Consider the following 114,663-nt stretch of genomic DNA (forward strand, 5'->3'; position numbering starts at 1 on the left):
GGCAGGCCGGTGTCCCGCAGGGTGTTCCCCTTGGCGCCGCCGGAGCTCTCGAACAGCTCCACCTGGTCACGCACCCACTGCGCCGGGCTGGGTTCGTACTCGCCCTCAAGAGGCATGGCATCCGTCCCATCGTCGTGTCTACGGGTTTCTTCCGCTCCGCTTCAACAGCGTCGCGTGCGGTAATCATCCCTACCGCATGCCGCTTCCCCCGCACTGCATCGGCGGCACCCGTACGGCCGATGCCGTGACCGGTTTTCGATTCCTGAGCGATCATCCCCGGCCAGAAAACCTCCGTCACCGATCTGGCCGAACTTGTCGTCGTCCCATAGATGCCTGGGGCATCTAATGAAGATCTGCACGACGCACCCTTCGTCTGCGAGGTCTCCCCATGACGGAAACGGAACCCGTCGCCTTCCCCCAGGACCGGACCTGTCCCTACCACCCGCCCACGGCGTACGACCCGCTGCGCACCGACCGCCCGCTGACCCGGATCACCCTCTACGACGGCCGAAAGGCCTGGCTGGTCACGGGACACACGCTTGCCCGGAGCCTGCTCGCCGACCAGCGTCTGTCCAGCGACCGTTCCCACCCCGACTTCCCGGCGCCCAACATTCGCTTCACCGCGGCCAAGAACCGGAAGGTCGCGCTGCTCGGCTTCGACGACCCCGAGCACCGCACGCAGCGGCGGATGATGGTCCCCAGTTTCACCCTCCGGCGGGCCGCCGCACTGCGCCCGGAGATCCAGCGGATCGTGGACGAACGCCTCGACGCGATGATCGCGCAGGGACCGCCCGGCGAGCTGGTGAGCGCCTTCGCGCTGCCCGTGCCGTCGATGGTGATCTGCGCGCTGCTCGGCGTCCCCTACGCCGACCACGAGTTCTTCGAGGGGCAGTCGCGCCGGCTGCTGCGCGGCCCGAAGGTCTCCGACGTACAGGACGCCCGCGATCAACTGGACGCGTACTTCGCGCAGTTGATCGACACGAAGCTGAAGCAGTCGGAGCCCGGTGACGGCGTGCTGGACGAACTCGTCCACGAGAAACTGCGCGAGGGCGAGCTGGACCGCCGTGAGGTCATGTCGTTCGCGACCATCCTGCTGATCGCGGGGCACGAGACGACGGCCAACATGATCTCGCTCGGCACCTTCGCGCTGCTCCAACACCCCGAGCGCCTCGCCGAATTGCGTGCGCGGCCCGAGCTGCTGCCCGACGCGGTCGAGGAGCTGATGCGCATGCTGTCGATCGCCGACGGACTGCTGCGCCGGGCCACCGAGGACATCGAGGCGGGCGGCACGACCATCAGGGCCGGCGACCCGGTGCTCTTCTCGACCTCGGTCATCAACCGCGACGCCGACGTCTACGAGGACCCCGACACCTTCGACTGGCACCGGCCGAACCGCCACCATGTCGCCTTCGGCTTCGGCATCCACCAGTGCCTCGGCCAGAACCTGGCCCGCGCCGAACTCGAGATCGCCCTGCGCACCCTCTTCGAGCGGCTGCCCACCCTGCGCCTGGCCGTCCCGGCGGAGGAGATCCCCTTCAAGCCCGGCGACACGATCCAGGGGATGCTGGAACTCCCCGTGACCTGGTAAGAGGCTGACGGCCATGCACATCGACATCGACAAGGACGTCTGTATCGGCGCCGGCCAGTGCGCCCTGGCCGCCCCGAAGGTCTTCACCCAGGACGACGACGGATTCAGCGCGCTGCTGCCGGGCCGCGAGGACGGCGGCGCAGACCCGATGGTGCGGGAGGCCGCCCGGGCCTGCCCGGTGAGTGCGATCGCCGTGTCGGACGACTGAGGTTCAGCGGGCCCGCAGCAGGAGTCGCGCCGCTTCGCGCGCCTCCCGCGCGGGCTCCGTGCTCCGCGTGATGCCGGCGCTGACCATCGCCCCCTCGGCCAGCAGGAACAACTGCCCGGCCAGGGCGTCGGGCAGCCCGGCAGCCGCCACGAGCCCGGTCAGGTAATCCCTGAACTCCCGCTTGTGCGCCCGTACTTGGGCCGTCACCCGGGCGGAGGTGGCGCCCAGTTCACCGTAGGAGTTGATCCACGCGCACCCGCGGAACCCCTCCTCGCCGAACCACCCCTCCAGCCAGTCGAAGACGGCCAGGATCCGCTCCTCGGGATCCTCCCGGTCCGCCACGAACGCGGCGAGCCGCCCGCGCCAGCGCACGTCCCGCCTCTCCAGATACGCCTCCACCAGCTGCTCCTTCGCCGGGAACAGCCGGTAGAGCCGCTTGAGCGAGAGGCCCGAGGCGCCGCGCACGTCGTCCATGCCGACGGACTGGATGCCCCGCCCGTAGAACAGCTCCTCGGCGGCGTCCAGCGCCTGCTCCCGGGCGGCTGCGCTGTCCGTGACGGCCATCTCCGTACGACCCTTCCTTGACGCGAGAACGAGCGTTCTCCTACGGTAGCAGCCAGTCGGAGAACGCACGTTCTCCTGGCCTGTCCGCACCAGTTCGCCCGTCGAGGAGCACTCCATGGCCGACCGTCCGCCCCTGCCCCCGTTCACCCGCGAGACCGCCGCGCAGAAGGTCCAGGCCGCCGAGGACGCCTGGAACACCCGCGATCCGCACAAGGTCTCGCTCGCCTATTCCGAGGACTCGGTCTGGCGCAACCGCGACACCTTCGTCACCGGCCGCGCCGAGATCGTCGAGCTCCTCACCGCCAAGTGGGCGCGCGAGCGCGAGTACGCCCTGCGCAAGGACCTGTGGGCCTACGACGGCAACCGCATCGCGGTCCGGTTCCAGTACGAGTGCCGCGACGCCGACGGCCAGTGGTGGCGCAGTTACGGCAACGAGCTGTGGGAGTTCGACGAGCACGGCCTGATGACCCGGCGCGAGGCCAGCATCAACGACGTGCCCATCGAGGAGAAGCAGCGTCGCATCCACGGCCCGCGCCCCGAGGCCGAACGCGGGGCGACCTTCCCGCTTGAGTAGGGTTCCCGGGATGACCGAACCGGACCCGAAACCCTTCCTCTACGTCGTCGTCTGCGCCGCCGGGATCGCCGCCGACGTCAGCAAACTGATCACGGCCGCGCAGGAGCGGGACTGGGAGGTGGGCGTCATCGCCACGCCCGTGGCGGCGGGCGGCTTCTTCGATCCGGCCGCCGTGGAGGCGCAGACCGGCCGGCCCGTCCGCTCCGCCTGGCGGGCACCCGGCGATCCACGCCCCTTCCCGCCGCCGGACGCGGTCGTGGTGGCGCCGGCGACCTTCAACACGATCAACAAATGGGCCGCGGGACTGGCCGACACCCTCGCCGTCGCCACCCTCTGCGAGGCGTACGGCCTCGGCGTACCGGTCGCCGTACTGCCGTGCGTGGCCGACGCGTTGGCCGCCCACCCCGCCTACGAGGACAGCCTGATACGGCTGCGCGGGATGGGCGTCCGGTTCGGCGAGCCCTACTCCGGTGAGGTGGGGCAGGACGGCGCACGGCCTGAGTTCGGGTGGGAGCGGGCACTGGACCTTCTGGAGCGGTCGAGGCCGTGAGCTTCGTCGGACCGTGACTCCCGGCGGGGACGACGTACGCTCCGAATCAGTACCTCATCTCGAAGGCGGGAGCAGCAAAGATGCAGTACGTGAAGCTCGGTTCGACGGGTCTGGACGTGTCGCGGATCTGTCTGGGCTGCATGACCTACGGCCTGCCCGACCGGGGCGTGCACGAGTGGACCCTCGACGAGGAGGCCTCGCGTCCGCTGATCCGGCAGGCGCTGGAGGCCGGGATCAACTTCCTGGACACGGCGAACGTCTACTCCGACGGCACCAGCGAGGAGATCGTCGGAAAGGCGCTCCGCGACTTCGCCGACCGCGACGAGGTCGTGCTCGCGACGAAGGTGCACGGGCGGACGCGGCCGGGACCCAACGGCGGTGGGCTGTCCCGCAAGGCGATCCTGACCGAGATCGACCACAGCCTGAGCCGGCTCGGCACCGACTACGTCGACCTCTACCAGATCCACCGCTTCGACCCGCACACCCCGATCGAGGAGACGATGGAAGCGCTGCACGACGTGGTGAAGGCGGGCAAGGCGCGCTATATCGGGGCGAGTTCGATGTACGCCTGGCAGTTCTCGAAGATGCAGTACACCGCCGAGCGGCACGGCTGGACGAAGTTCGTGTCGATGCAGAACCACTACAACCTCCTCTACCGCGAGGAGGAGCGCGAGATGCTGCCGCTCTGCGCCGACCAGGGCGTCGGCGCCCTGCCCTGGAGCCCGCTCGCCCGCGGCCGGCTCACCCGGGACTGGGGCACCGTCACCGAGCGCAGCGCCAGCGACGACTTCGGCAGCCGCCTCTACGCCGAGGGCGACCGCGGTGTGGTCGAGGCCGTCACCCGCATCGCCGGCGACCGCGGCGTTCCGCGCGCCCAGGTCGCCCTCGCCTGGCTGCTGCGCCAGAACACCGTGGCGGCCCCGATCGTCGGCGCGGCCAAGCCACAGCACATCGAGGACGCGGTGGCCGCCGTCGAACTGGAGCTCAGCGACAAGGAGTTGGAGGAGCTGGAGCAGCCCTACGCTCCGCACCCGATCATCGGTCACTGAGCTAGTCGCACACCGGCGCTCAATGGGGCCCGTGCGGTGCGAACTCCGTGCCGCACGGCCCCGCGCCCTCGCTCTCCGCCAGCACCACCCGGTCGCCACTCATCGACACCGTCCGGTAGTACGCGCCGATCCGCTCGGCCGACCGCCCCACGTAGTGGCCGATGAACGAGCGGCGGAACCGATCGGCCGTGCCGTTGGGCTGCGAGCCGTGCACCAGGCTGCCGTTGAAGAACAGGACGTCTCCCGGCAGCAGGTCGACGGGCACGGCCGCGAGTCCCGGCGGCGGCGGAACGTACTCCCGCGCGAACGACACCCCCTCGTCCGCCTCCTCCGGGCAGAACAGGTCCATCCGGTGCGTACCGGGGACGACTTCGAGCCCGCCGTTGTCCCGGTCGATCACATCGCAGGCCACCCACGCGGCCACGCACGTGCCCGGCTCGACCCGCAGATAGAAGTTGTCCTGGTGCAGCGCCTGCCCCCGGGCCCCCGGCGGCTTGAAGTAGAACATGCTCTGCGCGGCCAGCACCTCCTCGCCGAGCAGCGTCTCCAGCACCGACCCCAGCCGTGCGTCGAGCAGGACGCGCAGCGCGAGCCCGTTGATCTCGTGCGGCTGCATCACGCGCGGGTGGGTGTGCAGGGGGTCGGGGCCGGGGCGCGGCGCGAAATACCCCGGTACCGGCCCGGCCGCGTGCAGCGCCCTGAACTCGGCGCACAGCCGGTCGATCTCGTCGTACCCGAAGAGCCCCCGGACGATCGTGAACCCGTCCTCGCGAAACCCCTCCAGCCCGGCCTGGGTCAGGATGGGAGTGCCGACGGAGCTGTTGCCTGTGACTGTCATGCGTCCACTCCTCGCTGAGGTGTCCTACGCATGTCACGCTAGGCCGCCGCACAGCTGAGAGGGATGCCCGTGAATGCTGACCGATTGCCCGGCACTGCTGCCCCCGGCGACCCCGCTCCGCCACCCGGCCTGGTCGTGGTCGGCCGCTACCACCAGCTCCAGGGCTACGGCGTGAACCGGCCCCGCGGCGCCGACAGTTGGCTGTTCACCTGGACCACGGGCGGCGGCGGCCGGCTGCGTCAGGGCGGGACCGAAGCACGGGCCGGCGTGGGGGACCTGGTGGTACTCGCCCCGGGTGTCCCGCACCAGTACGCCGTCGAACCGGGCGCTCAGTACTGGGAGTTCTGGTGGGCCCACTGCGTGGCGCGGCCGTCCTGGTCACCCTGGCTGCGCCCGTACGACACCGGCGACGGCCTGTACGTCGTCACCCCCACACCGCCGGCGCTGCACGGCCGTGTCGAGGCCGCGTTCCGCCGGATGCACGCCGACGCCCGCTGGACGGGGAGCGAGCCGCCGCCCGTCGGCGTGTCGGGGGACGAAAGGGTCACCGTTGCCCATGCGACCGCCGCCCGGGAACTCGCCCTGACCTCCCTGGAGGAGGTCGTCCTGCTCACGGCCGCCACCGCCCGGCCGACGGCGCCCGCGTCGGGTGTCGACCTCCGGGTGCGCCGGGCGCAGGAGCTGATCGACGCCGATCCGGGCGCCCCGCACACCGTCCGTTCGCTCGCCGAGAGTGTTTCCCTTTCGCCCTCCCGATTCGCCCACCTGTTCACCCGTCAGGCGGGCCGGTCCCCGATGCGGGCGCTGCGCGAGGCGCGGCTGAGGCATGCCGCCCGGTTGTTGGAAAGCACGGACTTGTCGGTGGAGCGGGTGGCGGCCGCGTCGGGGTTCGTCAGCGCGTTCCACTTCAATCGGGTGTTCCGCGCACGATTTGGACTACCGCCGGGCGCCTACCGGGCGGGCGGTTCAATGGTTGGCGAGTGAAGGGTGTCGCCCGGTGGGAGCCGAGGGGCGTGTGGTGGAACCCCTGGTCAATGGTTCGCGGCGGGTTCGGTACGGGGCCAAGTGAATACCATTGCCAATTAGCGCTTGGATTCGGCGGTCAACTCTCAGGGGCCCTGATTGACGATTCGTCAAATCCCAACTCCAGGCACCTAAAGCAGAAAACCGCGGGATCCCTTGTTCCGGTTCGCTGACCTGTGCAAAGGTGTGCCCTGTCGGCGCACGGACCATAAGCATTCCGCTGTGCGTACGAGGTCTCTCCCGTTCACTCCCAGGCTTCAAAAGGGCTGTTCCCGGGGGTGTTGGGGGTACCGAATCCCGTACGACTGGATCTCGTCGCTTTGTCGACGAATCCCCATACCACCCGGTATGGACCTGAAGTCGCATGCCTCGAGAGGAATGCAGCCGTGAATGACGCCGGTCTGTCGAATTCCCCCACATCGGTCAGCCAGTTCGAGGTCACGGACGAGCAACTGAGTGCCGAACTGAAGAAGTGGACCGGGGCGACACCAGCGCTGCAACCCGTCGGGGAACTGCTCGACCGGCACTGGGAGGCGGCGTTCGCCTACGCCAGGCTGTGCACCGACGGCAGCCGGGCGGCGGGAATGCTCACCACCGCGGCATTCACCCGATTGTTCGGCGAGACCCTGCGCCAGACCGGACCGTCCGCGGCATGGCGGCCTCAACTGCTGGTCACCGTCCGGCGAATCGCGGCGGAATGGGACACCGACCGCAGTCGCGAACTCCTCCACCCCGACCTGCGCTCCCGGCCCGGCGAGGGCAACCGGGTGGCGTCCCGGCTGCTGCCGCCCGCGAACCGGCGGCTGCTGTCGGGCGCGTTCCAGCGGCTGCCCCAGTCGGCCCGCTGTCTGCTGTGGCACGCGGACGTCGAGTCGGAACCGGCGGCGATACCCGCCGCGCTGCTGGGCCTCGAGGAGGAGGACGCCCGCGTCGAACTGCGCCGGGCCCGCGAGCGGCTGCGCGAGGAGTGCCTCCAGGTCCACCGCGAACTCGCCCCCGAGCAGGAGTGCCGCCGCTACCAGCGGATGCTCGACGTGACCTACCGGCGCGGCGGGATCGACGTCGACCCCGACCTCGCCGCCCACCTCGCCGGGTGCAAGCACTGCAGCCACACCGCCGACCAGCTGGCCCAGTTCAACCAGGGCCTCGGCCTCGCGCTCGCCGAGGCGGTGCTCGGCTGGGGGGCCCGCGCCTATGTGGAGTCGCGGTTCATCCACGACGACGGCACGGCCGCCGAGGCGGAGGGCGAGCGCCCGGCGATGGCCGGCGAGCCCTTCGTCACCGTCCCGACCGCGACCGGCGCCGGGATGCGCACCGGCACCCGCAGGGCCTCGCGCCGCTCCGCCCACAAGGCCGCCCGCCGGGCCGCCGCCCGCAGACGCAACCTGGCCGCCGGCGTCCTGACGGTGAGCGGGCTGATCGTCCTCCCGCTGGTCGTGTGGTCCTCGCTCGACTCGAACGACGGACACACCACCTCCGAGGCGGGCCAGACCGCCGAGACGCCCGGCTCCGGCAAGAGCACCGAGGGCGACCCGTCCTGGGTCGGGACCGGGGCGTCCGCCGAGGGCGCGATGCAGGGACGGCTGCACAACGTCGACTCCGGGCTGTGCGTCACCGTCGTCGGCAAGAAGGCGGTCAAGGGCGCGGAGGCCGAACTCGCGGCCTGCTCCACGGCGACGGTCCAGCAGTGGTCCTACGAGACCGACGGACGGCTGCGCAGCGGTGACGACCCCGGCCTGTGCCTGGACTCCCGGCTCGGCTACTCGGTCCAGCTCGCGCCCTGCACGGGCGTGAGCGCGAAGGACGCCAAGGACATCCGCTACGACTTCACCCTGCAGGGCACCCTGGTGCCGCGCTGGGACCAGGACCTGGCGCTGACCGCCGCCGCCACCGACGGATCCGGCGCCCTGGTCCTCAAGACCCGCGACGACAGCACCACCCAGCGCTGGGTGTTCGACACCTCGAAGGCCGACCTCCAGATGGAGGTGGTCAACTGGGACGCCCAGAGCGAGCGCACGCCGACGCCCACGGCCTCGCCCACCCACAAGGCGGCCAAGAAGCCGTCGTCCACCCCGACGCCGACACCGTCCGCGACCCCGTCGACCGCCCAGCCGACGCCGACCGTCACGTACCCCGCGGACCAGTACTGCTACTACAACCCGTACGCCTGCTACGGCGGTGGAAACGGTGGCGGATACGGCGGTGGCGACGGTCACGGTGGCGGTGGCCACCACTGATCGGGGCGGCGTTCAGCTCCCGACCACCTGGAGCGACAGCCACAGAGCCGCCACGGCCGACAGGAGTGAGGCGGGCACGGCGAGCAGACCGAGCCGGGTGAACTCCCCGAGGTCCACGTCCTCGTCGTGGCGGTGCACGATGCGCCGCCACAACAGTGTCGCCAGCGATCCCGCGTACGTCAGGTTCGGGCCGATGTTGACCCCGAGCAGCACCGCCAGCACGGCGCCGGGCCCGGCAGCGGCGGTCAGTGGCAGCAGGACCAGGACCGCGGGCAGGTTGTTGATGAGGTTCGCCAGCACGGCGGCCAGCACGGCGATACCGAGCAGTGCCAACAGGCCGGACCCCTTGGGAAGCACATGGTCGAGGGCATCGGCCAGGCCGTTGTCGACCACCGCGCGCACCACGACACCGAGGGCGAGCACGAAGGCCAGGAAGGCCGGGGCCGAGGCCCGCACCACGGCCAGCGGCGTCTCCCGCCGTCGTACCAGCGCGCGGACGGCCAGCACCAGCGCGCCCGCGAACGCCGCCCACGCGGGCTCGATGCCGGCCGCGGAGGTCACGACGAACCCGGCGAGCGTGCAGCCCACGGTGATCAGCGCGAACAGCGGCAGCTCGGGCTCCTCGCCCGGCTCGGGGGCGCGCTCGGACACGCTCAGCTCGTCGGCGAAGAAGCGCCGGAAGATCAGGTACTCGGCGCCGATCGCGACCACCCACGGCAGCGTCATCAGCGCCGCGAACCGGGTGAAGCTCAGCCCGCTGGTCTCGAACGCCAGCAGGTTGGTGAGGTTGGACACCGGCAGCAGCAGAGAGGCCGTGTTCGACAGGTGGGCGCACGCGTAGAGGTGCGGCTTGGCGCGGACACCGGCCCGGGCCGCGGTGGCGAACACCACCGGAGTCAGCAGCACCACGGTGGCGTCCAGGCTCAGCACGGCCGTGATCACCGAGGCCAGCAGGAACACCGCGCCCAGCAGCCGACCCGGCGAGCCGGCGGCCCGGCGGGCCATCCACGCCCCGCACGCCTGGAAGAGCCCCTCGACATCGCACAGATGGGCCAGCACCAGCACCGCCGCGAGAAAGCCCACCACCGGCCCGAGCCGCTGGATCTCGTCCAGGGCGTGCGCCGGCGAGATCGCCCCGGCGACGATCACCAGCCCCGCCGCGGGGACCGCCATCACGGCCTCGGGCAGGCCTTTGGGCCGCAACACCGCGAAAGCGAGGACGGCGACGAGCAGCACGACGGACAGGGATTCGGCGAGCGGGGCGTTCAGAGCGGGTCCTAGCGGTGGAGTGGAGCGGGAACGACCATGAAATCAGCCGGAAGTAAGAAATCCGCGCGCCACCCCCCGCGGCTCACGCGCCGGAACCCGGGCTGAACACCGTCAGGCGGACCGAGGAGGAGTTCCCGGACACGGGCACCTGGCCGCCGGTCCACTTCACCTTGAGCGGGTCCTTCTCGTCCGGCGGCGTCACGACCAGCGTCGCCGGGGTCGCCGACTTGGCACCGCTGACCTCTGGGTTGGAGAACGTCAGCCCCGCCCACGCGCTCTGGCCCGGCGCCAGCGTGACCGTCTCCGGCGCGCCCGAGGAGCGCTTCGGGTCCGGCCCCAGCTGCTTGCCCGCGGAGTCGGCGAACGCGGCACCCGGGTAGCCGCGGACCGTGCAGGTGTGGGAGGCGGTGTTGGTCAGCACGATCGGGAAGTTCTCCTGACCGGCCCCGGGGTCGTTGTGTCCGACGGTCGCGCGCAACTGCGAGGTGTGGCAACGGGTGCTGACGCTGCCGGACGCCGACACCCCCTCGGAGGGGGTGGTGCCGGTACCGGAGGAGGGGTTGGTGTCCGAGGAGGAACCGGACGGCGTGGCGTTCGGCGACTCGGCGGGGGAGTCGGAGCCGTCGGTGGCCGGTCCCGCCGTGCCCGACAGGGTGCTCGGCGAGCTCGCGGAACCGTCGTCGTTGCCGCACGCGGTCAGCAGGCCCAGTACGGCGACCGCGCTCGCGAGCAGTGCGGCCCGGCGGCGGGCGGGAGAGTTCTTCGCCATCGTTCTCAACACTCCTGGTATCTCCTCGCACACGACCAGGCGTGTGCGTACGGCGCTGTGTGCCCCGTCATGTATGTCCGATGCGGGACCGGACGAAAAAGTTCGGACGAGTTTCGGAGAAATCCGTGGACGTCCCCGACAGGCGACCGTGGACGTCCCCGACAGGCGAGCGTGTCAGTCCCCGATACGTACGGACGCCAGGAGGCGCTCGACCGACGGGGCCGCGCTCTTCCGCCGGATCTGCACATAGACCTGGGGTCGGGCCGTGCCGGAGGCCGGAGAGAGCGCGGCCTCGGTGAGGGAGCCCTGACTGCCCGGGCAGCCGCTCCAGGTACGGACGGTGCCGTGCCAGCGCGCGCCCGTGTAGGCCCGGGAGCCGTCGTAGGAACAGCCCGTGTGGGTGAGCGCGGCCACCGCCGCCGGAAGGTCGCCGTGCTCGCTCAGGCCGACGAACACGCCGTTCACCCCGGTCTTGAGGTCCGGCCAGTCCGTCAGGTCGTCGGCGACCGAGAAGCCCGGCTCGTGACCGGTGGGCAGCCCGAGCGCCTTCGGATCCCACCCGGAGTCGCGCAGCTGACGGTCCCAGGAGCGAGGGACCTCCGCCGTGACCCGGCCGGTCGTGTCCGTGACCTGGACGTCCTCGGAGTCCGAGGACCCGTCGTGCCGGTCGACCAGCGCCAGGGCGGTGCCCGTGGCCGCGAGCACGGCGACGGCCAGGACGAGCGTCAGGACCGTCCTACGACGCGGGCGGGGCCGGCGGACGGGCGAGGCGAGCCGCTCCAGCTCCTCCGCGAAGGCCAGCGCCTCCGGCCAGCGCCGCTCCCGGTCCGGCTCCAGGGCGCGCAGCAGAGCCCGCTGGACGTCCGGGTCCAGATCCGGGCGCAGCCGGTCGGGACGGACGACGTACCCGGGCTCGCCCGGCACCGCGCCGGTGATCAGGTGGTAGCCGACCGCACCCAGGCTGTACACGTCGGCCCGGGTGTCGATGCCCATGCCGGGCTGGGCCTGCTCGGGCGGCCGGTAACCCGCCGACCCGGCCGCCAGCGTGAGCCCGGACGCCTGCGCCAGGCTCTTGGCAAGGCCGAGGTCGGCCAGCAGCACCCGCGGGCTGCCGCCGGGGGAGGAGCGCAGCAGTACGTTGCTCGGCTTGATGTCCCGGTGCACGATCCCCGCCTCGTGCAGCGCCGCAGCGCCCCGGGCGGCCAGCGCCGTCAGCCGCAGCGCCTCGGACACCGGGAGCGGGCCGCCGGTGAGCAGGTCGTCGAGGGTGCCGCCGTCGGCGTACTCCATGACGAAGTACGGCCTGCCGTCCGGCAGTTCACCGATGTCGTAGACCTGCACCACCCGGTCGGAACCGGCCCGGCGCAGCATTCGGGCCTCGGCCAGGAACCGCTCCCGGACGTCGAGCCGGTGGCTCCAGTTGTCGGCGAGGACCTTGACCGCGACCGGCGCTTCGAGCTCGTCGTCCTGGGCGAGCCAGACGGTGCCGAAGGCGCCCGTGCCCAGGCGCCGCTCAAGGCGGTAGCGGCCGATCCGCTCGACGGAATGCATGCGACTATCATGCCTGGTCGTGGACCGACCCCGAGCACAGCACCTGGTACCGCCGACCGAAGACCTCGCCCGCGCCGCGGCCGCGGGTGACCCGGCGGCGCTGGACTCCCTGCTCACCCAGATGTGGCCCGAAGTCGTCCGGCGCTGCGGGCGGTTCCTGCCCTGCCGCGAGGACGCCGAGGAGGCCGCGCAGGACGTCCTGCTGCAAGTCTCCCGGAAGATCGGCACCTTCGAGGGGCGCAGCCGCTTCAGCACCTGGCTGTACACCGTGGTGGCCAACTGCTGCCGGCAGAAGTACCGCGAGCTCAAGCGCCGGGCCGCCGAGTCGCCCACCTCGGTCGAGTACGACGTGCACGCCGACCCGCGCACGACGAGCGTCATCGTCGGCTCCCGGATCGACCTGCTGGAGGCGCTTGACCGGCTGGAGCGCGAACACCCGCGCCTGGTCGAGCCGTTGGTGTACCGGGACCTCTGCCAGCTCGACTACGCGGAGGCCGCCGAGCGGGTCGGCATCCCGCTCGGCACCTTCAAGTCCCGGCTGCACGAGGCGCGCAGGCAGATCAGGCCCTGGCTCGGCATCGCGCAGTAAAAGTTCCGCCAAGAGAACGCACGTCTTCGGGAGGGCTCAGTCCTCCGGGAGGAGCGTGATCTCCGCCCAGATCGTCTTGCCGTCCGCCGTGTGCCGGCTGCCCCAGCGCTCGGTGAGCTGGGCGACCAGGAGCAGACCGCGGCCCCCCTCGTCCCAGGTCTTGGCGCGGCGCAGGTGCGGAGCGGTGTGGTTGGTGTCGGACACCTCGCAGATCAACGTCGTCGCGTCGTGGATCAGCCGCAGCCGGATGGGGTGGGCGCCGTACCGGATGGCGTTGGTGACGAGCTCGCTCACCACCAGCTCGGCGGTGAACGCGGCCTCCTGGAGCCCCCAGACGTCGAGCTGCTCGACGACCTGCTTGCGGATGGGCGAGACGAGCGACGGGTCGGCCGGGATGTCCCAGGTCGAGACCTGGGAGGCGGGCAGCCCCCGGGTGCGGGCCAGCAGCAGGGCCACGTCGTCGGCGACACCGCCCGCCGGCAGCAGCGTGTTCAGGACCCGGTCGCAGGTCTCGTCGAGCGAGTCGGAGTACGTCGCCAGCGCCTCGCGCAGCAGCCGGTGGCCGGCGTCGACGTCCCGCTCGCGGGACGCGATCAGCCCGTCCGTGTAGAAAGCGAGGACGCTGCCCTCGCGCACATCCAGCTCGGCGGACTCGAACGGCAGCCCGCCCAGACCCAGCGGCGGTCCGGCCGGCAGGTCGATCTGCCGCGCCGTACCGCGGGGCGGGACGACGACCGGGGGTGGATGACCGGCCCGCGCCAGGGTGCAGCGCCGGGACACCGGGTCGTAGACCGCGTACAGACAGGTCGCGCCGACCTCGCCGGGGCTGCCCTCGCCGCCGGCCTCCGCGGACAGCCGTACCACCAGGTCGTCGAGGTGGGTGAGCAGTTCGTCGGGGGCCAGGTCGATGTCGGCGAGGGTGCGGACGGCGGTGCGCAGCCGGCCCATGGTGGCCGAGGCCTGGATGCCGTGTCCGACGACGTCCCCGACGACCATGGCGACCCGCATCCCGGACAGTGGGATCACGTCGAACCAGTCGCCGCCCACCCCGGCCCGTGCCGCGGGCAGATAGCGCGAGGCCGCCTCCACGGCGGCCGTGCGCGGCAGGGTGCGGGGCAGCAGACTGCGCTGCAGCGCGAGGGCGGTGTCGCGTTCGCGGGAGTAGCGGCGGGCGTTGTCGATGCAGACGCCGGCCCGGGCGGTGATCTCCTCGGCCAGCAGCACGTCGTCGGCCGTGAACGGGTCCGGTCTGCGGTAGCGGCGGAAGACCGCGACCCCCAGAGTCGTGCCGCGGGCCTGGATCGGCACGGACATGGACGAGTGGACGCCGTACTCCCTGGCCCGGTCGCTGCGCGGTTCGTTGTGGGCGAGCCATTCGTCGAGGTCGCCCGCCGTCACCGAGGCGACCACGGAGCGGCCCGCGATGAGGGAGTCGGCCTGGGGCGAGCCGGTGGGGTAGATCTCCAGCTGACCGGACTTGATCACGGCCTCGGGGCTGCCGGGGTTGACCGACCCGTGCGCGGCGCGGCGCAGACCGATCGGGGCGGTGAGCCGCAGCGGCGGCTCACCGTGCTCCTGCGGGTCCAGCAGATCGACGCTCACGAAGTCGGCGAGCGCGGGCACGCAGACGTCCGCCAGCTCCTGTGCCGTGCGGGTGACGTCGAGGGTGCTGCCGATCCGCACGCTCGCCTCGTTGACCAGCTGGAGCCGCTCGCGGGCCAGATAGTGCTCGGTGAAGTCGTGGCCGGTCAGACAGACGCCCTGGACCCGTCCCGCCGCGTCGATGAGCGGGGCGAGCCGGGTCAGCTGGGCGGTGGCCTTGCTGAAGCCGCTGGGGCGGAGGTAGCTGGGGATGTCCCGGGGCAGGCCCGTGGTGAGCACGTCGGTCAAATACTGTTCGAGTTCCGTGTTCTCCGAGCGGAAGCCGATGTCAGAGACCCGGAGGCCGATCACCTGGCCCGGGGGCAGGTCGATGATCTCCATCATGCGGTCGTTGAGCCAGCGCAGGCGCAGCTTCCGGTCGCAGACCAGCATGGGGCACGGGGACTGGGAAAGGGCGGCGGAGGTCAGCGTCTCGTGCGGCGGGTCGAGGTCCGCGGTGTCGGGCGGGACGACGGCGTGCCAGGTGTCCGGGGCGCCCGGTGCCGAGGCGCGCAGGGCGAGCAACCGGACGGAGACGGTGTGCCCGTCCCGGTGACGCAGGGCGAGGGGGCCGTTCCACCGGCGGTCGGCCGGCGCGCCGGGCGGAGCCTTGGCGGGGTCGGCCAGGAGGGCGGCGGCGGGGCGGCCCAGCACGTCGGTCTCCGTGTACCCGAGCAGCCGCCGGGCGCCGGCGCTCCACCGGACGACAGCGCCATGGTCGTCGATGACGGCCCGCGCGGTCGAGGCATCGTCGAACGGATCCACCGGGCTCATCGTCGCCACTCCATCGCGCCTACGCACAGTGAACAGGTGCGTAACTCGTGTTCCACCCTAGTGCGTCCCGCTCCCGCGTGAACGACAAACACCGACCCCGCGGTGAGGGCGACGACAGGGCGGGTGACCAGGCATATGCCGGGCCCGATGGCGGTCGGGCCGCGGCCGGGACCGGGCGGCCCGGCCGTCCAACGTGGCCGCTGAGGCAGAAGGCGCTTTCCGCACCCTTGACGGGGCGGTGTGGCAGGTCGTCAGAATCTGTTTGTTCGCGATCAGTTGCGCGATCAGTTGTGAGTACTTCTGGGCCCTGATGAGGGAGAGCCGCCATGACGGTCACTCGCAGATCGGTTTTGCTCGCCTCCGCCGCCGCGCCCGCGGCCGGAGCACTTCTCTCCACCCCGGTCGCCCGGGCCGCCGAGGCCGCCGCCGGGGGCGGATCCGGCCGCCGGACGGTCGCCCTGCGCGACGGCTGGCGCTTCGCGCTGGTCAATCCGGGTGGCATCACCGATCCGACCGGCGCATACGCACAGGCCGCCGACCCCGCCTACGACGACTCGACGTGGCGCGAGGTCGCGGTCCCGCACGACTGGAGCATCGAGCAGACGCCCACCACCGAGCACGGCACGACCAGCGGCACCGGCTTCTTCCCGGGCGGCCTCGGTTGGTACCGGCTCGCCTTCACGCTGCCGCCCGCCTTCGCCGGCCGCCGGATCTCGGTCGAGTTCGACGGCGTCTACATGGACTCCTACGTCTACTGCAACGGCACCGAGGTCGGCCGGCACCCTTACGGCTACACCGGCTTCGCCTTCGACCTCACCGACTTGCTGCACACCGACGGCACCACCGAGAACGTGATCGCCGTCAAGGTGCAGAACCAGCTCCCCAGCAGCCGCTGGTACTCGGGCAGCGGCATCTACCGCGAGGCCCGCCTGGTCGTCACCGAACCGGTGCACGTGGAGCGCTGGGGTACGTACGTCACGACGCCGGACATCACCGCGGAGCGGGCCGTCGTGCGGGTCGCCACCGCCGTGCTGAACGAGACCGGGGCCGCGAGCCAGGTCGAGATCAGGTCGAAGGTGACGGACCCGCGCGGCCGGACGGTGGCTCGCGCGACGAGCACGGTCGCCGTCGCCGACCGGGCCACCGAGACCCACGAACTCGCCGTCGCCGAACCGAAGTTGTGGGACTTCACGGCCCCGCACCGCTACTCCTTGGAGACCGAACTGCGCGTCGGCGGCGAGGTGGTCGACACCTACCGCACCGCCTTCGGCATCCGCACCTACCGCTTCGACCCGGCCGAGGGCTTCTTCCTCAACGGCACCCACGCCAAGATCAAGGGCGTCGACCTGCACCACGACCAGGGCGCCCTCGGCGCGGCCATCAGCGTCGACGCCGTCCGCAGACAGCTGACCATCATGAAGTCGATGGGCGTCAACGCCTTCCGCACCTCGCACAACCCGCCCTCGCCGCAGATCGTCGAGGTGTGCGACGAGTTGGGCATCGTGATGATGGTGGAGGCCTTCGACTGCTGGCGGACCGGCAAGACGACGTACGACTACGGGCGCTTCTTCGACCAGTGGTGCGAGAAGGACGCCACCGAGATGGTCCTCGCGGCCCGCAACTCGCCCGCCGTGGTGCTGTGGTCGATCGGCAACGAGGTCCCCGACTCCACCTCCACCGCCGGTCTCGCCATGGCCGACCGGATCATCGGCGCCATCAGGGCCGCCGACGACACGCGCCCGCTGGTCATCGGCTCCGACAAGTACCGCAGCGTGCCGAGGAAGGGCTCGGCCTCGGACCTGATGCTCGCCAAGCTGGACGGCCTGGGCCTCAACTACAACACCGCCAAGTCCGTCGACGGCCTGCACGCCGCCTACCCCGACCTGTTCCTCTTCGAGTCCGAGTCCTCCTCGGAGACCTCCACCCGCGCGACCTACCAGGAGCCGGAGCACCTCAACACCGGCGAGAACTACACGCCGGGCAAGCGGGCGACCTCCTCGTACGACAACAACCTCTCCTCCTGGACCATGAGCGGCGAGTACGGCCACAAGAAGGACCGGGACCGGAAGTGGTTCGCGGGGCAGTTCCTGTGGTCCGGCATCGACTACATCGGCGAGCCGACGCCGTACAACGTCTTCCCGGTGAAGGCGTCCTTCTTCGGCGCCGTCGACACGGCCGGCTTCCCCAAGGACATGTACTACCTCTTCCAGAGCCAGTGGATCGCCGAGCCGATGGTCCATCTGCTGCCCATGAGCTGGAACCACGAGAAGGGCGACACGGTCGAGGTCTGGGCCTACTCCAACGTCGCCACGGTCGAGCTGTTCCTGAACGGAAAGTCCCTCGGCACGCGGACCTTCGACACGAAGAAGACCACCGACGGCCGCGCCTACCTGGAGACCACCGAGGCCACCGGCGACGACAAGACCTTCACCGACGGCCCCTATCCGGGCAGCTACACGAGCCCCAACGGCAGCGCGGGCAAGCTCCACCTGATCTGGAAAGTGCCCTACATGCCGGGGGAGTTGAAGGCGGTGGCGCGCAGCGGAGGCAAGGTGGTGGCCACCGATGTGCTGCGCACGGCGGGTGAGCCGCATGCCGTACGGCTCACCACCGACCGCAAGTCGCTTGCCGCGGACGGGCGTTCGCTGGTGTTCGTGACCGCGGACGTCGTCGACGCGCACGGAGTGGTGGTGCCCGACGCCGAGCACCTGATCACCTTCGACGTGAAGGGAGGCTCGCTCGCCGGGCTCGACAACGGCCGCGAGGAGAGCGCCGAGCGCTACCAGGCGACGACCCGAACCGCCTTCCACGGCAAGGCGCTTGCCATCGTCCGATCCGGCACCAGGCCGGGCAGCCTGAAGGTGACCGCACGCGCGGAGGGCCTGCGGACGGGCACGACGACCGTGCGCACAGCGCATGCGGGGTCGGCCGCCCTCACCACGCCGGCGAAGTTCGAGCCCGAAGCGTCGGCCGCCGTGAACTACCCGCACGCGGACGCCAGTTACTCCGGCCGCCCGGACACCCTGCCCGCCGCGATGCTCGACGGCGACGCGGCCACCGGCTGGTCCAACGGCTTCGCGAAGTCGGCCACGGCCCTGCTGCCCGCCTTCAGCGGCGCCCGCCCCGAGGACTGGGTCTCCGTCGACTTCGGACGGACCCGGACCTTCGGCCGGGTGGAGGTCTCGTTCACCGTGGACGCGACCCACAGCCTGCCCGGGTCCGTGGCGGTGGAGGTGTGGGACGGCCGTCGGTACGCGCCGGTCGCAGGAGCGGACGTCGGCTGGGCCACCGCCTCGGACACGCCGACCGTCGTCACCTTCGACGCCGTGCGCGGCTCACGGCTGCGGCTCACGCTGACCAGCAGCCGCCCGGGTGAGGCGGCCGGTGCGGTGCGGATCAGCAAGGTGGAGGTGCCGGCGGGCTGAGCGGGCGCGACGGTCCGGATGGGAACCAGTTCTGTCCGGACCGTTGACGGAGTGTCATGGCTCGAACAAGCATGAGTCGCGTCCGCATCTGGGAGCGCTCCCACCGACAGGGAGCGTCACCCGCCCCTCCCGCCCGAGGAGCCCAGACGTGAAACGACGCAGAACCGCCCTGCTGACCCTGACGGCCCTGCTGGGAGCGGTGCTCACCGCGCTGCCGGCCGGTCCGGCCGCGGCCGACGAGGTCGAGCAGCTCAAGAACGGCACTTTCGACACCACCACCGAGCCCTGGTGGACGACGAGCAACGTCACCGCGGGCCTGTCCGGCGGACAGCTCTGCGCGGACGTGCCGGGCGGCACCACCAACCGCTGGGACGCCGCCGTCGGCCAGAACGACCTCACCCTCGTGAAGGGCGAGTCGTACAAGTTCGCCTTCACGGCGAGCGGTTCGCCCGAGGAACACGTGGTGCGGGCGATCGTCGGGCTCCAAGCAGCGCCGTACGACACGTACTTCGAGGTGAGTCCGGAGCTGAGCGTCTCCGGTGACACCTACGCGTACACCTTCACCTCGCCCGTCGACACCACCCAGGGGCAGGTCGCCTTCCAGGCCGGTGGCAGTGCCGACGCCTGGCGGTTCTGCATGGACGACGTGTCGCTGCTCGGCGGGGTGCCGCCCGAGGTGTACGAGCCGGACACCGGGCCGCGGGTGCGCGTCAACCAGGTCGCCTATCTGCCCTCGGGCCCGAAGAACGCCACGCTGGTGACCGACGCGACCGCGAAGCTGCCGTGGCAGCTCAAGAACGCCGGTGGAATCACGGTCGCCCACGGCTGGAGTGTGCCGCGCGGCGTCGACGTCTCCTCCGGGCAGAACGTCCACTCGATCGACTTCGGCGCCTACCGCAGGCCGGGCAAGGGCTTCACGCTGGTCGCCGACGGGGAGACGAGCCGCCCGTTCGACATCGGCACGAGCGCGTACGAGCAGTTGCGGCTCGACGCGGTGAAGTACTACTACACGCAGCGCAGCGGCACCGCGATCCGCGACGGCCTGCGCCCGGGGTACGGCCGCGCCGCCGGGCATCTCAACTCGGCTCCGAATCAAGGCGATTACAACGTTCCCTGCCAGCCCGGCGTCTGCGACTACACGCTCGACGTCACCGGCGGCTGGTACGACGCGGGGGACCACGGCAAGTACGTCGTCAACGGCGGTATCGCCACCTGGGAGTTGCTGAGCGCGTACGAACGCTCCCTGCTGGCCCGCACCGGGCACCCCGGCCGGCTCGGCGACGGCACCCTCGCGCTCCCGGAGAGCGGCAACAAGGTGCCGGACGTGCTCGACGAGGCGCGCTGGGAGCTGGAGTTCCTGCTGAAGATGCAGGTGCCGGACGGACAGCCGCTGGCCGGTATGGCCCATCACAAGATCCATGACGAGCAGTGGACAGGCCTGCCGCTGCTGCCGAGTGACGACCCGCAGAAGCGCGAGCTGCACCCGCCGTCCACCCAGGCGACGCTGAACCTGGCGGCGACCGCGGCCCAGGCGGCCCGGCTGTACGGCCCCTACGACCGCGCCTTCGCGGCGAAGGCTCTCACGGCCGCCCGCAAGGCCTGGTCCGCGGCCCTCGCCCATCCCGCGCTGTACGCCTCCGACAGTGACGGCATCGGTGGCGGCACCTATTCCGACCCGAACGCGACCGACGAGTTCTACTGGGCGGCGGCGGAGCTGTATCTCACCACGGGGGACAGGGAGTTCAGGGACTACGTCCTCAACTCCCCGGTCCACACGGCAGACATCTTCGGCAGCCTCGGCTTCGACTGGGGCCGCACGGCCGCCGCCGGACGCCTCGACCTGGCGACCGTGCCGAGCCGACTGCCCGGCCGGGACAAGGTGCGCGCCTCCGTCGTCAAGGGGGCCGACGGCTATCTGTCCACGCTCACGTCGCAGGCGTACGGCATGCCGTACGCCCCGCCCGACAACGTCTACGACTGGGGCTCCAGCCACCAGATCCTCAACAACGCGGTCGTGCTCGGCACCGCCTACGATCTGACCGGCGCCTCGGAGTTCCGCGACGGCGCGGTGCAGAGCATGGACTACATCCTCGGCCGCAACGCGCTGAACATGTCGTACGTCACCGGCTACGGCGAAGCCAACTCCCATAACCAGCACAGCCGTTGGTACGCCCACGAGCTGGACCCGAACCTCCCGAACCCGCCGCGGGGCACCCTCGCCGGCGGGCCTAACTCCTCCATCCAGGACCCCTACGCACAGAGCAAACTCCAGGGCTGCGTCGGCCAGTTCTGCTACATCGACGACATCCAGTCCTGGTCCACCAATGAGACCGCGATCAACTGGAACGCGGCCCTTGCCCGGATGGCGTCTTTCGTCGCCGATCAAGGCTGACCCGATCCGGGTCGGCCTCACCGCCCATGAGCTCCCCCGGGCGCTCATGGGCGGTGAGAGTGTGGCGGCGGGCCGGGTCGAGCGGCTGATGCACCTCGACGTACTCACCGTGCGGCAGCCGCTTGATCAGGCCGGTCTCCCGGCCGTGCAACACCAGCTCGCGGTCACGGAGTTGGAGCCCCAGACAGATCCGGCGGGTGGCGACGAAGACGACGGCCGGCAGCACGAACACCGCGACGCGCACCGTCCAGGTGACCGTGTTGATCGACAGATGGAGGCGGGTGGCGACGATGTCGTTGCCGCCGCCCGCCAGCAGGATCAGATAGAGGCTGATCCAGGCCGCGCCGATCGCCGTGCGGGTGGGGCGGTTGCGCGGGCGGTCCAGGAGGTGGTGCTCCCGCTTGTCACCGGTGAGCCGGGATTCCAGGAACGGATAGACGCCGATGAAGACCAGCAGAAGAGGGAAGACGACGACCGGGATCAGCACGCCGAGCACCAGGGTGTGCCCCCACAGGGTGATCTCCCAGCCCGGCATCACGCGCACCAGGCCCTCCGCGAAGCCCAGATACCAGTCGGGCTGGGCGCCCGTGGAGACCTGGTCGGGGCGGAAGGGGCCGTACACCCAGACCGGATTGATCGCCGCCACGCCCGCGACCAGCGTCAGGGCGCCGAAGACCAGGAAGAAGAAGCCGCCAGCCTTGGCCAGGTAGACCGGCATGAACGGCGTGCCCACGACGTTGCGTTCGGTCCTGCCCGGGCCCGCGAACTGGGTGTGCTTGTGGTGGACGACCAGCAGGAGGTGCAGCACCACCAGGGCCGCCATGACGCCGGGGATCAGCAGGACGTGCAGCGAGTAGAAGCGGGGCACGATGTCGTGGCCGGGGAACTCGCCGCCGAACAGGAACATCGAGAGATACGTCCCGACGATCGGGACCGACAGCAGTGCGCCGTTGACGAACCTCAGGCCCGTGCCCGACAGCAGGTCGTCCGGCAGTGAGTAGCCCATCAGGCCCTCGAACAGGCCGAGGAACAACAGGGTCCAGCCGAACAGCCAGTTGAGTTCGCGCGGCTTGCGGAACGAGCCGGTGAAGAAGTGCCGCATCATGTGCGTCAGCATCGCCGCGACGAAGATCAGCGCCGCCCAGTGGTGCAGCTGCCGGATCAGCAGGCCGCCGCGCACGTCGAAGCTGATGTCGAGCGTGGAGGCGTACGCCTCGGACATGCGGACGCCGTTGAGCGGGACGTAACTGCCGTGGTAGGTCACCTCGTTCATCGACGGATGGAAGAAGAGGGTGAGGTAGACGCCGGTCAGGATCAGCACGACGAAGCTGTACAGGCAGATCTCGCCGAGCAGGAACGACCAGTGGTCCGGGAACACCTTGCGCAGGTACTTCCGGCCCAGGGTGTGGATGCCGAGCCGGCCGTCCAGCCAGTCGGCGACCCGCTCGCCCTTCGACGCCTCCTGAGTCGTGGTCACGCTTCCTCCCCGTCGTTCTCGTTCCTGATCACGTGCGTGAGCTTGTCGGGATTGGTGACGATGTAGACGCCGTTGACCTGGTCGCCCTCGGCCGTGAGATCCATGACCATCACCGCGTACGGGGCGTCGCCCTCGAACAGCACGACGGCGTCGTCGCCGTTGACGCGGCGGTAGCGCAGGTCCAGGCCCCGCGGATCGCGCCGGGCGCCGAACGAGGTGATGAGGCGGGCCGCCTTGTCCCGGCCGTGCACCGGCCGCAGCCCCGCCGGCTTGCGGTTGCCGCCGCCGTCCGTCCACACCGTGACGTCCGGCGCGAGGATCTCCAGCAGCGCCCCGATGTTCCCGCCCAGCGCGGCCCGCACGAACCGCTCCGTCGCCTCCCGCCGCACCCGCGGATGCGCCCGGTACAGCGGCCGCCGGGCGTGCACATGAGCCCGCGCGCGGTGCGCCAACTGCCGTACGGCCGCGGGGGATCGGTCGATGATGTCCGCGATCTCGGTGTGCGGGTACCCGAACACCTCGTTGAGCACGAACACCGCGCGTTCCAGCGGGGTCAGCGACTCCAGGACCACCAGCATCGCCAGCGACACGGACTCGGTGCGCAGGGCCGGGTCGTCGGCGCCCGCGTCGTCACCGACCAGCGGCTCCGGCAGCCACGGGCCGACGTAGGTCTCCCGGCGGCGGGTGATCGTGGTCCGGCGCCGCAGCGCGTGGTTGACGGCGATGCGGACCAGATAGGCGCGCGGGTTGGTGATCCCGTCGGCGCCCCGGCCCGACCACGACAGCCAGGTCTCCTGCAGCACGTCCTCGGTGTCCGTGACGCTGCCGAGCATGTTGTAGACGAGGCCGAACAGCAGCTCCCGATGGTCCATGAAGGCATCGGTCGCCTCGTCGGTGACATGGGTTTCGGACATAGGTGGGCCTCCCCGCTGACGCGTTCACTACTGCGAGGGGCGCAGGGGGTCGGAATGTGACAGCGGACGGCCCGAATGTGACCTATGCCTCACAGAAAGGGCGTCGCGTCACACTCGGCGGTCGGCCCGCCCTCTTGAACGCGAGACTGATGTAAGGAGTCGACATCGTGTTCAAGAAGTGGCACGGCAACCCCTGGGCGATCTTGATCACCCTCTCCCTGGGGTTCTTCATGACCCTCCTCGACCTGACGATCGTGAACATCGCGATCCCCGACCTGGGCGCGGATCTGGACGCGTCCCTCGACCAGATCCTCTGGGTCGTCAACGCCTACACCCTGGCGCTGGCCGTCCTGTTGATCACCGGCGGGCGCCTCGGCGACCTGCGCGGCAAACGCAACCTGTTCGCCACCGGCGTCGCCGTGTTCACCCTGGCGAGCCTCGCCTGCGGCCTGGCCCAGGACCCGACCCAGCTGGTCGCGTTCCGGGCAGTACAGGGCCTGGGCGCGGCGCTGTTGATGCCCCAGACCCTGTCGATCATCGCCGAGGTGTTCCCGGCCGAGCGGCGCGGTGTGGCGATGGGTATCTGGGGCACGGTCGCCGGGGTGTCCGGCGCCCTCGGGCCCATCCTCGGCGGCGCCCTGATCACCCACCTCGGCTGGCGGTGGATCTTCTTCGTCAACCTGCCGCTGGGAGCCCTCGTCCTGGTGCTGACCGCCACGATCATCCCGAGCGGCCGGCGCACGGTCCGCCACCGCCTCGACACCCTCGGCGTGGCACTCGCCTCGACGGCCCTGTTCTGCCTGGCCTTCGGGCTGACGGAAGGCCAGCGCTACGACTGGAACCGCTGGATCTGGGGCCTGTTCGTGCTGGCCGGCGTGTTCTTCGCCGCGTTCCTGCTGCACGAGCGCGGCCAGCAGACCAAGGAACCCCTGGTCCCGTTCTCGCTCTTCCGCGACCGCAACTTCACCCTGATCAACTTCGTCGGCGTCACGGTGTCGTTCGGCGTGGTCGGCATGTTCCTGCCGCTGACGATCTACCTCCAGTCCGTCCTCGGCTACAGCGCCCTGAAGTCCGGACTGGTCCTGCTGCCCGTCGCCCTCGGCTCGTTCGTGACGGCGGGTCCTGCCGGGGCGTTCGCCGACAAGGTCGGCGGCAAGTTCATCCTGATGGGCGGGCTGCTCGCCTGGGCCGGAGGCCTGCTGTGGGTGGTGTCCGTCGCGGACGTCGGCTCGAACTGGCCGAGCATCGCCTTCCCGCTCCTGCTCACCGGCCTCGGCGTCGGCTGCACCTTCGCCCCCATGACCGCCGAGGTCATGCGCGGCGTCCCGGCCGGCCTGGCCGGAGCCGCGTCCGGGGTCACCAACGCGCTGCGGCAGGTCGGCTCGGTGCTCGCGGGCGCCGTCGTGGGCGCCGTACTCCAGGCGCAGTTGTCCTCGGCGCTGACCGACCGGGCCCGCGAGAGCGCGGGCGGGCTGCCCGCCGCCTACCGGGACTCCTTCGTCGGCGCCTTCTCCCGGGCCGAGGCGGACGTCAGCGCCCAGCAGCAGGCCGGTACCCCGCGCGGGGTACCGCAGGACGTCGCCGAGCGCATGCGTGCCCTCGGCGGCCAGGTCTTCGGCCACGGCTTCGTCGACGCGATGGGCCTGGCCGTGTATGTGTCCGCCGCCGTCCTGCTGGCCGGAGCGCTCGCTTGTCTCGCCGTCCGCCGATACCGCGGCCCGTCCGCCAACCCGCACGCCCTGCCCATGTCCGAGCTGGAAGAGGCCGCCTGATGACCGACACCCGTACGAAAAAGATCGACTTCACCGCCATGTACGCCTCCCACGACGCCTTCCGGCGTGACCTGGAGCGCCTGGGGAAGGCCGTCGCCGACGGCCGGGCGGGCACACCCGGGGTGCGCGCCGGCTGGGACAACTTCACGCACCAACTGCACATCCACCACACCGCCGAGGACAGCGGTCTGTGGCCGCGCGTGCGGGACCGCGTAGCCGGGCGCCCCCGCGATCTGGCCCTGCTCGACGACATGGAGGCCGAGCACTCCCGCATCGACCCGCTGCTCGCCGCCGTGGACACCGCACTGCAGGACCAGGCACCCGAACTCCCGGACCTGGTACGGGCGTTGACGGCCACGCTCGACGACCACCTCAAGCACGAGGAGGACAGCGCGCTCCCGCTGATGCAGGACGTGCTGACCCCCGCCGACCGGGCCGCCTTCACCGGCCGCATCCGAGAGACCCAGGGCCTGCGCGGCGCCGCGGTGTTCGTGCCCTGGGTCGTCGACGGCGCCCCGGAGACCGACCGAGCCGCTTTCCTGAACGCCATGCCACCCCCGGTCCGAGTCCTCAACCGCTTGTTCTGGGAGGGCGGTTACCGCAGGAAGGGCCTGTGGGGCGATCACTGAGCAGGCCGAACGAAGGCACGTGCGGTTCCATCACGCCCCGTAAGGGGCGTGGGGAACCGCGCGACCAGCCACAATGACGCGGCAGACGACCGACGGCATGGCACTTCCGCCAGAGTGTTCAGGCCGCATCGTGAAAGACCATGCCCAGAGCGCGCCTCCGGCCGGAGCGAACCGCACTCACCCCGTGCCGCATAGCCCCGGCCGACCAGCCACGGCTGCCCCGCACCGGCCGGTCCCGGGTAGTGAACACCAACCCGTGGCCCTGCGGCAGCACGGTCGCGGTGCCCCGGGACTGGGCCCGCGGCCGCTGCTCCACCATCAGGAACTCGCCGCCGGTGTAGTCGGCGCCGTACGCGTCGAGACCGACGACCACCTGGAGCGGGAAGACCAGGTCGCCGAACACGTCCCGGTGCAGGGCGTTCCAGTCGCCCTCTGTGTAGTGCAGCAGGATCTGCGCCGACCGGTCCTGACCGGCCGCGTGGCACATCTCCAGCCACTCCTCCAGGTCGTCCGGCCAGGGTGCCGGACGACCGAGCCGGGCCGCCCAGTCACGGGCGACCGGCAGCAACCGCGGGTAGAGAGCCGCGCGCAGGGCGGCCACCGGAGCGGGCAGATCGTGGGTGAAGTAGCGGTACTCGCCGGACCCGAACCGGTGCCGTGCCATGTCGACGGTGGTCCGGAACAGCTCCGGCTTCTCGTACAGCGCGGCCAGATCGCCGCACTCGGCGGGCGTCAGCAGCGGCCCGGTCGGCGCGCTGCCATACGCGTCCAGCTCGGCGGCGAGCGCCGCCCAGTCGGTGTCGGCCGCGCGCCTGCGGGCCTGAGTCGGGGTGAGGGACATGGTGTCTCCGCCCGTCACAGCAGGGTCGGCTGAAGCGCACCCTCGTGCGTGAGCAGCCGCACCTTGCGCTCGACACCGCCCGCGTAGCCGCGCATCGAGCCGTCGGCGCCGATCACCCGGTGACAGGGGCGGACGAGCAGAAGCGGGTTGGCGCCCACCGCGGCACCCACGGCCCGGACTTCGGCGCGCGGCACACCGAGTCGCTCGGCGAGCTGCCCGTACGTCGTCGTGGAGCCGTACGGGATGTCGTCCAGCGCCTGCCACACCCGCTGCTGGAACTCCGTGCCCGCAGGGGCGAGTTCGAGCTCGAAGTCGGTGCGGCGGCCGGCGAAGTAGTCGGAGAGCTGCCGGGCTGCCTCAGCGAACGCGGCGTCGTCCCGGCGCCACTCCGCACGGACGGCGGGCGCGTTCCGCTGCCCCGGCATGGACAGCGAGATGAGCCGCGAGCCCTCGCCCACGAGCAGCAGTTCCCCGAGCGGGCTGTCGATGGTCGTGTACGTCGTTTCCATGGCTCCAGTCTGCTGCGCCGAGCGGCCCGGAACCGGCGGGATTCGGACATGGTCCTCACGCCGGTGCGACTCTTGACGGTACCTTGTCGCATCCGCTGTGAGCAGGGAGTATTTACGATCGAGTACCCCGGCGGTACCGTAAGCGCATGCCAGCTCTGAATGTGGAGTTCAGCGATCGTGAACTAGAGGATCTGAGGCAGATCGCCAAGGAACGCGGTACGTCGATGAAGGCGCTCGTGCGCGAGGCGGCCGCGGCCGACATCGCCAGGCACCGCGCTCTGCAGGAGGGCGCGGAGGCGTTCCGGCGGTTCTTCGCCACCCATGCCGACGAGTTCGCCGCAGCCTTCCCCGACGACGAACCACCCGCGGCCGGCGAGGGGCGGGTCGCCTGACCGATGGCACCTGTCCTGCACATCGACGTGCCCTGGCTGCTCCAGCGGCACGAAGAAGTTCTGCCCGAGCAGCCCACGATCAACGACTTCTCCGCCCTGGTCGCCGCCGTCGCCCGCCACCGTGTCGATCCGCCGCGCCTCGGCACGGACTCCGACCCCGCCTGGCGGGCCGCCGCGCTGCTGCACACCCTGGCCCTGCTCAAGCCCCTGCCGTCGGCCAACGCCCGCTTCGCCTGCGCGACGGCCGTGGCCTACATGTTCGTCAGCGACGTCGGCATCGACCCGCCCTACGGCGCTCTCGTCGATCTCGCCCGGGATCTGATGTCCGGCAAGACCGACGTCTACGGAGCGGCCGACCGGCTGCGTTCCTGGCAGATCTGAGACGCGGAGATCCGAGGCTTTCGGGCCCGGGGGAGAGGTGTGCCGGTCCCGGGGCCGCCGACCGAGGGCGGGAGGAACAAGGTCGGCGGCCCGGATGGGCGCGGGAGAGCCGCCGTTCCGCGCCGGGCCTCCGAGAAGGGCCGGTCCCATCTGACTACGCGGGCGCACCACGTGGGGAGCGCGCGTGGCGCTCCGGCGCGTGCATGTGTTTCACACGGGGCGCAGGGAATGCCGAATGGTGGCGAACACGAACCGAGTTGCCGCCGTATCAGACTTCCGTTCAATGAGGTCGATGTTGCCCAAGTGCCTTGTTGGTGATGAGTGTGTTGTGCAAGGGTGAACCACCTGTGCGGGGGGTAATGGCCGGGCCTCGTTCGACCTATGGGGATCCGGGTCGGACGGACGTAGCTGAATTTCACGCTCCTCGTGTTCGCCGTCCAGAAGGTATGCACCACAGGGGGCCTTTCGGCGGTCACCGCTCACGTGCCCCATGTGTGGGAAGGAATCCGCTCCGTGTCCACCCCCCACCCCCCTCAGCCCCCTTACCCGCCGCCCGGCGGGGTTCCCGGAGAATCCGACGAGAACCTCGCCGCCATGCTCGGCGGCCGTCCCGACGGTGAGGTCACCCATTCCGTCGCGCTGCTCATGGCGCGGCACTGGCCGTCGGCCCACGACTACGGGTCCATCTGCCTCGCCTCCTCGGGCGACGTCGTCTCCATGGTGACCTCGGCCGCCTTCCACCAGGTCCTGGACCGGCTGGCTCTTGGCGAGCCCGGTGTCGCGCTGCGCCCCCGGATCCTGGTGGCCGTGCGGGACACGGCCCGGGTGTGGTCCGCCGAGCCCCGAATATCCGCGGTTCTGCCGCAGTTGCAGAAACCCGCCGGCGGGCGCGGTATGCGCGACGCCAAGTCGATGACGCCCGATAACCGCAAGCTGGCCGAGCGTTCATTTCAGGCTCTTCCCGGACTCGCCCGGTGTCTGCTGTGGCACACCGAGGTCGAGGCGGAGTCGATTTCCGTTCCCGCCGGACTGCTCGGCATGGATACCGACACCGCGTCGGCGGCACTCGAACAGGCGCGGGAAAAACTCCGCGAGGGTTGTGTACATGCCCATCGGGAACTCGCTCCGTCCAAGGAATGCGGCTACTACAGCCGCCTCCTGGACGTTTCGCTGCGCCGGGGCGGCACTCTGCTGCCGGATGTCCAGCAACATCTGTCGGTGTGCCGCTACTGCCGTTTCGCCGCCGAACAACTGGGCCATTTCGAGGGCGGGTTGGGGGTGCTCCTGGCCGAGGCGGTACTGGGCTGGGGTGCCCGCCGCTACCTGGACTCCCGCCCCGGGCGTACGCCGGGGGAGTCCCGCGGCGCGCGCAGCGTCGGCCGGCACGGCGGCGGACGCCACCGTGTCCTGCCCCGCATCACCCTGCCCCTGCGCCGCCCGCCGGGATCACCGAGAGCCTCGCGGACGCTGCTGACGGGCGTGGGCGTCGTCTCGCTCGGGGTGATCGTGACGCTGGTCGCCGCCGGAATGTGGTCCCACGACGACGGTGTCGACCCGGCCGCCTCCACCAGCGCGAGCGGCGGCACGTCACCGAGCGCGGGGACCCAGTCGTCGCCGGGCACCGCCCAACTTCCCACCGCCGGTGGCCGCTCCAGGCTGCGCAACGCGGCGGCCGACCTGTGCCTCGACATCAAGGGCACGGTACGGGCCGGCGCCGGCGCCGAACTGGCGGCCTGTTCCGACGTCCGGACCCAGCAGTGGTCGTACGGCGACGACGGGCTGTTGCGCAGCGCGGCCGACCCCGATCTGTGCCTGGACTCGCACGTGGACGCCGGTGTCGTCGTCCTCGGCACCTGCGCCGAGGAGAAGGCCAAGCGCGGCGACGACGTCCGCTACGACTTCACCGTGCAGGGGGAGGTGCTGCCCCGCTGGGACGACCAGCTCGCCCTCGCCGCCACCACCGACGACCCCGGTGCCGACATCGTCCTCAAGGTGCGGGACCGCTCCACCGGGCAGCGCTGGGTGACCGACGCGACGACCACGGCGAGCCCCGGCTCGCTCGCGGTCACGAAGACCGAGGAACCGCCCGCACAGCAGCCGGTGGATCTGAACGGCCGGACGGCGTAGGCGACTTGGGGCGGTGCCGACGGCGGGGGCAGGCCCGGCGCGGGTGATGTGACGCCTCGCGGGTCGCCCCGCCGATGTGCGGGGCGACGACCGCGAGGACGTTCTACGGGTTCTACGGGGAGGTGGTCACGCGGATCCCTCGACGAGGTCGGCGGCGCCGATCGTGGCGGGCGTGGAATGTCCGGTGAGGGCGAGAGTGAGGTCCAACTCGGCCAGCAGGCAGCGGATCACGTGCTCGACGCCCGCCTGTCCGTCGAGGCCGAGCCCGTAGACGTACGGCCGCCCCACGAGCACCGCCCGCGCCCCGAGCGCGAGGGCCTTGAAGACGTCGTCGCCGGTGCGGACGCCGCTGTCGAACAGGACGGTCAGCCGGTCGCCGACCGCCTCGACCACCCGGGGCAGCGCGTCGGCCGCCGCCACGGACCCGGCCACCTGCCGGCCCCCGTGGTTGGAGACGACCACGCCGTCCATCCCGGCGTCGGCGGCGAGCCGGGCGTCGTCGGGGTGCAGGATGCCCTTGAGGACGATCGGGCCGTCCCAGTTCTCGCGCAGGAACGCCAGGTCCGGCCAGGTCTTTCCGGGGTCCGAGAACACGCCGACGAAGTGCATCACCGCCGCGTTCGGGTCCTCGGCGACCGGCTTGGCGAGGCCCGCCTGGAAGGCCGGGTCGGAGAAGTAGTTGGCGGTCCCCACGCCGTGCAGGAACGGCAGATAGGCCTGGTCGAGATCGCGCGGACGCCAGGCCAGCAACGGCGTGTCCAGCGTGACGACCAGCGCGGTGAACCCGGCCGCCTTCGCCCGGCTCAGGAAACTCCGCGCCACCTCCGGGTCTTTCGGCCAGTACAGCTGGAACCAGCGCTCGGCGTCCCCCATCGCCTCGGCGACCTGTTCCATGGGAGTGCTGGACGCGGAGGACAGGATGAACGGCACCCCCTGCGCGGCGGCGGCCCGGGCCGCCGCCGACTCGGCGTCGGGGTGCATGATCGACAGCACGCCGACCGGCGCCAGAGCCAGCGGTGCGGGCAGGGGGCGGCCGAGCACCTCGACCGACAGATCCCGCTCGTGCACGTCCCGCAGCATGCGCGGCACGATCCGGCGCCGCTCCAGGGCGGCCCGGTTCGCGCGCGCCGTGCTGCCGTCACCGGCGCTGCCCGCCACATAGCCGACCGGACCCGGGCCGAGCCGCTGCTCGGTGACCTCCTCAAGCCGCGTGAGGTCGGTGGGCAGCCGCGGCACGGCCCCCGACATCCCGTTGAGATAGATCTCGTACTGGAAGTCCGCCCAGTGCCTGCCCATGGGTACATCCCGCCTCTCGACGCTGAGAACGCGCTGCACCCGAACGATACTGGCGGGTAGGCGCAGGTCCGAGCCCCGGGGCGGACCCGCGATGGGAGTCAGCGTGTGGTGGGCGTCAGCGCGCGGTGCCCGACTCGTGCAGGATCCGGGCCAGTTCGGCCGGCCGGGAGAACATCGGCCAGTGGCCGGTGTCCAGGTTCACCAGCTCCCACCGCTCGCCCCGCAGCAACTCGGCCACGGAAGGCGGCGGTTCCTCCCCGTCCAGGAGGCACTTCACGTATGTCGAGGGCAGGTCACCCAGGGAGCCGCTGAGCACCGCCGGTTCGGTGAGCGTCGCGCCGGGGTGCGGAGTGCCGTCGGTGGCGAACCGGGCGATCTGCTCGTCCGTGAGCCCCTGGCCCGCGTACTCGTCCGCGTCGAGCGGCGGCCAGAAGCCGTCGTGCTCGTCGATCGACTTGCGGACCTGCTCGCTGGGCCAGCCGTCCAGGAAGGACTCTCCGTCGACGGGGATGTTCGCGTCCACGTACACGACTCCGCGCAGCCGGTCCCCGATCAGCTCGGCCGCCTGACCGACGGGCACACCGGCGTAGCTGTGTCCGACCAGGACCACATCGCGCAGGTCGAGGCGCTCGACCTCGGCGACGATGTCCTGGACGTGCGTGTGCTGCCCGGCCGGGATCCCCCGCTTCTCGGCCAGTCCCGTCAGGGTCAGGGGATGGGCTTCGTCCCCGGCCGCGCGCAGCCCGTCCGCGACCTCGTCCCACGCCCACGCACCCAGCCAGGTGCCTGCCACCAACACGAAATGAGTCATGTCCGCAACGTAGCGGAGGGGTCTGACACCGGCCCCTCGTCGGCTTCCGCGCCCGGACCCGTGATCGGCGGCACCGGCACCTCCACGGTCCGGACCAGTCGCGCGCCCTCGGGCCCGTACACCGCCCGGGGCTCGGGGAAGAGCCGCAGCAGCGACAGGAACAGCACCGCGGCCACCACCAGGGACAGCGGCAGGCTGATGTCGACGCCATTGGCCAGATCGCCGAGCGGTCCGACGAATTGGCCCGGGATGTTGGTGAAGAGCACGCCGATCACCGCGGACACCCACCAGGCGGTCATGCCCCGCCAGTTCCAGCCGTGCGCGAACCAGTAACGGCCACCGCGCTGACGGCGGTTGAAGACCTGCAGGGCGTCCGGGTCGTACCAGCCGCGCCGGGTGAAGAAGCCCAGCATCATCACGACCATCCACGGCGTGGTGCAGGTGATGATCATCGTGGCGAAGGTCGAGATCGACTGGACCAGGTTGAGGCCGAACCGGCCGATGAAGATGAACGCGATCGACAGCACGCCGACCAGCACGGTCGCCTGCACGCGCGAGAGACGTGGGAACACCGACGAGAAGTCGAGGCCGGTCCCGTACAGCGCGGTCGTCCCCGTCGACATGCCGCCGATCAGCGCCAGCAGGCACACCGGCAGGAAGTACCAGGTCGGCGAGATCGCGAGCAGTCCGCCGACGAAGTCGGGGGCCGCCGGGTCGACGTACTCGGGGGCCTTCGCCGCGATGATGCTCGCGGTCGTCAGGCCGAAGAGGAACGGCACCAGGGTCGCGATCTGCGACAGGAACGCGGCGCCGACCACCCGGCGGCGCGGGGTGCTCGCCGGGATGTAGCGCGACCAGTCACCGAGGAACGCGCCGAACGACACCGGGTTCGACAGCACGATCAGGGCCGCGCCGATGAACGACGGCCAGAACAGCGACTGGGTCGCCGCGTCCGCCGAGTCCGTGAAGGCACCGGCGTACGACGGGTCGAAGTCGCCGGCGAACGCGAACGCGCCGACCAGGAACAGCACCGTCGCCGAGGTCACCGCGACCTTGTTGACGAACAGCATGAACCGGAAGCCGTACACGCACACCGCGAGGACCAGTACGGCGAACAGCGCGTAGGCGACGACGTAGGAGAGGTCGCTGCGCGCCAGGCCGAAGAGCCGGTGCGCGCCGCCGACCAGGGCGTCGCCCGAGCTCCACACCGAGATCGAGAAGAAGGCGATCGCCGTCAGGAGGGAGAGGAAGGAGCCGACCACGCGCCCGTGCACACCGAGGTGCGCGGACGAGGAGACGGCGTTGTTGGTGCCGTTGACCGGGCCGAACACCGCCATCGGGCACAGGATCAGCGCGCCCGCGACGACGCCGAGGAGGGTGGCCGCGAGCCCCTGCCAGAAAGAGAGGCCGAACAGGATCGGGAAGGCGCCCAGCACGCAGGTGGAGAAGGTGTTGGCGCCGCCGAAGGCGAGCCGGAACAGGTCGAGCGGGGTCGCGGTACGGTCCGCGTCGGGGATGCGCTCGACGCCGTGGGTCTCCACCTCGGTCAGGGACGGGGGCGGCGCGGCGGGGGAGTTCGAGGGCAGGGACGACAAGGCAGGCTCCGGCGGGGCTACGGGCGTGGAGCGCGGGGGTCGGCGCGGTGGGCGGTGCGGACGGCCGTGGCGACTCGCTGGGGGTGGGCGAGGGAACGGGTGGCGTCCTGCGGGCGTCTGCCGACGTTAAGTCCCGGGAAGCCGCCCGTACCAGTGGACGTTTCATCCATCTTCGGGGTCCTTGGTGGACGAATCCGTCACCTCCTCGACGTCGGGGCCCTGGGCCCGGACCCGCTGGACGTGTTCGAGGGAGTCGCGCAGTTCGGCGAGCCAGTCGTCGGTGTGGCGCTCGACCAGGCGTACGCACCAGGCGAGGGCCTCGCTGCGGCTGCGGGCGACCCCGCCCGCGATCAGGGTGTCGAGGACCTGGCGCTCGGGCTGGCGCAGCCGGGTCATGACGGGCGCGGCGATGTGGGTGAACAGGGCGCGCTCGCCGCCCACCTCCACGCCCCAGGAGACCTTCCGGCGGAACCGGTGCTCGGCCTCGCGGGCCACCTCGATGCGCGCCTCGCGCGTGCGCTCGCGGAATTCCTGGACGCGGCCCTGGATCGCCGCCTCCCGCTCCGCCGCCGAGGCGTCCTCGGCGAGTGCGGGTTCGGGGACGCGGCCGATGACGGTGATCTCCTCGCGGTCGACCGTGAGCTCGACCGGTCCCTCGAAGAGGTCGTCGGGGATGCGGCCGGCGAACCAGCCGCGCACTTTCTCGTGCTGCTCTGTCGTAATCATGTAATGACCATTACTCGCCCGATCCGTGAACGCAAGGGGTCGCGGAGGAGTCAGCCGACAGCTCAATCGGAATGTTTCAGGCCTATTAACGAGGCGGGGTGAACCGGCCAGTTGGCTGCTTCAGGCGATCAAGAACCGCCCAGTTCCGGGGTTCGTACGTTCGAGCACCGTAACTTCGCGCCACTGATTCAATACGCAAGGTTACTGAAACGCATGGGGTCGAGGTGTGTTTCCGCGGTGGACTCGGCAGACTCGCGCTCGCCGGTCCGGCACCAACCCGAGCAGGTCCGGCTCACCCTCGAAACCAGCGGAAGGATGCACACAATGCGGAACACCGCGCGCTGGGCAACGACCATCGCTCTCACGGCCACCGCCGTCTGCGGCCCCCTCACCGGAGCCGCCCTCGCGGCCCCGGCCACCACAGCCCCCGCCTCGCTCTACGCCCCCTCGGCCCTGGTGCTGACCATCGCCCACGGCGACAGCTCCGCCACCGCCGCGCCGCAGCGCGCGGTCACCCTGACCTGCGCCCCGACGGCCTCCGGCACCCACCCGGCCGCCGTGCCGGCCTGCGCCGAACTGCGCGGTGTCGGCGGGGACCTCGACGCGCTGGCGGCGAGAGACGACGTGCTGTGCACCAGGGAGTACGACCCCGTCGTCGTCACGGTCGACGGCGTCTGGCAGGGCAAGCGCGTCTCCTACGAGCGCGCCTTCGCCAACGACTGCGTGAAGACCTCCTACGGGACCAGCGTCTTCAGCTTCTAAAGACCGGGGTCGCGTGGTCCCCGCGTCCACGTGACGCGGCTCGCGGATGGGGAGTGCGAGCTCCGGACGCGGGGACCCCGGCGATCTCGCACCAGGGGTCGGCGGGCGGTGTGGGGCTGCCCGTCGGCCCCTGGCATCATGTGCGCTCCTCGGGCAGACCGGGCAGACCGGGCAGACCGGGCAGGTCGGGGAGCGGTGGGAAACGGCGCAGCAGTCCGGCGCCGACCAGCAGCCGACGCAGGCGCGGAGCATCAAGGACGACCCGCAGCCGGCCGCCGCGCTCCCGGGCCCGCGCCTCGGCCCGGCACAGGACGCGCAGGCCCGAGCAGTCGAAGAACTCCACCGCGCGCAGGTCCACCAGTACGTCCGGCCGTGCCCCGGAGGTCGCCGCGTCCAGGTGCTCGCCGAGGGGCTCCGCGGTCGCCAGGTCGATCTCGCCGAGAGCCTCGACCACGGTGAAGGGACCTTCCGTCCGGGTCCGGGCGTGCGCGTTCGCCGCGGGCGGTCCGGAACCGACGAGGTCCGCGGTCGTGCCCTCGGAGGGTTCGGGGACGCGGTCGTATGCATCCGACGTCATGTCCGCTCCACCTGGCAGGCGCATTCGATCTCGGTAGCTACCCCGGCAGGACGCGGACCATCCCTGTGGAACGGTCCGCAAGATCTGGTTCACTCGACCCGGTGAATTGCGGCGAAATTGCTTGACAGTTGGCTGATGGCAGCGAAGAGGGGCCACTCGTCTCCCTGCGGACGGGTGGCCCCTCGGTCTCGGGCGGCTCAGGTGCCGGTGATCACATGTGGACGACCGGTGCGGCGTTCTCGTCCTGCTGCGGCACCCCGCGGCGGAAGAGCAGGAAGGTGATCACGGCACCCGCCGCGAACATCCCCGACGACCACCAGAACGCGGTGGTGTAGCTCTCGATCGTCGCCTCGGCCTGGACCAGCTTGCTGGTCGCGTCCTTGCCGACCAGGAAGGCGCTCGCGGCGCTCGCGGCGAGCGTGTTCAGCAGCGCCGTACCGACCGAACCACCCACCTGCTGCATCGCGTTGACCGAGGCGGAGGCGACACCCGCGTCCTCGGCCGCCACCCCGCCGGTGGCCAGTTGCATGGCCGGCGGCATGACCAGGCCGAGGCCGATGCCGGTGATGATGAGCTGCGGCAGCACCGCGCTGACGTAGCTCGACCCGTTGTCGATCCCGGCCAGCCAGGCCATGCCGACCGCGGCGACCGCGAAGCCCAGCGGGACGATCACCTTCGGACCGATCCGCGGCACCAGGACCGTGGTGCCGACCTGGGCCGCCACCATCAGCGCCGCGACCATCGGCAGGAACGCCACACCGGTCTTCGTCGGGCTGAACCCGAGGTTGAGCTGGAGGTAGTAGGTGAGGAACAGGAAGACACCGAACATGCCGCCGCCGGAGATCAGCAGGGCCAGGAACGAGGCCCCGCGGTCGCGGTCGAGCAGGATGCGCAGCGGCAGCAGCGGGTGTTCGGCACGGGTCTGCCACCAGGCGAAGGCCGCCAGGAGTACACCGCCGGCGATCAGGAAGCCCCAGGTGAGCGGCGAACCCCAGTCGTGCGTCTCGGCGTTGGAGAAGCCGTAGACCAGCGAGAAGAGACCGCCGGCGACCAGGACCGTGCCCGGTACGTCGAGCTTGGAGCTCGCGGCGTCGCGGTGGTTGCTCAGCAGCATCCAGCCGGCCGCGAAGGCGACGAAGGCGATCCCCACGTTCACGTACAGCGTCCAGCGCCAGTCGAGCGCATCGGTCAGCAGACCGCCGAGGAGCAGGCCCACCGCGCCACCGGCGCCGGCGATGGCACCGTAGACGCTGAACGCCCTGGCGCGCTCCCGCGCGTCGGTGAACGTCGTGTTGAGGATCGACAGAGCGGCCGGCGCGAGCAGCGCGCCGAAGGCGCCCTGGAGGGCGCGCGCGGTGACCAGCATGCCGAAGCCCTGAGCGGCGCCGCCCAGGGCGGAGGCCACGGCGAAGCCGACGATGCCGATCAGGAAGGCGGTCTTGCGACCGAAGAGGTCGGCGATACGTCCGCCCAGCAACAGCAGGGAGGCGAACGCCAGGGCGTACGCGGTGACGATCCACTGCCGGTTGCCGTCACTGAAGCCGAGGTCGGCCTGGGCGGACGGCAGGGCGATGTTCACGATGGTGGTGTCAAGGACCACCATGAGCTGTGCGAGGGCGACGACCGCGAGGATCCACCAGCGCCTGTTGGCCGGCGCGGCGGTCTCGGTCGCCTCGGCACCCGTGGGGGAGCCCTCGGCGAGAGTCTTCTGGGACATGGAGAACCACTCCAGGGAAGTCGTTCGGAGGTTCGGACGGAGAGATCGGCAAAGAGGATGTAAACGAAACAGTTTCGTACACGTCGAGGTTAGAACACTTCTTGCGAAACGGCAACGTTTCGTTTGGGTGGTCGCGCTCGCAGGGGTCTGAACCCTTGTGGGCAGGGGATATTCCTTGACTGGAATATAGCCAGCGAGGCATATTGGGTCCCATGTCCAACGCCTCGCTCTGGGCCGCCCTCGCCGATCCGCACCGGCGGGCCATCGTCGCGCTGCTCCTGGAGGGGCCGCGATCCGTCGGCGAGATCGTGGCCGAGAGCGGCCTGAGCCAGCCGAGCACCTCCAAGCACCTGAAGGTGCTGCGCGCGGCCGGCCTCGTGCGGGTCAGGCAGGACGCACAGCGCCGCGTCTACGCCCTCGACCCGGCCCCGATCGCCGAGCTCGACGCGTGGCTCGCGCCGTACCGGAAACTCTGGAACGCCAGCCTGGACGCGCTCGGCCGCCGCCTGGACGAGACGTCGCAGGACCCGCCCGGCGACCCGTCGGACGTCACCGAGGAAACCGCCCCGAAGGACTGATCCACATGGCCGCAGACCTCACCGGCACCTATCTGACCCTGGACGACGGCCGCTCCGCCGTCCGATTCAGCCGTATCTACGACCATCCCGTCGAACGCGTCTGGCAGCTGGTGACCGACGCCGACGAGCTCGTCCGCTGGTTCCCCTCCCGCGCCGAGATCGAGCTGCGTCCCGGCGGCACCATCACCTTCAGCGGCGACCCCAACATGCCGGAGTCCACCGGCCGGGTGCTCGCCGTCGACGCGCCCCGGCACCTGTCCTTCGAGTGGGGTGGCGACGAACTCCACTTCGACCTGGAGGAGCTGGACGAGAAGCGCACCCGCTTCACCCTGACCAACGTCCTGGAGGCAGCCGACACCGCGTCCCGCAACGGCGCCGGCTGGGAGGTCTGCCTGGCCGCCCTCGACGCGACGGCGCGCGGCGAGCGGTCCGCGGGGCCGCACGCCGGGACGAGCGCGTCCTGGAAGGAGTTCTACGCGGGATACGTCGAGGCAGGCGTGCCCTCCGGAGCCTCCGTCCCCGGCCTCGACTGAGCCCTCAGGCCAGCTGCCGGCGCACCAGCTCGTGCAGCCGGCCGCCCGTGTCCGCGAGCAACTGGGCGGGCGTGCCCTGCTGGGCGACCTTGCCGTCCTCCATCACGATGACGCGGTCGGCGTCGAGGACGGTCGACAGGCGGTGGGCGATGACGACGCGGGTGGCGTTGAGGGCCTTGGTGGACTCGATGACCGTCCGCTGGGTCTCGTTGTCGAGGGCGCTGGTCGCCTCGTCGAAGAAGAGGATCCGGGGCCGGCGGATCAACGCCTGGGCGATCATGAGGCGTTGACGCTGGCCGCCGGAGACCGAGCCGCTGCCCGAGACGATCGTGTGCAGGCCCATCGGCATCCGCTTGATGTCCTCGGCGAGCCCCGCCATCTCGGCCGCCGCCATGGCTTCCTCCGGTGTGTACGGCTCGGTGCCGCAGATGACGTCCAGGATGGAGCCGGTGAACGGCTGCGCGTGCTGGAGCACCACACCGCACTGTCGGCGCACGGCCGACTGGTCCAGCGCCGCCAGGTCCTGGCCGTCGTAGAGCACATTGCCCGAGACCGGTCTGTCGAAGCCGATCAGCAGGCGCAGCAGCGTGGACTTGCCGCAGCCGCTGGGGCCGACGATCGCCACGAACTCGCCCGGGCGGATCGCGAAGGACACGTCGTCCAGCACCAGCGGTGCGTCGTCCGCGTACCGGAAGGAGAGGCCGCGTGTCTCGATCGCGCCCGTCAGCGGGCCCGGCCGGGTGCTCGCCGTGCGCACCTCCGGGGTCGCGTCCAGCACCGGCTTGATCTCCTCGAACAGCGGCAGCGCGGACACCACCGAGACGAAGGCGCCGGTGAGTTGGGTGACCGAGGTCAGCAGCATCGTCACCGAGGTGTTGAAGGTGAGGAACGCCGCCGCCGACATCGACCCGCGCGCCGGGCCGGCCAGGAGCATGAACATCAGCAGGGTGCACACGGGGAGATAGACCGCCCCCATCACCGTCGTGAGGTTCTTGATGCGGCCGACCCGCTGCTGCAGTTCCCGGCTGCGGGCGAACTCCGAGGCCCAGGCCGCGTACGCGTAGTTCTCGGCGGCGGCCACCCGCAGCTTCGGCAGGCCGCGCAGGGTCTGGAAGGCCTGGTTGTTCAGCTTGTTGTTGAGGACGACCAACCGGCGCTGCCAGCGCACCTGCCACAGGCCGAGGCCGAGGAACACCGCCGCGATGACGACGAGCATGCCGATCGCCGCCAGCGCCATCGACGTGCTGTACCAGAACAGCAGTCCCAGGTTCATCGCGCCGATGGTCAGCGACTGGGCGACCACGGGCCCGATGCCCGCCATCATGCGTCGGATCGCGCTGATGCCCATCGCCGCGCTCGCCAGTTCGCCGGTCGAGCGCTCCGTGAAGAACTTCGTGGGCAGCCGCAACAGGCGGTCCCAGACGGCCGGTTGAAGCGTGGCCTCGATCCGGCCCTCCAGGCGGAGGATGGTGAGGTTCTCCAGGAGCATGAAGGCCGCCGCCACCACGCTGGTCATCATCACGGCCAGACAGACCTGCACGATCAGATGCGTCTGCGCCTTCGGCACGAACTCGCCCAGCACCTTGCCGGTCGCGATCGGCACCAGCGCGCCGATCGCGACGGTCACCAGACCGCCGAGGAGCAGGCTCGTGATGTCGTTGCCGGTACCCCTCATGCTGAACCGCAGCAGCCGCAGGGGACTGAGGCCGCGATCGGGCAGCGGGCGGTAGAACATCACCGCGCGCGGCTCGAACTCCTCCGCGTTCGCCCTCTCGATCGGCGTCTCGCGGCCCGTCGACGGATGGACGGCCACATAGCCGCCGCGCCGCCACAGCAGCGCGACCGGCGCACCGGACAGGGCCCGGTGTCCCACCAGCGGCCCGACGTTGTCACGCCACCAACGGCCGTCCAGGCGTACGGCCCTGGTCCGCACCCGGGAGGCGATGGCCACCTGCTCCACCGGGTCGAGCCGGTCGCTCTCCGTACCGCTCTGCGCGGGCTCGGACAGGGTGATCCCGGCGGCCTGGGCGACCACCTTGCAGGCCGCGTACGAGGCGTCGGCGTCGGCGGCCGTCGTGCGCTTGGCCGAGGGCTTGCCGATCGACGCAAGCAGCGTCCGGTCGGCCTGGGCGCGAACGGCCTCACCGGCCTTGATTCCGGCGGCCGTTCGGGTCTCGTGGGTGCGCTCCAGCTGCTCGATCCAGCGGTCGAGCGTGGTCAGCAGCCGGTACTGCTGGTCGACCATGCTCTGCCAGACCCCGGGGTCCATCAACAGGTCGGCAGCAGCCTCCGCGCCGTACAGCGAGCCGTATTGCACGCTGCCCGGCGGCACCTGCATCCAGAAGACGTCGTCGTCGGTCAGCTCGGCGGCGCGTTCGGTGGCCATCGGCGCCTGGAAGAGGACGGACAGGCTGCGGCCCACACCGAGAGCGAGGGCGTACTCCAGCGGGCTCGTCGTCGGCGGGACGTACTGGGCGTTGCCGTACTCGTCGTAGGACCAGGTCTGGGTGTCGGCCGCCTGGTACAGCTCGCGCAGGCCGATGCGGTGCACGACGCAGTCGCGCAACGGGCGGGCGACCAGGGTGTGTTGGGGCCCGGCCACCGGTCCCAGGAGCAGCGAGCCCGCCCCCAGGCGGCCGAGGTGGTGCCAGTGGCCCTGCTGGACGGCGTCCACGGCGAACAGGTCCAGGCTGCCCGCGGCGATCAGCCACAGCACCTGCGGGCCCTCCAGGTCGAGCCGGGTCAGGCCCGAGGAGTCGACCAGGGTGCCCATGTTGCCGAGCGCGCCGAGAACGAGGTCGCCCTCGTGTGCCGTCGTCATCTCATCGCTCCCTGACCAGCGCCGCGTAGGCGCCGCCGTGCGCCACCAGGTCCTCGTGGCGCCCGCGTTCCACGATCGTGCCGTGCTGGAGCACGACGATCTCGTCGCTGTCGCGCACGGTGCTCAGCCGGTGCGCGATCACCACGCAGGCACAGCCGCGCCTGCGCAGGTTGTCCATCACGGCCTGCTCGGTCTCCGCGTCCAGCGCGCTCGTCACCTCGTCAAGGACCAGGATGCTGGGCCGGCGCACCAACGCCCGGGCGATCTCCAGGCGTTGGCGCTGCCCGCCGGAGAAGTTGCGCCCGTCCTGCTCGACCCTGCTGTGGATGCCGCCGGGCCTACGCGTCACCACGTCCAGGAGCGCCGCGTCCCGCAGCGCGTCCACCACCGCGTCGTCCGGGATCGACGGGTCCCACAGCGCCACGTTGTCGCGCACCGAGCCCTCGAACAGGAAGACCTCCTGGTCGACGAAGGAGACGGAGGCCGCGAGCGCCCCGCGCGGGATGTCGTCCAGGCGCTGGTCGTCGATGCGGATCACGCCCTCCCACGGCGTGTAAAGGCCCGAGATCAGCCGGGAGACCGTGGACTTGCCGCTGCCCGAGCCGCCGACGAGGGCGACCTGCTGGCCGGGGCCGACGGTCAGGTCGAAGCCGGTGAGCAGGGGCTTGTCGAGCGGGTTGTAGCCGAAGGTGATGTTCTGCAGCTCGACATGGCCCTGGAGGCGGCGCGTGGAATCGCCGGCGCCGGGGCGGTCGTAGAGCGGGTCGGCCTGGAAGTTCTCGACGTCCTTGAGGCGGGCCACGTCGGCGGCGAAGTCCTGGATGCGGCCCGCGACGCCGTTCAGGCGCGTGATCGGCGCGGTGAAGCGGGTGACCAGGGACTGGAAGGCGACCAGCAGGCCGACCGAGATACCGCCCTCCACGGCCCGCATGCCGCCGATCCACAGGATCAGCGCGCTGTTCAGCGAGGCCAGCGTCGGCGCGACCACCCCGAGCCAGGCGCTCGGCACACCGAGCCGTTGCTGCTCCTCCAGCGTGGTGGCGTGCTGCCCGGCCCACTTGCGGAAGTACCCGTCCTCACCGCCGGTCGCCTTCATCGTCTCGATCAACTGCAGCCCGGTGTAAGCGGTGTTGGTCAGCCGTGCGCTGTCGGCCCGCAACTTCGCCGTCCGGGTGGCGCGCAGCCGGATGACCACCCGCATCGCGACGATGTTCAGGACCGCGACCCCGATCCCGAGATACGTCAACTGCGGGTCGTACGTGTAGAGGAGCACGGCATACAGGACGACGACCACCGCGTCCACGCCCGCCGCGGCGAGATCGCGGGCCAGGGTCTCGGCCACCTGGTCGTTGGACTGCAGGCGCTGGACCAGGTCGGCCGGGCTGCGCTGGGAGAAGAAGGTCACCGGCAGCCGCAGCAGATGGCGCAGGAAGCGGGCGCTGGAGAGGGTGGAGGAGATGATGCGGCCGCGCAGCAGGTTCGCCTGCTGCAGCCAGGTCAGCACGATCGTGAGCAGGACGCTCGCGCCCATCGACGCGAACAGCACGCCCAGCAGCGAGGTCTGACCCCCGATCAGGAACATGTCGATGTAGGTCCGGCTCAGCGCCGGCACCGCCGCGCCGACCAGCACGAGCAGCAGGCTCGCCAGCACCGCGGCCGGCATCGTGCCCGCCGTGCCGCGCAACCGGGCCGGCATCGCGCCCAGGACACCCTGCTTGCGGCCGCCCTTGGTGAAGTCGTCGCCGGGCTCCATGACCAGCACCACACCGGTGAAGCTGCCGTCGAAGTCCTCCATGGGGACGAAACGGCGGCCCTTGCCCGGGTCGTTGATGAAGACGCCGCGGCGGCCGAAGCGGCGGCCCATGCCGTCGTAGACGACGTAGTGGTTGAACTCCCAGAACAGGACGGCCGGTGTCTTCACCTCGGCGAGGGCGGCCGTGTCCATCTGCATGCCCTTGGCCGTCAGGCCGTAACTGCGGGCCGCCTTCAGCAGGTTGCTCGCGCGGGAGCCGTCCCGGGAGACACCGCAGGCGATGCGGAGCTCCTCCAGCGGGATGTGCCTGCCGAAGTGGCCGAGGACCATCGCGAGGGAGGCGGCACCGCACTCGACCGCCTCCATCTGGAGCACGGTCGGCGTGCGGACGGTCTTCGCCCTGCCCTTGGGCACAGGGCGTTTGGGCGGAGTGGCGCGGCGTCTGCTCCGCGTCTCCTGTGCGGTGCTCACGGCAGCAGCCAATCGACGGGACGCTGATCGGCCAGCCGGATGGAACCCGAGGCCATGGTCATCGAGGTGAGGGCGAACGGCGGTCCGTCCTTGGACGACCACTTGTAACCGCTCTTCGTGCCGGACGACTTGTCCAGCCGGACCAGCACGGCCACCGGCCTGCCCTTCTTGGTGAACTGCTCGCCCAGCTGGCTGTCCCCGAGGAACGCGCCGATCTGCTGGGCCGATTGGGCGGAGCGGTCCACGGACTCCACATGGCCGCGCAGGACGCCGTACTCCTGGGTCGGCACCGACGAGAGGGTCAGGTCGACTGCGGCGTCGGCGGGAATCGAGGCCGCGTTCTCGGCGGGCACGTACACCGTGGCGTAGAGCGGGTCGCCGGCGTGGGCGACCTTCTCGACGGCGGCCACATTGGCGCCGGTCTGGATGATCTGGCCGATGGTGGCGGCGAGCGCGGTGATCCGGCCCGCGGCGACCGTGCGGACGACCGTGTCGCCCTCGCTCGTACGGACCTTGAGGACGGGGGAGTCGGCCGGCAGCCGCACGCCCTCCTTCGCGAGCACCGCCGTGACCTGGCCGGCGACAGGGCTCTGCAGGATGTAACTGCCCTCCCCGTGCGTGAGGACGGCGGGCGCGCCGACCGTGGAGGCCACCGAGCCGGTCACCGCCCAGACGGAGGCGGCGGCCATCGCGACCACCGTCACGGACAGCACGAGCCAGCCCTGTGGGCGGGCGAAACGCACCGGGAGGTCGAGCTCCTCCGGTGACTGGAGCTTGGTGAGGGCCTGTTGGCGGAACTGCACGGGAGCTTCCCTTGTTTCAGGGCATCCGAGAGCCCCGAAGCCGGGAATCGGCTCCGGGGCTCAACGGCACAGAAGGTGCGATCAGAGACCGGCGACCAGGTTGGTGACCGGGGAGGTGTTCAGACCGGTCGTGCCCTCGACGGTGCCGATGACGGTGTCGACCAGGCCGGAAACGGGGACGATGCCGTCCACCAGGCCGGTGACGGTGCCGAGCGCGTTCACGGAAAGGCCGCCGGAGACGTTGTCGAGCTCGGCGTCGGAGATCTCGACGGTCTGAACCTGGGGGGTGGAGTTCATGATGGAACTTCCCTTCGTATGGATATTCAGCAAGGGGGAGCGGCCCCTCTGGGGACAGATGGACGCCGCGACCGCGGACGCCGGGCACCCGTTTCCGGGAGCCGTTGGCGGACCCTGCGGTGCGATGGATCAAAGCACGCCCCGGGTACGGGCTTCCAATCAACCAAACGTCTCACCAGGGCACTTGAGCCCCAGGGGCACCATTCCGTGCAGGTGTGCGCACGCCTCGCGGGCGAGTTCTTCACATGCGTCACGGCATCGGTTCACACGAGGGCCTGCGAGAGCTTGCCGCCCTTGCGGCGAATGCGACACTCCCGCACCAATGACGTGGCGCCGCTCGCTCCTGTGTGGAGAACCTTCGCCCGCGGTGACTTGGTTGGGTATTCGATGTGCAGATTCGCTGAAGCCATGATTCCGCTCTCTGATCGGAACGGACTGTTGTCGACCGGTTGCGGATCGTGTCAGTGAGCGCCGCTTCGATTGGGCACCGCTTCGATCAGGACATCCGCATCGGTCTCCGCGCGTGGAAATGACGTGGATACGCCGTGGACCGCCGGCCCGTCATCACCCGGTCTGCGGGCTCCGCCCGGTGGAGTGCGCTCGGCTCTGATGGCTTTTGGGGGATTGCTCCCCGTGCCGGTTCGTCAGGCGCGGGTCATGGCCGATTCGTCGTAGGGCAAAGCGAGTTGGCAAACGGAATTGAACGCACTCGGTGGCACGTGCGTACCAACAGCCAACCAGGCGCCCCGAACAGAACAGCTGCCGGACGGCGGCACCCACACTCCGGTCCCCCAGGAGGTCGAGTAGTTTGAGTCACAAGCGAATTCCGAAGCGCAAGGTCGCGATCGCGGCAGGCAGCGTCGTGGCGCTCGGCGCGGCCGCAATACTGCTGCCGAACGCCAACGCGTCGCAGGACGGTTCGTCCACCGACGCGGCCCCCAAGACCCTGAAGGCGACCGACGCCTCGGATCTCGCCTCGCAGCTCCAGGATCTGCTCGGTCAGGCCTTCGCCGGTTCGTACTACGACTCCGGCAGCCAGCAGCTGGTCGTCAACGTCATACCCGGCGACAACAACAACGTCGTAGTCCAGGCCGAGAAGGCGGGCGCGAAGGTCCGCGAGGTCGACAACAGCCTCGCCGAGCTCAAGACCGGGGCCCAGACCCTCAAGACCGACGCGACCATCCCCGGCACCGCCTGGGCCCTCGACGCGCGCACCAACAAGATCGTGGTCACCGCCGACAGCACGGTCACCGGCACCAAGTGGAACCAGCTGGAGTCCACGGTCCAGGGCCTCGGCGACGGCATGGCGACCCTGAAGAAGTCGTCCGGCACCTTCAAGCCCTTCGTCTCGGGCGGCGACGCCATCTTCAGCCAGGTGGAGGGCGGCACCGTCCGCTGCTCCCTCGGCTTCAACGTCACCGCCAGCGACGGCGCCCCGGCCTTCCTGACGGCCGGTCACTGCGGTGTGGCCGCGAAGCAGTGGTCCGACTCCGAGACCGGCGACCCGATCGCCACCGTCGACCAGGCCACCTTCCCCGGCGAGGGCGACTTCTCCCTGGTGAAGTACGACGACCCGGCCACCGTGGCGCCGAGCGAGGTCAACGTGGGCGGCGGCCAGACCGTCCAGATCGTCCAGGCCGAGGAGGCCACGGTCGGCACGCAGGTCTTCCGGATGGGCAGCACCACCGGTCTGCACGACGGCACGGTCACCGGTCTGGACGCCACGGTCAACTTCCAGAGCGAGACGGACCCCAACGGCGTCGACACCGTCACCGGGCTCATCCAGACCGACGTCTGCGCCGAGGCCGGCGACAGCGGCGGCTCCCTGTTCACGCAGGACGGCGGCGCGGTCGGCCTCACCTCCGGTGGCAGCGGCGACTGCACCGCCGGCGGCGAGACCTTCTTCCAGCCGGTGACCGCCGCCCTCGAGGCGACGGGCGCGACGCTCGGCGACGCGGGTGCCGGCGACGCCGGTGCGGGTGACGCGGGTGCGGGTGACGCGGGCGCCGGTGACGAAGGCGCCGTCGACCCGAGCGCGAGTGCCGGTGACGAGGGTGCCGGTGGCGACCAGATCGGCGGCGAGGAGACGGGCGGCGCGGTCGACCCGTCCGCGACGGCCGGCGACGAGGAGGGCACCGGTGACGACGCGAACGGCGCCGGCGACGACCTGAACGGGACGGGTGAGGACCAGAGCGGGAGCGGTGTCGACGACGGCTCCTCCCTCACCGGCTCCCACTAGGCGCCCCTGACCGAGGACCACCCATCGGGCCCCACCCCGGTTGGTCCTCGGCGGGTTCCCCCCACACGGACCCACTGTCGGTCGGCTCATCGTCCCGGCCGGCGGTGGACGGTCCGGCCCTCCGGCGGGAGGGCCGGACCGCATTCATGTCCGCGTCTACGTCGCCCGTAGCAACAGCAAGGCCACGTCGTCCACCCGCTCCTGGGCCGCCGCGCTGTGCCGCACCAGGTGGTCGGCCAGCTGCTCCAGCGGCAGGTCGCCGGACGAGGTGAGCAGTTCGCCGAGGTCGGCCAGCGCGTCCTCGATGTCGACGCCCGGGGACTCGATCAGGCCGTCGGTGTAGAGGGCGAGCACGGAGCCGGGAGCGAGGTCGACCTCCGTCGTCGGGTAGGTCGCCGCCTCGTCGATACCGAGCAGTGGACCACCGGCCAGGTCCAACACCCGTACCCGCCCGTCCGGTCGGCGCAGCAGCGGCGGCGGATGGCCCGCGCGTGCCATCACCGCACGCCCCCGCGCCGGATCAAGGCGCAGATAGAGGCAGCTGGCGAAGAGGTCCGTCCCCAGGTCGATCAGCAGCCGGTTGGTGCTGCGCATGACGTCCGCGGGTGCCTGGCCGACCGTGGTGTACGCCCGGACGGCGGTACGGATCTGACCCATGAGGCCCGCCGCGGTCACGTTGTGCCCCTGCACGTCCCCGATCACGGCCGCCGCCACTCCGTGCGAGGGCACCAGGTCGTAGAAGTCGCCGCCGATCTCCATGCCCTGCGTCGCGGGCAGATAGCGTGCGGCGGCCTCGATTCCGGGCAGCGGCGGCAGGGTGTTGGGCAGCAGCGCCTCCTGGAGCCCGTGCGCGAGCTGGTGCTTGGCGTCGTAGAGCTGGGCGCGTTCCAGGGCCTGGGCGATGAGCCCGCCCAGACTCGTCAGCACGGCCCGCTCGTCCGCGGGGAACGGATGCTGTTCGGTGTACGCGAGCACGCAGGTGCCCACCGGCCGGCCGGAGGCGATCAGCGGAAGGTACGCCCAGGCCGCGAAGCCGTCGGGTGTGTCGTTCCGCCCCGGATAGAGGCGCTCCAGTTGCCCTCGTGAGTCGAAGAACGCCGGCACACCGGTGGTCAGCGCATGCGTGCCCGGTGTCCGCTCGGCCAGCGGCAGCCCGTCGAACCGCTCCACGACGTGCGCGTCCGGATAGCCGCGGTGCCCCAGCACATGCAGCCGTCCCGCCCGCGAACCGAGCACCACCAGGGCCTGGCTGCCCACGGCCGGCGCGATCTCGTCCGCGACCAGCTGCACCACGTCCTGCACGCCCACCGCCTCGGTGAGCGCGCCCGCCACGGAGAGCACCTGGGAGATGGTGACCAGCCGCGGCGGGGCGTCGCCGGGCCGTGCCCCGGTCCGGGTCGTCTCCGCCACGGGCCGCGCCCTGGTGACCCGCACGCTCAGCCCGGTCGTACTCGGATAGAGACGGAACGACATCCACTCGCCGGGCGGGCGCAGCGCCATGAACGAGGTGGTGTGCTGGCTGAGCAGCGCGGCCCGGTAACGGTCCTCGTACACCGGGTCGTTGAGCCAGGACACCGACGCCCACAGCTGGGTGCCCAGCAGCGTGCCGACCGGGACGCCGATCAGTTCGGCGGCGGCCGCGTTGGCGAAGCTGATCCGGCCGTGCAGATCCAGCGAGCACAGCCCGTACGGCAGCCGGGCCACCATCCGTGCCGCCTCCAACGTGCCGAGCGTGCCCGCCGCGCCCGCCGGCGGGGGAGTGGCGAGCAGATCGTGCTCCGCAAGCACCGGACGGTTCTCCTCGACGGCCCGCTCCAGCCGCACAGCCAGCCGGTCGCAGGCCGCGGTCAGATGGTCCCGTTCCCGGTCGGACAGCTCCGGCGGATGGGAACCGGGCCAGGTCACGAACACCGCCCCGTAGGCCGTCGACGGCGTCGCCACCGGCAGCGCGGCCAGCGCGAAGGGGTACGGCAGCACCACGGCGATGCGCGGATAGCTGCGCGCCATGTCCTCCTCGCCGCCCACCCAGACCAGCCGCCGCTCCCGCACCGCCTGCGCGACCGGGATCGGCGCACTCAGCCCGACCCGCTCCCACGGCGCCGCGAACGCCCGGGGCAGCCCCGCCATCACCGACATCTCCAGTACGGGCTCGTCGGCGGCCAGCAGATACACCGCGCCGGAGTGCGCGTGGACCTCGTCCATCATCGAGGCCAGCGCCAGGGACAGCAGCGGCCTGCCCACCCGGGTCCTCGCGGTCGCCGGCGGTTGTGCGGACGTGTGCCCGTCGGACACGCCGACCACCTCCTCGCACGGCCGCGCGACGGGTCCCAGGGACAAATCTGCCTCCCCGGGGCCGGACGCGCACGGCGAGGAGAACGGCCAGGAGAGCGGCGCGGAGAACCAAGACAGGTCGGTACGTATCGGGCGGACCGGCTCTTCGGCCTCCACAGAACGCCCACAGGGGCTGCGCAGGCGCCGCATACGCGCTGTAATGACGGACGTGGTCAGTGAGGGCGCTGCGGGACGCGGAAGGAGAACGTTGCGTGCCGAAAGTGCCCTGAAAGCGCTCACGTCCGATCCGACATCGCCCGATCGGCTGCGCCGCGTACTGGAACAGGCGCTCGTCTTCGCGGGCGCCTCGCTCGCCGCCGTGTACACACCCGCGCAGGACGGCGACGTGCTGTGCCTGGTCGAGTCGGCGGGGGTACCGCGGACGCTGTTCGGACTGCGCGACGGCTATCCCCTCGCGGGCGGCTCCCCGGTGGCCGACGCCCACCGCACCGGGAACGCGGTGTGGCTGGGGCCCAAGGAGCTGTCGGGGAGCGCGGAGTCGCGGCGGACGTCGGCGCGGGACTTCTTCCTGGCGGTGCTGCCCGCACGGGGGGACGCCGGCGGCGGCTGTCTGGTGGCGGTGAGTGAACGCCCCGAAGGGTTCGACACCGAGGACCGCAAGTGCCTGGAGCTGATCGCCGACGCCGTGACCTGGCCCGCCTCGGACCGGGCCGCGGAGGGCGGTGAGCTGCCGGCCAACGCGTTCGGCCTCGCCATGGACACCGGACGCGTCGAGATCGGCGACGAGATCCTCGACCTGTTCGGCCTCACCCGCGACGACTTCGACGGCAAGGTCGAGACGCTGCTCGGTCTTGCGGTCCCGGAGGACCTGCCCTCGCTGATGTCGGTGGTGGAGGCCGACCACATGTCCATCGGCGACCGCGAGCTGGAGTTCCGGGTGCTCCAGCCCTCCGGACCACCCAAATGGCTCAGACTGAGCGGGCGGCTGGTGCCCGGCGGCGAGGGGCGGCCGGCCCGGCTCGTGGGGACCGTCGCAGACGCCTCCAAACTGCGCTCGGATGTCACCGACGTGGCCCGCGTCCAGCGTCTGGCCGCCGCCCTCGCCACCGCGGGCACCGTGCGGGACGTCAGCCAGGCCGTGGTCTCCGCGCTGCGCAAGCCGCTGCACGCCGACCGGATCGCGCTCGCCGAGCTGGAGAACGAGCGGCTCGTCGTCATCGTCCTGGACCCGCCCGAGCCGGAGTCCTGGCCCGAGCTGTGGCGCCTGGAATGGCGCTCGGAGTGGCCGGACGCGCCCGTGCGGACCATGCCCACCCTGGCCGCCGCCCTGCGCGAGGGCCGCGCCCGGATCTGGCCGGCCGGCAGCGACCTGGAACCCGCGCTCGCCGAGGTCGGCCCCGGCGGCCTGGCCGTCCTGCCGCTGCCCGCCGGGGGCCGCATGGCCGGCGCCTGCCTCATCGGCTGGGACGCCCCGCACGACTTCGGCACCGACGAACGCGCCCTGCTCACCGCCTCAGCGGGCCTCGCGGGCCAGGCACTGCTGCGCGCCCACGCCTTCGACGCCGAGCACGAACTCGTCGGCATGCTCCAGCGCCAACTGCTCCCGCGCCGCCTGCCCACGCTGCCCGGCGCGGTCGCCGTCGCCCGCTACCTGCCCACCACGGCCGGCCTGGAGGTCGGCGGCGACTGGTACGACGTGATCCCGCTGCCCGACAACCACGTCGCCCTCGTCATCGGCGACGTCCAGGGGCACAACGCGGGCGCCGCCACCCTGATGAGCCAGATGCGCACCGCCCTGCGCGCCTACGCGGTCGAGGGACACCCGCCGGACGTCGTGGTCTCCCACGCCAACCGCCTCCTGATGGACCTGGAGACGGACCTCTTCGCCACCTGCTGCTACGTCGACGTCGACATGGAGGAGGGCTTCGCCTGGTACGTCCGCGCCGGACACCTCCCGCCGGTGCTGCGTCACCCGGACGGCGGTATCGAGATGCCCGACACGGAGGGCGGGCCGCCGCTCGGCGTCGTCGCGCAGGCCGACTTCCCGATGAGCCCGCTCCGGCTCCAGCCCGGCACCGTGATCGCGCTGACCACGGACGGCCTCGTCGAGTCCGCCGACGCCGACATCGACGAGGGCCTCGACCGGCTGGCCCGCGAACTCTCCGCCGCCGACCCCGCCCACCTCGACCTCGTCGCCGACGCCCTGCTCGTGGGCGCCCGCCGCAGCGACGACGTGGCCCTGCTCCTGCTGCGCTACGACGGCATGACACTGCGCCCGCTGCGCGAGAGCTGGACGGTGTGGCGGGTGCCCGAGGCCGTCGGACACGCCCGCCGCTTCACCCGGCGCGCCCTGCGCGGCTGGGGCGTGCCGCGGGACGACATGGACGCCGCCCTGCTGGTCGTCTCGGAGCTGGTCACCAACGCCCTCGTGCACACCGACGGACGGGTCCGCCTGGACCTCACCCTTCTCGGTGACCGGCTGCGCGTCGCGGTCGCCGACTCCTCGCCCCGCACCCCGGTCAAGCCGACCAGTATCGGCTGGGAGGCCACCGGTGGCCGCGGCATCCTCCTCGTCGAGGCCATGTCGGGAACCTGGGGGACCGTGCCGGTCAGCGGGGGCAAGCAGGTGTGGGCCGAACTCGCGGTCAGCCGTTCGTGACGTTGGCCGTGATCAGCCTCAGCAACTGCTTGGCCATGGCGTCCTGTTCGGAGGTGAGGCCCATGGCGTCTCCGATGGCGAGCGGGACCCTCGCCGCCCGCTCCCGCAGAGAGGCGCCCGCCTCGGTGAGCCGGATGGCGACCGAGCGCTCGTCCTCCGCCCGGCGCTCCCGGCGCACCAGCCCGCCCGCCTCCAGCCGCTTGAGCAGCGGCGACAGGGTGCTGGACTCCAGTTGGAGCGAGGTCCCCAGGTCCCGTACGGAGATCGAGTCCTGCTCCCAGAGCACGAGCATGACCAGGTACTGGGGGTAGGTCAGGCCGAGCTCGTCCAGGAGCGGGCGGTAGCGCGCGGTGACGGCGCGGGAGGCGGCGTACAAGGCGAAGCAGAGCTGGTCGTCCAGGAGCTGCCATCCCTCGCTCGGCTCCCCTGCGGCTTGGCTCACGGCACGGCTCCCGGTTGCTGTCCTGTTCACGACGGTCACCACCCTAACGGTCAGGTCTGCCCGATTCTATCGTGCCCTAATGAGTTGCGCACGACTTAATCGAGGGCTACTGTCCATGGCGTGCCGCAGCACCGACTCCCGCACCTCCGCCGAAGCCGTCGCGGCACCCGAACCGAGGAGGCAGTCATGACCGACAGCACCGCACCCCGCCCCGTCCTCGAACCCGCCGCCCAGGCCTTCGTCGAGGCCACGGCGAACCCGCCGTACCTGTTCGACCTGGCGCCGGCCGAGGGCCGCAAGGCGGTCGACGAGGTCCAGTCCGGCGACATCGCCAAGCCGGACGTCGACGAGGAGTGGATCACCGTCGAGGGCGGCCCCACCGGCCAGGTCCGCGCACGCCTCGTCAAGCCGGCGGGCGCCACCGGCACTCTTCCGGTGATCCTCTACATCCACGGCGCCGGCTGGGTCTTCGGCAACGCCCACACCCACGACCGGCTGGTGCGCGAACTCGCCGTCGGTGCCGGCGCGGCGGTCGTCTTCCCCGAGTACGACCTTTCGCCCGAGGCCCGCTACCCGGTGGCGATAGAGCAGAACTACGCCGTGGCCCGCTGGATCGTCGAGCAGGGCGCGGGCAAGGGCCTGGACGCCTCCCGGCTGGCCGTCGCCGGCGACTCGGTCGGCGGGAACATGGCCGCCGCGCTGACCCTGATGGCCAAGGAGCGCGGCGACGTCCCGCTCGTCCAGCAGGTGCTCTTCTACCCGGTCACCGACGCGAGCTTCGACACCGCCTCCTACCACCAGTTCGCCACCGGTTACTTCCTGCGCCGCGACGGCATGCAGTGGTTCTGGGACCAGTACACGACCGACGAGAGCGAGCGGGCGCAGATCACCGCCTCGCCGCTGCGCGCCACCACCGACCAGCTCACCGGCCTGCCCCCGGCCCTGGTCATCACGGGCGAGGCCGACGTCCTGCGGGACGAGGGCGAGGCCTACGCCGCCAAGCTCCGCGAGGCGGGCGTGCCGGTCGTCGCGGTCCGCTACCAGGGCATCATCCACGACTTCGTGATGCTCAACGCCCTGCGCGAGACCCACGCCGCCGGGGCGGCCATCGCGCAGGCCGTCGCCACACTGCGTACCGCTTTGGGCACCGTCTGACCGAAGGGGCGTTTGTCCCCGGCGCCGCCGGGGACCCGTCCCGCAGCAGTCAACGGACGCAGAGAGAAGATGAGATGCGGTGACCTCGCCCACCAGTGACAAACCCGTCGGCCGCCGGCCCGAGACCGGCTGGTCGAAGGCCCGACGCCCGCGCGGCGTCGTACGTACCTGCCTTCCGGCCGTCGAGGAGCGGATCGAACCGAACTCGGCGCACTGCGGTGCCGAGTGGAACATCGTCCGCGGCGAGGACTGAGCGTCACCTGGAGTCCACCGGGCAGCCATGCCTGATTCGTGACCATCGAGCGACACCGTCGAGCGCCGCCCCGGGACGATCGAGGCTAAGGTGAAGCAGATGAAGGCTCTTGTGCTGTCCGGCGGAGCCGGTACACGCCTGCGGCCGATCACGCACACTTCGGCGAAGCAGCTCGTGCCCGTGGCCAACAAGGCCGTGCTCTTCTACGGACTGGAATCGATCGCCGCGGCCGGCATCACCGAGGTCGGCGTCATCGTCGGGGACACCGCCGCCGAGATCGAGGAAGCCGTCGGCGACGGCTCCAAGTTCGGGCTGCGGATCACCTACATCCCGCAGGAACGCCCGCTCGGGCTGGCCCACGCGGTGCTGATCGCGCGGGACTGGCTCGGCGACGACGACTTCGTGATGTATCTGGGCGACAACTTCATCGTCGGCGGCATCAGCGCCCTCGTCGACGAGTTCCGGCGCAACCGCCCCGATGCCCAGATCCTGCTCACCCAGGTCGCGGACGCCCGCGCCTTCGGCGTCGCCGAACTCGACGCCACGGGCCAGGTCGTCGGCCTGGAGGAGAAGCCCGAGCACCCCAAGAGCGACTTCGCCCTGGTCGGCGTCTATCTGTTCACCCCGGTCATCCACGACGCGGTGCGCGCCATCCGCCCGTCCTGGCGAGGGGAGTTGGAGATCACCCACGCTCTCCAGCACCTGATCGACACGCACGCCGACGTACGCAGCACGGTCATCCAGGGCTACTGGAAGGACACCGGCAATGTCACCGACATGCTGGAGGTCAACCGGACCGTCCTGGAGACCCTCGAACCCCGCAGCGACGGTGAGGTCGACGAGGAGTCCGAACTGATCGGACGGGTGGTCGTCGAGGAGGGTGCGCGGATCGTGCGCTCCCGGATCGTCGGCCCCGTCCTGATCGGCGCCGGCACGGTGGTCGAGGACTCCTACGTCGGCCCGTTCACCTCGCTCGCCGAGAACTGCAGCGTCACCGACAGCGAGCTCGAGTTCTCCATCGTGCTGCGCGACTCCTCGATCCGCGGCGTGGGCCGGATCGAGAACTCCCTGATCGGCCGGCACGTGGAGGTCACTCCCGCCCCCAGCGTGCCCAGCGCCCACCGGTTCGTCCTCGGCGACCACAGCAAGGTGCAGATCCATTCATGACCGTTGTCGCCGACGGCCGCGCCGCCACCATGCACGGAGCAATGCCACACATCTGCTAGGAGTCCCTTCGTGAATCGCCATGAGTTCCTCCGGGAACTGCACAAGGCCACCGCCAACCGCAACTACCTGGAGATCGGGGTCAACGACGGGCGCAGCCTCGCGCTGTCACGTGTCCCGAGCATCGCGATCGACCCCGCGTTCAAGGTGGTCACGGAGGTGCGGAACGACGTCCACCTGGTGAAGGCCACCAGTGACGACTTCTTCAAGCGCAACAACCCGCTGGCGCACCTGCGCAGCGGCCGCCACCCCCTGCGCAACCTGCGCCGGGGCCGTAAACCGTTCGGCTACTGGCGTCGCACCACCCTCGACCTGTCGTTCATCGACGGCATGCACCTTTTCGAGTACGCGCTGCGGGACTTCATCAACGTCGAGAAGCACTCCGACTGGGCCAGCGTCATCGTCTTCGACGACATGCTGCCGCGCAGCGTCGACGAGGCGGCCCGGGACCGGCACACCAAGTACTGGACCGGTGACGTCTACAAGGTCGTCGAGATCCTCAACCGCTACCGCCCCGACCTGGTGACCGTCCTCGTCGACACCCAGCCCACCGGCCAGCTGGTCGTCTTCGGCGCCGACCACACCAACACCGTGCTCTCGGACAAGTACGACGAGATCATCGCCGAGTTCGAGGTGCCGGACCCGCAGAAGGTGCCCGAGGCGATCCTGGAGCGCGTCCAGGCGGTCCAGCCCGATGCACTGACGGGCGCGGACTTCTGGCGCCCGCTGGTACGGGCCCGCAACCTCGGCCTGGGCCGCTCCCGGGGCTGGAAGCCGCTGCACTCCGCCCTGGAAAAGGTCACCGGCGGCCACTGAACCCCCTCGCCCCGCGCAGGACGCCCCTTCGGAAGAGCGGTCGGCCTGCGCGGGGCGCGGTCATGTCCTTCGGCCCGCACCCTCGAAAGCCTCGCGGCCGAGGGCCGCGGCGAGCAAGCGCCGTACGCGGCGGGCGAGTTGACGTGCGACGCCGGGCCGGGGCGGCCGCACCACCTCGACCGAACCGGCGGTGCCGCGCAGGGCGAGTGGCAGCGGCAGGAAGCGCGGCTCGTCGGCGTCGGGGGCCAGGCAGAGCGCGGAACGCCAGGTGGCGCCGTCGAGTTGGGCGACCGGCAGGGCGGCTTCCAGTCCGACCGCGTCGTCGGCCGGGGAGAGCGTGCCCGGTGTCTCCACCGAGGCGTCCGGGGATGTGAGCCGCAGCAGGACGGATGTCCTGGCGGGCGCGTACAGCGGCAAAGGCGCGCGCAGCCGGCCGGTTGAGGTGTCGGTGTCGTCCGCATCCAGCCGGTTCAGGCCGAGCCGCTTGACCGCCCGGTCGACGTCGAGCGAGAGGGTGCCGTGCCGGTCCGTCCAGTACGGCAGCACCACCCGGCCGGCCACCACCCCGGCCGACGTCGCGGCCCGGGCCTTGCGCGGGCCCGGACCCACCCGGCTCTCCTTGGTCCAACCGCCCAGCCTGATACGGGCGTAGGTGTCCCACAGCCCGCCGTGCAGCGGGGCGCCGCCCGCCGCGGTGGCCGCGTCGACCGTGACCACCCCGCGCAGCACCAGCCGGACCCGCCCGCTGTCCTCGACCGGCACGATCTCCCGGGTGACCTCGATGGGCTGGAAGTACTGGGCGCCGGTGGCCCGTTCGCGCAGCAGCAGGTCCGCGGTCGCCCTGCCGAACCGGGTCACCGCCCCCGCCCCCACCCTGGCGATCGCGTCCTCGACATCGCGGGGAGGCTCGTCGGGGCGGGTGCGCACACTGCCGCCGGGGAACGTCAACGGCGTACCGTCCGTGGTCAGTTCGGCGGCGAAGCCGAACCGCAGCAGGCCGTCCCGCCACTCGACGCGTTCGGGTGCCGCCGCCAGCTCGACACCGGCCTCCCACTCCGCGAAGGCCGTCACGTCGTCGAGCCGGTCCGCGGCGACCAGCGCGGCGACGACCTGCTGCGTCGGCTGCAACCCCGCGGCGACACCGGGCTCGAAGCGCTCCACGACGACCTGGCGGATCTCCTCGAAGAGCTTCCTGCGATGGTCCTCCGGCAGGGCGAGCAGACGCCGGCCGCGCAGCCGGTCCACCATCTCCACCCGCAGCCAGCGCCGGTACAACTTGTCCCGCACCGGCCCCGGTTCGGTGTACCGCTCGACGACGTCCAGCGCCTCCCGGAGGTTCTTGTAGTAACCGGCCGGGTCGAAAGGCTGGATGCCCGCCTTGGAGTGGTCGTCGCGCTGGCCGTGGTAGTAGCAGACGTAGTCGCCGATGACGGAGACGTTGGCCGCGCGCAGATACGCCTCGGTCACGAAGACGTGGTCCTCCAGGCGGCGCCGGCCCTCCGGGAACCGTAGGCCGATGTCGTCGAGGAACGTCTTCCGGTACATCTTGTGCGGGGTGAGGCTGTCGATGAGCGGGGCGTCCGCGACCGTGGCGCGCGGACGGTTGCGGCGGAACAGCTCCACCGGCACCGGCCGGCCCCGCGCGGCCATCTTGCCGACGACCACGTCCGCGCCGTTGGCCACCCCGTATCCGTACATGCGCTCCAGGGCCTCGTCGCCCAGGACGTCGTCGTGGTCGACGAACATCACGTACGCGCCGCGGGCGGCGGCGAGGCCGACATTGCGGGGCTTGCCGGACCAGCCGGAGTTGTCCTGGTGGACGACCCGGACCCGGGGGTCCTCGGCGGCGAGTGCGTCGAGCCGAGCCGGGGTGGCGTCGGTGGAGCCGTCGTCGACGAAGATCACTTCGTATGCGTCGGGGGGCAGGGACTGCTTGAGCAGGGAGGCGATGCAATCGCCGATGCGGGCCCCCGGGTTGTGGACGGGGACGATGACGCTGACCTTGACCGGCATCGGGCTTCCGAGCCCCCTCGGGTCGTTCGCCGTATGGGTGGTGCGGGTGGCCAGATGCTAACCCGGGAGGGGGCGTTGCCCCACTCGCTCCTCCCTGTAGAGCGGATGACTATGAGGCGTCAGTCATGTGTCTTGGCGAGGAGTTCGAGGATCTCCGCCGTGCTGCCGCGCTCACCCAGGCGCGGGAAGATCCGCTCGACGCTGTTGTCGTGCGCCTCGGTGCTCAGGTCGCTCATCGCGTCCGTGGCCAGGGTGACGTGGTAGCCGTGCTCGTAGGCGGCGCGGGCGGTGGACTCGACGCCGATGCTGGTGGCGATGCCGGTCAGCACGATCTGCGTGACACCGCGACGGCGCAGCTGGACGTCGAGGCCGGTGCCGTGGAAGGCGCCCCAGTTGCGCTTGGTGACGGTGATGTCCCCGGCGTGGCCCGCCAGTTCACCGACGATCCGGTCCCAGCCCTCGGGCGGGGTCCCGGTGCGTCCGGCGGCCTCGGTGCGACCGGAGAGCGCGTCCGCCCCGTCGGCGGCGAACGAGACCCGGACCAGGATCACGGGCAGACCCCGGTCACGGAAGGCGTCGGCGAGCCGGGCCGTGCGGGCCACGACCTCCGGGCCGGAGTACGGCTGGGTGGGCGCGCCGACTATGCCGGCCTGGAGGTCGATCACGACGAGGGCGGTGCGGGGGTCGAGTGCGGTGACGGTCATGGTCGTGCCTTTCGGGAGGGTGCGGTGGTGCTGGGGGAGGGGGTGGACGGTGTGCGGTCCTGGGACCGTGCCGGACGACGGAGGGCGTGGCCTCTCACTCCTGCGTCAGCCGTTCCAGCAGAGCCAGCCCCTCCAGGAGCTTGCTCCGCTCGTCCTCGCTGTACCGGTCCTGGAGGGCCCGGGCCAGCCACTCCTCGCGCGCCTGCTGGTCGCCGTCGACGCGTCGGCGCCCGGCATCGGTCAGGGTGACGAGCTGGCGGCGGCCGTCGTCGGGATCCTGGGTGCGCCGGATCATCCCCTGCCGGTCGAGGGCGGCGAGCGTGGTGGCCATCGACTGCGGACGTACCCCCTCAGCCGTGGCCAGCGCACTGGCCGTGGCGGCGCCCTGCTTGGCGACCAGGGTGAGGGCGGAGACCTGGGGCGGTGTGAGCTCCTCGTTCTCCGCGACCACCCTGATCCGGCGGCGCAGCCGACTGAACACCACCCGCAGGTCGCGCGCGGCCCGGGCGGCGGAGTCGGAGATGCCCTCGGGCGGGTCGGTGACCGAAGCGTCCATGGGCCCACCGTAAAACCGTCATCCCGAAACTGTCCAGTCCAGACTGAACAGTTTCAGCTGTAGATCTCCGGTTCACCCGTAGTTCTCCGAGCGGCCCCGAAAGGGCTCTGCGCAGAGGCCTCGAACCGGCCGCGCGGACCCCCGGCACCCTCCCTAGGCTGACCCCGTGCGCCTCCTCCTGATGTCCGACACCCACCTCCCCAAGCGCGCCAAGGAACTGCCCGCGCCGCTGCTCGCCGAACTCCCGCGCGCGGACGTCGTGTTGCACGCCGGGGACTGGGTCGACACCGCCACCCTCGACCTGCTGGAGAACCGCTCCCACTGGCTCGTCGGTGTGTACGGCAACAACGACGGGCCGCCTCTGCGCGCCCGGCTGCCCGAGGTGGCGTGCGCCGAACTCGGCGGCCTGCGCTTCGGCGTCGTGCACGAGACGGGCGCCGCCACGGGCCGGGAGGCACGCTGCGCCGCACGGTTCCCGGACCTCGACGTGCTGGTCTTCGGGCACAGCCACATCCCCTGGGACACCACCGCCGCAACCGGTCTGCGCCTGCTCAACCCCGGCTCCCCGACCGACCGCCGCCGCCAGCCGCACTGCACGTACATGACCGCCACGGTCGCCGACGGGCAACTCACCGACCTGGAACTTCACCGCCTGCCCCCGAGGCAGCCCCGCCGGTCTCACGACGCGGGGGCCCGTAATTCGCTGGATCTCCGGCCACCGTCCCGCTGAGATGGACACCGTGCTGATCGACGCCCCGCTCGTACGCCGTCTGCTCGCCGCCCAGTTCCCGCACTGGGCGGACCTGCCCGTCGCCCCGGTTCCGCTGTCCGGCATGGACAACGCGACCTTCCGGCTCGGCGACGACCTGTCCGTACGCCTGCCCCGCTACGCCCGCTGGGTCGGCCAGGTCGAGCGCGAGCACCGCTGGCTGCCCCGCCTGGCCCCGCAGTTGCCCCTGACCGTCTCCGAGCCGGTCGCGAGGGGGGAACCCGGCGAGGGCTACCCCTACCCGTGGTCCGTGTACCGCTGGCTGGAGGGCGAGACCGCGACCACCGCGAACCTCGCCGACCCCGTCCGTACGGCCCACGACCTGGCCGGATTCCTGCGCGCACTGCAAGGCGCCGACCCCACCGGCGGACCCGGCCCCGAGGACAGCAACGCCTTCCGCGGTGTCCCGATGGGCGACCCGCGCGACTCCATCGCCGGGGAGGCGCTGGTCCGGTCCAGGATCGAGACGCTGAAGACGACCGGCCTGGTCGACACCGACGCCGTGACGGAGGTGTGGGAGGCGGCCCTCGCCGCACCCGCCTGGGACCGGCCCCCGGTGTGGATCCACGGCGACCTCGACACGGGCAACCTCCTGGCCAGGGACGGCCGGCTCAGTGCCGTCATCGACTTCGGCACGCTTGCCGTGGCCGACCCCGCGGTGGATCTGCAGCCCGCCTGGAAGTTCCTGCCCGCCCGGGTACGGGACGTCTTCCGCGAGGCGGTCGGCGCGGACGACGCCACCTGGGCCCGGGGCCGCGGCTGGGCCCTCGCGGGCTCGCTCCCGGTACCGGACGACCCGTTCTTCCGGGACCACCCGGCCCGGATCCAGGCGTCGCTGAACCACCTGGAGCGGATCCTGGCGGACTACCGGGAGACCGGCGCCTGACGGAACTTGACGGCGTCCGACCAGGTCAGGATGTCCGGCCCCCCGCCACCCTTGGGCAGTCGGGAGGAGCAGCGCCACGGCTACGGCGACGGATGGACCGCCCCTGCCGTAGCCGTGAGGGGCATGCCGCTGCCGCCCCAGCGCAGGGCGACGATCTCGGCGGCGACGGACACCGCGACCTCCTCGGGCGTACGTGCCCCGAGGTCGAGTCCGACGGGGGAGCGCAGTCGGGACAGTTCGGGGTCGGTGAGGCCGGCGTCGACCAGGTGCCGCATGCGGTCGTCGTGGGTACGGCGGCTGCCCATCGCCCCGATGTAGGCGGCCGGGCGGCGCAGCGCCTCCGTGAGCAGGGGTACGTCGAACTTGGGGTCGTGGGTCAGCACGCAGATCACCGTGCGCTCGTCGGTGCCGGTGCCCCGGAGGTAGCGGTGCGGCCAGTCGACGACCACCTCGACGCCCGCAGGGAAGCGCTTCGGCGTGGCGAAGACCGGGCGGGCGTCGCACACGGTGACGCGGTAGCCGAGGAAACCGCCGATGCGGGCGACCGCGGCCGCGTAGTCGATCGCACCGAAGACCAGCATGCGAGGCGGCGGTGCGAAGGAGTGCAGGAAGACGGTGACCGTGTCCTCGCGGCGCTCCCCGTGCGGGCCGTAGTGCCGCAACCCCGTGGCGCCGAGGGCGAGTTCGCCCCGGGCGTCGGCGGTGACGGCGAAGTCCAGGCCTGCCGAGCCCAGCGTGCCCGAGACCTCGTCGGGGCGGACGGCGAGGGTGGCCCCGCGCGGCGCGGGCCCGTCGATCACCGTCGCGACGGTCACCGGACGGCCCGCGGCGACGGCCTCCGCGACCGCCGGGAACGTCGGATCGGTCTCCGGGGTGACGGGCCGGACCAGCAGGGTGATCTCGCCGCCGCAGGTGAGCCCGACCGCGAACGCGTCCTCGTCGCTGTACCCGAAGGTCTCAAGGCGTGCCTCGCCGCCCGCCACCACCTCCTGGGCGAGCTCGAAGACGGCTCCTTCGACGCAGCCGCCGGACACGCTCCCCACGACCTCGTCGCCGGGTCCGACCGCCATGGCCGCGCCGGGATCGCGCGGCGCGCTGCGGCTGATGGCGACGACGGTCGCGAGCCCGAACGGCACTCGGGCGTCGTACCACTCGCTCAGCCGCGGAAGGATGTCACGCACGCTCCGCTCCCTCCGACAGGCCCAGGTCAGCCGGTGCGCCGACGTTCGGGACCAGCGTCGCATCCGGGCCGCGGACGTCTCCGTATCACCACGCTCCCAGTTAATCCGTTGGCATCGCACGTGCTCCTCTGGTGCACTTCTCAGGAACCCGAAGCGGAAGATCCGAGGAGCTGAGATGCGCGCACCGTTCATGTCCACCCAGGAAGGAACACCCCCCGATCCAAAGGACATGACGCTTCGTGCACTTGCTCAACCTCGGCATCCTCGCCCACGTCGACGCAGGTAAGACCAGCCTGACCGAGCGGCTGTTGCACTCGGTCGGTGTGATCGACGAGATCGGCAGCGTCGACGACGGGAACACCCGTACCGACACCCTCGCGCTGGAGCGCCGGCGCGGCATCACCATCAAGTCCGCCGTCGTCTCCTTCCAGGTCGACGACGTGACGGTCAACCTCATCGACACCCCCGGCCACCCGGACTTCATCGCCGAGGTGGAGCGCGTGCTCGGCGTGCTCGACGGCGCCGTCCTCGTCGTCTCGGCCGTCGAGGGCGTCCAGGCGCAGACGCGGGTCCTGATGCGGACGCTGCGGCGACTGCGTATCCCGACCCTGCTGTTCGTGAACAAGATCGACCGCCGCGGGGCCCGCCAGGACGGTGTGCTGCGCGAGATCGCCGACCGGCTCACCCCGGCGATCGTGCCCATGGGCACGACCGAGGGGCTCGGCACGCCCGACGCCTCCTTCACCCCGGGTCTCGCCCCGAGCGCGCTCGACGTCCTCGCGTCCCAGGACGACGACGTGCTGTCCGCGTACGTCGACGGCACCCTCTCCCACGACCGCCTCCGCGCGGCGCTCGTGTCCCGCACTCGACGGGCCCTCGTCCACCCCGTCTACTTCGGCTCCGCCATCACCGGCGCGGGCGTGCGCGAACTGGTCGCCGGGATCGGGGAGTTGCTGCCCCCGGCCGCCGGGGACTCCGAAGGGCCGGTCTCCGGCACGGTGTTCAAGGTGGAGCGCGGCCCGGCGGGGGAGAAGGTGGCGTACGCCCGGATCTTCGACGGCACCCTGCGCATCCGTGACCGCATCCCCTTCGGTGCGGCCCGCCAGGAGGGCAGGGTCACCGCGATCACCGTCTTCGACCACGGCACCGACGCTCGGGACGACGCGGTGCCCGCGGGCCGCATCGCCCGGCTGTGGGGCCTGGCCGACGTACGGATCGGCGACACGATCGGCGAACCCCGCGACACCCAGGGGCACTTCTTCGCCCCGCCGACCCTGGAGACGGTGGTCGTCCCGGGTCCGGGCACGGACCGCGGGAAGCTCCACCTCGCCCTCGGTCAACTCGCCGAACAGGACCCGCTGATCGACCTGCGCCACGACGAACTGCGCCGCGAGCTCTCCGTGTCGCTCTACGGCGAGGTGCAGAAGGAGGTCATCCAGGCGACGCTCGCCGACGAATACGGACTCGACGTCACCTTCCGGGAGACCACCACCATCTGCGTCGAGCGACCGGTCGGCTCCGGCACGGCGGTCGAGTACAACAAGAAGGACGACAACCCCTTCCTGGCGACCGTCGGCCTGCGCGTCGACCCCGCCCCGACCGGGGCCGGCGTCGACTTCCGACTGGAGGTGGAGCTGGGCTCCATGCCGTACGCCTTCTTCAAGGCCGTCGAGGACAGCGTCCGCGAGACCCTCGGACAGGGCCTGTGCGGCTGGCGGGTCCCGGACTGCACGGTGACGATGACCCACTGCGGCTACTCACCCCGGCAGAGCCACGCCCACCAGGGCTTCGACAAGAGCATGTCCAGCACCGGTCACGACTTCCGGGGCCTGACCCCGCTCGTCCTGGTCGAGGCGCTGCGGCGGGCGGGGACGCGGGTGTACGAGCCGATGCACGGGTTCCGCGTCGAGGCCCCGGCGGACACCCTGGGCGCGCTGCTGCCGGTGCTGACCGCGCTGCGGGCCGTGCCGGAGAGCACCGAGACGCGGGGCAGCGTCTGTGTGCTGACGGGCGCGGTACCGGCCGGGCGGGTGCACGAACTGGGCCGGCGCATCCCCGGACTCACGCGCGGCGAGGGCGAGTTGGAGAGCGCCTTCGACCACTACGCCCCCGTCACCCACGGCACGGCCCCGGCCCGCCCGCGCACCGACCACAACCCGCTCCACCGCAAGGAGTACCTGTTGAACGTGATGCGACGAGTGGGGAGTTGAGGCGACGGAGGCGGAACGGGTGCGAAAATCCTGAAACTTACTCAAGAGTCAGAAGTATTGACGGTGTCAGGAAATCCCCGGACTGTAGTGGACATGCCGAATATCCGGGCTCGTCTGCTCGTGGTTCTGGTTGTCCTCTGCGGATTCCTGACGGTGGCGGGTGCCTCGCCCGCCACCGCCGCCACCGTCCCCGACTCCCTCTCGTTCGACGGCACGGCCCTCACCGTGTCGAACGGCCGCTTCGTCGACGCCACCGGCCGCGAGGTGGTGCTGCGCGGCTACAACGTCTCCGGCGAGACCAAGCTGGACGAGCACAGCGGCCTGCCCTTCGCCTCGGTGGCCGACGCTAAGAAGTCGGCGACCGCGGTGCGCGCCCTCGGCGGCGCCAACGCGGTCCGCTTCCTGCTGTCCTGGGCCTACGCCGAGCCCGTGCGCGGCCAGGTCGACACGGCCTACCTGGCCGCCGCGACCGCGCAGATGCAGGCCTTCCTCGACGCCGGCATCCGCGTCTACCCCGACTTCCACCAGGACCTCTACTCCCGCTACCTGTTCAACGAGGGCAGTTGGTACACCGGCGACGGTGCCCCCAAGTGGGCGGTGGATCTGGGGAGTTACCCCGCCGAGTCCTGCGGCATCTGCCTCTTCTGGGGTCAGAACATCACCCAGAACGCGGCCGTGACCAAGGGTCAGTACGACTTCTGGCACAACAACTACGGTCTGCAGGACGCCTTCCTGACCACGGCGCAGTCCACGATGACCTACCTCGTGCAGCACCTCACCGCCGCCGAGTTCGCGGGTGTCGTCGGCTTCGACCCCTACAACGAGCCGTTCGCCGGCACCTACGACTCCGGCCAGGCCTCCCGCACCTGGGAGGCGAACCTGCTGTGGCCCTTCTACCAGAAGTTCCGGGCCCGGATGGACGCGGCCGGCTGGCAGACCAAGCCCGCCTTCGTCGAGCCGAACCTCTTCTGGAACTCCAACATCGACTCCCAGAAGCAGGAGGGCGGCCTGCTCGACGCGGGCACGCTCGGCTCGCGCTACGTCTTCAACACCCACTTCTACGACCAGAAGGCCATCTCCGGCATCCTCATGTGGGGCAACGCGGCCGACGGCCAGTACGCGACCGACTTCGGCACGATCCGCGACCGCGCCTCGGCCGCCGGCACCACCGCCATCGTCAGTGAGTTCGGGCACCCCCTGTCCGGAACGGTCGCGGGCAAGGCGCCCACGGTCCTCAAGGCGATGTACCAGGCCCTGGACTCCCGTGTCCCCGGGGCGAGTTGGTGGACCAACCCGGCGAACTCCGGCCCAGTCCTGTCCGGCTCCCAGTGGCAGTGGGACATCTACAACGGCCGCCACCACGAGCTGATGAACGACAACCCCGACAAGGTGCTCACCTCCGGCGACGCCTGGAACGACGAGGACCTCTCCGCCGTCAACATGAACGACTCCGGCACGGTGACCCTTCGCCAGGACGCCCGCCTGCTGGACCGGATCTACCCGAGCGCGACCTCGGGCTCCACGGCCGCGTTCACCTATGAGGACCGCTCCCGGGACGGTTCGACGACCCTGACCTGGAACCCGGTGCCGAGTTCGCTCCCGAATGTGTCCTCGCTGGTGGGCACCGGTCAGTACAGCCTGCTGGTGTGGCGCTCGGGCAGTGCCACGGCACCCACCGAACTTCACCTCCCGGCGTCCTTCCCCACCTCGACGACCACGGTCGTCTCCGACCTGGGCACGGCGTACGCGCCGCCCGCCTACACCTCGTCGACCCCCGTCGGCGTGGCCCCGGAGCCGGGCGGCACCGGCAGCCGCCGGCTGCTGCTGACGGACTCCGACTCCGGCGTCCTGCACTACGCGCTGGTGACCAACGGAGCGACCTCACCGTCCGCTTCCCTGCTGAGCGCGGCGAAGTCCGAGCTGGCGGCTTGGGCGGCGACGAAGTTCTGACCAAGGACACGGGTCCGGCCAGGCCCTCGACCGGTCGACTCCGGCGGGGGTCGGCCGGCTTTCCCCAGTACTGCAACGGCAGTTGATCAGCCCGGAGGCCGTGCGCTCGGCGGCGGTGTAGGGACCAAGACCCGGCACGGCAGCCAAGCCCGCTGTCGACGCATTGGTGACGATGGACCCGCCGCCGCTTGCGCCGATCGGTGACGAACAGTGCTTCACCGCCGGCGGCCCGGATCTCTGTGACGAGGTGTTCGCCGAGTTCGGTGCGCCTGGCGACGACGACCGGGCGGTCGCCGAAACGACGAGAGCGCACATCAGCCTAAAAGAGATCGGGAGTTGTCGGCGTCACGTCATCGAGAAACGCGCTCACCATCGGCACCAGTACCGCCGACTCCCAGAAGATGCCGACGTGCGTCGTCGGCAGGATCACCAAGCGCGCGGCCGGAACCGCGCCCCATGACGTTGCCGCGTCCGCATCGTCGCCGCCTCGCATCTTGAAAAACGCCAGCGTGTGCTCCGGCTTCACATCATCCGCATCACCGGCGATGACCATCGTCTTGACAGAGATCGACCGCATCTCCGCGTCGCTGATGTTCTGTTCTTCGCCGCCGAAGACTCTCATCTTTCTGAGGTAGGCCTCGAACGCCGTGGCGTCCGGCGTGTGTGCCATGAACGCCTTCTCGACGGACGTACCGGCCCACGGTGAGGTGCCTCCGGAATCCTCGGTGCCCTCCACCACCCACGGATACCAGCCGTCCCTGCGGTAGGCGGCCGACAGCGTGACCAGCTTCTTGACGAGTGCCGGGTGCCGGAGCGCGAGCTGCAGTGCGACCCCGCCGCCTTGTGAGTAGCCCATCACGTCCGCGCGCTCGACCGACAACGCGCGCAGCAACGCCGCGGCATCGTCGGCGAACTGGGGGTAGGACAGCTCGCGTGACGTGTCCGGCGTGCGGCCGTGCCCCTGCTGATCGAAGACGATCACGGTGCGCGTGCCCGCGAAAGCCGACACCCATGGCTCCATCGAGGCGGCGGCCATGTACGCGCCCGGGATGAGCAGCAACGGAGCCGTTTCCGACGCGCCGAGCTCTCCATACACCTCGTGATACAGGCTCACACCGTTGATCGGCAGGTGACCACTGCGCGAAGGCTTCATCGCCACCCCTGTCCCGACTCAGTCATACGGTCACCTGGTGGCCGGCCCGGCGAAGCACACCGACGGCTTCCGCAAGCCGGGCTGCTGGGACGAGCACAAGGTCTCCGTCGTAGCTCGCGGCTGTCCAGACCGGGAGCTCGCCGGCGGCGAGCGGCGCGACGACAGCGCTGAGCATCCCCGTCGTTTCCGGGTCGTGCGCGTCATCGCCGTTCCACAGCGCCGCCCAGCCGTCCTTAGCCGTGTCGTCGCGCCGCATCGCGGCGCCTCCGTCAGGACCGAGCACGAGCGCGAGCAGGCTGGATTCGAGGGCGACCTTGCGGACGTCGGACACCCGCTCAAGGACGAAGCGGCCCTCGAGCACGCGAAGATTCTGAGTTCGGGCGACCGGCACCGAGCTCACGCGCCGCGCGGCCGACGTACGCGGTGACACAGCATCAGAGTCCGCGTGACTGCCTTCGTCGTCGCCGGCATGAGCCATTCGCATGTCCTCCCGTTGCGGCATAGCGATCCAGGCAATGCGGGATCCCCTCCCCTGTTCTACCGCTGTGCCGCACCCGCCGCCACGCCGTTGCACGAGCTGGTCCGGGTCGCGGGCGCGCGTTGGACCCCCGGACCGTTCAACTGCCGTTGCGGTACTAGGTGATGGGGAAATCGAAATAGGTGTGCGGAAAAGGTTCGGCTTTGAGTGTGTAATGCCACCACTCGCAGGCGTAGGAACGAAAACCGCAGGCTTCCATGATGGAACACAGATGCTGACGGTTCGCCGCCTCGACTTCCGTGATCCCCTTTGCTCCATGATGCGAGATCGAATCCATGAGGTCGTGGTCACCGCCCATGGGGGCCAATTCGCCGGTAGCCAGGACGTACAGCGTCAGGTCCACGGTGCTCCCGCGACTGTGGCCCGACCTGGCGGCCACGTATCCCAGGTCGAACATCCCGGATCTCTCGATGTTCGGATAGTGCCGGGGTTTCGTGCGGCCGTCCTCCGGCTGTTGCGACCACCGAAGAAAGCAGTCCACGGCTCGCTGCGGGCGATAGCCGTCCCACAGAAGCAGTCCGAAGCCGAGGGACTCGGCTTTTTCCTGCGCCTTTTCCAGAGCCGCGCACAGGCGCCGCGTGCCGACGATTCGATTGGCCAGATAGCCGTCAACCGGTTTGCCGGTGAAGTTGTCCCAGGTGGCGTACTTGGCATCCCAACGTATTCCAGGAACCACCTCGTCCACGAAGACGAAATCTTCCTTCATCGGCTTTTCTCCGTCAGCGCCAATGACGCCAGCCGGTCGATCACCTCGGAAAGCGGCAACCCCGCGGCCGCCATCATCCTCGGATAACGGCTGTACGAGGTCAGACCGGGCAGGGTGTTGACCTCGTTGAGGACGACTTCTCCATCGTCCCTGAGGAACATGTCCACCCGCGAGAGTCCCGTACATCCCAGCGCGCGGTACACGGCCTTCGCTGTCTCCTGGACGAGTGAACGCGACTCTTCCGGAATGTCGGCCGGGACGATCGGCGTGGAGTTTTCGGAACCGCTTTCAGGCTCGTCCTCCTGGTGGATTCGGAAGAATCCGTGAGTGAGGGAGATGTGATCCACCTCGCCCGCGAACAGATCCAGCTCGTTCCCGAGGATGGCGCATCCGGTCTCGCTGCCGACGACAGCCTCTTCGATCAGCACCTTCGAGTCGTACCGCCGTGCGGTCTCCACAGCGCTCAGCAGTTCCTCTTTCCCGGACACCTTGCTGACGCCGAAGGACGACCCCGAACGGGCCGGCTTCACGAAGACGGGATAGGTGAGCAGGTCGGGATCGACGTTTTCGTGCGCCATGACGGTCCAGAAATTCGGCGTGGCGATTCCCGCGCTTCTGGCGACGAGGTAGGCGAGAGACTTGTCCATGCACAGGGCAGAACTCTGTACATCGCAGCCGACGTAGGGGATGCCGGAGAGCTCCAGCAGACCCTGCATCGCGCCGTCCTCGCCGAGTTTGCCGTGCAGGACGGGCAGCACGAGGTCCAGACCGATCGCTTCGTATCGTCCCTGCTCCAGGACGAGCAGGCCGCCGGCGCTCCGGTCGGGCGACAGCAGGGCCGGACGGCACCTGCCGGCCTCCCAGTCCGCGTCAGGCCCGTCACAGAGTTTCCAGGCGCCGTTCTTCGTGATCCCGATATAGAACGGCTCGTACTTGTCGAGGTCGAGGTTTCGGGCGACCTCCTGCGCGGACTTGACGGAGACGGGATGCTCTTCGGAGCAGCCGCCGAATATGATGCCGACCTTCAACCTAGCCATGCTGACTCCTGCTTTCGAATTTCAGACAGTTGGAGAGGGAGTTCTCGACCATGTCGCTCAGGGCGTGATCCGTGTAATAGGCGGTGTGCGGGCTGATCAGTACATTCGGCAGACTCTGCAGCCGCAACAGCGGTTTGCTGTCGATGGGTTCGTCCCTGCGGTCGGCGTAGAAGATTCCTTCCTCTCCTTCGAGGACATCCAACGCCGCGCCGCCCAGCCTGCCGCTCTCCAATGCCTGGACAAGGGCCTCGGTGTCGATGAGCGCGCCACGTCCGGTGTTGACAATCAGCGCGCCGGGCTTCATCTGCTCCATGCGCCGCTGATCCAGCAAATGGCGCGTGTCCGCGTTGAGCGGCGCATGGAGCGTGACCATGTCGCTCAGCTTCAGCAATTCATCCAGTGGCACGTAGTCGGCGGCGGTTTTTGGACGGTTGTCATGGGCCAGGATGCGGCAGCCGAAGCCCTGAAGCCTGTCCATGACCGCTGTGCCGATGCGGCCTGTGCCGATCACTCCGACGGTCAGATCGCGCAGCTCTTTCCCGCGCAGTTCACTCAATCGGTAGTCGTGCATGTCTGTGCGACGGACGATGGATTTCGCATCTCGCACCGCCATCAACATCAGCATCAAGGTGTAGTCGGCAACGCTGTCCGGCGAGTAGCAGACGTTTTCAACGGTGATGCCGACACTGCCCGCGTATTCCACATCGACGTGGTTGTACCCGATGCTCCTTGTGGAGATGTACGTCACGCCGGCTTGGCCAAGCGCAAGAAGAGTGGCGTTGCTGATGCGGGTCTTGTGGCCGACGCTGATACATCGGCTTCCGGACGCCATTTCAATAGTGGCCGCGGATACCGGTGCGTCGGTGATGGTCGGCGTTACGCCGAAGCGTGGCGCCAGCTCCTGGAACAAGACGGCTTCATCTGGGCCGCACCCATAAATGGTGACCCGGGGCGGTTCGCTGTCGCTGTCGGTCATGCCTCCAGTCAAGGAGGTGTGGTGTTGCCCGAACGTATGTGGTTTTCGATATGCCTGCGATACACCACACTGCCTTGACTGGGGCCATGCCTTTCCAGGAAACAGCCTTCATCGGAACCCGGTCATGATCCCGCTCAGCCTCGGCGAGATCGCCGCGGTCGTCGGCGGGACGGTCGAGGGCGACGGTGCCGTGACGGTGACCGCGCCGGCCGTGCTCGACGGTCGGCAGGTCGAGCCGGGCGGTCTCTTCGTCGCCTTCGCCGGCGAGCACGTCGACGGCCACGACTACGTGGGGCAGGCCGGACGGGCCGGCGCGGTGGCCGTGCTCGGCTCCCGGCCCACGCCGCTGCCCACCGTCGCGGTCGACGACGCTCGGGCCGCACTGCAGGCGCTCGCCGCCCACGTCGTGGCCCGGCTGCGGGACGGGCCGACCGTTGTCGGAGTGACCGGCTCCCAGGGCAAGACCGGCACCAAGGACCTGCTGGCGGCCGTGCTGTCGAGTGCCGGGCCGACGATCGCCACCATCGGCTCGCTCAACAACGAGCTCGGCGTGCCGCTCACCATGCTGCGCGCCGACGCGGCCACCCGGTTCCTCGTCCTTGAGATGGGAGCCCGCCACGTCGGCGACATCGCCGCGCTCACCGGTCTGGTCGCGCCCGACATCGCCGTAGTCCTCAATGTGGGCCAGGCCCACCTCGGCGAGTTCGGGTCGCGCGCGGCCATCGCCAGGACCAAGGGCGAGTTGGTGCGGGGGCTGGCGCCCGGCGGCACCGCCGTCCTCAACGCCGACGATCCCCGGGTGGCCGCGATGCGCTCGCTCACCGACGGTCCGGTGCTGACCTTCGGCCGGGCGCGGCACGCCGACGTGCGGGTGCTCGACCTGACGCTGGACCGGCTCGGCCGACCGTCCTTCACACTGCGGACCGCGGACGCCTCGTCTCCCGTCGCGCTGCCGCTCGTGGGCGCCCACCAGGCGCTCAACGCGTCGGCCGCCGCAGCTGCGGCACTGGCGGCCGGCGTACCCCTCGACCTGGCCGCGGCGGCGCTGGCCACGGTCTCGCTGTCGAGGTGGCGCATGGAGCTGCGCGACCTCGCCTGCGGCGCGACGCTGCTCAACGACTCCTACAACGCCAACCCCGACTCGACCCGCGCCGCCCTGAACGCGCTGGCGGCGATCGAGCGCGGGCGCCGCATCGCCGTCCTCGGCGAGATGCTCGAACTCGGTGCCGCGAGTGAGGCCGAGCACCGCGCTGTCGGGGAGTACGCCGCGGCCCGGGCCGACGTGGTGGCCGTGGTCGGCGAGGGCGCCCGGTCGATCGCCGAGGGCGCGGGGGAGCGGGCGGTGTCGCTGGCCGACAACGACGCGGCCGTCGACTGGCTGCGCGGCCACCTCGCGGCCGGCGACGTGGTGCTCGTCAAGGCCTCGCGCGGGGCGTGCCTTGATGAAGTCGCCGCCGCGCTCGGGTAGTTCGACGACGTGGTCACGGTCTCGGACGAGGTTGCCGTGATGCAGCATCGAGCCGCGGTGCCGCATCGAGGTGAACCTCTCAGGCACGACCCGTGCGCCGGTCCGATAGGAGCGCAGGCTCGGGCTCAGCGCCCGCGCCGCCTCATGTACAGGTCGAAGGCCCGATAGACCATCGGCCGCAGAGGCAGGTCCCACTCGCCCACGTACCGCACCGCCTGACCGCCCGTGCCGACCTTGAACTGGATCAGGCCGACGTGCGGGTCGTCGGCGTCGAGGGTGGGGGTGATGCCGCGCAGGTCGTAGACGTCGCAGCCGGCCGCCAGCGAGTCGCGGATCATCGCCCACTGGCAGGCGTTGGAACCGCGCACCTCGCGCTTCCCGGTGGAGGAGGCGCCGTAGGAGTACCAGGCGTGGGCGCCGACGCGTACCAGGACGGTGGCGGCGACCAGGTCGCCCTGGTGATGGGCCAGGTAGAGCCTGATCCGCTCGGGATCCTCGGCGCTCAATGCCGCGACCATGGTCTCGAAGTAGCCCAGTGGGCGGGGCGTGAAGCGGTCGCGCTCGGCGGTGTGGACGTAGAGGTCGTGGAACGCCTTCAGGTCCCGGCCGAGCATGTCCTCGACCGTGCTCCCGACCGTGACCTCGACTCCCTCCTTGGCCGCCTTCTTGATGTTGCGGCGCCAGAGCTGGTTCATGCCCTTGAGCAGGTCGTCCTCGGTCTTGCCGGCCAGCGGAATCTCGTACTTGAACTGCGGATGCCCGACCCCGAAGCCGTCCTCCGGGCTCTGCGGCAGCCAGCCGGCGTCCCTGAGCCGGCCGGCCACGCGGGCGCCGACCGGGTCGGCCCACTGGCCGGACATGTCGGTGAGCCGCCTGATGCCCGGGTCGGTGATGCCCTCCTTGACCTGGGCGGCGCTCCAGGTGTGCGTGCGCACCGGCGGGCCGAGTCGGACCGCGAACGCGCCGTGTGCCTTGAGATACGCCGCCAGTGGGTCGAGCCACGCGTCGATCTCGCCGGTCCAGTCGATGACCGGGCCCTCGGGCAGATAGGCCAGGGTGTAGCGGTCGAGCCGCGGCACCGGGCGGTGCAGGACGAGCCCGGCACCGACCAGCCGTCCGCGGTCGTGCCAGCCGAGGGACTCGCTGCGCCACTCGGTCTTGACGCGGGCCCACGCCGGAGTCTGCAGAAAGCTGACCGACCGCTGTGCCCGCACGAACGCCAAGTGGTCGGCGGCACTGATCGGCCTGACGGTCAGGCTCGCGCCCGCGGCTGTTCGTACTGCTTCGCTGTAGGACATGCCTCCAGCCAAGGCGGCGCGGTGTTGCCGGTGCGTATGCGGTTTTCGGTACGGCGACGATATGCGCCGACTCCTAGCATGGAGGGCATGAGCGTAAGGCAGGAGACCGTGGGCAGGGCGCCCGGGATGAGCGTTCGCCTCAAGCTCACCCTCAGCTACGCCGGATTCCTCGTGGTCGCGGGTGGCCTGCTGCTCGCCGCCACGGGCGTGTTCATCCTGAGCTACGGGAGCCTGGGACCTGCCCACACGGGGGTGGTGAGGTCGCCTCAGTCCGCCGCCATGGTGCGTGCCTTCGCCCCGACGGCCGTCGCGGTCATGGCGTTCCTGCTGGTCTTCGGACTCATCGGGGGATGGATTCTCGCGGGTCGCATGCTCGCCCCCCTGACTCGCATCACGGCCGCCACGCGGATGGCCACGACCGGGTCGCTCTCTCACCGGATCCGGCTGCCGGGCCGCAATGACGAACTGCGCGAACTCGCGGACGCCCTCGACACGATGCTCGCACGGCTCGAAGCCCACGTGGCCAGTCAGCGGAGGTTCGCGGCCAACGCCTCTCACGAGCTGCGCACCCCGCTCGCGATCTCGAAGACACTTCTCGACGTGGCCCGCGCCGATGCGAACCACGACACCGGCGAACTCATCGACCGCCTCCACACCGTCAACACCCGAGCCATCGACCTCACCGAGGCGCTGCTCCTGCTCAGCCGCGCCGACGAGCAGTCCTTCAGCCGAGAACCCGTCGACCTGTCCCTCCTGGCGGAAGAGGCCACCGAAACACTTCTCCCCCTCGCGGAAAAGCACGGCGTCACCATCGAGACAGGCGGCGACATCGCCCCCACGAGCGGTTCGCCGACGCTCCTGCTGCAGCTGACCGCGAACCTCGTGCACAACGCGATCGTCCACAATCTGCCTGAACAGGGCACCGTGTGGGTCAACACCAGCGTCCGCCCCAGGGCTGTGGTGCTCACCGTCGAGAACACCGGCGTGAAGCTCACCCCCCAGCTGGTCTCGACACTGACCGAACCATTTCAGCGCGGCACCGAGCGCATACTCACCGACCACGCGGGCGTCGGCCTCGGCCTGGCCATCGTCCAAACCATCACCCACGCACACGACGGCACCCTCACCCTCACCCCGCGTTCCGCCGGCGGCCTCCGCATCACGGTGGAACTCCCCGCGGCGCCGAGCGCCCTTTCGGAGCGCTGAGGAAGGGGTGCCCTTCTCGCCGAGGCCGATGACGCGACAAACTGTCGTATCAGGCGGCGAGGGAGGAATCAGTGGCGGGCAGGCTCAAGGCCCCGACCGGACGCTACGGCGGCAAGTCGGCCACGGAACGGCAGGCCGAACGGCGCAGGAGATTCCTGGACGCCGCCTTCGACCTGTTCGGCGACGCACCCGGTTACCGCGCCACCACGGTCGCGGCACTGAGCGAGGCCGCGGGACTCTCCACGCGCCAGTTCTACGAGGAGTTCCACACCCTCGAAGACGTGCTCGCCGCGCTCCACCTCCAGGTCAACGCCTGGGCCGAGGAGGCCGTCCTGGCCGCGTTCGCCGAGGCCCGCGATCTCCCGCTCGCCGAGCGCGTCACCGCGATGTTCCGGGCCTACGCCGCGAACGTCAGCGGCGATCCGCGCCGGATCCGCATCACCTTCGTCGAGATCATCGGCGTCAGCCCACGCCTGGAGGAACAGCGTCTCGCCCGTCGCTCCCGCTGGGTGGACCTGATCTGTGCCGAGTGCGACGCGTCCGCGGCCCGGGGCCAGGCGGCCCGCCGCGACTACCGCATCGCCGCGACCGCCTTCATCGGCAGCGTGAACGGTCTGCTCCACGACTGGAGCGCCGGATGGCTGGACGCGACCCTGGACGATGTGGTGGACGAACTGGTCCGGCAACTGCTGGGAATTCTACGGCCGGAGGGCTGGTCCCCCGAGGGCGATTGAGCAGGGAGGACGCGAGGAGCGCCCGAGGGGGCGTGAGTTGAGGACATCAGCCGCCCAGCCTCTCCACAGCCTTCACCACCACCGCCACTCCATCCTCCGCACGGATCCGCGCGCCCAACTCCTTCGCCCGCCACCCCAACTCCGCGTCTCCGGTGGCCCGTTCGAGCGCCGCGGCCAGCGTGTCGGTGGTGAGGCGACGCAGGGGCACGGCACACGGGGCGACTCCGAGGCGGACCAGGCGAGCCGCCCAGAAGGCCTCGTCGAACTGGATCGGTACCGGTACCGCGGGGACCCCGGCCCGCAGGCCCGCGCCGGTCGTGCCCGCGCCCGCGTGATGGACCACGGCGGCCATGCGCGGGAACAGGGCGGAGTGCGGGACCTCGTCGACGGTCAGCATGTCGTCGCCGGACGCCTCCAGACCGCTCCAGCCCCGCTGGATGACCCCGCGCAGCCCGGCCCGACGCAGGGCGCGCACGACGTCGGCGCTGAGCCGCTCGGGGTCGGGCACGGTCGCGCTGCCCAGCCCGACGTACACCGGCGGTGGACCCGTGTCGAGGAAGTCCCGTAGCACGGAAGGGAGTTGGGTCTCGACGTCGTAGGGCCACCAGTAGCCCGCGATGTCGAGTCCCGCCCGCCAGTCGGACGGTCGCGGCACCACCAGCGGGCTGAAGCCGTACAGCACCGGTGGCGCCTGTCGCTCGCGGGCCCGCCAGGCCGCGACGGCGCGCACGCGTGGCAGTCCCAGGCGGTCCCGTACGGCCGGCAGGGTCCCGGCGAACACCTGCTGCACGGCCAGCGTCACGCCATGACCGGCGATCCGGTTCCCGGCGGCTCCCAGGGACCGGGCGCTGAGCATCGGGGGCGCGAACTCGCGTGTGGGGGTGAGGGGTTGGAGGGCGACGTCCAGGCTCGACAGGGACAGGCCCTCGGCGATCGTGTGCCCGAGCGGGCCCACCGAGGGGGCCAGGAGCAGCAGGTCGCTCGCCCGAGCGGCCGTCACGAGGTCGTCGGCCATCCGGCCGACCACGTCACGCGCCATCGAGACCAGGCGCACCAGCTTTCCCAGGCCGCTGGCGCTGTCGTGCAGTCCTCGACCGCGCGAGGACTCCAACTCCGCCCGCGGGTCCACCGGCAGGGGATGGAAACGGACCCCCGACCCCGCCACCAGCGGTTCGAACCGGGCATGCGTGACCAGGGTGACCTCGTGCCCGGCCCGGGACAGCCCGTACCCGAGCCCGGTGTAGGGGGCCACGTCGCCCCGGGATCCCGCCGTCATGATCGCTACCCGCACGACGGCCAGTATGGTCCCGCGACCCGCCGTACGGCGACAACACCCCGAGAACAACGGCCACTTCACGCCTGTCACATCCGTTGACTTCCCTCTCCCCGTGGCTCTACTTTCGGCGCGCAAAGTGTTCGGATCACCGATCCATGTTCGAGATATCGGCCATGCCGATCGTCTCGACCGCCCTTGACCATCCTCGACCGTCTTCGGGACCCCGCCGAAGGAGCCGCATGAACCCCCCGACGCTCACCACCCACAGAGGTCTCGTCCGACGCTGCAGAGCCGCCGCCGTCCGACTCCTCGTCCTCGCCCTGACCACGACCGCCGCGCTGCTGTTCGCCGGACCCGCCCCGGCCCAGGCCGCGACGAGCCGCCAGATAGCCGTGCCCACCGCCCCCATGGGCTGGGCCTCCTGGAACAGTTTCGCCGCGAAGATCGACTACAACGTCATCAAGCAGCAGGTCGACGCGTTCGTCGCCGCCGGTCTGCCCGCGGCCGGGTACAAGTACATCAACATCGACGAAGGCTGGTGGCAGGGCACCCGCGACAGCGGCGGCAACATCACCGTCGACACCAGCGAGTGGCCCGGCGGCATGAGCGCCATCGCCGACTACATCCACAGCAAGGGCCTCAAGGCCGGCATCTACACCGACGCCGGCAAGGACGGCTGCGGCTACTACTACCCGACGGGTCGCCCCGCCGCGCCGGGCAGCGGCAGCGAGGGCCACTACGACCAGGACATGCTGCAGTTCTCGCAGTGGGGCTTCGACTTCGTGAAGGTCGACTGGTGCGGCGGTGACGCGGAAGGCCTCGACCCGGCGACGGCGTACACGTCGATCAGCTCCGCGGTGACGAAGGCGACGGCCGGCACGGGCCGGCCGCTCACCCTCTCCGTCTGCAACTGGGGCTACCAGAACCCCTGGAACTGGTCGCCGGGTCTGGCCCCCATGTGGCGGACCAGCACCGACATCATCTACTACGGCAACTCGCCGTCGATGACGAACCTGCTGTCCAACTTCGACCAGACCCTGCACCCGACCGCCCAGCACACCGGCTACTACAACGACCCGGACATGCTGATGGTCGGCATGAACGGCTTCACCGCCGCCCAGAACCGCACCCACATGAACCTCTGGGCGATCTCCGGCGCACCCCTCCTGGCTGGCAACGACCTGGCCACCATGACCTCCGAGACCGCCGGGATCCTCAAGAACCCCGAGGTCGTCGCCGTCGACCAGGACGCGCGCGGACTCCAGGGCGTCAAGGTCGCCGAGGACACGACGGGACTGCAGACCTACGGCAAGGTCCTGGCCGGCAGCGGCAACCGTGCCGTCGTCCTTCTCAACCGCACCTCCTCCGCCCAGAACATCACCGTCCGCTGGTCCGACCTCGGTCTGACCAACGCCAACGCGACCGTCCGTGACCTGTGGGCGCGCGCCAACGTCGGTACGTACGGCACGAGTTACACCACCAGCGTCCCGGCGGGCGGCTCGGTGATGCTCACCGTCACCGGCGGCACCGAGGCGTCCGGCAGCACCTACACGGGCACGTCCAGCTTCTCGGGCGTGGTCGCCGGCAACACGGGCGTGAAGACCGTGGACGTGGCCTACACCAACAACACGTCCACCGCCCGCACGGCGACCCTCAAGGTCAACGGGCAGGGCACGACGGCGGTCTCCTTCCCGCCCACCGGCTCCACCCAGGGCGCGATCTCCGTCCAGGTCGGCCTGGCGAAGGGCTCCGCGAACACGCTGACCTTCACCGGCGCGCCGACCCTGGCCGACATCACGGTCCGCCCGTTGCCAGGAGCGAACGGCACCCAGGTCATCGGCACCCAGTCCGGCCGCTGCCTCGACATCTACAACAACACGATCACCAACGGCACCCAGTCCGAACTCTGGGACTGCAACGGCGGCCAGAACCAGTCCTGGACGTACACCTCCCGCAAGGAACTCGTGGTGTACGGCAACAAGTGCCTGGACGCCTACAACCAGGGCACGACCAACGGCACCAAGGTCGTGATCTGGGACTGCAACGGCCAGAACAACCAGAAGTGGAACGTCAACTCCGACGGCACGATCACCAACGTCAACGCGGGCCTGTGCCTGGACGCCTACAACGGCGGCACGGCCAACGGCAGCCAACTCGTGCTGTGGACCTGCAACAGCGGTACCAACCAGAAGTGGACGCTGTCGTAGGGCCGCGCTAGGCGCACACGAGCAGCAGCACGACCGTGACCGCGGCGCACGTCAGCAGCCAGCCGGCCAGCAGACGGCGCCGCAGATCGCGGTACGCCTCCTCGTACTCGCCCCGCACCTCCCGGGCACGCTTCGCGGTGTGCTGCCAGGAGGTGCGGGCGAGTGCGAGGTACTCGGTCTCGAACCGCCGCTCCGCCTCGGCTCGTTGATGCTCTGTCAGCCAGTCCAGCGACGCGGCGAAACGCACCGCGGCAGCGTGCCCCTGTTCGCGCTCGGAGGAGAGGAGCAGATGGCCCTCGATCTCGTTGAGGAACGCCCTCGTGTCCACGGGATGCTCGTCCATGGCCGTCACGGCGCCGTCAACTCCCGCTCAGCTACCTGCTGTTCGGGGTGGTGCAGGTCGAACGCCGGCGATTCGCTGCGGATGCGGGGGAGGGAGACGAAGTTGTGGCGCGGGGGTGGGCAGGAGGTGGCCCACTCCAGTGAACGGCCGTAACCCCAGGGGTCGTCGGTCTCGACCCTCTTCCCGTACTTGGCGGTCTTCCAGACGTTGTAGAAGAAGGGGAGGAGAGACGAGCCGAGGAGGAAGGAGGAGATCGTCGAGATGGTGTTGAGGGTGGCGAAGCCCTCCACCGCGAGATAGTCGGGAATCCTGCGCTGCATGCCCTCGGCGCCCAGCCAGTGCTGGACGAGGAAGGTGCCGTGGAAGCCGATGAACAGCGTCCAGAACGTGATCTTGCCGAGGCGTTCGTCGAGCATCTTGCCGGTCATCTTCGGCCACCAGAAGTGGAAGCCGGCGAACATCGCGAACACCACGGTGCCGAACACCACGTAGTGGAAGTGGGCGACCACGAAGTAGCTGTCGGAGACGTGGAAGTCGATGGGCGGGGAGGCGAGCATCACGCCGGTCAGGCCGCCGAACACGAACGTCACGAGAAAGCCCATGACCCAGAGCATCGGTGTCTCGAAGGACAACGATCCCTTCCACATGGTGCCGATCCAGTTGAAGAACTTCACGCCGGTCGGCACGGCGATGAGGAACGTCATGAAGGAGAAGAACGGCAGCAGCACGCCGCCGGTGACGTACATGTGGTGGGCCCACACCGTCACCGACAGGCCGGCGATGGCGATGGTGGCGCCGATCAGGCCCATGTAGCCGAACATCGGCTTGCGGGAGAAGACCGGGATGACCTCGGAGATGATGCCGAAGAACGGCAGCGCGATGATGTACACCTCTGGATGGCCGAAGAACCAGAAGAGGTGTTGCCACAGCAACGCCCCGCCGTTGGCCGCGTCGAAGACATGTGCCCCGAACTTCCGATCCGCCTCCAGCGCGAACAGCGCGGCGGCGAGAACCGGGAAGGCCAGCAGGACCAGGACGGCGGTCAGCAGCACGTTCCACACGAAGATCGGCATGCGGAACATGGTCATGCCCGGCGCGCGCATGCAGATGATGGTGGTGATGAAGTTGACCGCGCCCAGGATGGTGCCGAAGCCGGAGAACGCCAGACCCATGATCCACAGGTCGGCGCCGATGCCCGGCGAACGCACCGCGTCCGAGAGCGGGGAGTAGGCGAACCAGCCGAAGTCGGCCGCGCCCTGCGGGGTGAGGAAGCCGCCCACGGCGATGGTGGAGCCGAACAGGTAGAGCCAGTAGGCGAACATGTTCAGCCGCGGGAAGGCGACGTCGGGGGCGCCGATCTGGAGCGGCATGATCCAGTTCGTGAAGCCGGCGAACAGCGGCGTCGCGAACATCAGCAGCATGATCGTGCCGTGCATCGTGAACGCCTGGTTGAACTGCTCGTTCGACATGATCTGCAGACCGGGCCGGGCGAGCTCGGCGCGCATCAGCAGCGCCATCACGCCGCCGATCAGGAAGAACGCGAACGACGTGACGAGATACAGCGTTCCGATGGTCTTGTGGTCCGTGGTGGTCAGCCACTTGATGCTCTGGCGATTGAGGTTCTTCACGCCCCGCCTGTGTCCGCTCACTCCTCACCGGTCACACTCGGGGAACGCGATCTGAATCACGGAATCGGGGTGTGACGTTCCGGCCGATGCCGGACACGAAAGGGACATGAGCAACGACGAGATCTTCGCCGCTGCCTATCGCGAGCACTACTGGGCGGTCAGCCGCTATGTCGCGCGGCGACTGGACGGGCGTACCAGCGAGGTGGAGGAAGTGGTGGCGGAGGTGTTCACGGTCGCCTGGCGACGCCGGGCCGACCTGCCGGGATCCCCACTGCCCTGGCTGTACGGGGTGGCACGGAACTGCCTGGCGAACGCGGTACGCGGTTACGGACGCCGGCGCCGGTTGGTCGACCGGCTGGGCAACGACGAGAGCGCGCACGGTCGGCAGGTCGTGGAAAGCCCCGACGCCGAGGCGCCGGGCGCCTGGGTGCACGAGGCGCTGACCCGGCTCTCCGAGGCCGACCGGGAGGTGCTGCGCCTGACGGCGTGGGAGGAACTGGGCATCGACGAGGTCGCCGTCGCCCTCGGCTGCGGCAGCCGGGCCGCCGCGATGCGGCTGCACCGGGCCCGGCGTCGGCTCAGAGCCGAGATCGACCGCATCCGCCCCGACGCCACCCTGACCAAGGAACACGGCCATGGCTGACGACCTCGACCTCCTGCGCCTCGCCAACCCGCTGCCGGCCGACGGCCCCCACTACGGCGACGGCCCCCTCGACCACCACGCCGAACGCCACCTCAACCGGCTGCTGCACGAACGCCCCGCCGGACGCCGCCGCACTCGACTTCTCTGGAGCCTCGCGACCGGGGCCGTGGTCGCCACGACCGCGCTGACCCTGCTGCTCAGCGGCCCGAGCACCGCCCCCGCGGTCGCCGCCCCCCGCCCGCTGATCGTCCAGGCCGACTCCACCCCCGTCTCCCTGCGACAACTGGCCGAGCGGGCCGAGGCGGTCGCGACCGACGCCTCGCCCCGGCTGCGCAAGGGCACCCACGCCCAGTCCTGGAGCCTGGGCATGAGCGACGACAAGCCCCCGATCACCCTCCCGCAGGAGCGCGTCGTGCGCTGGAAGGCCGACGGCAGCCATACGGAACTCGTGGTCGCCACCGACCCGCTCCACCCCGGCCGCCCCGTTCTCAGCGACGCGAACGGCGACCCGCACCTCGTCGAGGACCGCCACGTCATCAACCGCCAGACCTACCCGCCCAGTTGGAGCGACGCCCCACCCGAGTCACCCCCGCCGCACGACCCCGCGAAACTCCGGGCCTACCTCGCCGAGGCCACGAACACCCACGACTCGATGGACACCCCCGAACTCCTCTACGCGGTCGGGGTGTTGCTCGACAACTGGACCCTCGGCGCCCCGGAGACCGCGGCGCTCGCCGAACTGCTGGCCGACGCGGAGGGACTGCGCCCGGCCGGCCAGGTGACCGACCGCCTGGGCCGGCGCGGCCAGGCGTACGTGTACGACGCTCCCGGCTACCGACGGATGCTGATCATGGACCCGTCCACCGGAGCCGTCCTGGGCCTGGAGACCGTCTACACCAAGGCCATGCCCGAGTACGGGGTGAAGGCGGGTGCGGTCGAGGACTACAGCGCGTGGATGCGCTGAGGGTGAGGCGCGGCTCAGCGGTGGGGGAGGCGCAGCCTTCGGGCGGGCCGTGCTCCCGGAGTGAGCGGGCGGGGGCGTGCCGCTCTCAGGACCGACCGGAGCAGCGCGGCGGACACCTGCCGGCCCGCAGCGGCGACCGGTCGTGGCCGCCGCCGCGTGCGCCCCGGCGCGGCCCGCGCCGAGAAGGTCCAGGTCAGTCGGGAAGTGATCCGGACCCTCGCGGTTCTGCCTCCTACTCGTCCCATGCCTCGATCATGATCTGCTCGGAGATCCTGCCGTCGCGCAGCGTGATCATCGACTCGGACAGGACGCGGACCCCGTCCGGGTACTGGCAGGACTCGCTGTAGGCCGCGCTGTCGCCCTGGATCACGCACTTCTCCAGCTTGTGCGTCATGTCGCGGCTGTAGACGTCGCCGAGCATCTGGCCGATCGCGTCGCGGCCGTGCAGGACCGTGGGGTGGCTGGGCTGGCTGTTGCGGTTGACGACGCGCAGTTCCGCGTCGTCCGCGTAGAGAGACAGAAGCGTCTCCGGAGTGTGTCCTTCGATGCCCCGGCGCAGTGTGTCGGTGTCGAACGCCGGGCGTGCCGCCGTGCCCATGGTGACCTCCCTGGAGGGCCGCGGCCCGAGAGGGGAACGGGCGGCGGAGGGCCTCACCTCCGAGCCTCCTCCGCCTCGGCGGGCTCGGCAAGCGCAACCGTGCGCTGGGCCTGATGGGTGAGGGGGGTCCGGTGGCCGTGACCGTCGAGTGTCGCGTGGCGTTGCTGAAAGCATGATCTCAACACGACGTATCGTCGCCGCCGTTGGTCTTGCCGTCGGTATCACCGGTCTGGCCGCGCCGATGGCGGGCGCGGCCGAGGCGGCCGCACCGGACGCCGGGAAAATCAACCCGATCGCCACGCTCGACTCGCTCACCGTGAGCGACATCCCCGAGCAGCACAAGTCGGCGATCCCGCGGCCTTCCGGCCAGCTGCAGCAGCTGAACAAGCTCAACGACCTCAACCAGCTGCACCAGGTCACCGACCTCGCCGCCCCCGTGACCGGGCTGCTCGAGGGCATGGAGTAGTCGGCCGAACGTCGCACGTCCCAGCCAAGGGCCGCCCGGAACACCGGGCGGCCCTTGACATTGCCTGAGTCGGATCGCAGCATCGCCATAGAACGTGAATCAAGCTTCACCTGGCGAACGCAAAGGTGCGTACGATGCCCATCACCCGTGACCTGTTCATCGGCGGCAAGGACGTGCCCGCCGCCTCCGGCCGGACCGCCGAGGATCTGAATCCGTACACCGGGGAGGTGTACGCGACCGTGGCCGCCGCGAGCCCGGAGGACGTACGGCGGGCCGTGGACGCGGCCGACGCCGCCTTCGAGGAGTGGGCGGCACTGGCGCCCTTCGCCCGGCGGGCGATCTTCCTCAAGGCGGCCGATCTGCTGGACGCCCGGGGCGAGCAGGTCGCCGAGCTGATGGCCCGGGAGGCGGGCGGCACCCGGCCCTGGGCGTACTTCAACGTGGCCCTGGCCGCGAACATCCTGCGCGAGGCCGCCGCCGCGATCACCGCACCGCGCGGCGAGGTGCTCAGCACCCAGGAGCAGGGCGCGTTCGGACTGGCCGTGCGTGAACCGCTGGGCGTGGTCGCCGCGTTCGCGCCGTGGAACGCCCCGGTGATCCTCGGGGTACGCGCCGTCGCGGCGCCGCTCGCGGCCGGCAACACGGTCGTCGTCAAGCCCAGCGAGGACGCGCCGCTCGCCTGCGGACTGCTCGTCGCCGATGTACTGCGCGAGGCCGGGCTGCCCGACGGCGTGCTCAACGTGGTCACCAACGCCCCTGAGGACGCCGCCGAGATCGCCGAGGCGCTCATCGCCGACGAGCGGGTACGGGCCGTCAACTTCACCGGCTCCACCGGCGTCGGCCGCATCATCGGCGAGCACGCGGCCCGCCATCTCAAGCCCGCCGTACTGGAGTTGGGCGGCAAGAACGCGGTGATCGTCCTCGACGACGCCGACGTGGACTACGCGGTCGACGCCGTCACCTTCAGCGTGTTCATGAACGCCGGCCAGATCTGCATGTCCGGCGACCGGATCCTCGTACACGAGTCGCTGGCCGAGGAGTTCACCGCCAAGTTCGCCGCGAAGGTGGCCTCGCTGCAGGCCGGTGACCCGTCGGACCCGCACACCGTGGTGGGCCCGCTGGTGAGCGCGTCGTCGGCGCGGCGGGTGGCCGCGCTGGTCGGGGACGCCGTGGCCAAGGGCGCGAAGGTCGTCGTCGGCGCGGGCGAGCCCGAAGAGGCCGTGCACCCGGCGACCGTACTGAGCGATGTGCCGAAGGACGCCGAGCTGTACTACGCGGAGGCGTTCGGACCGGTCTGCGTGCTCGACACCTTCGCAGACGACGCCACCGCGGTGGCCGTCGCCAACGACACCGACAACGGACTGACCTGCGGCATCATCACCGAGAACGCCACCCACGGGCTGGCCGTCGCGCGCCGGATCCGCACCGGCATCGTGCACATCAACGACCAGTCGGTGGCCGACGAACCACAGGCCCCCTTCGGCGGGGTGAAGGCCTCCGGGTACGGGCGCTTCGGCGGTCGCTGGGGCATCGAGGCGTTCTCCAACACCCGCTGGGTGACCATCGCCACCCAGCAGGCGCACTACCCCTTCTAGGCTCAACGCCCAAGAATCACCCCGCCGTTGCCAGGAACTGCGTGGCCGCCAGCTCCGCGTACAGCGGGTCGCCGGCCACCAGTTCGCGGTGGGTGCCCACGGCCCGTACCCGGCCCGCGTCCATCACCACGATCCGGTCCGCCGTCGTCACCGTCGACAACCGGTGGGCGACGACCAACACCGTCGTCGTACGGGCGACATCGGCGACCGTGTCACGCAACGCGGCCTCGTTCACCGCGTCCAGCTGCGAGGTGGCCTCGTCGAGCAGCAGGAGGCGGGGGCGGCGCAGCAGCGCGCGGGCGATGGCCACACGCTGCCGTTCGCCGCCCGAGAGCTTGGTACCCCGGTGGCCGACCAGAGTGTCAACGCCCTTGGGCAGCCGGGAGATCAGGCCGTCCAGGCGGGTCGTCCTGAGCACGCGGGTGAGCGCGTCGCCGTCGGCCTCCGGGTTGCCCAGCAGCAAGTTGTCCCGCAGGGAGCCGGACAGGACGGGCGCGTCCTGCTCGACGTACCCGATCGCGGACCGGAGCTTGGGCAACTCCCAGTCCTCAAGGGCGCGTCCGTCGAGGGTGATCGCGCCCGACTCGGGGTCGTAGAACCGCTCGATGAGGGAGAACACCGTCGTCTTGCCCGCGCCGGACGGGCCCACGAACGCCGTCATTCCCTGGGCCGGCACGGCGAACGTCACCCCGTGGTGGACGTAGGGCAGGTCGTCGGCGTACCGGAAGCGGACGTCGGTGAAGGCGAGCGCGGCCGGTTCGGCGTCGGTGGAGGGCAACGGGGCGGGCTCGGCCGCCGGTTCGGCGGGCAGGCTCAGTGCCTCCTGGATACGGGCGAGGGCCGCGGCACCCGTCTGGTACTGGGTGATCGCGCCGACCACCTGCTGGATCGGCTGCATCAGATAGAAGACGTAGAGCAGGAACGCGACCAGTGTGCCGACGTCGATGGCCCCCGTCGCGACCCGTGCCCCGCCCACCGCGAGCACCGTGATGAAGGCGATCTGCATCGCCAGGCCCGCCGTGTTGCCCGCCGCCGCCGTCCACTTGGCGGCCCGCACGCTCTGCCGCCACGACTCCTCGGCGGCCTCGTGCAGGGTGCGCTCCTCGCGGTGCTCGGCGCCGGACGCCTTGATCGTGCGCAGCGCGCCCAGGATCCGCTCCAGCGAGGCGCCCATCACGCCGACCGCGTCCTGCGCCTGCCGGCTCGCCCGGTTGATGCGCGGGACGATCAGGCCCAGCACCGTCCCCGCGCAGACGACCACGGCCAGGGTGACCCCGAGCAGGACCGGATCGACCAGGCCCATCATCACGATGGTCGCGACGAGCGTCAGCCCGCCCGTGCCCAGGCCCACGAGCGAGTCGGTGGTGACCTCGCGCAGGAGCGTGGTGTCGGAGGTGATCCGGGCCATCAGATCGCCCGGCTCGCTGCGGTCGACGGCCGTGATCCGCAGCCGCAGCAGATACGACGACAGGGCGCGCCGCGCGCCGAGCACCACCGACTCGGCGGTGCGCCGCAGCACGTACGAACCCAGCGCGCCCAGCGCCGCGTTGGTCACCACGAGCGCTGACATGGCCAGCAGGGCGCCGGTGATGGTCCGGTCGTGCGACAGGTCGTCGATCAACCCCTTGGCCACCAGCGGGAGCAGCAGCCCGGTGGCACCGGTGAGCAGCGAGAGCAGGGCGCCTGCCAGCAGCGTCCACCGGTGCGGCCGGACATAGGCGAGGAGCAGCCGCCAGGCGGGCGGGTCGGGCAGGGTCTCTGCGATGCTCACTGCGCTCCTTCAACAGGCGGGTGAGCATTCAGGCTACGTCGGCGACCGCCCCGAGCCGATGCCAGTCCCGGGCCGTCGACAGCGTGAAGGTGTCGGGCAGGCGTTCCGCCGGCATGTCCACCAGCACTTGGCCCGGGCCCAGTTGGGGTGCCATGTCGACCTGTTGGGGCGACGCCCCGCAGAAGACGTCACGGCAGTCACGGCCACAGGCCGTACCCCCTGGTCAGGATGCGATTCGTGTCGTACAGGGCCTTGGCGCGGACGAGGTCGTCCCAGGCGGGTCCGTAGTGGGCCCGCCAGTCCTCGGGCGTCATCGGCAGCGCGCTGACCGGGTACAGGACCCCGCCGACGGCCCTGGCCCGCTCGTAGACGGCCCGGTTCGCGGCGACCAACTGGCCGACCACGTCGGGGCGTTCGGGCGGTGCCGTGCGCATCAACGAGAGCAGGCAGAGGAGTTCGCCGGGCGGTCGGCGCAGCAGCGGGGCGTGCAGGGCGCTGCCCGTGAGGGGCCGCAGCTGGACGACTCCGCAGCCGCGCAGCCCCTCCTGCGCGCCCTCGGCGAGCACGGACGGGACGAAGGAGGCGGCGGCCTCCTCGGGGAGCAGCAGCGTCAGCCAGGGGTGCGGGCGCTGCCACTCGCCGGAGGCCCGCAACAGCCGTTCGTCGCGGTCGAGGCGATACAGGTACTCCTCGTAGGAGAGATCCTCGATCTCCGCGGTGTCCTGTTCATGGTCCAGGTCGCCGACGAACAACCCATCGTCGGTGGGGACTTGACCGGTGTGCGGGGCCACCGCGTCGATCACGTACTGCCAGTCGCCGCCGAGCGCGGGTCGGGCCTGGCCCACCACATGGCCGAAGCGGGCATCCCGGGCCAGCCGCCGCTGGTCGGCGAAGAACGTGCCGGGGGCGGGGTGGTAGAGGCGGTAGCGGCGGACCAGGGTCGGCGCGGGGACCAGCCGGAGCGTGGCGCGGACGATCAGCGCACACTGGCCGAGTCCCGCCAGGACGGCGTGGAACAGCTCCGGTTCGACCTCGGGCGAGCACGTCACGCACTCGCCGGTGCCGGTGACAACCTCCAACTCCCTTACCCAGTCGGCGACCAGACCGAAGCGGTGGCTGGAGCCGCCGAAACCGCCGGTGCTCAACACCCCGCCGACGCTGCTGCCCAGGTGGTCCGGCAGCACCGGCGGCGCGAGACCCTCGGCCAGCGCGGCCCGTACGACGTCCCGCCACAGGGCGCCCGCACCGGCGACCAGCGTCCGCTCGCCGGGCACACAGCGCACCTCGTCGAGCGCCGCCATGTCGACCACGTAACCGTCGTCGGCCTGGCCCTCGCCGTACAGGGCCTGGCCGCCGCCGCGCGCGGACACCGCGAGCCCTTGCGGCCCGGCGAAGGCGATGAGCTCGCGGACGGCGTCGGCGGACCGCGCCGCGAGGACGCCACGGGGGCGGGATTCGACGATGTGGCCGAAATCGGCGGACGCGCGGAGCAGGTCCGCCTCCCGGGTGACCGTTGTGGGAATGAGTCCGGACGTGCCTGTCATGCCGCACTTCCCAGCGTGTGGAAGTCGAATGCGGGGTTCGCTATTCGGCTTGCGAAAATTTCGGTGAAGACGCGGTCCTGGAGAAGACCGCGCTCCGCGTGCCGCTCGGCAACCGGCGCGGCCGTGCGGTAAGGACCTGCGCCAGGAGGAGTCCTGGTGTCGGCCATGTCGGCTGCCCTTTCGGTCGCTTGTTACGGGAAAGTCGTGCGTCGACCTATTCTCAGAGATTAAAGCGCACGGCTTCGGAGTCCCCTGCGTGGGGAATTGAGAGCAATACAAGAAAGTGCCGACACAGCTCTTAACCAATTCTTGCCACCGTTCTGAAACCCGGTCGCGTTCGTGCACGTGTCCGCCCGTGCGGGACTTCCCGCGGTGACCCGACCAGGGCGCGAGGGTGCCCGGCCGTGCCGTTACCGATCAGTTGCCCGTAGGGTCGGAGGGACGGATGTCGGTCGACGAAAGGGGTCCCCACCATGGCGCAGGAAGTACGTGGCGTGATCGCACCGGGCAAGGACGAGCCGGTACGGGTGGAGACGATCGTCGTACCCGACCCGGGCCCGGGTGAAGCGGTCGTGCAGATCCAGGCCTGCGGGGTCTGTCACACCGACCTGCACTACAAACAGGGCGGAATCAACGACGACTTCCCGTTCCTGCTCGGCCACGAGGCGTCCGGCGTCGTGGAGTCGGTCGGCGAGGGCGTCACCGACGTCGCGCCCGGCGACTTCGTGATCCTCAACTGGCGTGCGGTGTGCGGGAACTGCCGGGCCTGTCTGCGCGGACGCCCCTGGTACTGCTTCAACACGCACAACGCGAAGCAGAAGATGACCCTCACCGACGGCACCGAACTCTCCCCGGCCCTGGGCATCGGCGCCTTCGCCGACAAGACGCTCGTCGCGGCGGGCCAGTGCACCAAGGTCGACCCGTCCGTCGCCCCGCAGGTCGCCGGACTGCTCGGCTGCGGGGTGATGGCCGGCATCGGCGCCGCGATCAACACCGGGAACGTCGGCCGGGGCGACACGGTCGCCGTCATCGGCTGCGGCGGCGTGGGCGACGCGGCGATCGCCGGGTCGAACCTGGCCGGGGCCGCGCGGATCATCGCCGTGGACATCGACGACCGCAAACTGGAGACCGCCCGCACCATGGGCGCCACCCACACCGTCAACTCCAAGGACACGGACCCGATCGAGGCGATCCGCGAGCTGACCGGCGGGTTCGGCGCCGACGTCGTCATCGAGGCGGTCGGCCGCCCGGAGACGTACAAGCAGGCCTTCTACGCCCGCGATCTCGCCGGGACCGTGGTGCTGGTCGGCGTGCCCACCCCGGAGATGAAGCTCGAACTCCCGCTCCTGGACGTCTTCGGACACGGCGGCTCGCTCAAGTCCTCCTGGTACGGCGACTGCCTGCCCTCCCGCGACTTCCCCATGCTCATCGACCTCCATCTCCAAGGCCGACTGGATCTGGGCGCGTTCGTGACCGAGACGATCGAACTGACCGACGTGGAGAAGGCCTTCGAGCGGATGCACCAGGGCGACGTCCTGCGTTCGGTGGTGATGCTGTGATGGCCGCGCGCATCGAACACCTCGTCACCTCAGGGCAGTTCACGCTCGACGGCGGCACCTGGGACGTCGACAACAACGTGTGGATCGTCGGCGACGACCACGAGGCGATCGTCATCGACGCCGCGCACGACGCCGACGCCATCCTCGAAGCCGTCGGCGACCGGCGGCTCGTGGCCATCGTGTGCACCCACGCCCACAACGACCACATCGACGCCGCGCCCGCCCTGGCCGACCGCACCGGCGCCCGCATCTGGCTGCACCCCGACGACCTGCCCCTGTGGAAGCAGACCCACCCCGACCGCGACCCCGACGCGCACCTGGCCGACGGACAGGTCATCGAGGCCGCCGGCGCCGACCTGACCGTGATCCACACCCCCGGGCACGCACCGGGCGCGATCTGCCTCTACGACCCCGGACTGGGCACGGTCTTCACCGGCGACACCCTCTTCCAGGGCGGCCCCGGCGCGACCGGCCGCTCCTACTCCCACTTCCCGACGATCATCGACTCCATCCGCGACCGCCTGCTCACCCTCCCGCCCGACACCAAGGTCCTCACCGGCCACGGCGACGGCACCACCATCGGAGCCGAGGCCTCGCACCTGGAGGAGTGGATCGCGCGCGGGCACTGAGCGGGCGGACTATACGATCACCAGGCATGACCACCAACACGCTCGTCACCCTGCACGGCGTACGCGTCCTGCGCATCGACCCCGAAGGCCCGCCGCTCGACGGTGAACAGGCCGCGCTCGACCTGATCGGCGACGCGATGGGGCAGGACGCCGAACTCGTGGCGGTGCCCGTCGAGCGGGTCGCGGACGAGTTCTTCCGGCTGCGGTCCGGGGTGGCGGGCGCGGTCATGCAGAAGTTCGTGAACTACCGCCAGCGCCTGGTGATCGTCGGAGACGTGTCCCGGCACGTCTCCGAGAGCACGGCCCTGCGCGACTTCGTGCACGAGACCAACCAGGGCGGACACGTGTGGTTCCTCGCCGACCACGACGCGCTCGACGCGAGGCTGCGCCCGACTGGATGAACCTCCTCGAATAGGCGACAGAAGGTGTCCGGCTTTCCCGAGATCCTCGACGCAGAGGCACGCACGCAACGGGAAACGGGAGGTCGGACATGTCCGCACCGCTGAAGGGCAAGGTCGCGCTGGTCGCCGGGGCGACACGGGGCGCGGGGCGCGGGGTCGCGGTGGAACTGGGCGCGGCCGGCGCCACGGTCTACGTCACCGGCCGCACCACCCGCGAGCGCCGCTCCGAGTACGACCGCCCCGAGACCATCGAGGACACCGCCGACCTCGTCACCGAAGCCGGCGGCCAGGGCATCGCCGTACCCACCGACCATCTCGACCCGGCCCAGGTCCGCACCCTCGTCGACCGCATCGCGGACGAGCAGGGCCGGCTCGACGTCCTCGTCAACGACATCTGGGGCGCCGAGAACCTCTTCGAATGGGACACCCCCGTCTGGGAGCACGACCTCGACAAGGGTCTGAGGCTGCTCCGGCTCGCGGTCGAGACACACGCGATCACCAGCCACCACGCCCTGCCCCTCCTCCTGCGCCACCCCGGCGGACTCGTCGTCGAGATGACCGACGGCACCGCGGACTACAACCGCGACACCTACCGGGTCTCCTTCTTCTACGACCTCGCCAAGTCCTCCGTGCTGCGCATGGCCTTCGCCCTCGGCCACGAACTCGGCCCGCGCGGTGCCACCGCCGTCGCGCTGACTCCGGGCTGGCTGCGCTCGGAGATCATGCTCGGCCACTTCGGCGTGCGCGAGGACAACTGGCGCGACGCCCTCGAAGCCGTCCCGCACTTCGCGATCTCCGAGACCCCGCGCTACGTCGGCCGCGCCGTCACCGCGCTCGCCACCGACCCCGAGGTGGCCCGCCGCAACGGCCAGTCCCTCTCCAGCGGCGGCCTCGCCCAGGACTACGGCTTCACCGACCTCGACGGCAGCCGCCCCGACGCCTGGCGCTACCTCGTCGAGGTGCAGGACACGGGCAAACCGGCGGACGTGACCGGCTACCGCTGAGCTCAGACGGACGGCACCTGCGGCAGCGGCCAGCGCGCCGAGTGCCCCGGCCCGAGGCCCAACTCGTCGCGTACGGCCGCGTAGTAGCCCTGGCGTCCGGCCCGCTGCCGCTCCAGCAGGACCTGCCACGCGTCGGGATCCCGCGTGCCCTCGCGCAGGAACCGCTCCATCGCCAGCACCGTGCCGACCCAGACCCGGGCCTTCCCCACCACCTCCGGACTGCCCAGCAGGAGCAGCGTCTCCCCGGCCGGGTCGCGGGCGAGCCCGGCCTCGGCGATCAGCGGGGCCGCCTCCTCGGGCGACAGGGGGTGCGGATGCGGGTCGTTGCCCAGGTGGGAGGCCACCCGATAGGTGAGCGTGACCGTCTTCTTCAGCACGCGCGCGTAGTCGCTGTACACGGCGAGCCGCCGCTCCTCCCAACGGGCCGCCCGCTCCCGGCGGTACCGGGCCTGATCACCCTGTACCACGGCCAGATAGGAACCGAGCGCGCCGATCACCACACCTATGAGCGCGGGCAGTTGCTGCGTGAACGCTGACATGGGCGCACGGTATCTGCCCAGTTGATCGTTTCGGGAGTAGGTTCGGCCCATGGCTGACACGAAGCGCTTCGAGGGATACGGAGTTCTGGTCACCGGCGCGGCCCGTGGTATCGGTGCCGCGATCTCCCGGCGGCTCGCGGGGGAGGGGGCGCGGGTCCTGATGGCCGACGTCGACGGGCCCGAGGCGGAGAAGACCGCGGGCGTGCTGCGCGAACAGGGGCTCGCCGTCGAGGCGTTGGAGTGCGACGTGGCCGACCGCGCGTCGGTGGAGGCGGCCGTCGCGCACGCCGTCGAGGCCTTCGGCTCGCTGGACGTCCTGGTCAACTGCGCGGCCCACTGTACGCCCGACACCCCGCTCTTCGAGGACGGCACGGACGACGCGTGGGCCCGCGACCTCGACATCACCCTGACCGGCACCTACCGCTGCTGCCGGGCCGCTCTCCCGCACCTGGCCGCATCGGGCCGCGGCGCCGTCGTCTCGATCGGCTCGGTGAACGGCATCGTGGACTTCGGTAACCAGGCCTACAGCGCCGGAAAGGCGGGCCTCGGCTCCCTGACCCGCACCCTCGCCGGGCACGCGGCTCCCCGAGGGGTGCGCGTCAACCTCGTGATCCCGGGGACGATCCGTACCTCGGCCTGGGAGGGACGGGACGACGAGCTTGAGGCGATCCGCCCCCTCTACCCCCTGGGCCGGATCGGCGAGCCCGACGACATCGCCTCCGCCGTCGCCTTCCTCGCCTCCCGCGACGCGTCCTGGATCACCGGCACCTCACTCGTGGTCGACGGTGGCATCACCGCCGCGAGCCCCGGATTCACCGCCAGACTCCGACCCTGACCACGACATCGGGCGACGGCCGATTGTCACCGTTTCGTCGCAGCGCGCCCAGCCGTACAACGAAGAGGACCGGGCACCGGTCTAGGTGGAAGAGATCGCAGGAACGTACCCGGTCATACGACCGCAAGAAGGGAAATGGGCCCACCATGGGGGACATACGCAGACGGGGAGCCGTCGCACTCGGGATCACCGGACTCGTCGCACCGCTCGCACTCGCGCTCGGCACCGCGCCCGCGCAGGCGGCCACGAACTGCACCACGCAGGCCGGGCCCTACCAGAAGAAGGTCGAGAAGTTCCTCGGCCGGCCGGTCGACGGCAAGCAGTCCACCGCCGACTGCAAGGCCATCAAGGCCTTCCAGACCAAGCACGGCATCACGCCGAACATCGGCTACGCCGGATCCGTCACGTGGGGCGTGATGGACCTGATGAACAAGCAGAAGGCCGTCGGGAACAACCCGAACAAGGACCGCAAGTGCCCGACCAACAAGGGCCGCATCGCCTGCGTCAACCTCACCCTCCAGCTCAGCTGGATCCAGGACGGCAGCAGGCTCGTCTACGGCCCGGTCCCGGTCCGCACGGGCCGCAACGGCTACGAGACCCGCACCGGTCTGAAGAAGATCTACTGGCGCGACATCGACCACGTCTCCAGCATCTACGACGTGCCGATGCCCTACAGCCAGTTCTTCGACGGCGGCCAGGCCTTCCACTCGGTCAACCTCAGCATGTGGAACCCGCCGGGCTCGCACGGCTGCGTCAACATGACCAAGACCACCGCCAAGAAGTACTGGTCGCTGCTGAAGAAGGGCGACGACGTCTTCGTCTACGGCCGCAAGCCGGGCACCTGATCGGATCGGGCACCCGGCGCACGGGACGACGTCACGCCTCGGGCGCGTCCCCGAAGTCCGGGATGTCCAGCCTTGCCCCGCCCTGCCGCGCGGAGTCGTGCGCGATGATCCCCGGCAGGGTGTAGCGGGCGGCGACCCAGGCGTTCACGGAGGGCAGCGTCCCGGTGTTGACCGCGGTCACGAAGTCGTCCGCCAGGAAGTGGTGGCTGCCCTCGTGGCCGTTGTGCAGGTGGTCGAACTCCCGCGGCAGCCGCGCGCGGTCGTGCACGGGGGCCGAGCCCGAGGTGAACGCGGCCCGCAGGTCGGGCGCGATGTGCTGGAGCGAGGGGTCGTCGGGGGACATGGTGGGCTTGGGCTCCAGCAGTTCGCTGATGTCCTGCACCCCCTTCTTGTCCTGCCAGAAGGCCACCGTCGCGAGCTGCTCCATGCTGGCGTCCGTCCCGAAGAACCGGAAACGTGACTCCCGGATCTGCGAGGGGTAGCCCACCCGCCGGAACTCGTTCGTACGGAACGAACCGCCGCCGGCCACCTCGAACAGCGCGGTCGCGTTGGAGAAGTCGTTGCCGAACTGGCTGACGTCCTTGTCGAAGACCCCGTCCCCGCGGTCGTCGACCACTCCGATCGCCGACACGCTCACCGCGTGGGTCTGCCAGGCACCGAGCACCCCGCCCACCGAGTGCGTCGGGTACAGCAGCGGGGGATAGCTGGCGGTCGCCTTCCAGTTCTCGCCGCCGCTGTACTGGTACGCCTCGTAGAACCCCAGGTCCATGTCGTGGACGTAGTCGCCCTCGGCGTAGAAGATCCGCCCGAACGCGCCCTCGGCGATCTGCTTGCGCGCGTGCACGGTCGCCGGGTTGTACTGGCTGGTCTCGCCCATCATGTACGTCAGTCCGGTGGTGCGGACCGTGTCGATGATCGCGGCGATCTCGTCGGTGGTGATCGCCATGGGGACCGCGGAGTACACGTGCTTGCCGGCGTTCAGGCCCTGCAGCACGAGCGGGCCGTGCGTCCAGCGCTGCGTGAAGATCGCGACCGCGTCCACGGCCTTCGACTCCAGCATCGCCTCGTACGACGGGAAGGTGCCGGCCAGCTGCTGGGTGGCGACGAGCTGTTCGGCCCGCTCCGGCAGCAGGTCGGTGACGTAGACGTCGCCGACACCGGGGTGGGCATGGAACAGGGTGGCGAACTGGCCGGAGAACTGCCCGGCGCCGACGATGCCGATCGAGAACGTCATGTAAGGCGTGTCCTTCGCTGGTCGAGAATCCTCGCGCCACTTACTTTTGTTGCGAAAGAATCGTCTCGTCAAGATGTCTGCGGGAATGTGCTGACATCTTTGCTTGCGCATCCCGCGGCCCTAGGGTGTGCCTGTTGCTTCTACGGTGAAACTAATTCATGGGGAGAACGACGTCCATGACCACTCATGCCGCCAGCTGGCTCCCGCTGAGTGCGGGTGAGCGCTCGGTGGCGATCGAGGTGCTCGTCCACGGGCCGCTCTCGCGCACCGAACTCGCCCGCCGGCTCGACCTCTCCGCGGGCAGCCTCACCCGGCTGACCAAGCCGCTGATCGAGTCGGGCCTGCTGGTCGAGGTCCCCGAGGCCGGCACCCCGGCGGAGGTGCGCCAGGGCCGTCCCTCCCAGCCGCTGGACGTGGTCGCCGAGTCCCGCTCCTTCATCGGCTTCAAGATCACCGCAGACATGGTCTACGGCGTCGTCACCACCCTCAGGAGCGACATCGTCGCCCGCCTCGACCGCCCGCTGGACTCCCTCGATCCGGCCCAAGTAGCCGATGTGCTCGCGGAGATGACCAAGGAGCTCACTCACGCGCACCGGGGTCTGGCCGGCATAGGCATCGGTGTGGGCGGCCTGGTCGAGGACCGTGCCGTGGTGCGGGAGTCGCCGTTCCTGCTGTGGCGGGACGTCCCGCTGGCCGAACTGGTGCGGGCGCGCACGGGGTTGCCCGTGGTCGTCGAGAACGACGTCGCCGCGCTCGTCGAGGCCGAGACCTGGTTCGGCGCAGGCCGCGGCCTGGACCGCTTCGTCGTCCTGACCATCGGCGCGGGGATCGGCTACGGGCTGGTCCAGGGCGGCAAGCGGGTGCCGAACGCCGAGGAGGACCGCGGCTTCGGCCGTCACTGGATCCTCGCCCCCGACGGGCCGCTCACCCCCGACGGGGAGCGCGGCAGCGCCGTCTCCCTGCTGACGATCGGCAACATCCGCTACCAGATCAACGCGGCCACCGGCCGTGACCACAGCTACGAGGAGATCCTCGCCCTGGCCGCCGCCGGCACCCCCGGCCCGGCCCGCGTGATCGGCGAGGCGGCCCGCGCGCTCGGCATCCTGGTCGCCCACATCGCCAACTTCGCGATGCCGCAGAAGATCCTGCTGGCCGGCGAGGGCGTCGGTCTGATGGAGGTGGCCGGGCACACGGTCGAGGAGACGGTCCGCACCCACCGGCACCCGCTGTCCCCCCGGGTCGCCCTGGAGACGAAGGTCTCCGACTTCCACGACTGGGCCCGGGGCGCGGCCGCGCTGGCCATCCAGGTCCTGGTGCTGGGACCTGCGCAGACGTGAATTCCGGGCCTGATGCGGCAGATGGACGTGATCAGTAACACGGTCCGAATTGCCGGTTTATCCCCCCATTACTCACAACGCCTTCACCCGTCGGGCCGTATGCTTCACACCATGTCCACCACTGTTGAACCCGCCGCCGATCGCTCGGCAGACGAGGTCAACGAGGAGATCCGGGCCCTGTGGCACCGGTCGGGCGGGACACTGAGCGTCGAGCAGCGCGAGGAGTACCAGCGGCTCGTGCTGGAGTGGGCCGCCGCGGCCCCGCAGCCGGCGCACGCGGCCTGACCCGCACGCCGGCCAGAGCCCCCGAGCCTCGACCTCGACGGCCTTCCGAAAGACCTACGAGGGCACCCGATCCGACCGGACGGGTGCCCTTTCCCTTGGCGTCATCCCCACATCGCCCGGTACTGGCGCTGGTACGCCTTGCGGTCCTGCTCGGCGCGGATGAAGCGGGTGGCCACCAGCGCGACCATGCTGCCCGCGATCACCAGCAGGCCCGGACCGACGTTCTGGGGGTCCGTGATCCGGGACAGGAGCGTCGCGCCGGCCCCGATGCCCGACGAGGGAGCCGAGGACCCGGGGGACGTGGAACCGGGGGCGATCGCGCTGTGCGTCGCGGAGGCGGCCGGCGTCGGCGCCTGCGAGGCGTTCTGCCCGGCCGCCCCCTGCTTGGACACGATCATCTGGACGTTGAGCGCGGTCATCGCCTTGGTCACCGGCTGGAAGAACGTCGTACCCCCCGCGGTGCAGTCGCCGCTGCCGCCCGAGGTGACGCCCAGCGCGATGCCATCGGAGAACATCGGGCCGCCGCTGTCCCCGGGCTCGGCGCACACATTGGTCTCGATCAGGCCGGTCACCGTGCCCTCGGGGTAGTTCACCGTCGCGTTCAGCCCCGTCACCTGCCCGTCGCGCAGACCGCTCGTGCTGCCGCTGCGGAACACCCGCTCGCCTACCGACGGATCGCCCACTCCCGTGATCCGCACGCCGTTGCCGTTGCCGATGGAGACCACGTCGGCCCCGGCGCCCGCCGTGCCGCTCGCGTACTGGACCAGCGAGAAGTCACTGCCGGGGAAGTTCTGCTGGACCGTCTTGCCCACCTGCTGGTTGCCCTGGTTGTCGGCGAACCAGATCGAGCCGGTCGGCCCGCAGTGCCCGGCGGTGAGAATGAAGTCGCTCTGCCCGTTCGTCACGTTGAAGCCGGCCGAGCAGCGCCCGCCGGTCGACAGGATCGGCTGCGCGCCGTTGATCCGGGTGGTGAAGGTGCCCTGGGTGCGCTCCATCCGCACGAAGGTGCCGATGTTGCCCGCGACCTGGGTCATCCGGGACCAGTCGGAGGAGGAGACGGTGCTGTCGCCCTGCACCACCACCTGGTTGGTCCGGTAGTCCATCACCCAGGCCGTGCCGGGCACCCGGGGCGCCGAACGCAGCGTCGAGGCGGCCGACTTGAGCTCGTTCATGCTGTGGCTGACGACCTTCGCCACGACCCCGGCCCGCTCCACCTCGGCGGCCGTCCTCTCGTCGGTCACCGCGACGACCGGCCGCCCGTCGGCGCCGATCCAGTTGCCCGCCGTACGGGAGGTACCGAGCCGGGACGCGAGTTGGGCGCCCTTGTCCGTGGTGTCCGTGGCGCTGAACGGGACGGCGGACGTGCCGGAGGGTTCACTCGCCATGGCGGCCTGCGTCACCATCGCTCCTCCCAGGAGGAGTCCGCCGACGGCCGCCAGCCGCGTAACCCGCCGGACGATCCGTCGTCGTGCGTGCCTCATCAATGGCTCCCGAACCCCGAACGCGCGGCCTCAACACCGCGGGGCGCTCCGGTCGTTGAGTGCCCTCCCTCCTTAACGGGTGCGGAGGCGGAGGCGTTCAGAGCGCGCGTGATCTTCTCACTGTTTCGCGGACCGTCCCGGCTCACTTCTTGAGGGCCACTCCGCCGTACATCGCCACCTCCTGAGGCACGGCCGCCCCGTGCGCCCCCTCCGGCCGCCAGCGCGAGCACGACACCACCCCAGGCTCCAGCAACTCCAGCCCGTCGAAGAAGCGGGTCACGGCCTGCGGGCTGCGCTGGGTGAGGGGCGGGATGCCGTGCTCGTTCCAGAACCTGACCGCCTCGTCCACGTCCGGCATCGCCGGGCTGGTGATGGTGTGGGAGAGGACGAGGTGGCTGCCGGCCGGGAGCGCGTCCAGGTACCGGCGGACGACGGCGTACGGATCCTCCTCGTCCGGCAGGAAGATGACCACCCCCAGCAGCATGAGAGCCACCGGTTGGGTGAAGTCCAGTGTCCTGGCCGCCCGTTCCAGGACCGTGTCCACGTCGCGCAGGTCCGCGTCGAGGTGGTCGGTGCGGCCCTCCGCGGAACTCGTGAGCAGCGCGCGGGCGTGGGCCATGACGAGCGGGTCGTTGTCGACGTAGACGATCCTGCACTCCGGGGCGTGCCGCTGGGCGATCTCGTGGGTGTTGTCGGCCGTGGGCAGCCCGGTGCCTATGTCGAGGAACTGGCGGATCCCGGCCTCGGTGACGAGGTGACGCACGGCGCGTTCCAGGAACTGCCGGTCCGCGCGGGCGTACTCGCCGATGGCCGGATGGAGTTCACGGATCCGGTCGCCGGCCTCCCGGTCGACCTCGTAGTAGTCGCCGCCACCGAGCCAGTAGTTCCAGATCCGGGCCGCGTGCGGGCGCAGTGTGTCGATGCGTCTGCGCAGTGCCGCGGCGGGATCGTCCGTGGCTGGGATGTGCTCCGTCACGGGGTCAGCTCCTGGAGTGCCTGGTGGGGGGTGCGGATGTGTCAAGTGGCAATCTAGACGGCTGAGTTGATGTCTGCCGAGGGAATCGCACGGGTAGTTTTACCGGCAACTTCTCCTGCGGCCCCGCCGTCGGCGTCGCCCGTGCTGTCACCCGCCAGCAGTGCCCAACTGCGTGCGTCCCCCCACAGCGACGCCGGATCCACGTACGGGCGCAGCAGGGCGGTCAGTTCCGGGTCCGCCCGCCGGTTCAGCACATCCGAGGCGATCTTGCGGGCGATCCCGGCCAGGAAGTCGGCGAGTTGCACGCGCGCGTCGAGGCGGGAGTGCACGAGCCGCACCTCACCGAGTGCGACTCCGGACCGTCGGGCGGTCTGCTGGATCCAGGCGATCCGTTCCGGCGTCAGCATGTTCTGCCGGTCGTGCGTCAGATGCACGGTGCGACCGCCCGCGCTCCAGAACGCGGCTGTCCCCACGATCGCCGGCAGTAAGGGATTGAGGACCGGAACCAGAACCGGCCCGGAAAGGACCTGCGCCCGATAGGCCTCGGCGCGCGGGCGGGCCGACGCGAGCCGCTCCAGGATCTGCGCGAGGTCCGTACCGGGATGGGCGCGCCGCAGCGCCTCCACCGTCCGGAAGAAGACGGCGACGGGATCTCCCGGTTCCCCGTCGTTCCTGATCCGCAGCAGTTGGTTGGCCGCCTGAAGGAATTCCCGCCACTGCTCCTCGCTGAGGACCCTCGGTCCCTCGCGGAACAGGGCGAGGCCCTCGGAGCCGCCGCCGAGCAGCAGGTCGGCGACCTGATCGACGACGAAGAAGGTCTTCTCGGTGAGATGCACCTTGGCGTGTCCGTGGATCGGCCCCGCGGGCGCCAGCAGCCATTCCAGCACCGCCCGGTGTTTCTCCCGCAGCAGGTGATTGGCCTTGTACTCCTCGGCGGGCGAGCGGATCCGGTCCCGGATCTCCTGCACGTACGCGGCGGCGGAATCCATCGGCAGTCGCACACCGGCGTGCGCGAACACGTCCGTGTTCCCGCCAGTGAGGTTCTCGCCGTCCGACCCCGACTCGTCGCAGGCGACCTCCACCGCCCGCGCCCCGTACGCATCGTTCCAGGTCACACCAGAGCCCCCTATCTTGAGCGCATGACCAGGATCGCGCACGACACCACAGGTGAGGCAAACCCTTTGTGCGCCCTCACCCTCGACCGACTCCGATGTCGTACGAGCATGAAGTGGCGCACCTACCCGCCGGACGTACTGCCCCTGTGGGTGGCCGAGATGGACGTGCCGCTCGCCGAACCCGTGCTGCGCGCGCTCACCGATGCGCTCGCGCTCGGCGACACCGGATACCCGGCCGGCACGGCCTACGCCGAGGCGCTGGCCGAGTTCGCCGAGAAGCGCTGGGGGTGGGACGGGTGCGCGGTGGAGCGCACCGCGATCGTGCCCGACGTGATGATGGGCATCGTCGAGATGCTGCGACTGGTCACCGGGAACGGGGACCCGGTGGTGGTCAATCCGCCCGTGTATCCGCCGTTCTTCCAGTTCATCGAGCACCTGGACCGACGCGTGGTCGAGGCGTCGCTCGGCCCCGACCTGCGCATCGACTTCGACACCCTGGAGGAGGCCTTCCGGCAGGCCGTCGCGGGCGGTGGCCGGGCCGCCTACCTGCTGTGCAGCCCGCAGAACCCGACCGGCACGGTGCACACCGCCGCCGAACTGGCCGCGGTCGCCGCCCTCGCCGACCGGTACGGGGTGCGCGTGGTCGTCGACGAGATCCACGCCCCGCTGACCGCCTCGGGCGTGGACTTCGTGCCGTACCTGAGTGTGCCCGGCGCCGAGAGCGGCCTGTCGCTCATGTCCGCCTCCAAGGGCTGGAACCTGGCCGGGCTGAAGGCCGCCCTCGCCGTGGCGGGTACGGCGGCCGCGGCCGACCTCGCCCGGCTGCCGGAGGAGGTCAGCCACGGGCCCAGCCACCTCGGCATCATCGCCCACACCGCGGCCCTGCGGGACGGCACGGCCTGGCTGGACGCGCTGCGCGCCGGGCTCGACGAGAACCGGCGGCTGCTCACCGACCTGCTCGCCGCGCATCTCCCTTCCGTCAACTGCCGTCCGGGTGAGGCGACTTACCTCGCCTGGCTCGACTGCCGTGGCCTCGGCCTCGGCGACGACCCGGCCGACGTCTTCCTGGAGCGGGGGAGGGTGGCACTGAGCGCCGGGTCCCGCTTCGGCACCGGCGGCCGCGGGCACGTACGCCTGAACCTGGCGACCTCGCCGGAGGTGGTCGAGGAGGGCGTACGGCGGATGGCGGCGGCGCTCGGCTGAGCCGTCGCCCGGGTGCCATGCCCACGTGACGACGGCTGCGATGATGAGCCCATGCGCGTGCTGATGCCGCTTCCCGACCACGACTTCGACGTCACTGAAGTGGCCGTGCCCTGGCGGGTGCTGACCGACGCGGGGCACGAGGTCATCTTCGTCACCGAGCGCGCCGGCACCCGGCCCGCCGCGGACCCGCGCCTGCTGACCGGCGTGCTCTTCGGGCAGCTCGGTGCGGCGGACGAACCCAAGCGGTTCTACGAACAGCTCACCGAGGCACCGGAGTTCAGCGACACGGCGGCCTGGGCCGACGTCGATGTGACGGCGTACGACGGGCTGTTGCTGCCGGGCGGACACGCGCCCGGCATGCGGCAGTACCTCGGGTCGGCCGAACTGCGACGCCAGGTCGCGCGGTTCTGGGCGCTGGGCCGGCCCGTCGGCGCGATCTGCCACGGCGTCCTGGTGCTGGCACGCACCCAGGACCCGGCCACGGGACGCGGCGTCCTGACGGACCGTCGTACGACCTGCCTGCCCAAGTACATGGAACGCGTCGCCTACTTGACCACCGCCTGGCGTCTGGGCCGCTACTACCGCACCTACCCGGCGTACGTCGAGGACGAGGTGCGGGCCGCGCTCGGCGACCCGGAGGCGCAGTTCGAGCGCGGTCGCCGGGAGCTGACGCGGCGCGGCACGGCCAGCGACGACACGCACGCCTTCGTCGTGCAGGACGGGGCCTATCTGTCGGCCCGCTGGCCCGGCGACGCGTACCTCTTCGCCCGCCGCTACCTGGAACTCCTCCGTTCCGCTTCCGGTGCATAGACTGCGCGCCATGGACGACACCACGCTGGACCGGCTCGCCTCGGGCAAGTACCTGCTGGTCACCAGCTATCGCAAGAACGGCACCACGGTCGCCACCCCGGTGTGGGTGGTGCGTGACGGAGACACGCTCGGCGTGTGGACGGTGGCCGACTCATGGAAGGTCAAGCGGATCCGGGCGCGCGGCGACGTCCTCGTCGGCCCCTGCGACGTGCGGGGCAATCCGACCGGCGACTCGGTCCCGGCCACCGCCGAGATCACCGATGCGGCCACCGTCGCCCACTACCGCAAGCTCCTCACCCGCAAGTACGGCATCATGGGCCGGCTCACGCTCCTCGGCAGCAGGCTGCGGCGCGGCCTCGACGGGACCGTCGGCATCCGCGTGCGCTTCGACGGGCCGCAGCCCGGCGCCGCCGCCGAATGACGAACCGCGCGGCACTCCGGTTCCCGGTCTCCGGGGGAGTGCCGCGCGGCCCGTGGCCGACGGGAGGATCGGCTACGACGCGTCGAGCACCGTGCCGTTGAGGGCCGCTCCGCCCTCCTGCGGTTCCCCGTTGTCGTTCAGCTGCTGGAACCGGACGGACTCGGTCGGCTCCGTCACCTGGTCCGTGATCGTGGGCAGGGTCATCTCCGCGCTCAGCTCACCCGCGGGCACGTAACCGAACAGGGAGAAGTACTCCAGCGAGGACAGGGGACGCTCGGGATCGGGCTCCTCGCCCGTGTTCTCCGCGAGCCACTGCGGATCCACGTCCTTCGTCGACAGCTCGGTGCCGTCGGTGACCGGCAGGATGCCGAACCACACCCCGAGGTCCGCGTCCGCCGGCTCGGACAGGGTCACCTTCCAGCGCAGCGGCTGTCCCTCGGTCACCCGGTCCGCCACCGGCGTCACGGTGACCGTCGGCATCGGATCGTCGTCCTCGACCAGGACGCCGCCGCGGTGGGAGCCGACGACCGCACCCCGTACGGCCTTGACGACCACGTCGTCCTGAGTGCCGTAGGAGAAGCGCGTGTTGCCCTCCACCTTCACCGACACGTCGATGGCGTTGCCGCCCGGATGCACCGTCACCACGCGTTCCTGCTCGCCGCCGGTGACCGGGTCGAGGACGTAGAGACGCACCTGGCCGGAGCCGCGTCCGGACACCTGCACCGGCACCTTGTAGGTCCGTACGCCCGAGTCGCCCTCCTTGACGGTGAGGCGGCCGATGTCGACGCGGGGCAGCGCGGGCGCCGTGACCGCGGGAGTGCCGGTGCGCCAGCCCCAGGCGTCCATCAGCCAGGCCTGTCCCGTGCGTGAACGCGGCGTCAGGTCAAGGGACTTGATGTGCTTGAGGTCGAGACCGGCCCGGGTGGCGGCGGTCAGCGGGACGCGTACCTCGCGGGCCCAGTAGGAGCTGGTCCGCTCGGTGCCCGGCAGTCCGTCGACCTTGACCCCACCGAGGGTGGCGTGCTTGCCGTGGGTGTCGGTGAGGGAGACGTCCAGGCGGGTGCCGGTCGAGTTGGGCGGCACGATCACACGCAGCGACAGGTCCTTGGCCCCGCCGAGCGACACCGGGGAGCCGGGGCGCACCCGCACGGCCGATCCGGCCGCGGACCACTTCAGCGCGACCGCGCGGCGGCCGACCTCATGGGTCGTGTCCCACTGGGCGAAGTGCGGCGAACTCCCGTTGGTGTCCGGGCCCAGGCACGCCTTGGCGGGGTCCGGGTCCACGACCGCGCACAGCTTGGCGCCGGTCACCGAGAGCTTGCCGTCCGGCAGGAAGCCGCCGTTCCGCTTGGCACCGACCGCGTGGGTGAGCACTCGCGCGGGGTCGGCCGACGGGGCCCGCTTGCCCGAGCCGTCGAGCAGCGGCCGTACCCGGTCGTCACCGGCGACGAACAGCCGGGCCGCCGCCGCGATGTAGGTGCTGCCGGCCTTGTGCTGCTGGTCGGCGGTCAGTCGGGTCGCGGTGCCCGGCGAGCACACCGCGTCCCGCTGGTCCGGGTCCTCGGAGAAGTCGTCCCAGGCGGGCGCCTCCGCCTGCCCGGGCGTCCACTCCGAGTTGAAGAAGTTGTGGTCGGCGCCGACCACGTACACCGCGCTGTGCAGGGCCGCGCCGCGGCTGACGCCCCGGGTGCCGTCGACGTAGACCTCGCCCTGGAGGTCGGAGACGTCGCCGTCGCAGCCCGGCAGGATGGTCGCCGAAGGCACGTCCGCGACCGGGTTCTGGCCGAAGATCGTCGGTCCGATGAGGACGGTGCCGCGGATGTGCCAGCGCACCCGGCCGTGGTAGCCGTCCTGCGCGGCGGGCGGCGGGTAGAGGCTGTCCATCGCCGCGCGGTTGACGCCCTCGCCGCCGCGCGAGTGGCCCACGAGCAGCACGCGCGAGAGGTCGGCCTTGGGAGCGTTGCGTACGACGGTGGGTGCCGAGTTCGGATGGGCGGCCCAGTCGGCCCAGCGGGCCAGGTGCTGGCGCACCAGCGAGGAGCGGGCCTGGGCGCCGCCGTCCTCGGCCTGCCAGTCCTGGCCGTTGATGCCGTTCGCGGAGATCGACACCGTCACATAGCCCTGGGAGGCGAGGAGTTGCTGGTCGCGCAGGTAACCCCGGTAGCTCGGGATCGGCTTCGTGCCCTGCGGGCAGGGCCAGTCGCCCTCGATGTCGTCACCGGCGTAGCAGGTGGGGTGACGGCCGTGCAGGAACAGGGCGAGCGGGCGGCTGCCCGTGGCACCCTTCGGTGCGACCACCACGGCCTGCATCTCGACCGGTTCGGCGAAGCCGGGGAGCTTGACCGGGTCGAGGTCGTACTCGCCGGTGCTCGTGCGGTACGAACCCGGCTTGCCCGGGTCGACGGAGTTCGCCGGTGGCCGGGCGGGCGGTGTGGCCGCCGCGGACCGCTTGGCGCCCGGGGTCTCGACGCGTCCTGCGGCGTTCAACTCCCGTCCACCGGACCGCACCTGAAGGTCCGTCAATTCCGCCTTCGTGGCGGCCTGTTCGAGGTCGAGACGGAACGTGCGTCCGTCCTTCCCGGGTGCGGGGTGGCCGAGCAGCCGGTCCCCGGCATAGAAGTCGACGCGGGCGTCCCCCATCGGCACCGGTGCGGTCGAACGCCACACCAGCTGCCGTTGATCGCCCCCGCCGGCGATCCGCCAGCCCGGCGGCAGACCGCCGTCGCTGTCGGCCGTCACCGTGAGCGGTCTGGCGTCCGACGGCAAAGCCGCCTGCGCCAAGCCTGGCGATCCCCCCGCCACCGCGAGCACCGTCGCGGCGGTCACCCATATTCGCCGGGCACGGATCAAGGTTGCCCTCCTCAAGTTCTCAGCTCAGGCGCCCCGTTGGTCAGCGGAGGCCTCTCGCGTACCGGAGGACGGCCGGGGCCGCCTGTGGGTTGCCTGTGATCGAGGAATTGGCCGACGGGCATGGGTGCCCGCAGTCCGGGAAGGGCACACCGAATGAGCCGAACCCCGTTGCGTGCCGCCGTCGTCGGCACCGGCCACCGAGCCCAGACCTTCACCCGCGGCCTCGCCGCCCGTCCCGGCCACCGCGTCGCCGCCCTGTGCGACCCGAGCCCGACCCGGATGGCCTTTCACAACCGTATGCTGACCGACGCCGGCGAACCCGCCGCCACCGAGTGGGACCCCGACCGCTTCGCCGACCTGCTGGCCAGGGAGGACATCGACGAGGTCGTCGTCACCACCGTCGACGCGGCCCACGACCTCTACATCGTCCCGGCACTACGGGCCGGCTGCCGCGTGGTGACCGAGAAGCCGATGACGGTCGACGCCGACCGCTGCGCCCGCATCCTCGACACCGTACGAGCCACCGGCAACTCCCTCACCGTCGCCTTCAACTACCGCTTCAACCCGGTCCACGAGCGGGTGCGGGCGCTGCTCGCCGACGGAGCGATCGGCGAGATCCTGTCCGTCCACTTCGAGTGGCTCCTCGACGTGCGCCACGGCGCCGACTACTTCCGCCGCTGGCACCGCGAGAAGCGGCACAGCGGCGGACTGACGGTGCACAAGTCGAGCCACCACTTCGACCTGGTCAACTGGTGGCTGGCCGACGAGCCTTCGGACGTCTTCGGCTACGGACGCCTCGGCTTCTACGGCCCCGAAGCGGGCGCCCGCCACGGACTGCGCCGGGACTACGACCGCGTCCACGGCGCCGCCCCCGCCGCCGACGACCCCTTCGCGCTGGACCTCGCCGACAACGACACCCTCCGCGCCCTCTACCTCGATGCCGAGGGCGACGACGGATACATCCGCGACCGCAACGTCTTCGGCGGCCCCGTCACCATCGAGGACGACATGGCGCTCCTGGTCCGCTACACGCGGGGCGCGACGATGACGTACCACCTCACGGCCTACTCCCCGTGGGAGGGCTACCGGGTCATGTTCAACGGCAGTGCGGGACGGCTGGAGTTGGAGGTCGAGGAGAGCAACTGGACGCCGCCCCGGACCCGGGTCGCGTCCGACAGCGGGGCTCTGCACGGTGACATGGCGGCCGAGCACGCGGGCGGCGCGCGTCTCACCCTGCGTCCGCTGTGGGAGGCGCCGGTCGACATCCCGCTCGACGCTTCCCATGAGGCGCACGGCGGGGGAGACCCACGGATGCTCGACGCGCTGTTCGGTCCCCTGGACACGGGTCGTCCGGCGCGGGCCGACAGGGTCGCTCATCCGACGGCCACCGAACGCGACGGCGCCCTCGCGCTGGCCGTCGGGCTCGCGGCGAACCGGTGCTTCGAGACGGGACGGCCGGTGGCGGTACGGGAGTTGGTGCCAGGGGTGTGGGAGCGGTGAGAGGTATCAGGTCCAGGCGCGGTAGGGCTCGTCGACGAGCTGGAAGACCGGTTCGCCGCGGACCGGGTCCTTGGCCGTGGACAGCCGTACCCGGTCCCCGCTGTGGATGCCGATCGGCGGGCCCATGACCCGGCCGCGCACCACGAACCCCTCGGCCATCTCCACCAGCGACACATTGCGCGCGGCCGGGGTGTTGCGGTGCACGATCGTGGAGTGGCGGACCGTGCCGGTGCCCTCGCTGCGCTCGGTCCTGAGGTCGCTGCCCTGGCAGACCGGGCACAACAGCCGGTGGTACATGGCGGTCGCGCACCAGGTGCAGCGCTGGAAGAGGACGGCGTCCGAGGTCGGCGCCGCCGTGGGATCGAGTAGGCCCGCCGAGGAGCCGGCTGCCTGACGAACGACGCTCGCTGAGTGGTGGTACACGCTGGTCAACCCCCTGCGCTCGGCCGGAATCCGACGTGCGCGGTTCGCTGTGCGACCGTGCACGGGTTCAGCGTATGGCACTGAGTGTCAGCGGTAAAGGCACTCGGTTCCCTCAATAATTTCGGGCGGGAGCCGGTCAGTCCCGGTCGAGCGCCGTCTCGATCTCCCGCACGACCCGCCACAGCGGAGCCCCGCGCCGGGAGACGACGACCACGACGTCCTCCGGCTGCTCCCCGACGGGCCGGCCGGCCGGAACGCCGACACCGAAGGCCGACTGGACATACCCCAACGCGTGATCCACCGTGGCACTGGCATCGCCCTGTCCGTCCGAACGCAGCCAGGAACGAAGGGCGTTGTTGTGCGCCGCCACCACGGCGGCCGCGATCACGTCGGCCTGCAGCGTTCCGTCGGGCCGGCCGGCGAAGCGCACGCGCAGGTACTCGGCGAGGGCACGCTCGTAACGCCAGACCACGGACAGCTCGTAGGCCCGCAGGCCCGGGACCTTCTTGGTGAGGCGGTAGCGCTGCACGGAGAAGGTCGGGTTCTCGGCGTACATCCGCAGCACCAGCCGGGCCGCGTCGCACACCCGCCGCACCGGCTCGTCCTCGTCGGCGCTGGCGGCGAGATACGTCGTCATGTCCGCCAGGCACCGCTCGTGGTCGGGGAAGACCACGTCCTCCTTGGAGGGGAAGTAGCGGAAGAACGAGCGTCGCCCGACGCCCGCGAGCGCCACGATGTCGTCGACGGTCGTCTGCTCGTACCCGCGCTCCAGGAACAGTTGGAAGGCCGCCGCGACCAGGGCGTCCCGCATGGGCGGTCGCACTCCCGGCCGCGCCTTCTCGCCGCGTCCCCTCGCCGCACTGCTGGAGCTCATGGACGGGAACGTAACACTCGGGCGGTACGCATGGCACTCAGTGCGCCCCTTTCGGGGAACTGAGTGCTTCACCCCATACCGTGCCACCGCGCATCCCTGACATAACCTCCCTGCATGCCTTCCCCCAGACCCCGCCTCCTGTACGTCAGCGACCTGGCGTACCAGGCGCGCGACCGCCGCTACTGCGACGAGGACATATTCCTGACCTCGCGCCTTCGCGAGGACTTCCACCTCGCCCTGTGCCACCCGCGGGACACCGCCGCGCTGATGGACACCTTCGACGCCGTCGTCGTCCGCAACAGCGGTCCGGTCCTCGGCTACCAGGCGGAGTACGACGCCTTCCGCGCGAAGGCCACCGCGAGCGGGGCGCGGGTCTACAACCAGCTCACGGGCCGGGCCGACATGGCGGGCAAGCAGTACCTGCTCGACCTGAGCGCCGCCGGCCACCCGGTCATCCCCACCGTCGACCGCTTGGCGGACCTGCACCGGCTGCCCGAGACGGCCGAGTACGTGGTCAAGCCCAAGTTCGGTGCCGACTCGGTCGGTCTGACCATGGTCACCGCCGACCGCCTGCCCGCTCTGACGGACGGCACCGTCCTGGTCCAGCCGCGCATCGACTTCGCCTACGAGGTCTCCTTCTACTTCGTCGACCACGACTTCCAGTACGCCCTCCACGCGCCGTACACCGACCGGCGCTGGGACCTGGAACCGTACGAACCCACCGACGGGGACCTGGAGTTCGCCCGAGGCTTCATCGACTGGAACACCGTCGAGCACGGCATCCAACGGGTCGACGCCTGCCGTGCCCCGGGCGGTGAGCTGCTGCTGGTCGAGTTGGAGGACCTCAATCCGTACCTGTCCCTGGACGTCCTCGACGAGGCGGGCAGGGATGCCTTCGTGGCGGCCTTCAAGGAGTCCCTTCGCGGGTTCCTCGACCGCTGAACTCCCGGGGCGGCCGGTGCGTATCACTCTCCGAGGGACGGCGGAGGTCCCTGTCAGGGACGGAAGGAGAGTGTTGTGCCGACACCGCCCGGATCCGGGTCACCGGACGACCGCCCACCACTGGAGCCCGTTCGCGTACTGCGCCCGCGCCGCACCGACGCCCTGGCGCAACTGCTCAGGGACATACGCCAGGACAAGGACTACCGCGACCGCAAGGCCGTGGCCGTGCGGGACCCGCATGCCTGGACCGGCGAGGAGACGCAGGAACTCCCGCCCGTCGTCGACGAGTTCACGGCCAGGCCCGCCACCAAGCCCGTCGGCAGCCCCCCTCGCCCGCCGCGTACCGCCGGCCGCCTCGGGTTCGGCCCGGGACATCGCCGTGCCGCCGCGGTGATCGCGGTCGGCGCGGCAGCCGTCGTCGGCTTCGGCTGCGCCCTCCTGCTCCCCGGCCGCACCGACGCCGCGGCGGCGTCGCCATCGGCGACCGCCTCGGCCGACCCGACCCCGACCGCCTCCTCCGGCACGGGCGACCCCGACGGCCCGGGCACCCTCCGCGAGGGCGACAGCGGCCCTGCGGTGACCGACCTCCAGGAGCGCCTGTTGCGCATCCCGGACGTTTACAAGGACGGCTCCACCAGCGGCAGTTACGACACCACCCTCACCGATGCGGTGGCCCGCTTCCAGCTCTGGTACGGCATCCGGGGCGACGAGACCGGCGTCTACGGCAACGACACCCGCCAGGCACTCGAATCGCGGACGGCGACCGGGACCGGCTGACCTGGCCGGGGTGTCCCGCCCGGTGTCGAACGCCGGGCAACGGGTGGGGAAAGTGCGGGTGGACAGGGCCCCGCAGCCCGTCACCATGGGCTCAGGGCCGGCGTGTGAGACGCCTCGGCCGTCCCGAGCCGAAGGCACCACCCATGAACGGCACCCGCATCCCGGGCCTGGTCCTGCCCGCGGTTTTCCTGCTGGCCCTCGTCGTGGGCCTGTGCTGGTACTGGCGGCACCGGGGCGACGAGTGAGCGACTACGGTCGGCGCCTCCCCAGAAGTCGGCGCCCCAAAGGCAAGTGCGCCCGAGGTCAGCGCGCCGATTCGACCAGGGCCTGAGTGATCGCCCGTACGCTGCGCGCGATGTGCTGGAGTTGCAGCACCTCCGCCGCGTAGAGCTTGATCGTGTGCTCGATGACCGACTCGGGCAGGCCCAGGGCGGGCAGGTCGGCGCGGGCGGTCTGCAGGGCGGTGCGCGCGACCCGGATCTCGTGCTGGACCTGGATCTGCGCGTGACGGGCGAGCAGGACGGGGTGGCGGATCAGGGCCGGGTAGCTCGCGTAGCGCGCCGGCACCAGCTCGCGCAGCCACTTGGTCGCCGAGCGCTCCCAGTCGTAGCTGCCGGGCGATTTGACCTGGCACGGCCAGTCCGGGCTGACGCGGGTGGTCGTCATGGGCATGGTCATGGTCATCGCTCCAGGATGTGCGGCGTCGTGGAGGGTGGTCCGACGGAGTCGGGCGGCCCCGGTCTAGGGGATGACCGGGGCCGCCACGGGCCCTCGCACGGGCGAGGCCCTACCGAGCACCCTGGGCGCCGACGCGGGTAGGAGACGGCGGCCCCGAGTGCTCGCACAGGGGCCCGAGAGGGCAGGCGGTGCCGGCGCGGCGAGAGGTGCGGCGTGCGCATGGGCGGACCGTCGGCTTTCTGCGGGCGGATGGGGCGGTGGGGACGGGGGCGCGGATGTGTTCCGGAGTGAGCCGGAGCGCGATCCGTGAGCAGTATTTATATATGCCGTCCGCTTTGCAAGGCGCATGAAAACATTCATGCGTGATATATGGCGGATGATCTGTCTGTGCTACGAAATGACCGAAGTGGCCGACATACTGCCGGGAAAGCCGCAGGTCGCGCCGCCGGGCGACGGTGGTGGCCGGAGTTCAGTCCCTGAGGAAGAACTGGTGCTGGTCGGAGATCTGCTCGTACTCCTCGAGCCGCCCCTGGGTGCGCTCGGGGTCCGCGTCGGTCATGGCCTGCAGCAGCGCGGCGGCCATCACACCGGGCGCGGCGTAGGAGTCGAAGACCAAGCGGGAGCCGGTCGCGGTGGCGAAGGTGACGTCGGCCTCGTCGGCCACCGGCCCGAGCGCCAGGTCCGTGACGAGGGCGACCAGCAGCCCGGCGCTGCGCGCGACCCGGACCGCCGTGAGGGTCTCGTGCGCGTGCCGGGGCATCGAGAACGCCAGCACCCAGGTGCCGCCCGCCTCGCGCGACTGCAGCAGCGCGTCGTACGCGACGCTGCCGCCCCGCGTCACCAGCCGCACGTCCGGGTGGATACGGCGCGCGGCGTAGGCGAAGTACTCGGCGAGCGAGGCCGAGATACGCAGACCGAGGATGGTCAGCGGGGTCGACTCCGACAGTTTGCGGCCCATCTCGATGAGTTGGTCGGGGTCGGCGAAGTCGCGCCGCAGGTTCTCCAGGTTCTCGATCTCGGCGTCGACCGCCGACTGCAGTTCGTTGCTGCCGTTCTCCTCGGTCGCCGCGGGGCCGCCGGCCAGCGTGCCGAGGGCGATCGACTGGAGCTTCTCCCGCAGCGCCGGGTAGCCGCTGAAGCCCACGGCCGCGGCGAAGCGCGTCACGGAGGGCTGGCTCACGCCGACGCGCTCGGCGAGATCGGTGATGGAGAGGAACGCGGCCTCGGTGATGTGCTCGATCAGGTACTGGGCGATGCGTCGCTGGCCCGGGGAGAGCCGGGGCCGGTCGAAGAGGGTCCTGAGCTGGGAGGCCGGGGCGGCCTCGACCTCCGGCGCGGTCTTGCCCGAGGTGATGGCGGATGCCTGTGCGCGTGCCTGCTGCGGCGATGGCACCGGTGCGCCTCCTTTGTCTCCCACAGTGCCTCAACATAGCTCACACGCTGTCATCACCAGAGCTTGTGGGAAGGCATATGCCGTACTGCGTACGGATGCTCAGGTCGCGCCCCCGGACGTGGTGTCACCGCCGGTAGATCGTGATCGAATGACCGACCTCGTCGACCGCGCGACTGCCGTCGATCAGTTCGGCCAGCCGCCCGCGCGCCTTGGCCACCGACGAGTCCGACACCACCAGCACCCCGTGCGCCTCGGATTCCGGCACCTCACGCGGGTCGGACGCCTCGATGCCGTAGTAGGACGGCACGCCGCTGCCCTTGTAGACCAGCCAGATCCGCTCGCCCGCATACCGCTCGCGCAGCCGGTCGGCGAGCCGTCCCAGGTCCTGGCCCCAGTCCACGTTGGAGTCGTGCAGCCGCAGATGGGTCTTCGCCGGCCCGCCGAACGCCTCGTTGGAGTACGGCAGATAGTAGGGATACGTCCGCACCGAACTGACCGCGACGAACGCCACCAGCACCCCCGTCACCAGCGGCGCCCACCGCCACCGCACCGCCGGCACGCAACCGGCCGCCACCGCCAGGAACATCGGCACGAACACGGCGTACCGCGTCCCGAAGTCCCGCGACCCCGTCATGGCCGCACCCAGCAGCACCGCGGCGGGCACGAGCACGTACGGCGCCGCGGGCCGCAGCCGGCGCACCGCCACCAGCACGACCGCCCCGCCGCACCACAGCGCGATCATGCCCAGCGGCGTCTTCACCAGCAGCGCGACCGGCAGGTAGTACCAGAGCGAGCCGGTGTACACGTGCCCGAACAGGAAGCCCTGCCACGGATACGCCTCCATGCCGAACTGGAGGCGCATGCCGTCCTTGTAGGACCGGGGGAGCGGCAACAGATCCACCGCCAGCTCTTTCAGTCCGTGGACGGCTGGGATCGGGTCCATGGACGACGAGCGCAACCGTGGGTCCACCACCAGATAGGACGCCCATACGACGGCCACGGCGGTCCCCGCCACGACGGCCGCTGCCGTGAGCGCCCGCAGGACTGTCTTGCGCCGGTCCTCCGAACCGGCCTGCCACAGCGACCATGCGGCCAGCGCAAGGAGTACCGGCACGACGGGCAGCACGCTCATCTTCGTGGCCAGGCCCGCCCCGAGCGCGATCCCGGCCAACGGCACGTACAGGCGCGGCCGTTGGCGTGCGCGCCACAGCAGCCAGGCGGACGTCAGCATGAACCCGGCCGTCGGCACGTCGAGCGTGGCCAGGGAGCCGTGGGCGACGATGTCGGGGGAGAAGGCGTACAGGGCGAGGGCGGCCAACCCGGCGGTGGCGCCCGCCAGTTCACGGGCGAACGCGAACACGACGAGCCCGAACAGCAGCGTCAGGACCATCACCGGCAGGCGGGCCCAGAACATCAACCGCCAGGGGTCGTTGCCGGACTCGTACAGCAGGTGCCGCCCGAACTCCCCCTGGTCGCCCGCGTAAGAGGTGTCGACGTGCGGGTCGGCGACCGCCATCCCGACCGCGATCACCAGCTTGCCGAGCGGCGGGTGTTCGGGGTTGAAGCGGATGCGGTGCTCGTGGAGGTAGTCGGCGGCCGTGCCGACGTACACCGGCTCGTCGATGGTCGGCGTCTGCTGGACCGCGGTGGTCGCCATCGCGGCGGCCAGCTGGCCGAGCAGCAGGACCACGAGCAGCGGCACCAGCCACCGCTTGGCCGGGCGCCGTGCGGGCGTCGCGGCCTTCGGCTCCGGCGGGCTGTCCACGTCGTCGAGAGTCCCGGGTTCGAGCACCGAGTGCTGTTCCTGCGCCATCATCCGCCCCGCGGTGACACCGACCGCGAGGCGGCGGGAGTGATCCGGACCCTTCTCATGGGCCCTACCTTCGCATCAGCTCCCGCCACCGAGGGCGTTACCGCTTCAGGAGTCGTACCGACAGACCGTCCGTCGTGTAGACGGGTACGGCCCGCAGCCGGTCGGAGTTCAGCTCGACGCGGTCGAATTGTCCGCGCAGCGTGGACGCGGACAGGACGCGTACCGTGCTGCCCGCGGGCGGCGGCTTGTGGGCGTCGAGCCGCAGCGACAGGACGCTGCCCCGGCCGAGGGTCGCGCGCCGGGTGATCTCCAGGGCGGGTGAGTGGCCCGAGCGCAGGGGCAGCTCCAGGGTGGCCGACTCCTGCGTGTACAGGCCGTGCACCTGGACGGGCTCGCCCAGGCGCAGGGTGCCGCCC

Annotated in this window: 102 protein-coding genes (2 of these 102 running past the window's edge); 50 read left to right on the plus strand and 52 right to left on the minus strand. The window is 70.8% G+C overall.

Features of this window, described 5'->3' with window-relative positions:
• Positions 1-116, minus strand: partial view of a nitroreductase family deazaflavin-dependent oxidoreductase gene (locus tag M2283_RS05525; RefSeq protein WP_280874884.1) — the beginning only. It extends 337 nt beyond the left edge of the window; the window shows 116 of its 453 coding nt (coding positions 1-116); the start codon lies at positions 114-116; its stop codon lies beyond the left edge, outside the window.
• A gap of 272 nt (positions 117-388) precedes the next feature.
• Here M2283_RS05525 and M2283_RS05530 point away from each other — a divergent pair, with 272 nt between their 5' ends.
• Both M2283_RS05530 and M2283_RS05535 read left to right on the plus strand, forming a co-directional pair.
• The gene (locus M2283_RS05530) at positions 389-1,588 is read left to right on the plus strand and encodes a cytochrome P450 (RefSeq protein ID WP_280874885.1); all 1,200 of its coding nucleotides are present in this window, start codon (positions 389-391) and stop codon (positions 1,586-1,588) included.
• Positions 1,589-1,601: 13 nt separating this feature from the next.
• Positions 1,602-1,796 (plus strand): ferredoxin, encoded by a 195-nt coding sequence (locus tag M2283_RS05535; protein WP_280874886.1) that lies wholly within the window; start codon positions 1,602-1,604, stop codon positions 1,794-1,796.
• 3 nt (positions 1,797-1,799) lie between these two features.
• On the opposite strand, the gene M2283_RS05540 is transcribed toward M2283_RS05535, so the two are convergent.
• Positions 1,800-2,360, minus strand: coding sequence for a TetR/AcrR family transcriptional regulator (locus tag M2283_RS05540; protein ID WP_280874887.1), 561 nt, complete (start codon positions 2,358-2,360; stop codon positions 1,800-1,802).
• A gap of 115 nt (positions 2,361-2,475) precedes the next feature.
• Between M2283_RS05540 and M2283_RS05545 the strand changes: the two genes are divergently transcribed.
• From M2283_RS05545 to M2283_RS05555, 3 genes are all read left to right on the plus strand, one after another.
• Complete coding sequence (locus tag M2283_RS05545) at positions 2,476-2,934, plus strand: nuclear transport factor 2 family protein (protein WP_280874888.1); 459 nt, start codon at positions 2,476-2,478, stop codon at positions 2,932-2,934.
• 10 nt (positions 2,935-2,944) lie between these two features.
• Positions 2,945-3,484, plus strand: coding sequence for a flavoprotein (locus M2283_RS05550; RefSeq protein ID WP_280874889.1), 540 nt, complete (start codon positions 2,945-2,947; stop codon positions 3,482-3,484).
• 80 nt (positions 3,485-3,564) lie between these two features.
• Positions 3,565-4,533, plus strand: coding sequence for an aldo/keto reductase (locus M2283_RS05555; RefSeq protein ID WP_280874890.1), 969 nt, complete (start codon positions 3,565-3,567; stop codon positions 4,531-4,533).
• Between the two features lie 19 nt (positions 4,534-4,552).
• Here the strand turns inward: M2283_RS05555 and M2283_RS05560 are convergent, their stop codons facing one another.
• Entirely contained in the window at positions 4,553-5,371 is an 819-nt protein-coding gene (locus tag M2283_RS05560; protein WP_280874891.1) for a phytanoyl-CoA dioxygenase family protein, read from the minus strand.
• Between the two features lie 63 nt (positions 5,372-5,434).
• On the opposite strand from M2283_RS05560, the gene M2283_RS05565 reads away from it, so the two are divergent.
• Positions 5,435-6,355: a helix-turn-helix domain-containing protein gene (locus M2283_RS05565; protein ID WP_280874892.1), complete on the plus strand. Its 921-nt coding sequence runs from the start codon at positions 5,435-5,437 to the stop codon at positions 6,353-6,355.
• Positions 6,356-6,780: 425 nt separating this feature from the next.
• Positions 6,781-8,631: an RICIN domain-containing protein gene (locus tag M2283_RS05570; RefSeq protein WP_280874893.1), complete on the plus strand. Its 1,851-nt coding sequence runs from the start codon at positions 6,781-6,783 to the stop codon at positions 8,629-8,631.
• Positions 8,632-8,643: 12 nt separating this feature from the next.
• Here the strand turns inward: M2283_RS05570 and M2283_RS05575 are convergent, their stop codons facing one another.
• The 3 genes from M2283_RS05575 to M2283_RS05585 all read right to left on the minus strand — a co-directional run bounded on the left by M2283_RS05575 (position 8,644) and on the right by M2283_RS05585 (position 12,220).
• The gene (locus M2283_RS05575; protein ID WP_280875556.1) at positions 8,644-9,900 is read right to left on the minus strand and encodes an arsenic transporter; all 1,257 of its coding nucleotides are present in this window, start codon (positions 9,898-9,900) and stop codon (positions 8,644-8,646) included.
• Between the two features lie 82 nt (positions 9,901-9,982).
• Positions 9,983-10,669, minus strand: a complete 687-nt coding sequence (locus M2283_RS05580) for a DUF4232 domain-containing protein (RefSeq protein ID WP_280874894.1) — start codon at positions 10,667-10,669, stop codon at positions 9,983-9,985.
• A gap of 174 nt (positions 10,670-10,843) precedes the next feature.
• Entirely contained in the window at positions 10,844-12,220 is a 1,377-nt protein-coding gene (locus M2283_RS05585) for a serine/threonine-protein kinase (protein WP_280874895.1), read from the minus strand.
• Here M2283_RS05585 and M2283_RS05590 point away from each other — a divergent pair.
• A complete protein-coding gene (locus M2283_RS05590) occupies positions 12,219-12,809 on the plus strand; it encodes an RNA polymerase sigma factor (RefSeq protein ID WP_432423030.1) in 591 nt (196 codons plus the stop codon). The genes M2283_RS05585 and M2283_RS05590 overlap by 2 nt on opposite strands.
• A gap of 36 nt (positions 12,810-12,845) precedes the next feature.
• On the opposite strand, the gene M2283_RS05595 is transcribed toward M2283_RS05590, so the two are convergent.
• On the minus strand, positions 12,846-15,224 hold the full coding sequence (locus M2283_RS05595) for a SpoIIE family protein phosphatase (protein WP_280874897.1): 2,379 nt from the start codon (positions 15,222-15,224) through the stop codon (positions 12,846-12,848).
• A gap of 326 nt (positions 15,225-15,550) precedes the next feature.
• Between M2283_RS05595 and M2283_RS05600 the strand changes: the two genes are divergently transcribed.
• Both M2283_RS05600 and M2283_RS05605 read left to right on the plus strand, forming a co-directional pair.
• Entirely contained in the window at positions 15,551-18,649 is a 3,099-nt protein-coding gene (locus M2283_RS05600; protein ID WP_280874898.1) for a glycoside hydrolase family 2 TIM barrel-domain containing protein, read from the plus strand.
• A gap of 148 nt (positions 18,650-18,797) precedes the next feature.
• Entirely contained in the window at positions 18,798-21,041 is a 2,244-nt protein-coding gene (locus tag M2283_RS05605; protein ID WP_280874899.1) for a glycoside hydrolase family 9 protein, read from the plus strand.
• Here the strand turns inward: M2283_RS05605 and qcrB are convergent.
• Both qcrB and sigJ read right to left on the minus strand, forming a co-directional pair.
• The gene (gene qcrB, locus M2283_RS05610; protein WP_280874900.1) at positions 20,986-22,518 is read right to left on the minus strand and encodes a cytochrome bc1 complex cytochrome b subunit; all 1,533 of its coding nucleotides are present in this window, start codon (positions 22,516-22,518) and stop codon (positions 20,986-20,988) included. The genes M2283_RS05605 and qcrB overlap by 56 nt on opposite strands.
• Positions 22,515-23,432 carry an RNA polymerase sigma factor SigJ gene (sigJ, locus tag M2283_RS05615; protein WP_280874901.1) on the minus strand — a complete coding sequence of 306 codons (918 nt, stop codon included), beginning with the start codon at positions 23,430-23,432 and terminating at the stop codon, positions 22,515-22,517. Before sigJ ends, qcrB begins: the two co-directional genes overlap by 4 nt.
• A gap of 167 nt (positions 23,433-23,599) precedes the next feature.
• On the opposite strand from sigJ, the gene M2283_RS05620 reads away from it, so the two are divergent.
• Both M2283_RS05620 and M2283_RS05625 read left to right on the plus strand, forming a co-directional pair.
• Complete coding sequence (locus M2283_RS05620) at positions 23,600-25,204, plus strand: DHA2 family efflux MFS transporter permease subunit (RefSeq protein ID WP_280874902.1); 1,605 nt, start codon at positions 23,600-23,602, stop codon at positions 25,202-25,204.
• On the plus strand, positions 25,204-25,833 hold the full coding sequence (locus M2283_RS05625; RefSeq protein ID WP_280874903.1) for a hemerythrin domain-containing protein: 630 nt from the start codon (positions 25,204-25,206) through the stop codon (positions 25,831-25,833). Before M2283_RS05620 ends, M2283_RS05625 begins: the two co-directional genes overlap by 1 nt.
• 118 nt (positions 25,834-25,951) lie before the next feature.
• Here M2283_RS05625 and M2283_RS05630 read toward each other — a convergent pair whose 3' ends face one another.
• Both M2283_RS05630 and M2283_RS05635 read right to left on the minus strand, forming a co-directional pair.
• On the minus strand, positions 25,952-26,674 hold the full coding sequence (locus M2283_RS05630; protein WP_280874904.1) for a 2OG-Fe(II) oxygenase: 723 nt from the start codon (positions 26,672-26,674) through the stop codon (positions 25,952-25,954).
• Between the two features lie 14 nt (positions 26,675-26,688).
• Positions 26,689-27,183, minus strand: a complete 495-nt coding sequence (locus M2283_RS05635) for a methylated-DNA--[protein]-cysteine S-methyltransferase (protein ID WP_280874905.1) — start codon at positions 27,181-27,183, stop codon at positions 26,689-26,691.
• A 146-nt stretch (positions 27,184-27,329) separates the two neighbouring features.
• On the opposite strand from M2283_RS05635, the gene M2283_RS05640 reads away from it, so the two are divergent.
• The 3 genes from M2283_RS05640 to M2283_RS05650 all read left to right on the plus strand — a co-directional run bounded on the left by M2283_RS05640 (position 27,330) and on the right by M2283_RS05650 (position 30,083).
• The gene (locus tag M2283_RS05640) at positions 27,330-27,575 is read left to right on the plus strand and encodes a hypothetical protein (protein ID WP_123996220.1); all 246 of its coding nucleotides are present in this window, start codon (positions 27,330-27,332) and stop codon (positions 27,573-27,575) included.
• Between the two features lie 3 nt (positions 27,576-27,578).
• The gene (locus tag M2283_RS05645) at positions 27,579-27,956 is read left to right on the plus strand and encodes a toxin Doc (RefSeq protein ID WP_280874906.1); all 378 of its coding nucleotides are present in this window, start codon (positions 27,579-27,581) and stop codon (positions 27,954-27,956) included.
• 513 nt (positions 27,957-28,469) lie between these two features.
• Positions 28,470-30,083: an RICIN domain-containing protein gene (locus M2283_RS05650; protein WP_280874907.1), complete on the plus strand. Its 1,614-nt coding sequence runs from the start codon at positions 28,470-28,472 to the stop codon at positions 30,081-30,083.
• A 126-nt stretch (positions 30,084-30,209) separates the two neighbouring features.
• On the opposite strand, the gene M2283_RS05655 is transcribed toward M2283_RS05650, so the two are convergent.
• The 4 genes from M2283_RS05655 to M2283_RS05670 all read right to left on the minus strand — a co-directional run bounded on the left by M2283_RS05655 (position 30,210) and on the right by M2283_RS05670 (position 34,511).
• Positions 30,210-31,379: a lactate 2-monooxygenase gene (locus M2283_RS05655; RefSeq protein WP_280874908.1), complete on the minus strand. Its 1,170-nt coding sequence runs from the start codon at positions 31,377-31,379 to the stop codon at positions 30,210-30,212.
• A 115-nt stretch (positions 31,380-31,494) separates the two neighbouring features.
• Entirely contained in the window at positions 31,495-32,190 is a 696-nt protein-coding gene (locus M2283_RS05660; protein WP_280874909.1) for an alpha/beta fold hydrolase, read from the minus strand.
• The gene (locus M2283_RS05665) at positions 32,187-33,785 is read right to left on the minus strand and encodes a purine-cytosine permease family protein (protein WP_280874910.1); all 1,599 of its coding nucleotides are present in this window, start codon (positions 33,783-33,785) and stop codon (positions 32,187-32,189) included. Before M2283_RS05665 ends, M2283_RS05660 begins: the two co-directional genes overlap by 4 nt.
• Positions 33,786-33,947: 162 nt before the next feature.
• Entirely contained in the window at positions 33,948-34,511 is a 564-nt protein-coding gene (locus M2283_RS05670; protein ID WP_280874911.1) for a hypothetical protein, read from the minus strand.
• 324 nt (positions 34,512-34,835) lie between these two features.
• Here M2283_RS05670 and M2283_RS05675 point away from each other — a divergent pair, with 324 nt between their 5' ends.
• Positions 34,836-35,273: a protease inhibitor gene (locus M2283_RS05675; RefSeq protein WP_280874912.1), complete on the plus strand. Its 438-nt coding sequence runs from the start codon at positions 34,836-34,838 to the stop codon at positions 35,271-35,273.
• Positions 35,274-35,409: 136 nt separating this feature from the next.
• Here the strand turns inward: M2283_RS05675 and M2283_RS05680 are convergent, their stop codons facing one another.
• A complete protein-coding gene (locus tag M2283_RS05680; RefSeq protein ID WP_280874913.1) occupies positions 35,410-35,850 on the minus strand; it encodes an STAS domain-containing protein in 441 nt (146 codons plus the stop codon).
• 211 nt (positions 35,851-36,061) lie between these two features.
• The gene (locus M2283_RS05685) at positions 36,062-37,567 is read right to left on the minus strand and encodes an MFS transporter (protein ID WP_280874914.1); all 1,506 of its coding nucleotides are present in this window, start codon (positions 37,565-37,567) and stop codon (positions 36,062-36,064) included.
• A 212-nt stretch (positions 37,568-37,779) separates the two neighbouring features.
• On the opposite strand from M2283_RS05685, the gene M2283_RS05690 reads away from it, so the two are divergent.
• Positions 37,780-38,145 (plus strand): ArsR/SmtB family transcription factor, encoded by a 366-nt coding sequence (locus tag M2283_RS05690; RefSeq protein ID WP_280874915.1) that lies wholly within the window; start codon positions 37,780-37,782, stop codon positions 38,143-38,145.
• Between the two features lie 5 nt (positions 38,146-38,150).
• Positions 38,151-38,678, plus strand: a complete 528-nt coding sequence (locus M2283_RS05695; RefSeq protein WP_280874916.1) for an SRPBCC family protein — start codon at positions 38,151-38,153, stop codon at positions 38,676-38,678.
• Between the two features lie 4 nt (positions 38,679-38,682).
• Here M2283_RS05695 and M2283_RS05700 read toward each other — a convergent pair whose 3' ends face one another.
• From M2283_RS05700 to M2283_RS05715, 4 genes are all read right to left on the minus strand, one after another.
• Positions 38,683-41,499: an NHLP bacteriocin export ABC transporter permease/ATPase subunit gene (locus M2283_RS05700; protein ID WP_280874917.1), complete on the minus strand. Its 2,817-nt coding sequence runs from the start codon at positions 41,497-41,499 to the stop codon at positions 38,683-38,685.
• Between the two features lies 1 nt (position 41,500).
• A complete protein-coding gene (locus M2283_RS05705) occupies positions 41,501-43,723 on the minus strand; it encodes an NHLP family bacteriocin export ABC transporter peptidase/permease/ATPase subunit (RefSeq protein WP_280874918.1) in 2,223 nt (740 codons plus the stop codon).
• Positions 43,720-44,526, minus strand: a complete 807-nt coding sequence (locus tag M2283_RS05710) for an HlyD family efflux transporter periplasmic adaptor subunit (RefSeq protein WP_280874919.1) — start codon at positions 44,524-44,526, stop codon at positions 43,720-43,722. Before M2283_RS05710 ends, M2283_RS05705 begins: the two co-directional genes overlap by 4 nt.
• Positions 44,527-44,607: 81 nt before the next feature.
• Positions 44,608-44,823, minus strand: a complete 216-nt coding sequence (locus M2283_RS05715; RefSeq protein ID WP_280874920.1) for a type A2 lantipeptide — start codon at positions 44,821-44,823, stop codon at positions 44,608-44,610.
• Between the two features lie 808 nt (positions 44,824-45,631).
• Here M2283_RS05715 and M2283_RS05720 point away from each other — a divergent pair.
• Complete coding sequence (locus tag M2283_RS05720; protein WP_280874921.1) at positions 45,632-47,062, plus strand: S1 family peptidase; 1,431 nt, start codon at positions 45,632-45,634, stop codon at positions 47,060-47,062.
• A 156-nt stretch (positions 47,063-47,218) separates the two neighbouring features.
• On the opposite strand, the gene M2283_RS05725 is transcribed toward M2283_RS05720, so the two are convergent.
• A complete protein-coding gene (locus tag M2283_RS05725) occupies positions 47,219-49,363 on the minus strand; it encodes a SpoIIE family protein phosphatase (RefSeq protein ID WP_280875557.1) in 2,145 nt (714 codons plus the stop codon).
• Positions 49,364-49,553: 190 nt separating this feature from the next.
• Here M2283_RS05725 and M2283_RS05730 point away from each other — a divergent pair, with 190 nt between their 5' ends.
• Positions 49,554-52,013: a SpoIIE family protein phosphatase gene (locus M2283_RS05730; protein WP_280874922.1), complete on the plus strand. Its 2,460-nt coding sequence runs from the start codon at positions 49,554-49,556 to the stop codon at positions 52,011-52,013.
• On the opposite strand, the gene M2283_RS05735 is transcribed toward M2283_RS05730, so the two are convergent.
• The gene (locus M2283_RS05735; RefSeq protein WP_280874923.1) at positions 52,000-52,455 is read right to left on the minus strand and encodes a MarR family winged helix-turn-helix transcriptional regulator; all 456 of its coding nucleotides are present in this window, start codon (positions 52,453-52,455) and stop codon (positions 52,000-52,002) included. The two genes, M2283_RS05730 and M2283_RS05735, sit on opposite strands and share 14 nt — an antisense overlap.
• Positions 52,456-52,641: 186 nt before the next feature.
• Here M2283_RS05735 and M2283_RS05740 point away from each other — a divergent pair, with 186 nt between their 5' ends.
• From M2283_RS05740 to M2283_RS05755, 4 genes are all read left to right on the plus strand, one after another.
• Complete coding sequence (locus M2283_RS05740) at positions 52,642-53,610, plus strand: alpha/beta hydrolase (protein ID WP_280874924.1); 969 nt, start codon at positions 52,642-52,644, stop codon at positions 53,608-53,610.
• Positions 53,611-53,689: 79 nt separating this feature from the next.
• Positions 53,690-53,863, plus strand: coding sequence for a hypothetical protein (locus tag M2283_RS05745; protein ID WP_280874925.1), 174 nt, complete (start codon positions 53,690-53,692; stop codon positions 53,861-53,863).
• Positions 53,864-53,962: 99 nt separating this feature from the next.
• Positions 53,963-55,030 carry a glucose-1-phosphate thymidylyltransferase gene (locus tag M2283_RS05750; RefSeq protein WP_280874926.1) on the plus strand — a complete coding sequence of 356 codons (1,068 nt, stop codon included), beginning with the start codon at positions 53,963-53,965 and terminating at the stop codon, positions 55,028-55,030.
• A gap of 69 nt (positions 55,031-55,099) precedes the next feature.
• A complete protein-coding gene (locus M2283_RS05755) occupies positions 55,100-55,903 on the plus strand; it encodes a class I SAM-dependent methyltransferase (protein ID WP_280874927.1) in 804 nt (267 codons plus the stop codon).
• Between the two features lie 60 nt (positions 55,904-55,963).
• On the opposite strand, the gene M2283_RS05760 is transcribed toward M2283_RS05755, so the two are convergent.
• The 3 genes from M2283_RS05760 to M2283_RS05770 form a co-directional block, all read right to left on the minus strand.
• Positions 55,964-57,916 carry a glycosyltransferase family 2 protein gene (locus M2283_RS05760; protein ID WP_280874928.1) on the minus strand — a complete coding sequence of 651 codons (1,953 nt, stop codon included), beginning with the start codon at positions 57,914-57,916 and terminating at the stop codon, positions 55,964-55,966.
• A gap of 119 nt (positions 57,917-58,035) precedes the next feature.
• The gene (locus M2283_RS05765; RefSeq protein ID WP_280874929.1) at positions 58,036-58,620 is read right to left on the minus strand and encodes a hydrolase; all 585 of its coding nucleotides are present in this window, start codon (positions 58,618-58,620) and stop codon (positions 58,036-58,038) included.
• Between the two features lie 94 nt (positions 58,621-58,714).
• Positions 58,715-59,176 (minus strand): MarR family winged helix-turn-helix transcriptional regulator, encoded by a 462-nt coding sequence (locus M2283_RS05770; RefSeq protein WP_280874930.1) that lies wholly within the window; start codon positions 59,174-59,176, stop codon positions 58,715-58,717.
• A 166-nt stretch (positions 59,177-59,342) separates the two neighbouring features.
• Here M2283_RS05770 and M2283_RS05775 point away from each other — a divergent pair, with 166 nt between their 5' ends.
• On the plus strand, positions 59,343-59,906 hold the full coding sequence (locus M2283_RS05775; RefSeq protein WP_280874931.1) for a metallophosphoesterase family protein: 564 nt from the start codon (positions 59,343-59,345) through the stop codon (positions 59,904-59,906).
• A 1-nt stretch (position 59,907) separates the two neighbouring features.
• Positions 59,908-60,831 carry an aminoglycoside phosphotransferase family protein gene (locus M2283_RS05780; RefSeq protein WP_280874932.1) on the plus strand — a complete coding sequence of 308 codons (924 nt, stop codon included), beginning with the start codon at positions 59,908-59,910 and terminating at the stop codon, positions 60,829-60,831.
• An 80-nt stretch (positions 60,832-60,911) separates the two neighbouring features.
• Here M2283_RS05780 and M2283_RS05785 read toward each other — a convergent pair whose 3' ends face one another.
• Positions 60,912-62,012, minus strand: a complete 1,101-nt coding sequence (locus tag M2283_RS05785) for an XdhC family protein (RefSeq protein WP_280874933.1) — start codon at positions 62,010-62,012, stop codon at positions 60,912-60,914.
• Positions 62,013-62,251: 239 nt separating this feature from the next.
• Here M2283_RS05785 and M2283_RS05790 point away from each other — a divergent pair, with 239 nt between their 5' ends.
• Both M2283_RS05790 and M2283_RS05795 read left to right on the plus strand, forming a co-directional pair.
• Positions 62,252-64,222: a TetM/TetW/TetO/TetS family tetracycline resistance ribosomal protection protein gene (locus tag M2283_RS05790; RefSeq protein ID WP_280874934.1), complete on the plus strand. Its 1,971-nt coding sequence runs from the start codon at positions 62,252-62,254 to the stop codon at positions 64,220-64,222.
• 93 nt (positions 64,223-64,315) lie between these two features.
• Positions 64,316-66,172, plus strand: a complete 1,857-nt coding sequence (locus M2283_RS05795; protein WP_280874935.1) for a cellulase family glycosylhydrolase — start codon at positions 64,316-64,318, stop codon at positions 66,170-66,172.
• A 319-nt stretch (positions 66,173-66,491) separates the two neighbouring features.
• On the opposite strand, the gene M2283_RS05800 is transcribed toward M2283_RS05795, so the two are convergent.
• The 5 genes from M2283_RS05800 to M2283_RS05820 all read right to left on the minus strand — a co-directional run bounded on the left by M2283_RS05800 (position 66,492) and on the right by M2283_RS05820 (position 70,582).
• The gene (locus M2283_RS05800; RefSeq protein ID WP_280874936.1) at positions 66,492-67,325 is read right to left on the minus strand and encodes an alpha/beta fold hydrolase; all 834 of its coding nucleotides are present in this window, start codon (positions 67,323-67,325) and stop codon (positions 66,492-66,494) included.
• A 22-nt stretch (positions 67,326-67,347) separates the two neighbouring features.
• Positions 67,348-67,686: an ACT domain-containing protein gene (locus M2283_RS05805; protein ID WP_280874937.1), complete on the minus strand. Its 339-nt coding sequence runs from the start codon at positions 67,684-67,686 to the stop codon at positions 67,348-67,350.
• Positions 67,687-67,960: 274 nt separating this feature from the next.
• Positions 67,961-68,569 carry a D-Ala-D-Ala dipeptidase VanX gene (vanX, locus tag M2283_RS05810; protein ID WP_280874938.1) on the minus strand — a complete coding sequence of 203 codons (609 nt, stop codon included), beginning with the start codon at positions 68,567-68,569 and terminating at the stop codon, positions 67,961-67,963.
• Entirely contained in the window at positions 68,566-69,606 is a 1,041-nt protein-coding gene (gene vanA-Sc, locus M2283_RS05815; RefSeq protein ID WP_280874939.1) for a D-alanine--(R)-lactate ligase VanA-Sc, read from the minus strand. Before vanA-Sc ends, vanX begins: the two co-directional genes overlap by 4 nt.
• Positions 69,599-70,582, minus strand: coding sequence for a D-isomer specific 2-hydroxyacid dehydrogenase family protein (locus M2283_RS05820; RefSeq protein WP_280874940.1), 984 nt, complete (start codon positions 70,580-70,582; stop codon positions 69,599-69,601). Before M2283_RS05820 ends, vanA-Sc begins: the two co-directional genes overlap by 8 nt.
• A 124-nt stretch (positions 70,583-70,706) precedes the next feature.
• Here M2283_RS05820 and M2283_RS05825 point away from each other — a divergent pair, with 124 nt between their 5' ends.
• A complete protein-coding gene (locus M2283_RS05825) occupies positions 70,707-72,050 on the plus strand; it encodes a UDP-N-acetylmuramoyl-tripeptide--D-alanyl-D-alanine ligase (RefSeq protein ID WP_280874941.1) in 1,344 nt (447 codons plus the stop codon).
• A 125-nt stretch (positions 72,051-72,175) separates the two neighbouring features.
• On the opposite strand, the gene M2283_RS05830 is transcribed toward M2283_RS05825, so the two are convergent.
• The gene (locus M2283_RS05830) at positions 72,176-73,348 is read right to left on the minus strand and encodes a lipid II:glycine glycyltransferase FemX (protein ID WP_280874942.1); all 1,173 of its coding nucleotides are present in this window, start codon (positions 73,346-73,348) and stop codon (positions 72,176-72,178) included.
• Between the two features lie 108 nt (positions 73,349-73,456).
• On the opposite strand from M2283_RS05830, the gene M2283_RS05835 reads away from it, so the two are divergent.
• On the plus strand, positions 73,457-74,554 hold the full coding sequence (locus M2283_RS05835; RefSeq protein WP_280875558.1) for a sensor histidine kinase: 1,098 nt from the start codon (positions 73,457-73,459) through the stop codon (positions 74,552-74,554).
• A 71-nt stretch (positions 74,555-74,625) separates the two neighbouring features.
• Positions 74,626-75,288: a TetR/AcrR family transcriptional regulator gene (locus M2283_RS05840; protein WP_280874943.1), complete on the plus strand. Its 663-nt coding sequence runs from the start codon at positions 74,626-74,628 to the stop codon at positions 75,286-75,288.
• 46 nt (positions 75,289-75,334) lie between these two features.
• Here the strand turns inward: M2283_RS05840 and M2283_RS05845 are convergent, their stop codons facing one another.
• Positions 75,335-76,564: a glycosyltransferase gene (locus M2283_RS05845; protein ID WP_280875559.1), complete on the minus strand. Its 1,230-nt coding sequence runs from the start codon at positions 76,562-76,564 to the stop codon at positions 75,335-75,337.
• A gap of 239 nt (positions 76,565-76,803) precedes the next feature.
• Between M2283_RS05845 and M2283_RS05850 the strand changes: the two genes are divergently transcribed.
• Positions 76,804-78,771: a ricin-type beta-trefoil lectin domain protein gene (locus M2283_RS05850; RefSeq protein WP_280874944.1), complete on the plus strand. Its 1,968-nt coding sequence runs from the start codon at positions 76,804-76,806 to the stop codon at positions 78,769-78,771.
• Positions 78,772-78,778: 7 nt separating this feature from the next.
• Here the strand turns inward: M2283_RS05850 and M2283_RS05855 are convergent, their stop codons facing one another.
• Positions 78,779-79,114 carry a hypothetical protein gene (locus M2283_RS05855; protein ID WP_280874945.1) on the minus strand — a complete coding sequence of 112 codons (336 nt, stop codon included), beginning with the start codon at positions 79,112-79,114 and terminating at the stop codon, positions 78,779-78,781.
• A gap of 5 nt (positions 79,115-79,119) precedes the next feature.
• Positions 79,120-80,742 carry an aa3-type cytochrome oxidase subunit I gene (ctaD, locus tag M2283_RS05860; RefSeq protein WP_280874946.1) on the minus strand — a complete coding sequence of 541 codons (1,623 nt, stop codon included), beginning with the start codon at positions 80,740-80,742 and terminating at the stop codon, positions 79,120-79,122.
• A 106-nt stretch (positions 80,743-80,848) separates the two neighbouring features.
• Here ctaD and M2283_RS05865 point away from each other — a divergent pair, with 106 nt between their 5' ends.
• A complete protein-coding gene (locus M2283_RS05865; RefSeq protein WP_280874947.1) occupies positions 80,849-81,385 on the plus strand; it encodes an RNA polymerase sigma factor in 537 nt (178 codons plus the stop codon).
• Positions 81,378-82,349: a CU044_5270 family protein gene (locus tag M2283_RS05870; RefSeq protein ID WP_280874948.1), complete on the plus strand. Its 972-nt coding sequence runs from the start codon at positions 81,378-81,380 to the stop codon at positions 82,347-82,349. The genes M2283_RS05865 and M2283_RS05870 overlap by 8 nt, the downstream gene beginning before the upstream one ends.
• Before the next feature lie 232 nt (positions 82,350-82,581).
• On the opposite strand, the gene M2283_RS05875 is transcribed toward M2283_RS05870, so the two are convergent.
• Positions 82,582-82,947: a nuclear transport factor 2 family protein gene (locus M2283_RS05875; RefSeq protein WP_280874949.1), complete on the minus strand. Its 366-nt coding sequence runs from the start codon at positions 82,945-82,947 to the stop codon at positions 82,582-82,584.
• A gap of 172 nt (positions 82,948-83,119) precedes the next feature.
• Here M2283_RS05875 and M2283_RS05880 point away from each other — a divergent pair, with 172 nt between their 5' ends.
• A complete protein-coding gene (locus tag M2283_RS05880) occupies positions 83,120-83,413 on the plus strand; it encodes a hypothetical protein (RefSeq protein WP_280874950.1) in 294 nt (97 codons plus the stop codon).
• A gap of 134 nt (positions 83,414-83,547) precedes the next feature.
• Complete coding sequence (locus M2283_RS05885; RefSeq protein ID WP_280874951.1) at positions 83,548-85,008, plus strand: aldehyde dehydrogenase family protein; 1,461 nt, start codon at positions 83,548-83,550, stop codon at positions 85,006-85,008.
• Positions 85,009-85,024: 16 nt separating this feature from the next.
• Here the strand turns inward: M2283_RS05885 and M2283_RS05890 are convergent, their stop codons facing one another.
• Genes M2283_RS05890 through M2283_RS05900 form a run of 3 tightly spaced genes read right to left on the minus strand, consistent with a single transcriptional unit; the run spans position 85,025 to position 88,323 of the window.
• Complete coding sequence (locus M2283_RS05890) at positions 85,025-86,779, minus strand: ABC transporter ATP-binding protein (protein ID WP_280874952.1); 1,755 nt, start codon at positions 86,777-86,779, stop codon at positions 85,025-85,027.
• A gap of 28 nt (positions 86,780-86,807) precedes the next feature.
• Positions 86,808-86,933 carry a hypothetical protein gene (locus tag M2283_RS05895; RefSeq protein ID WP_280874953.1) on the minus strand — a complete coding sequence of 42 codons (126 nt, stop codon included), beginning with the start codon at positions 86,931-86,933 and terminating at the stop codon, positions 86,808-86,810.
• Between the two features lie 43 nt (positions 86,934-86,976).
• Entirely contained in the window at positions 86,977-88,323 is a 1,347-nt protein-coding gene (locus M2283_RS05900) for an FAD-binding protein (RefSeq protein ID WP_280874954.1), read from the minus strand.
• Between the two features lie 473 nt (positions 88,324-88,796).
• On the opposite strand from M2283_RS05900, the gene M2283_RS05905 reads away from it, so the two are divergent.
• The 4 genes from M2283_RS05905 (at position 88,797) to M2283_RS05920 (ending at position 91,916) form a co-directional block, all read left to right on the plus strand.
• Positions 88,797-89,882: an S-(hydroxymethyl)mycothiol dehydrogenase gene (locus tag M2283_RS05905; protein WP_280874955.1), complete on the plus strand. Its 1,086-nt coding sequence runs from the start codon at positions 88,797-88,799 to the stop codon at positions 89,880-89,882.
• The gene (locus tag M2283_RS05910; protein WP_280874956.1) at positions 89,882-90,511 is read left to right on the plus strand and encodes an MBL fold metallo-hydrolase; all 630 of its coding nucleotides are present in this window, start codon (positions 89,882-89,884) and stop codon (positions 90,509-90,511) included. The genes M2283_RS05905 and M2283_RS05910 overlap by 1 nt, the downstream gene beginning before the upstream one ends.
• Positions 90,512-90,537: 26 nt before the next feature.
• Entirely contained in the window at positions 90,538-90,912 is a 375-nt protein-coding gene (locus M2283_RS05915; RefSeq protein ID WP_280874957.1) for a DUF4180 domain-containing protein, read from the plus strand.
• Positions 90,913-91,001: 89 nt separating this feature from the next.
• Entirely contained in the window at positions 91,002-91,916 is a 915-nt protein-coding gene (locus M2283_RS05920) for an SDR family oxidoreductase (RefSeq protein WP_280874959.1), read from the plus strand.
• Between the two features lie 2 nt (positions 91,917-91,918).
• Here the strand turns inward: M2283_RS05920 and M2283_RS05925 are convergent, their stop codons facing one another.
• Positions 91,919-92,455 carry a hypothetical protein gene (locus M2283_RS05925; RefSeq protein ID WP_280874960.1) on the minus strand — a complete coding sequence of 179 codons (537 nt, stop codon included), beginning with the start codon at positions 92,453-92,455 and terminating at the stop codon, positions 91,919-91,921.
• Between the two features lie 49 nt (positions 92,456-92,504).
• Between M2283_RS05925 and M2283_RS05930 the strand changes: the two genes are divergently transcribed.
• Positions 92,505-93,290, plus strand: a complete 786-nt coding sequence (locus M2283_RS05930; protein ID WP_280874961.1) for an SDR family NAD(P)-dependent oxidoreductase — start codon at positions 92,505-92,507, stop codon at positions 93,288-93,290.
• 146 nt (positions 93,291-93,436) lie between these two features.
• The gene (locus tag M2283_RS05935; RefSeq protein WP_280874962.1) at positions 93,437-94,135 is read left to right on the plus strand and encodes a L,D-transpeptidase family protein; all 699 of its coding nucleotides are present in this window, start codon (positions 93,437-93,439) and stop codon (positions 94,133-94,135) included.
• A gap of 31 nt (positions 94,136-94,166) precedes the next feature.
• On the opposite strand, the gene M2283_RS05940 is transcribed toward M2283_RS05935, so the two are convergent.
• The gene (locus tag M2283_RS05940; RefSeq protein ID WP_280874963.1) at positions 94,167-95,369 is read right to left on the minus strand and encodes a Gfo/Idh/MocA family protein; all 1,203 of its coding nucleotides are present in this window, start codon (positions 95,367-95,369) and stop codon (positions 94,167-94,169) included.
• Positions 95,370-95,545: 176 nt separating this feature from the next.
• On the opposite strand from M2283_RS05940, the gene M2283_RS05945 reads away from it, so the two are divergent.
• Together M2283_RS05945 and M2283_RS05950 are read left to right on the plus strand one after the other, a co-directional pair.
• Entirely contained in the window at positions 95,546-96,706 is a 1,161-nt protein-coding gene (locus M2283_RS05945) for an ROK family transcriptional regulator (protein ID WP_280874964.1), read from the plus strand.
• Between the two features lie 99 nt (positions 96,707-96,805).
• Positions 96,806-96,991 carry a hypothetical protein gene (locus M2283_RS05950; protein WP_280874965.1) on the plus strand — a complete coding sequence of 62 codons (186 nt, stop codon included), beginning with the start codon at positions 96,806-96,808 and terminating at the stop codon, positions 96,989-96,991.
• Positions 96,992-97,092: 101 nt separating this feature from the next.
• On the opposite strand, the gene M2283_RS05955 is transcribed toward M2283_RS05950, so the two are convergent.
• The 3 genes from M2283_RS05955 to M2283_RS05965 all read right to left on the minus strand — a co-directional run bounded on the left by M2283_RS05955 (position 97,093) and on the right by M2283_RS05965 (position 100,563).
• A complete protein-coding gene (locus M2283_RS05955) occupies positions 97,093-98,472 on the minus strand; it encodes a S1 family peptidase (protein ID WP_280874966.1) in 1,380 nt (459 codons plus the stop codon).
• A gap of 142 nt (positions 98,473-98,614) precedes the next feature.
• Positions 98,615-99,448: an SAM-dependent methyltransferase gene (locus tag M2283_RS05960; RefSeq protein WP_280874967.1), complete on the minus strand. Its 834-nt coding sequence runs from the start codon at positions 99,446-99,448 to the stop codon at positions 98,615-98,617.
• 53 nt (positions 99,449-99,501) lie between these two features.
• On the minus strand, positions 99,502-100,563 hold the full coding sequence (locus M2283_RS05965) for a DUF3800 domain-containing protein (protein WP_280874968.1): 1,062 nt from the start codon (positions 100,561-100,563) through the stop codon (positions 99,502-99,504).
• A gap of 24 nt (positions 100,564-100,587) precedes the next feature.
• Between M2283_RS05965 and M2283_RS05970 the strand changes: the two genes are divergently transcribed.
• The 3 genes from M2283_RS05970 to M2283_RS05980 are packed head-to-tail and all read left to right on the plus strand — an operon-like array spanning position 100,588 to position 102,997.
• Positions 100,588-101,766: a MalY/PatB family protein gene (locus tag M2283_RS05970; protein WP_280874969.1), complete on the plus strand. Its 1,179-nt coding sequence runs from the start codon at positions 100,588-100,590 to the stop codon at positions 101,764-101,766.
• A gap of 51 nt (positions 101,767-101,817) precedes the next feature.
• Complete coding sequence (locus tag M2283_RS05975; protein ID WP_280874971.1) at positions 101,818-102,576, plus strand: type 1 glutamine amidotransferase domain-containing protein; 759 nt, start codon at positions 101,818-101,820, stop codon at positions 102,574-102,576.
• A gap of 10 nt (positions 102,577-102,586) precedes the next feature.
• Positions 102,587-102,997, plus strand: coding sequence for a PPOX class F420-dependent oxidoreductase (locus M2283_RS05980; RefSeq protein WP_280874973.1), 411 nt, complete (start codon positions 102,587-102,589; stop codon positions 102,995-102,997).
• 72 nt (positions 102,998-103,069) lie between these two features.
• On the opposite strand, the gene M2283_RS05985 is transcribed toward M2283_RS05980, so the two are convergent.
• On the minus strand, positions 103,070-105,847 hold the full coding sequence (locus M2283_RS05985) for a hypothetical protein (RefSeq protein ID WP_280874975.1): 2,778 nt from the start codon (positions 105,845-105,847) through the stop codon (positions 103,070-103,072).
• 153 nt (positions 105,848-106,000) lie between these two features.
• Between M2283_RS05985 and M2283_RS05990 the strand changes: the two genes are divergently transcribed.
• Positions 106,001-107,347, plus strand: a complete 1,347-nt coding sequence (locus M2283_RS05990) for a Gfo/Idh/MocA family protein (RefSeq protein ID WP_280874976.1) — start codon at positions 106,001-106,003, stop codon at positions 107,345-107,347.
• Between the two features lie 6 nt (positions 107,348-107,353).
• On the opposite strand, the gene M2283_RS05995 is transcribed toward M2283_RS05990, so the two are convergent.
• Positions 107,354-107,770, minus strand: coding sequence for a Zn-ribbon domain-containing OB-fold protein (locus M2283_RS05995; RefSeq protein WP_280875560.1), 417 nt, complete (start codon positions 107,768-107,770; stop codon positions 107,354-107,356).
• A gap of 136 nt (positions 107,771-107,906) precedes the next feature.
• Positions 107,907-108,644: a TetR family transcriptional regulator gene (locus tag M2283_RS06000; RefSeq protein WP_280874977.1), complete on the minus strand. Its 738-nt coding sequence runs from the start codon at positions 108,642-108,644 to the stop codon at positions 107,907-107,909.
• 114 nt (positions 108,645-108,758) lie between these two features.
• Here M2283_RS06000 and M2283_RS06005 point away from each other — a divergent pair, with 114 nt between their 5' ends.
• Positions 108,759-109,586 carry a hypothetical protein gene (locus M2283_RS06005; RefSeq protein ID WP_280874978.1) on the plus strand — a complete coding sequence of 276 codons (828 nt, stop codon included), beginning with the start codon at positions 108,759-108,761 and terminating at the stop codon, positions 109,584-109,586.
• A 75-nt stretch (positions 109,587-109,661) separates the two neighbouring features.
• Positions 109,662-110,363, plus strand: a complete 702-nt coding sequence (locus tag M2283_RS06010) for a peptidoglycan-binding domain-containing protein (RefSeq protein ID WP_280874979.1) — start codon at positions 109,662-109,664, stop codon at positions 110,361-110,363.
• 303 nt (positions 110,364-110,666) lie between these two features.
• On the opposite strand, the gene M2283_RS06015 is transcribed toward M2283_RS06010, so the two are convergent.
• The 4 genes from M2283_RS06015 to M2283_RS06030 form a co-directional block, all read right to left on the minus strand.
• Positions 110,667-111,041: a hypothetical protein gene (locus M2283_RS06015; protein WP_280875561.1), complete on the minus strand. Its 375-nt coding sequence runs from the start codon at positions 111,039-111,041 to the stop codon at positions 110,667-110,669.
• Between the two features lie 469 nt (positions 111,042-111,510).
• Positions 111,511-112,434 (minus strand): MurR/RpiR family transcriptional regulator, encoded by a 924-nt coding sequence (locus M2283_RS06020; RefSeq protein ID WP_280874981.1) that lies wholly within the window; start codon positions 112,432-112,434, stop codon positions 111,511-111,513.
• A gap of 124 nt (positions 112,435-112,558) precedes the next feature.
• The gene (locus tag M2283_RS06025) at positions 112,559-114,250 is read right to left on the minus strand and encodes an ArnT family glycosyltransferase (RefSeq protein WP_280874982.1); all 1,692 of its coding nucleotides are present in this window, start codon (positions 114,248-114,250) and stop codon (positions 112,559-112,561) included.
• A gap of 94 nt (positions 114,251-114,344) precedes the next feature.
• On the minus strand, positions 114,345-114,663 hold the end of the coding sequence (locus tag M2283_RS06030; protein WP_280874983.1) for a phosphatase PAP2 family protein. The gene runs 1,616 nt beyond the window's last position; 319 of the gene's 1,935 nt are visible here — the last part of the coding sequence; its start codon lies beyond the right edge, outside the window — the gene reads right to left on this strand; it ends in the stop codon at positions 114,345-114,347.

Source organism: Streptomyces pseudovenezuelae, assembly GCF_029892565.1.
Lineage (GTDB): Bacteria > Actinomycetota > Actinomycetes > Streptomycetales > Streptomycetaceae > Streptomyces > Streptomyces pseudovenezuelae_A.

Bases quoted from the DNA above. Each gene is read 5' to 3' on its own strand.
- M2283_RS05820 (WP_280874940.1), bottom strand. From the start codon at position 70,582: ATGACCGACAGCGACAGCGAACCGCCCCGGGTCACCATTTATGGGTGC.
- M2283_RS05540 (WP_280874887.1), bottom strand. From the start codon at position 2,360: ATGGCCGTCACGGACAGCGCAGCCGCCCGGGAGCAGGCGCTGGACGCC.
- M2283_RS05535 (WP_280874886.1), top strand. From the start codon at position 1,602: ATGCACATCGACATCGACAAGGACGTCTGTATCGGCGCCGGCCAGTGC.
- M2283_RS05670 (WP_280874911.1), bottom strand. From the start codon at position 34,511: ATGATTACGACAGAGCAGCACGAGAAAGTGCGCGGCTGGTTCGCCGGC.
- M2283_RS05920 (WP_280874959.1), top strand. From the start codon at position 91,002: ATGTCCGCACCGCTGAAGGGCAAGGTCGCGCTGGTCGCCGGGGCGACA.
- M2283_RS05910 (WP_280874956.1), top strand. From the start codon at position 89,882: ATGGCCGCGCGCATCGAACACCTCGTCACCTCAGGGCAGTTCACGCTC.
- M2283_RS05580 (WP_280874894.1), bottom strand. From the start codon at position 10,669: ATGGCGAAGAACTCTCCCGCCCGCCGCCGGGCCGCACTGCTCGCGAGC.
- M2283_RS05690 (WP_280874915.1), top strand. From the start codon at position 37,780: ATGTCCAACGCCTCGCTCTGGGCCGCCCTCGCCGATCCGCACCGGCGG.
- M2283_RS05990 (WP_280874976.1), top strand. From the start codon at position 106,001: ATGAGCCGAACCCCGTTGCGTGCCGCCGTCGTCGGCACCGGCCACCGA.
- M2283_RS05590 (WP_432423030.1), top strand. From the start codon at position 12,219: ATGCGACTATCATGCCTGGTCGTGGACCGACCCCGAGCACAGCACCTG.
- M2283_RS05700 (WP_280874917.1), bottom strand. From the start codon at position 41,499: ATGACGACGGCACACGAGGGCGACCTCGTTCTCGGCGCGCTCGGCAAC.
- M2283_RS05625 (WP_280874903.1), top strand. From the start codon at position 25,204: ATGACCGACACCCGTACGAAAAAGATCGACTTCACCGCCATGTACGCC.
- M2283_RS05635 (WP_280874905.1), bottom strand. From the start codon at position 27,183: ATGGAAACGACGTACACGACCATCGACAGCCCGCTCGGGGAACTGCTG.
- M2283_RS05795 (WP_280874935.1), top strand. From the start codon at position 64,316: ATGCCGAATATCCGGGCTCGTCTGCTCGTGGTTCTGGTTGTCCTCTGC.
- M2283_RS05870 (WP_280874948.1), top strand. From the start codon at position 81,378: ATGGCTGACGACCTCGACCTCCTGCGCCTCGCCAACCCGCTGCCGGCC.
- M2283_RS05935 (WP_280874962.1), top strand. From the start codon at position 93,437: ATGGGGGACATACGCAGACGGGGAGCCGTCGCACTCGGGATCACCGGA.
- M2283_RS05905 (WP_280874955.1), top strand. From the start codon at position 88,797: ATGGCGCAGGAAGTACGTGGCGTGATCGCACCGGGCAAGGACGAGCCG.
- M2283_RS05825 (WP_280874941.1), top strand. From the start codon at position 70,707: ATGATCCCGCTCAGCCTCGGCGAGATCGCCGCGGTCGTCGGCGGGACG.
- M2283_RS05585 (WP_280874895.1), bottom strand. From the start codon at position 12,220: ATGCATTCCGTCGAGCGGATCGGCCGCTACCGCCTTGAGCGGCGCCTG.
- M2283_RS05900 (WP_280874954.1), bottom strand. From the start codon at position 88,323: ATGACAGGCACGTCCGGACTCATTCCCACAACGGTCACCCGGGAGGCG.
- M2283_RS05780 (WP_280874932.1), top strand. From the start codon at position 59,908: ATGGACACCGTGCTGATCGACGCCCCGCTCGTACGCCGTCTGCTCGCC.
- M2283_RS05675 (WP_280874912.1), top strand. From the start codon at position 34,836: ATGCGGAACACCGCGCGCTGGGCAACGACCATCGCTCTCACGGCCACC.
- M2283_RS05630 (WP_280874904.1), bottom strand. From the start codon at position 26,674: ATGTCCCTCACCCCGACTCAGGCCCGCAGGCGCGCGGCCGACACCGAC.
- M2283_RS05975 (WP_280874971.1), top strand. From the start codon at position 101,818: ATGCGCGTGCTGATGCCGCTTCCCGACCACGACTTCGACGTCACTGAA.
- M2283_RS05530 (WP_280874885.1), top strand. From the start codon at position 389: ATGACGGAAACGGAACCCGTCGCCTTCCCCCAGGACCGGACCTGTCCC.
- M2283_RS05915 (WP_280874957.1), top strand. From the start codon at position 90,538: ATGACCACCAACACGCTCGTCACCCTGCACGGCGTACGCGTCCTGCGC.
- M2283_RS05980 (WP_280874973.1), top strand. From the start codon at position 102,587: ATGGACGACACCACGCTGGACCGGCTCGCCTCGGGCAAGTACCTGCTG.
- M2283_RS05655 (WP_280874908.1), bottom strand. From the start codon at position 31,379: ATGGGCAGGCACTGGGCGGACTTCCAGTACGAGATCTATCTCAACGGG.
- M2283_RS05595 (WP_280874897.1), bottom strand. From the start codon at position 15,224: ATGAGCCCGGTGGATCCGTTCGACGATGCCTCGACCGCGCGGGCCGTC.
- M2283_RS05680 (WP_280874913.1), bottom strand. From the start codon at position 35,850: ATGACGTCGGATGCATACGACCGCGTCCCCGAACCCTCCGAGGGCACG.
- M2283_RS05640 (WP_123996220.1), top strand. From the start codon at position 27,330: ATGCCAGCTCTGAATGTGGAGTTCAGCGATCGTGAACTAGAGGATCTG.
- M2283_RS05955 (WP_280874966.1), bottom strand. From the start codon at position 98,472: ATGAGGCACGCACGACGACGGATCGTCCGGCGGGTTACGCGGCTGGCG.
- M2283_RS05645 (WP_280874906.1), top strand. From the start codon at position 27,579: ATGGCACCTGTCCTGCACATCGACGTGCCCTGGCTGCTCCAGCGGCAC.
- M2283_RS05730 (WP_280874922.1), top strand. From the start codon at position 49,554: ATGACGGACGTGGTCAGTGAGGGCGCTGCGGGACGCGGAAGGAGAACG.
- M2283_RS05930 (WP_280874961.1), top strand. From the start codon at position 92,505: ATGGCTGACACGAAGCGCTTCGAGGGATACGGAGTTCTGGTCACCGGC.
- M2283_RS05855 (WP_280874945.1), bottom strand. From the start codon at position 79,114: ATGGACGAGCATCCCGTGGACACGAGGGCGTTCCTCAACGAGATCGAG.
- M2283_RS05685 (WP_280874914.1), bottom strand. From the start codon at position 37,567: ATGTCCCAGAAGACTCTCGCCGAGGGCTCCCCCACGGGTGCCGAGGCG.
- M2283_RS05765 (WP_280874929.1), bottom strand. From the start codon at position 58,620: ATGACCGTCACCGCACTCGACCCCCGCACCGCCCTCGTCGTGATCGAC.
- M2283_RS05560 (WP_280874891.1), bottom strand. From the start codon at position 5,371: ATGACAGTCACAGGCAACAGCTCCGTCGGCACTCCCATCCTGACCCAG.
- M2283_RS05760 (WP_280874928.1), bottom strand. From the start codon at position 57,916: ATGCCGGTCAAGGTCAGCGTCATCGTCCCCGTCCACAACCCGGGGGCC.
- vanX (WP_280874938.1), bottom strand. From the start codon at position 68,569: ATGAAGGAAGATTTCGTCTTCGTGGACGAGGTGGTTCCTGGAATACGT.
- sigJ (WP_280874901.1), bottom strand. From the start codon at position 23,432: ATGTCCGAAACCCATGTCACCGACGAGGCGACCGATGCCTTCATGGAC.
- M2283_RS05950 (WP_280874965.1), top strand. From the start codon at position 96,806: ATGCTTCACACCATGTCCACCACTGTTGAACCCGCCGCCGATCGCTCG.
- M2283_RS05830 (WP_280874942.1), bottom strand. From the start codon at position 73,348: ATGTCCTACAGCGAAGCAGTACGAACAGCCGCGGGCGCGAGCCTGACC.
- M2283_RS05970 (WP_280874969.1), top strand. From the start codon at position 100,588: ATGACCAGGATCGCGCACGACACCACAGGTGAGGCAAACCCTTTGTGC.
- M2283_RS05885 (WP_280874951.1), top strand. From the start codon at position 83,548: ATGCCCATCACCCGTGACCTGTTCATCGGCGGCAAGGACGTGCCCGCC.
- M2283_RS05660 (WP_280874909.1), bottom strand. From the start codon at position 32,190: ATGACTCATTTCGTGTTGGTGGCAGGCACCTGGCTGGGTGCGTGGGCG.
- M2283_RS05545 (WP_280874888.1), top strand. From the start codon at position 2,476: ATGGCCGACCGTCCGCCCCTGCCCCCGTTCACCCGCGAGACCGCCGCG.
- M2283_RS05865 (WP_280874947.1), top strand. From the start codon at position 80,849: ATGAGCAACGACGAGATCTTCGCCGCTGCCTATCGCGAGCACTACTGG.
- M2283_RS05945 (WP_280874964.1), top strand. From the start codon at position 95,546: ATGACCACTCATGCCGCCAGCTGGCTCCCGCTGAGTGCGGGTGAGCGC.
- M2283_RS05940 (WP_280874963.1), bottom strand. From the start codon at position 95,369: ATGACGTTCTCGATCGGCATCGTCGGCGCCGGGCAGTTCTCCGGCCAG.
- M2283_RS05770 (WP_280874930.1), bottom strand. From the start codon at position 59,176: ATGGACGCTTCGGTCACCGACCCGCCCGAGGGCATCTCCGACTCCGCC.
- M2283_RS05715 (WP_280874920.1), bottom strand. From the start codon at position 44,823: ATGAACTCCACCCCCCAGGTTCAGACCGTCGAGATCTCCGACGCCGAG.
- M2283_RS05555 (WP_280874890.1), top strand. From the start codon at position 3,565: ATGCAGTACGTGAAGCTCGGTTCGACGGGTCTGGACGTGTCGCGGATC.
- M2283_RS05850 (WP_280874944.1), top strand. From the start codon at position 76,804: ATGAACCCCCCGACGCTCACCACCCACAGAGGTCTCGTCCGACGCTGC.
- M2283_RS05750 (WP_280874926.1), top strand. From the start codon at position 53,963: ATGAAGGCTCTTGTGCTGTCCGGCGGAGCCGGTACACGCCTGCGGCCG.
- M2283_RS05925 (WP_280874960.1), bottom strand. From the start codon at position 92,455: ATGTCAGCGTTCACGCAGCAACTGCCCGCGCTCATAGGTGTGGTGATC.
- M2283_RS05565 (WP_280874892.1), top strand. From the start codon at position 5,435: ATGCCCGTGAATGCTGACCGATTGCCCGGCACTGCTGCCCCCGGCGAC.
- vanA-Sc (WP_280874939.1), bottom strand. From the start codon at position 69,606: ATGGCTAGGTTGAAGGTCGGCATCATATTCGGCGGCTGCTCCGAAGAG.
- M2283_RS05600 (WP_280874898.1), top strand. From the start codon at position 15,551: ATGACGGTCACTCGCAGATCGGTTTTGCTCGCCTCCGCCGCCGCGCCC.
- M2283_RS06015 (WP_280875561.1), bottom strand. From the start codon at position 111,041: ATGACCATGCCCATGACGACCACCCGCGTCAGCCCGGACTGGCCGTGC.
- M2283_RS05740 (WP_280874924.1), top strand. From the start codon at position 52,642: ATGACCGACAGCACCGCACCCCGCCCCGTCCTCGAACCCGCCGCCCAG.
- M2283_RS05845 (WP_280875559.1), bottom strand. From the start codon at position 76,564: ATGACGGCGGGATCCCGGGGCGACGTGGCCCCCTACACCGGGCTCGGG.
- M2283_RS05800 (WP_280874936.1), bottom strand. From the start codon at position 67,325: ATGAAGCCTTCGCGCAGTGGTCACCTGCCGATCAACGGTGTGAGCCTG.
- M2283_RS05695 (WP_280874916.1), top strand. From the start codon at position 38,151: ATGGCCGCAGACCTCACCGGCACCTATCTGACCCTGGACGACGGCCGC.
- M2283_RS05880 (WP_280874950.1), top strand. From the start codon at position 83,120: ATGATCTCAACACGACGTATCGTCGCCGCCGTTGGTCTTGCCGTCGGT.
- M2283_RS06025 (WP_280874982.1), bottom strand. From the start codon at position 114,250: ATGATGGCGCAGGAACAGCACTCGGTGCTCGAACCCGGGACTCTCGAC.
- M2283_RS05895 (WP_280874953.1), bottom strand. From the start codon at position 86,933: ATGGCACCCCAACTGGGCCCGGGCCAAGTGCTGGTGGACATGCCGGCG.
- M2283_RS05550 (WP_280874889.1), top strand. From the start codon at position 2,945: ATGACCGAACCGGACCCGAAACCCTTCCTCTACGTCGTCGTCTGCGCC.
- M2283_RS05875 (WP_280874949.1), bottom strand. From the start codon at position 82,947: ATGGGCACGGCGGCACGCCCGGCGTTCGACACCGACACACTGCGCCGG.
- M2283_RS06005 (WP_280874978.1), top strand. From the start codon at position 108,759: ATGCCTTCCCCCAGACCCCGCCTCCTGTACGTCAGCGACCTGGCGTAC.
- M2283_RS06000 (WP_280874977.1), bottom strand. From the start codon at position 108,644: ATGAGCTCCAGCAGTGCGGCGAGGGGACGCGGCGAGAAGGCGCGGCCG.